This is a genomic window from Chloroflexus sp. MS-CIW-1 (genome assembly GCF_030444705.1).
Taxonomy (GTDB): Bacteria; Chloroflexota; Chloroflexia; order Chloroflexales; family Chloroflexaceae; genus Chloroflexus.
Map to the genome: position 1 here is coordinate 1 of NZ_JAUBWR010000002.1, position 115,343 is coordinate 115,343.

The window sequence follows — 115,343 nt, forward strand, 5'->3', positions numbered from 1 at the left end:
AGGCTGGTGGCCGTGTCTGGGTGGTCGGGGCCGAGCGTGCGTTCGGAAATCGCCAGTGCCCGTTCCAAAAGCGGGCGCGCCGCCGCGTACTCGCCCTGCTGATACAACAGCAACGCCAGACTGTTTAGGCTGGTGGCCGTGGCTGGGTGGTCGGGGCCGAGCGTGCGTTCGGAAATCGCCAGTGCCCGTTCCAAAAGCGGGCGCGCCGCCGCGTACTCGCCCTGCTCAGACAACAGCCCCGCCAGATTGTTTAGGCTGGTGGCCGTGTTTGGATGGTCGGGGCCGAGCGTGCGTTCGGAAATCGCCAGTGTTCGTTCCAAAAGCGGGCGCGCCGCCGCGTACTCGCCCTGCTGATACAACAGCAACGCCAGACTGTTTAGGCTGGTGGCCGTGTCTGGGTGGTCGGGGCCGAGCGTGCGTTCGCGGATCGCCAGTGCCCGTTCCAAAAGCGGACGCGCCGCCGCGTACTCGCCCTGCTTAGACAACAGCCCCGCCAGATTGTTTAGGCTGGTGGCCGTGGCTGGGTGGTCGGGGCCGAGCGTGCGTTCGGAAATCGCCAGTGCCCGTTCGTAAAGCGGGCGCGCCGCCGCGTACTCGCCCTGCTGATACAACAGCAACGCCAGATTGTTTAGGCTGGTGGCCGTGTCTGGGTGGTCGGGGCCGAGCGTGCGTTCGGAAATCGCCAGTGCCCGTTCCAAAAGCGGGCGCGCCGCCGCGTACTCGCCGAGCCGTTGAAGAATTGCTTCCGTCGCGGATAGCAAGCGGGCGGCCACCTGATCGCTCAGGCGTGTCTCGTGCTGACACACCGCGACATAGTGCGGACGGTAAGGGATACTTGCCAGCGGTGTGCGCTCGAAGGCGTCCTGCAGATGATCACTGACCTTTAGCATCGCTACGACCGTTGCCGCTAGCGTTTCCTCTGGCGCCGGATCACACCCTCGCACAAAGGCCGCTGTCAACCGGTGAAGTTGTACCTCGCGTTGGTCGATCAATCCAACCGCACGCAATCGGCGTAGCATCGGATCGACCGCCGCCTGATCGTTGGTATCGCTACCGACGATGGCAATCAGCAACGGGAATGGTACCGGCTCTGGCGCCAGCCAGGCCAGACGGTGCAGCAGGGTCAACGCTGCCGCATCGCGGGTCTGGTCTAGTCGTTGGTAGCTTAAAGCGAGAGCAGCAGCGACACCGTGACGGTAAGCCGTTGGTGAGCCACTCTCGGCTGCCTGTTCGTCACCAAGTGAAGGATGGGCAAGGATCGTTTGCTTCAGCCGCTGATCATACGCATCGAGTGACAGATTGGGTGAATCTTCCAGGTAGGCGCCGGCTAACGCCAGGGCCAGCGGGAGATCACCTAGCAGTTCACAGATTGTATCAGCCGTTTGCCGCTGCGCATCGTCGGCCAGGAGTGCTGCAATCGTGGTTTGGCGGGCTTTGGCCCGTGGCCCCAACAGGATCAGATAGCTATCGCTACGTTCGGTCGGGCGGAGTGGCAGTAGATGAACGTCATCTGTTGCCCGCCAATCACTCCGCCGACTGGTGACGAGCACCTGCGTACCGCCGGTCGTTGGTCGCCATTGTTGCAGCAACGTCCGCTCTTCCAGATTATCGAAGATGAGCAGACGACGGATCGGTTCTTGCCAGGCCCGTTGTACGGCGCGTACCTGATCCTCCAGGCTCAAACCGTTCCAGCCCGGCAGGTTCAACCCATCCACACCACCGCAGGCAGCGATCTGCGCCGCTACCTGGTCAGGGGTGCTCATATCCAGCCAAAAGACACCACCTGGGAAGTGATCACGCAGACGATGGGCACATTCACTGGCCAGTTGACTCTTACCCACACCGGCCATACCGGTGATCACAACCGTAACCGCTTCCGCGCCACACAAGGTTTGTTCAAGCTCGGCAAGTTCACGCTCACGTCCGCAGAAAAGCGGGTTGCGCCGATAGGGAACTTTAAATGGGGCAACCGTCAGTGGCGTGGGGTGTGTTGGCTCCCATATCTGACCATCGCGCCAGCGGTTGAAGAGCGTCACCCGCCACCAGTCCGCACGCTGTTGCTGAGCGGCAGCCAGCCGTGCGCGTTGCAACGCACGGTCAATCCGTCCTTCCTGGCGGAGATCGTGAAACAGGTTGTCAAGAATGATCGCTGCCGTGTCCATGGTCAGTGCGCCGTAAGCGGCAACCACTGCCGGCACACCCGCACGGGCTAGGCGCGGACCTAAAGCACCCCAGCTATGGTCATCCATCCCTGCCCCGGCGCAACTGACCAGCACGACCAGCCGTGGGCCATCTGCACCGCGACTACGCAGAAGCGCGGCCAGGTCATCGCCAGAGCGACGGGCAGTGTTCCCTTGGTCGTCGATCAAATACAGCCATGGCTGACTGTCCACCAGTCTGCCGTGCGCCACCAGGATCAAAATGTCGTAGCCGCTGCTCAGCTCAGTGGTAAGGCGCTGCCAGGTTGCCGGAATTACCGTCACGCCCGAACCGCCCCACGCTGCCTGTACCATACCTTCGTATGCCGAGCGGTCAATCGGCGCCAGCTTCCACCGTTCGGCATCGTTGGGGTCGGCAATCGCCAGCAAGACACGCTGCTCGCCTGCTGCTCGGCGTGATGGTAATGACGGTGGTGAAACATCGTCTACCGGCACATATCGGCTCAACCAGAGCTGCCCGTCGCTACCGAGCGGTTGATGACTTACCGGATCGACGAGCAGCTCCCAGCGTATGGCTTGCAGGTGTTCGGGCAGAATCAGATGTAAACGCAGCGCAGCGCTGGAATCACGATTGAGCGCCGCCGCTCGCAATTCGCGGTAGGTAGCGATCGCTTGCGGATCGGCGAAGAGGGCGTCGCGCAATGCTGCACCATACGCCAGCGGGTTGCTTCCCAATAACGAACGCAGACGCGCTTCATCAAACAAGCCGCAACGGAAGGTGGCCTGTGGCGGCCGATAGATTTGCTCATTGAGCAGTTCCATACGAACAGCAAGGCCGTGCTGGTCGGTCGGAACAAGTTCAAGGATCAGCGTTGATGGCAGCATTGTCTTACGCTCCGGCTACAGGGGGAAGCACTATTTGCGTCAATCTCTGAACCGCAACTGTTTGACAATGTACCACAGCGCTACTACTGAAAGCACGATACCGCCGAAACCAACGTATGTGATGTCAGTAGGGGCAATGCTTATGAGAACGGCTATGGCCAGGTTCAGGATAGCCAGAACCAGCGCCATGACCAGCGCCCAGCGCTTCTCTTGCCAGAGACCGACGGCACATACCAACAGCAAGACCGCGAAGATCAGCGAGGGTATCCCGAAGACGATAATCGCGACCTGTGCGGCCAGCCCTTCCATCCCGCGACCTGAAATATTCGTCAGGCCAAAGAACAACATAAGAAGACTGAAGACAGCCCACAGTGCTCCGTATACACCAACGATGATCGGGAAGAGTCGACGATTTTGAGATTGGGGATACATAGAGGACCCTCGTTGCTCGTTAGGTGACTTCGAGGGCATATTATACATTATCTACCGATACAATGACAAGCATGAGTGGGGGGATACCTGGGAGCGCGGGCCTCCGGCCCGCATCCGCCCCGGCGTAGACGGAACCGGCGCACGGTCTTCCACCCTCCTCCGCCTCTGCACGCCAGCGGCCCGCGCACCCAGAGCAACCGCGTGTGGATACTTAGGAGCGCGGGCCTCCGGCCCGCATCCGACCTCAACTGAACAATCGCCCCCATTCCCCCTACACAACGGGCTATTGCCGCGCAGCCCGCGTTGGAGTTCGCCCTCCCTGGCGAATATAACGAGAGCGTTGAAAAGCCCTATGGGAAAAGTGTAATTTTTAGTAGCTTGATGACTTTCATCTTCGCCGTGCGAGAGCAATCCCCGCACAAATACACATCCCACCGCAAGGGGTGGGATGCCTAGTGCGGAGCGGGCGACGCGACTCGAACGCGCGACCATCTGCTTGGAAGGCAGATGCTCTACCACCTGAGCTACGCCCGCACAACTTATTGCGCCATTACTGTAGCACAATCTGACCAGATTCGCAAGTCAGTAAGGAACGACGACCGGCGCTTTTCAACATCTTCCTCCCCAGGGTAAGAAGGGGAAGGTGAGGGCTGCCCTCACCCCCAGCCCCTCTCCCGCGCTGCGGGAGAGGGGTGATTGACAGCCGCAGGATCGCCCCTGTTCCGTTCATCCCCCCTTCTCCGCCCCTGGTGGGAGAGGAAGGGGACTGGGGGGAAGGTAAGGGCCACACTCACCTTGCCACTCCTAACACGGTGGCTATCGGCGCCCCGGCGCCGTTGCGGTTACATCAGGACGGCGAGGGCGACCTTTATGGTTTAGAACGACATAGTTAGGACAGGCTTCTGGTATCAGCTTGTGATCGCTAACCTGCCGCTTGCCTCAGCGGATTCCTCTACCCTTTGCTCTCCCAAGGCAGATCGTGAGCAATTTGGCAGAACCTCACTGTCTGTGATATAATTCACACAGCGTTCTACCCTTATTAACGACAAAAGCCTTCAACGGGTGACGTAATTACACCTGTTTCTTTTTCTGTTCACGCTTGCAGGTATTGATTCCAAACGGCCAGTAAAGCGGACATACGGCAAATGCTGCGGTTGCAAACATAATTAACGCCAGAAACCCACAAACGACCTGCAACCAAAAATTTTGACCGAAGAGTGAGATGAGTCCCAAAACCATAGTTAGTACTAGACGAATATCACGGTCGAGTGTACCTACATTACGTGAGAACATCGTTGTATCCTTTCACTACAAGAGTATCTCGTGCCTAGCATAACAATCTGGGTAATTTTTGTCGGTAAAGATTTTATCACTAAACGTAATAATCGCTTATCGGTATTGTTAGGCAGAAGTCAGGAACAGCATCGCCTGTCGCTGCTTATGATACAATAGGGTAGTTTCGCCGAGATTATGCCGTGGGGAGCTATGAAGGACGAAACAACAGAATTGCCAGCCGATCAATCCGATCCTTTCGGTCTTGCTGCCGTTCGTGATCTCTTGCAGATGCTCGAACGAAGCGATGTTTACGAAATTACTATCGAACGCGGCGATACCAAGCTGCATGTCAAACGCGGTCATGCAGGAGGTATTATCTATCCTACCCCTATGCCCGCCGCACCAACCATCCAGCCCTTGCCAACAACGCCGGTGACGCCGTTCGTTCAACCACCACCGGCTCCTGAAGGCCCACCGGTAGAAATGCCAGCCGGTCACACCATTACTGCGCCGATGGTTGGCACCTTCTACGCGGCTCCATCTCCGAAGGATCGTCCGTTTGTGCAGGAGGGAGATGAAGTGCGCGTCGGCGATACCGTTGGTATTATCGAAGCAATGAAGATGATGAACGAGATCGAGAGCGAAGTTGCCGGTCGTGTTGCCCGAATTCTGGTCAAGAATGGACAACCGGTAGAGTACGGGCAACCGCTCATGGTCATTGAACCGCTTTGATGCACGCCTTTACGGTATCTGAACTTAATAACGCATTGCGTGCTCACCTCGAAGAGGAAGGGTTATTCTTTGACATCTGGCTGTTGGCGGAAGTGGTAGAGTTCCGTCGCTACCCTTCCGGCCATTGCTATTTTACGCTGAAGGATGAGCAGGCCAGCATGCGTGCAGTGCTGTGGCGATCAGCCGCCGAGCGGGTAGCCCTGCTCCCGACAAACGGAGAGGCAGTGCTGGCGCATGGACGGGTTGGTTTCTACGAAGCGCGCGGTGAAGTGCAGTTTGTTGTTGACCAGATTGTGCCTGCTGGGATAGGACTACTCAATGCCCAACTTGCGCAATTGCGTGCCCGGCTGGAAGCAGAGGGATTGTTCGATGAACGGCGGAAACGCCAACTGCCGGTCTTACCCCGTCGCATCGGCATCGTTACTTCACCACAGGCCGCAGCCCTGCAAGATATGCTCACGATTTTACGCCGTCGCTACCCATTAGCTGAAGTGGTGCTCTCGCCTTGCCTGGTACAGGGTGAACTGGCACCGGCCAGTATTGTCGCTGCGCTGCGGCGCGCCTACACAGAACCACTCGATGTTATCATTCTGGCGCGTGGTGGTGGCGCCAGCGAAGACCTGGCTGCGTTCAACGATGAGCAGGTCGTGCGGACAGTAGCACTGAGTCCGGTACCGATTATTACCGGTGTCGGCCATGAAACCGATACTACGCTGGTTGATGCTGTGGCCGACGTGCGGGCGCCAACGCCTTCGGCTGCTGCTGAACTGGTGGCACCGGCAATTGGCGACCTTCGCCAACAAATTACGGAGCTTCGTGAACGGGCTGAGAGTGCGATCTTATCGCGTATCGATGCGCAACGTGCCGTTGTCGCGCAACAGCACATGCTCTTACAGCGTAACCATCCACGACGTCGTTTTGATACGGCCCGTCAAACTGTTGATGATCTGCTGCGGCGTGCTGATCGTGCTCTGGCACGCTGGATTCAGTTTGAACAGGCTCGCCTGCAAAGCCTACACGCACGCCTGAGAACACTTAGCCCCCAGGCCACCCTCGCACGCGGATACGCCATTGCTCAGCGATCTGATGGCACAGTTATCACCGATCCAGCCCAAGTTCAACCTGGTGAGACATTGCACCTGACCTTACACGCCGGTACGCTGCGTGTAACTGTGGAGACAGCAAATGAGTGAACCGACTACCGTTGAACAGTACGAGCAGTTGTTGGCAGAATTACAAATAATTGTCGAGCGTCTTGAACGTGGTGAACTGTCACTAGCCGAGGCACTCCACCTCTATGAACGAGGGGCTGAACTGGCAGCGACCTGTCAACAGTTGCTCGACATGGCAGAATTGCGAGTACGTCAGATCGCAGACGGGTAGAGAAAGTATTTGGCACAATGAGTGTCCTGGCCGCAGAGAAAATCTACAGCTATCCATGGCGTCGGCGTATCTGGTTGTCGATGTCGGGAAATCTGCTGGTTTTCGTCAGTCTGTTGACTGCTGTGTATCAGCTTGCCCGCGGGCTGCTGATATATGAGCCGATAGCTCGTTGGGTAGAACGCAATACGCTCCTGCAACCATTTTTTGAGGTATTATCACCACTCCCCCAAGATGTGAATGAATGGATGGTGGATACACTTGTCGTGTTGTTGTGGGTGGTGAGTGGACTGCTGCTAGCTCTTGTGTTATTGAATGCACTGCCAGCTATTCGCGTTGGCGGACGTGGGTTACTCGTTGAGTTTGCTGGCGGCTGGTTACCGGTTGCCTGGGAAGAACTGCACCAGATTCACGTTACCGGTGATGAAGTCGGTGAGCGCTTTGTGTTGCTCGTGATCCCGGCAGCATCGGCCAAGCGGCTGACCGGCTGGCATCGCCTGTATGGATTGTTATACGGCACAACCTTCCGACCGGCATTTCTGATCACTTCGAGAATTCGTGAGTTTGATCATTTACTTAACACCATTCTGCAAGAACATGCGCGGGCAATTCGCCGGATTGAAGGAGCGCAGCCACTCGTCGTCGATGAACAGCGCCGCTCGCCTCTGTTTGGGCTGTTTCTCCGTGGAACTGCGGCTCCTGCATCGACCGAAGTAAATCTACCGCCAACAACCGAGCCTGATGTCGTGGCAACTGTACCGCGATTCTCATTAGCGGGGCTTATTCCTCCAATCTCGGCACTGCTTGTACTCGCACTCGGTATTCTCCACTACCGAAGTTACTGGGATCGCGCTCTCGCCCTGCTCTTTCCTACCTACCGCAGCAACCCCGCGCTCTTGTGGGTGAGTCGTGATCCGGTGTACCGTGCCATCTTTGAGTCGTATCAAGGGGTAGGGGTACCGTTCTTTGGCATTGCCGATCGCCCTGATCTTCCAGCACCATTTTGGTTGTTGGTTGCAGCCCATCTCATGATAGGGCTGGTCATTGTAAGCTGTATGGCGATCCTCGTTGCAGTACCAACAGCAGTTACGGCAGGCCAGCATTCGCTGACGATCCGCTATATATTTCGCGGACGAAATTCACGGTTCAAGGCAGACATTCCATGGCCGCACATCAGTGCCTGTCAGGTGGTTGATCTGGGTTTTGGAAAGCAGATCATGTTCGTTCGATCTGAACGCTTACCCTGGCTGTGTCGCTTTTGCGGTCTCATCGTTACCGGCCAATGGCAACCAGGTGTGGTTCTGGTTGGTACAATGAGTCACTGGCATGATCTGATCGCCCGTTGTGCTGAGCGGTTGAGCCATACCCCTCCACTTAACGATGCTCCACGTTTTCAGCCGGCAGCGTTTGTGCCAAACCTGCAACTGATCGGTCAGCCTGTCGCAACAACAAAGGCCCTATCGGTAGAATGGAAAACGGCGGCAACGTTCGGTTCACGCCTTTTCGCCGCAATACGGGCTATGACACTAGTTGCATTGCCGTTGGGCTTGATGTTTACCCTACCGGCACTCACTGATGGCGATTACTGGCCAAACCCCGGCATCATCATCGGCGGAATCGGTTTCTGGATGGCCGGTATGCTCGAATGGCCGCTGCTTGTTCTTATATCATTTTTAATCCAGGGCAACGTCACCGAAGAGCAGGAACAGGCCCATATTTTCACCCTCTACCCACTTGTGCAATTGCCACGCCTGTTACCAATGCTCCTGGCATTGATCAGCTTGCTTGTCAACCTGCCATGGTTGGCCGCGATCTGCTGGTTTGCAGCACTGGCAGTTGCTTATTGGGTAACGGCAGCACTGTGGGTAGAAGTGTATGAATGGGACGGCGCACAAGCCATTGTGGGAGGATTACTGCCGGTTATCTGGCACTTTTTTGTTATGACCGGATTCTGGCTCTTACGTTAAAAAGAAAGGAACGATCACGATGGATCGGACACGAATCAGTACTGATGCGGCCCCAGGAGCAATTGGGCCGTATTCACAGGCGATCAAAACCGGGAACCTGATCTTTGTCTCTGGACAATTGCCGATCAATCCGGACACCAATGAGCTGATTACCGATGATATTGGGGCGATGACGCGCCAAATCTTTACCAACATTGCTGCCATTTTGCAGGCAGCCGGTAGTTCACTTGACCGCATTGTGAAGACGACCGTTTTTCTAGCCGATCTCAACGATTTTGCGGCGATGAATGCAGCCTACGCCGAGCATTTTGGCGACACCCCACCGGCACGTTCAACCGTGCAGGTAGCTCGTCTGCCACGCGATGCCCAAATTGAAATTGAAGTTATTGCCCTGGCGTAATCGAGAGTGTAACTTTTTCCGCTGTTGCACGGTTTTATACGTAGAGAACGACAGTGAGTGCTTATATCTACGGGGAACGTATGCAACAGCGGATATGGTTCGTGCTTGGTTTGATCGGAATCCTCGGTGGGCTAGCCTGGTTGCAACGGCCCGATGGCAATCTTCACGTGATTGTCTTGCCAACCGTCGGCGACGCCATTCTCATTCAGTCGCCGGCCGGTTCGTTCACCCTGATCGACGGTGGTCGCGATCCGATAGGTCTGGCAGTCGAATTGGGGAGGCATCTACCATTCTGGCAACGACAACTCGCGACTGTTGTCTTGACGAAGGCAGATGATCAGCGCATACCAGGACAGTTAGGTGCATTGCGCCGGTACCAACCAGCTCTGGCGCTCACGCCAACCATCGTGCGCGGTGAATGGTACGATCTGTTGCGCGAGGATGCAACACCAATCCGCCAGTTGCAGGTTGGTCAACGTATCAATCTCGGTGGGGCACAGCTCCACGTACTGGCCGTTTCCGATGGAACTGAGGGTGGGAGCGTTCTCTTGATCGAACATCGCACGGTTAGCATCCTCATTCACACCGGCGGCAGTGCTGGCGACAACGCACTCAATCAATTGGCCGGACGACGGATTGATTTGTTGATCTATCCGTGGCAACGTACCATTGACAACCCGGCCTTGCAACGATTGCAGATTCGGGCAATCGCGTTCAGTACCGGCTTTCAAGCCGATGAGCCAGCCTTGCACAGTATGTACGAACGAAAACAACTGGCCCCACAAGTATACCATCCCAAACTCAACGGTGCGATCCATCTGGTCAGCAACGGTCGCTCGATCACAATTACCACGCAATCGCCATGAACAATCGTCTTATTCTAGTTGCCACCCTCATCGGCACTGCCCTGATCATACTTAGCATCGGCGCCATTCTCTGGCGCCGATTGTACCAGGATGATCCAGCAAATGCAGCCCGGCGTATTTTTAAAAACAGCGCAATTACCTTTGGCTTACGTCTCTTTGTGCGTGGCCTGGATACGATCATCCTGCTGTTGCTGGTCGGCACCCTCGACCCGGCGGCGCTGGGAGCCTACAATACAGCGGCATTGCTGGTTGCTCAGTATCTGGCAACCTTTACCGAATTTGGACTGGGCATCTTACTGACCCGTGAAGCAGCCCGCCATCCGACGGCAGCACAGCACCTGTTTGGCATAACGCTGGGATTACGGTTGCTCTTGATCGGTGTTGCTGCCATCCCGATTGCCTGGCTGGTTATTTATATCTACAACACGATTGGCAGGCTTGGTCTTAGTGAACCACTCACTCCTGAAGGACAGCAAGCAATCTGGATATTGCTTCTTACGCTGATACCAGGAGCGTACAGCGGGGCAGTAACAGCCCTGTACAACGCAGCCGAGCGCATGGAAGTCCCGGCGGTCATTGAAGTCCTGACTGCTCTGCTCAGTTTTGTGGCGCGCATTGCTGTGCTTAGCCTTGGTTGGGGAGTCATCGGCCTGGCCTGGGCAGCGGTGCTGGTCAGTTCGCTGACTGCCTTGATCTTTTTCGGTTTGCAAGTGCGTACCTTCTTCACCCCAACCTTGAGCTTTAAGCTGACCACAATCCGACAGATCGTACCACAAGCATTACCGCTCATGCTCAACAATCTGTTGAGCATCATCTTCTTTCGTTTCGATCTCTTCATCGTGCGAGCGTTTGGTGGTAGCAACGCCGACCTCCTCGTTCAACAATACGTCTTACCATATCAGTTGCTCAACATTGCGTTGGTATTACCGCCAGCGGTTACCTTTGCCGTCTTCCCCCTCCTTGCCCGTCGTGCCGGAGGCGCACGCAGCGAGCTGGCAGCGGCTCAACAACGTACTCTTCACGTGTTGCTCCTGATCGCATTTCCATTGGCAATGACCATGACACTCCTAGCCGACGATCTGGTATGGCTGTTTGCCCGTCGGCGTTTTACTGAGTACCTCCCATCGGTTTCGGTGCTCGCCGTGTTGGCATGGTTTCTTCCACTCTCATTTGTGAACGGATTATTGCAGTACGTACTCATTGCCATTGAGCGCCAGACTGCGATTACCCGCGCCTTTGTGATTGGAGCTGCGTTTAACCTGATCGCCAACCTTTTCGTCATCCCAATCGCTATTCGTCTTGGTCAACCCGAATCGGCGTTGCTCGCGGCGGCTGTGATTACTATCCTATCAGAAGTTGTCCTCTATACAGTCTTCCGACCGGTCTTGCAACAAGAAGGCCTATCACCGAACATCCATCGCCTGTTGTGGCGACCGGCAATTGCCAGTTTGATCATGGCGGCGGCGATAGTACCGGCACTGATCTGGTTACCGGGATGGGTTGGCGCAGTATGCGCGCTGTTCGTTGGTCCAATCGCATACGGGATTGGGGCGTGGATGCTGGGAGCAATTGGCCCTGAAGAACTAGCTCTGGCGCGACGTATCGTTGGCCGGGCAGAAAAGCGAGCGCAACCGACAGCGTAGAGGTCTGCTCATCACTTTCGCTCTACCGCATACATTTCTTTCGTTTGTTACCCCACAGAGGGCAGAGAGAATGCTGGTAGAACCAGTGTATTCTCTGTGCCTTCTGTGGTAAGTCTTGGCCTCATTCGTCTGGATCATTAGTCCTCACTCCTCGGTTATAATACTGACCTGTGTCAATCAGTACATAATCCTCGACTAAAGCAAGCGTATGGCACCATTTACCATTACAGCCCGTGATCCTGCCAGCCGTGCCCGTGCTGGCCTCTTACAAACCGCGCACGGTACAGTAGCGACACCTGTCTTTATGCCGGTCGGCACTCGTGCCACCGTCAAATCGCTCACTCCTCACGAACTACGCGATCATGGGGCATCTATCATTCTTGGCAACACCTATCATCTCTACCTCCAACCTGGTCACGAGTTGATCGCCCGTCATGGAGGGCTGCACGGCTTCATGAGCTGGAATGGCCCAATCTTGACCGATAGTGGTGGATTCCAGGTTTTTTCGCTCGTTTACGGTGGGATCGCCGATGAAGTCAAAGGGCGTCGCCCTGCCCATCCATCACGGCTCAACGATATGGTGACCGTTACTGAAGAAGCGGTCATCTTCAAATCGTACCTTGACGGATCGCGACACGTCTTTACTCCCGAACGCAGCATAGAGGTACAGCACCACCTTGGCGCCGATATTATTGTCTGTTTCGACGAGTTACCGCCATTCCGGGCTGGTTACGAATACACGGCTCAGAGTCTGGCACGTACCCATCGCTGGGCAGAACGCTGTCTGACCGCGCATCGGCAACGGAATCGAGCCGCATTGCCGAATCCTGATCAGTTACTTTTCGGCATTGTGCATGGCGGCATTTTTCCCGACCTGCGGCGGGCGAGTGCTGAATATATCAGCAGTATGGATTTCGACGGCCTGTGCATTGGCGGATCACTCGGCGCCAATAAGACCCAAATGTACGAAGTGGTTGACATGACCGTACCGTACTTGCCAGATGGGCTGGCCCGTCATCTGCTTGGTGTTGGCGATGTTGACGATCTGCTGGAAGGTGTTGCGCGTGGAATCGATATGTTTGACTGCGTCAGCCCCACCCGTCTTGGGCGTCACGGCGCAGCGTTAGTTCGCAATCGTGAACGCAACTGGCGTCTCAATGTTACCAATGCCGCATTACGCGATGATCGACGACCACTGCAAGAGGGATGTACCTGCTATACCTGTCGGCATTTCTCACGGGCTTACATCCATCATCTCTACCGCTCAAAAGAACTGCTCGGTATCAGACTGGTAAGTTTGCACAATGTTGCCTTCTTACTCAATCTGATGGCCGAGATTCGCAGCGCACTGGCAGCCGGACGGTTCGGTGAACTCTATACTGAGTGGTTGGGGAAACCGCTGCCGACTGTGGCGAGGGCAGAGTGACACGCCCTACCTGCATCTGGCACCAGCCTTTACAGTGCAAATACGTTAGCGGCGTCGATGACCGAGGGCCTGATTGATACGCTCAAGCACCCGCCGATCGGCCTCCTGCTGTGATACCGGTCTATCAGCATGCAGTTCCTGTTCACTGCGAATTGCATGCAGCAGCCGAAACAATAAAATCAGCAGACCGGCCAGCGTAAGTGCCAGCATCCCCCAAGGCAACAAATCAATCACGAGCGGGGTGATCGTCGCTGTGGTAAGCCAGGCAAGTGCAGCGGGGTCGGGCCAGGCTTCACGAGCGTAACGCACCAGATAGTTGGTAAGCAGTGCCGCATTCACCAAACCGATAGCCGCACCAGTGAGCCGATGTGACCACTCAGTGGCGTTTTCCAGACCAAATTCAAAAATAGTATCGGCGCCGTATCCAACCACGACCGCGATCAGGAGGAGACAACTCAGGGTGAGAAAGAGTGACCAGCCACTGGCGAGAGCCAGCGGTGTTAACACATGCACAATGCCATCACGCCAGAGGTCAACCAGTACGGTACCGATCAGAGTACCAACGAGAACAAACCCACTCGGCCACGCCCCTCGACGAAAGCCCATCACAACAAAGAAAAGCAAGATCGCTCCTACGCCCCCATCGATAAGTAGACTTGTCATGCCGCTCCTCCTTGCCCGCTTAAAAGCAGTTATCTTCTTACTACGTATTGTAGCAACATCAAGATGGAATGCAAAATGTTTCTCATCTGATGGCACATCTGATAGATTGAACGTATGAATACTGCCAAAAAGGGGTATGCCTGGCTATTGATTCGACATAACAGCGCAGATTGGAACCCTTCCTCTCTCTGCCTCCCCTCGTTTCACCGTTTTATCATTCCGCTGTAGACAGTTGCGTATGCAATTCTTCACCTGATAGGCAAGAATCTATAATGCGAGTCAACAGACAAAGATGCTATAATGACCACGTCAGTTAATGGCAGACCCATATGCCATTGACCCTCTTGGCGAAGGCGCCAGAGTATCGTGATCTGAGTACTAAGGAGGCTTCCATGGTTCGCGTCGCTATCAACGGTTTCGGCCGGATCGGACGCCAGAGCTTTAAGGCGATGCTGGAGTACTATCCTGAAGAGTTTGAAATCGTGGCAATTAATGACCTGACCGATGCCCAAACGCTGGCTCATCTGCTGCGCTACGACTCGACTTACGGCGCATTCGACGGCGAAGTGACGGTGACAGAGAAAGCGATTGTGGTTGAGCTAGACGACGTCCGCTATGAGTTGTTGACGCTGGCCGAGCGCGATCCAGCCGCCCTACCCTGGAAGGAGCTTGGTGTTGACATCGTTATCGAGTCGACCGGCCGGTTTACCGATGCCGAGAAGGCCAAAGCACATTTGGCCGCTGGTGCTAAGAAGGTCATTATCACCGCACCGGCAAAAGGCGAGGATATTACCATCTGTCTGGGTGTCAACGACGCGAAGTACGACCACGAGAAGCACCACATTATCTCAAACGCATCCTGCACCACCAACTGTCTGGCACCAGTAGCGAAAGTACTCAATGATCGCTTTGGGATCGAACGAGGTCTGATGACTACTATCCACTCGTATACGATGGATCAGAACTTACAAGACAACGTTCACAAAGACCTGCGCCGGGCACGAGCAGCCGCAATCAACATGGTACCGACAACCACCGGCGCCGCCAAAGCAGTCGCGCTCGTCATCCCCGAACTAAAGGGTAAGTTCCACGGGTATGCGGTACGTGTGCCGACGCCAACGGTTTCGATGGTCGACTTCTCGGTCTTGCTGAGCACAAAGACATCAGTTGAGGAGATTAATCAGGCCTTTATCGAAGCCAGTGAAAGCGAGGAGCTAGAGGGTATTCTCGGTGTTACCCATGATCCGCTCGTGAGCAGCGACTTTATCGGTACCACCTACAGCAGTGTTGTCGATCTCCCACTCACGATGAGCATGGGTGATGACTTCTTCAAGATTGTGGCCTGGTACGATAACGAGTGGGGCTACTCGGTGCGCGTTGCCGATCTGACGGCGCTAGTGGCCGACCGCTTCGAGTAATTCTCTCCGCGCAGTATCGGTAGCCGGTAGGGGCGGGCAGAATCCGCCTCTACCGGTGCGGTGGAGTTTGCCAGTTCCGAACAACACCATCCGTAGCTCCGGCGAAAAGCATGTTCAATACACACACATCGCCTATCGCATGAGCAAGACATTTCTGATAGACGCCTCTGGTCTACCTAATCTATTGCCACTCTCGCAGCCGCATAACCAGATCACGTCCGAGCCGTCGTAGCTGCTCCTGCTGACGCTCGAGCAGGACGTAGGCCAGAAGCATCAACATTCCCAACAAGCCCAACACGAGCCACTGATTGAGCATACTGGCAGCGTAAGCCACCATCCAGAGCACTCCGATGACAAAACCAATCACCCCGCTGATAAAGGGTACTCGGAGACGGGCAAGTGTACCGTAGGCCATTACCAGTAACGACTCACCACCGAATAACATCACATAGCCGACGTTCTCACCTGATCCACCAGCCTGTATGAAAGTGACGCCAAGGAGCAGACAGACGGCGGCGCTATCGACCAACCGCGCCACCGACACCTGCCGTTGAAATGTCCGGATACCGACTGCCAATGCGAAGAGGTAGACACCTACCGGAACGACGTATAACTGTACCTCGCGCAGTTCCCAAACCAGAAACTGACCGAGGCTGGCAGTCACAAAGACCGCTCCGGCGAGGTAGGCATAGATACTTCGGCGTTCGCGGAACGTAGCGGTAACGAGGAGCACCCCACCATTCACAAGGGCTATCACCCCGGCACGCAGATCGAACAATGCCTGGGATCCGAGAATACAAGCGGCGATAAGTGGAACCCAGAGAGTAGGCTGTTGCCAGATCCGGGTACTATTCAAGCGAGCCGCAAATCTACCGATCAGGAGGAGGGGCACAAGGGCGAGCACAAACCACGCTGCCTGCCATGGCGGTGAAAGTGGTGTCAGCGCCAGACTACTGGCAATACATCCAAGCAGTGCGATCAGGCTCAAACTCGCACCGGCAACACGTTGCTCAAGCTGAGCTATCACACCGATCACCACGGCGAGAACCAGAAGTGGCAGACTGAGACTACTCACACTTCCGGTGAAGAGCATACTCAGCGCCACCAGGTTCGCAACACCACCGAGAAGGTAGCTGTCGTATACAAGCCGCTGAACAACAACGGCGGTATACCGACGATGGACGAAAGCACTCCCTAGCGCAATCAGACTTGCTATCAGGAGTAATGACCAGCCGGTTGTCACCCGATTCGCGCCGTCTACCCAATGGACAGCGCTCCCAAAAGCGAGAAAGGATTGGAGCAAGGCCAGGCTGATCAATCGCCAGCGCCGATACACGAAGGCCCCAATGATCATGAACACGGCTGAACTAATCGCTGCCAACGTCAGATCACGCAAGACCGGCGACGTCAGATCGGTGAACGCAATCAGTTCGAGCAGGGCCGGTAACGGTAGCAGGAACGACGTTGCCAGACCAAACTGAGCATACGGACGATCAAACGGCGTTCGTGAACGCCTGATCAACGTCAGAAAGCCATAGCCTCCAGCCAAGAGAACTAGCAGTGGCAGACTGAGACTACTCACACTTCCGGTAAAGAGCATACTCAGCGCTACCAGGTTCGCAATACTACTGAGAAGGTAGCTGTCGTACACGAGCTGGTGAACAACAACGACGCTATACCGACGATGGACGAAAGCACTCCCTAGCGCAATCAGACTCGCTATCAGGAGTAATGACCAGCCGGTTGTTACCCGATTCGCGCCGTCTACCCAATGGACAGCGCTCCCAAAAGCGAGAAATGATTGGAGCAAGGCCAGGCTGATCAATCGCCAGCGCCGATACACGAAGGCCCCAATGATCATGAACACGGCTGAACTAATCGCTGCCAACGTCAGATCACGCAAGACCGGCGACGTCAGATCGGTGAACGCAATCAGTTCGAGCAGTGCCGGTAACGGTAGCAGGAACGACGTTGCCAGACCAAACTGAGCATACGGACGATCAAACGGCGTTCGTGAACGCATGATCAACGTCAGAAAGCCATAGCCTCCAGCCAACAGAATGGCCAGGATCGAGAGCGAATGGAGCGTTTCGTCCCACGGTAGCACATCGCTGAACAGGGCTATCGTCCAGGCAGCCAACAACAGCAACGCCGTTGGATAGCCCGTCTGCCAGCGATGGTAGATTATACCGAGAAGAACAATCGTGGCACTGCCGACAAGGGCAGCAATAACCGCTGCTAGGCTTGGGGCAAGGAAAGCATTCACGAACAAGATACCGCTGATACATCCCAGGGAAGCTGCCCAAAACAGAGCCGGTGCTGTCCAGTATTTATACGCAGGAGCGTGTTTTCCGAGCAAACTCCCACCGATACTCAATCCACCGGCGAAAAGCACGCTTGCCAGCAGATAGTGGTCAAGATTTGCTAGCCATCCAACCCGATTCAGCACTACCCCACACAACGCAAGCCCTGCTGCCAGGGCTGCTCCAGCCCATAGCCTCTGCCGGTAGCGAAAAGCTCGCCAACCGTAAAGCAGTGCAGCAATCAGCGGCATAACCAAGCGCAGGGTCGGATCGAGCACAATGCTCAGGATGGTACCGACAGCGATCAGGAACGCACCACCGTAACACCAGACCGCTGGCGCGTAGGCGAGCCGATGACCAAGCGGGATCGCACTCACGATGAAGACCAACCCGCCAATGACAACCGCAATGAGACTACGAAGTTCCCAGGTGTTGACAAACGAACCGGCCCAGATAGTCACTAATCCAAGTTGAATACTTACCACAATCGTACCGACCAGAGTCCGATGCGGTTGCCAGAGAACCAGACGCCGCCACTCAATCAGCCCAACCACCAAGAGGGTGGTACCGATCAGGATCGGGTAACTTCGGACAATTGCCACGCGATCAAGTGCAGTAGCCAGCGCAACAACGGCCAGTATCGGCATCAAAACTAGAAATGGTCGCGAATATGCCGGTAAACGCTGTTCTAGCACAGCGGCCAAGACCGGATAGATCAGTGTCAGACTGGCGAAGCTAAGGTTGATCCACGTCAGCCCATCAACGGGCAAGACTACTCCCACCATCGTTGCCAGTGGCACCAAGAGCGCTGTCGCCCAAAGCCAGGCTGGTTGATCATTGAGCCATGCCAGTGCAACGCCAAACGCAGCCCCGAGGAGCAGCACCGTTATTGTGGTGGGAGCTTCAGCCGCAATGGGATTTGCCAGAAACAATCCCAGACTTACTGAGATCGATAATGCTGGCCCGGCGATAGAGACAATGCGCGGCCCAGGCACCAGCATCGACCGAGTACTTCGGTTCAATTGGTGGGCAATAATCAGGGCAACGCTCCACAGCACAAACGACCAGATTGGCTGCCAGCGTCCATCCACCGACCACCACAAAAAGCTGCTATAGAGCGCCGCACACGCCGCAGCACTGGCAGTCAGACTGTAGAAGAGCCGTCGGCTTTGCCAGGCAGCGACCGTATACACCATACAACTCAGGACGCTTACCACAAACGAGGCCAGCCGTCCGTCAAGATCAAACAAGCCCGGTCGGGTAAAAGAGAACAGCACAACCGGTAACATCAGCATCGCGACCGAACTGAGATTACGACCGGCAGTTACGAGAGCGGTACGTCGCTGCATCCAGTACCCGCCCCCCCAGAGGCTACCGGTAAAAACACTCAAGAGTCCAACCTGCACCAGCGGCGGAAATCGGTTCCAGTTAAAGATTACCAGTACCAAGCTAGAGATGAGGATCAAAAACGAACCAATTATCAATAGCGTTCGTCGTGCTTCCATCGAGAGCAATGCTGTCAGCAGTGGTGGTACGGTTTGTGAGTCATCCGCAGCATCTGTAGGTGGCGCCGTAGATTCCGGTGCTGTCGGCATTGACACTGTAACTGCCGGGGCAACCGGTGGTGGGGGTAATACCTGGTCAGCTTTAGGCAGGGAAACCGGCACAGGCATTGAAGGAATCGGTGGTGATGACGGCATTCCTGCCGTCGCTGCCAATGGTGACGTATGATCGGCCACAGTCATTGTAGAAGCCGATTGCGCAGCCAGTTGTGTGGTATCAGCAGATGATTGCACGCCGGGCTGTCTATACAACAGCAGCAAAATACGTTCGGCGCTGGCAGCATCGATCTGTTGGGATTGCTGCCAGAACCGAACCAGATCGGCGAACTGACGACGAGGATCGGCAGAACGAGCCAGCGCCCGCCCAACGAGAAACCCGACTCCGGCACCAATGAAGAAAATCATCGGTGCGAGACAGAGGATGAGCAACGCAAACTCCATGATAGCCTCACTCCTACACGCGACCGGTTCCAGATGGTTACTCGTCATGATAGCAGCTTACCATCCCAGATTCGGTAAAAAATTCCGCACAATTTTTGGACGAGTGCCGCGATCCGAGCAAGGGCCAGATCAATACTGGCCGTGAATACCGTGGATCAGACCGCTGGCCTGCGTCGTGCAGTGCACGACCAGAACTTATCGGTTGCCCGGCAGACCCACAAGCGGGCAGGGAGAACGTTGCAAATTGCTACACTGTTCACTCCTCGTGCGGGAAGTCTTCCAGGGGAGAAAGCGGGGAGAAACTTCCCTGGCCGTGATGTTTTTTCTCCCTTGTTAGACACCATATCAATTTACTATTATATCTATATCCGAAAACAAACGAAACCTAGTGAGGCAGTGATGCAACAAGAGCAAGTTACCTCTGTGAAACCCCAGGTCAGCCGATTTGAGATGCCATATCGGCTGGCACAATTCATTGCAGTCTTGATCACCGTTAGCGTAATGCTGATTATTGCCGCAGCATGTAACGCAATTGCGACAATGTAGTTCGGTATCTTCGATGCAAATCGGGTAAAAAAGGCGATGCGGGTTCCTGACCGCATCGCCTTTTTGCCTTGAAACGCTGTGCAGCCAACGTGGTACAATAGAATTGAAAATATTGCCTGATACTGTGTTGTTATTATTTGTGATATTATGAACAAACAATCGGCTAACCCTTCATTACTTCAAGGAGCGGGCGAGGCATGAACGAATGGAATGGCTTCTACGGCCCCAACGCCGGCTATTTGATCGAATTGTACGAGCGCTACTGCGCCGACCCACATTCGGTCGATGAGGAAACGCGGGCCTTTTTTGCGCGATGGACACCGCCAGGTGATAGTACGGTGCCGACCGGCGAGTCTGGTCAATTACCATTGGACGTAACGCGCATCGTAGGCGCAGCCCGATTAATCCGATATATCCGCGAATTAGGACATCTGGCTGCCCGCATCGATCCCCTCGGAAGTGACCCACCTGGCGACCCCGGTCTGGAACTGGCGACCCATGGTGTTACCCAGGCTGATCTGGCAGCATTGCCAGCGCACATCATACGCGGGCCAATCGCTACGCAGGTACGGAACGCCGCCGAAGGTGTAGAACGGTTACGGCAGGCTTACTCTGGCTCAATTGGGTACGAGACCGATCAGATTCAAGATTACCGCGAGCGGGCCTGGATTCGTGAAGCTGCTGAAGATCGCCGCTTCTTCCGAGACCTCGATGCTGATCGACAGCGTGAATTACTTGACCGCTTAACCGAAGTCGAATGCTTTGAGCGCTTTTTACACAAGACCTTTCCCGGTCAGAAGCGGTTTTCGATTGAAGGTTGCGATATGCTCATCCCGATTATCGATGCGATCATTCGTAATGCGGCAGTCAGCGGTACGAAAGAAATCGTGATCGGTATGGCGCATCGTGGTCGGTTGAATGTTCTGGCTCATATCCTTGGTAAACCCTACTCGATGATTCTGACCGAGTTTCACTCGCCTGACTACACCAAAGACACCTATGAAGGTTGGACGGGTGATGTGAAGTATCATCTTGGCGCCCGGAAAGCCTATCGCGAGAGCGGCGTTGCTGAGATGCCGATTACGCTGGTACCGAACCCCAGCCATCTCGAATTTATTAATCCGGTAGTTGAAGGGCGGGCGCGTGCGGCACAGGAACGGCGCAACCGACCTGGCTTCCCTGAAGAAGATGAAAAGGAGTCACTGGCAATCTTGATTCACGGCGATGCAGCATTTCCCGGTCAGGGAATTGTAGCCGAGACGCTCAACCTCTCACGCTTGAAGGGGTACCATATCGGTGGAACGATTCACATCATTATCAATAACCAGATTGGCTTCACGACCGATAGCAACGACTCACGGTCAACGCTGTACGCCAGTGACCTGGCACGTGGTATGGAGATTCCGGTTGTCCACGTTAATGCCGACGATGTGGAGGCCTGTATTGCCGTAGCCCGTATGGCCGCTGCCTACCGTGAGAAGTTCCAGAAAGATTTCCTGATCGATCTTGTCGGTTATCGCCGTTGGGGACACAACGAAGGCGACGAACCAGAGTTCACCCAGCCTAAAATGTATGAGCGGATCAGGAATCATCCGACAGTACGCGAAATTTGGGCGCGTGAACTTGAACGGCGTGGTCTGATAACCCGTGAAGAGGCGCAGGCTCGTGTTGATGCCGTGATGCAAAAACTGCAACATGCATTTGAAAAGGTGCGCGAACGCCAACGACTGGCCGCCACTTTGCCACCGGCGCCACCGCCAGCCAATCCGCTCCCTATGCGCCGTCCGCCCATCTTTGCGCGACCGGTTTCAGCGAAAACCCTAATCGAACTGAACGAAGCGCTCCTCGACCGTCCAGAAGGGTTTACCGTCCATCCAAAACTGGAGCGCATGCTGCAACGCCGCCGACAGGCAATTTACGAAGAAAACGGTATCGACTGGGGTCACGCCGAAGCACTGGCGTTTGCCAGCATCCTTGCCGATGGTACGCCAATTCGCTTGACCGGTCAGGATAGTGAACGCGGTACGTTCAGTCATCGCCACGCAGTACTGCATGATGTCGTTACCGGTGAGCGATTCATTCCTTTGCACGCGATTCCACAGGCACGTGCCTCGTTTGCCGTTTACAATAGCCCGCTTTCGGAAGCGTCGGTACTGGGGTTTGAGTACGGGTATAGTTGTCACGCACCGGATACACTGGTGTTGTGGGAAGCGCAGTTCGGCGATTTTGCCAACGGTGCTCAAGTCATCATTGACCAGTTTATCGTTAGTGGTCACGCGAAATGGGGACAGAATCCTTCGCTAGTCATGCTGCTCCCTCACGGTTATGAGGGTCAAGGCCCAGAACACTCGAGCGCACGGCTCGAACGATTTTTGCAGTTGGCAGCGAATGACAATATTCGCATCGCTAATTGTACGACGGCTGCCCAGTATTTCCACCTCTTACGGTATCAGGCGGCATCGTTGTACGCCGACCCGAAACCGCTAATCATTCTGACCCCAAAGAGCCTGCTGCGCCATCCGCGCAGCAGCTCCTCGCTCCGCGATCTCACCGACGCTCGTTTCCAGCCAATCCTTGATCTGGGGAACGAAGCGCCAGCCCCTGAAGGCGTGACGCGCTTAATCCTCTGTTCAGGCAAAGTTGCTATTGACCTGCTCTCAAGCGCCGAATGGGAAAAGAGCGGTGGACGCATCGATCTGCTGCGTCTGGAATTGCTCTATCCCTTCCCGGCAGAAGAGCTGCAAACGGCAATCAGGCGCTACCCAAACCTGCACGAGGTGATCTGGTTACAGGAAGAGCCACAAAATATGGGCGCCTGGACATTTGTCTGGCCACGGCTGCAAAAGCTGCTCCCAGAAGGGGTGACGCTACGTTATGTCGGACGCCCCGAATCGGCTAGCCCGGCAGAAGGGTTGCACAGCATTCATGTGCGCGAACAGGCTCGTATCTTGCGTGAAGCAGTAGCTGATTTGCCGGAATCGCCTGTACCGGCAATCCAGGGACAAGAAGCGATAAGCAGCTAGGCACATTCGCAATGCAGACGAACACCCCTGACCACTTGCATCACCCTGCCGTTGCTAACGTCAAGAGCGGCGGTGGGATCAGGCGAGGGCAAAAACTGAAACGGGCAAGCAGACGTGATTAAGGATGAGAGCATCCGTTTAATATGAGGTAGGTTAGAGTATGGCATACGAAATTCGAGTGCCGTCGCTCGGTGAGTCGATTGTTGAGGCGACGGTAGCACGCTGGCTCAAGCTCGAAGGTGAACCGGTTGCTGTTGGTGAACCGGTGGTTGAGTTGGAAACCGATAAGGTCAATCTCGAAGTGGCTGCCGATCAGAGTGGAATTCTGACCAATATCGCATGTCCCGAAGGTACAACTGTCGCGATCGGTGACCTGCTGGGAACCATCGAAGCAGGTGCGTTACCGGCAGAGAAACCGGCAGCGACTGCACCATCTGCGGCCACATCAGCACCAACACCGGTAGCGACCTCATCACCTGCCACAGGTGAGGTTTTGGCAACGCCGGTCGCTCAACGCATGGCCGCCGAGCACGCTATTGATTTACGCACCGTGCCTGGCACCGGCCCTGGCGGACGGATCACGAAGGAAGATGTCATGCGGTTGGTTTCGGGAACCGGGCCGAGTGAAGCTACCGCTAAAGCTGATGAAGGACGTATCCATACACCTGTGAGCCATCCAACCCCAGCCGTTATCGAGCGTCCTCCATCACCACCTCAATCAACACCAGCACCGACATCCCCACTCCCGGCTGCTACTGCTCCGCGACCAACACCGCCGGCAACTCCGGCGCCAACGGTGACGGTGAATGGCGACCGCCGCGAAGAGCGGCAGCGCCTGAGTCGACGGCGACTGACTATCGCCCGTCGTCTGGTTGAAGCCCAACACACGGCAGCAATGCTCACCACGTTCAATGAAGTGGATATGAGTGCGGTCATGGCCCTGCGTGCACGCCACAAAGACTCGTTCAAAGAACGTCACGGGGTTGGGCTAGGCTTTATGTCATTCTTCACGAAGGCGGTAGTTGGTGCGCTAAAAGCTTTCCCGATGGTCAACGCCGAAATTCAGGGTGAAGAGGTGGTGATTAAATACTACTACGACATCGGGATCGCAGTGGGAGTGGATGAAGGATTGGTGGTACCGGTTGTGCGCGACGCTGACCGCAAGACCTTCGCTCAGATCGAGCGCGAGATCGCACAACTGGCGAAGAAAGCGCGCGAAGGTACCTTGAGTCTGGCCGAGCTGCAAGGGGGTACGTTTACTATTACCAATGGCGGTGTGTACGGTTCGCTGATGAGTACGCCTATTCTCAATGCACCGCAGGTTGGGATTCTCGGTATGCACAAGATCGAAGAACGACCGGTTGTCGTGAACGGCCAGATCGTCATTCGCCCAATGATGTACGTGGCTCTCAGTTACGATCATCGGCTAATCGATGGCAGCACCGCTGTACGCTTCCTGGTGAAGGTGAAGGAGCTGATCGAAGACCCGGAAGCGCTCTTACTGGAAGGGTAAAGGACAAGGGCACCTCTCTGTCAGGGAGGCGATAGAGATTGGCAGCGGTTGGCGAGCTGAAAGCTCTCACCTTGACCGCACAATCGCCTGGGAATGAGGATAGCGGAAAGAGAGTTAGGGGGAAGGGATGGATTTATGCCTACGGCATTCTCGCACCTTCCCCTTCCTCGCCTTCGGTGTAAGAGGAAGAGGGCAGGGGTGAAAGTAAAGGGGCGCTAGCCGCACGACAACCCATCAGTTAGCATCTCTCCTCAGCGGGAAAAGGTGGAAAAGGGACGGAGATCCCCTAACTTAGAGCCTATCCGCATAATCGTCTCGCGGTACGGTGGACGAAACCTGATAAATGTACGGGCACAGCGGCGCTGTGCCCCAACCGATCTTCTGCTGCGACAGAGTATTCCGGATCAGTATTTATTCATCCTGCCACACGCAAAGAGCATCCGCATGGCGTCCATCGGCTCCTCCTGGCGGTGATCGGAGGTGAGCAGCCGCAATTATGCCATATCTGTCACCAGATGTTAAGATCAATCAAAAGAGCATTGGCATCACGCTACTTTCTCTCCTCTCCCCTGTTTTTTGTCTTCCCTCAATTCTGCTATAATACTAATCCCGATTCCGAAAAAAATAGAGAATAGGTGCGAGACAACAATGAGGTTGCTAATACGAATCGTCAGTTGGGCCATCCTGCTGCTGATCGGCGTTCTGATTATTGGTGGCGGTGGTGGATATCTGTGGTTACGGCGCTCGTTGCCACAAACGAACGGCGAAATCCGTGTAACCGGCATTAGTGGGCCTGTCACCATTGTGCGCGATACTGATGGCATCCCCCACATTACCGGTGCTACTGACACCGATGCCGTCTTTGGCCTTGGTTTTGTGCATGCCCAAGAGCGACTCTGGCAGATGGAAGTTCAGCGCCGTATTGGTCATGGTCGTCTGTCAGAGATTTTTGGTGAAACGACGTTACGTACCGACACATTTTTACGCACGCTTGGCGTTGCCCGCGCTGCCCAGCAGGCATTAGCCAACCTCGACCGCGCAACGGTTGATCTCCTTACGGCATACGCGGCAGGTGTCAATGCTTTTCTGGCTACCAATCCCGTCTTACCGCCTGAATTTCTGATCCTGGGCGTACAACCAGAACCATGGCAACCGGTCGACTCGCTGGTGTGGGCCAAGATGATGGCCTGGGATCTCGGCGGAAACTGGAATAACGAGCTAATGCGCGCAACGTTAACCGCGAAGATCGGGGCCGAAGATGCAGCGTTCTTGATGCCATCATACACCGCTGATGGGCCACTCATTTTGCCCACGTCGGCTGCTGCACCGGCGCCGTCCGCCCACGAAGCGACGGTTACCATCCAACCGGCAACAGCGCAGCGTCTGCTAGACCTCGCGGAAGAGATGTTATTCATTACCGGGGTTGGTGACCAACTGGCCGGCTCTAACAACTGGGTGATCGGCGGCAGCCGAACGGCCAGCGGGAAACCGCTATTGGTAAACGATCCCCACCTTGCTAATCGTATCCCCTCGATTTGGTTCCTGGCTCACATCAAGGGTGACACCATCAACGCGATTGGGTCTACGTTTCCGGGCTTACCGGTCGTCGTGATCGGACATAACGAACGAATCGCCTGGGGTGTCACAAACACTGATCCGGATGTACAGGATTTGTATGTTGAACGGATCGACGCTCAAAATTATGTCGAGTATAACGGAACACGTGAGCCGGTGACGCTGATCAACGAAGTTATTCCCGTTAAGGGCAGCGATCCGGTGACATTGACAGTACGCATCACACGCCATGGGCCGGTGATCAGTGATGTTTTACCAGATGCAAAAGAGACGCTGGCATTTCGCTGGACCGCTCTTGATAATAGAGACACAACAATACGTGCGTTCATCAATCTTAACCGTGCCAAAAACTGGACGGAATTTACTGCTGCACTCCGTGATTACAAAGCGCCGATGCAAAACTTTGTCTACGCCGATGTGGATGGCAACATTGGCTTCTATGCACCGGGATCGGTGCCAATCCGGCGCAATGGTGATGGCCGTATGCCGGTACCAGGATGGACCGATGAGTTCGAGTGGATCGGCTACATTCCATTTGAAGACCTTCCTCACGTGTACAATCCACCGCAAGACTATATTGTAACGGCGAACAACCGAGTTGTAGGAGATGACTATCCATACCTGCTGGGAACCTCGTGGGCAGCTCCGTTCCGTGCTCAGCGGATCATCGAACTGATCGAGCAGAAATCATCACTAACGATTGCCGATATGCGTCTTATGCTCAGTGATGTGCTTTCGATTCAAGCCCGTGAGTTGTTGCCGATCTTGCGTGATGTTACACCGGCCGGACCGCGTGAGACTGTCGCCTTAGAACTCCTCCGCAATTGGGATGGCACCATGACCGGTGATAGCCCTGCCGCAGCAATCTACCAGGGTTATTATAATGCTGTGCTTGAAGAAGTATTTGCTGATGAGCTACGTGATTTCTTTGCTGCTACCTATCGTCATCGGCACAATTTCGCAGCGATGGCATTAAGACAAGTGTTGCTGGAAGGGCACTACGATTGGTGTGATAATGTGACGACGATTGACACCAATGAGGATTGTGCAACAGTGCTTGCCACTGCATTGCGTCGGGGCTTAGATGCCATGGCAACGGCGCAAGGCGAACAAGATCCAACACGCTGGCGGTGGGATCGGGTCCATCAGGCAGTCTTCCCCCACAATCCGTTTAGCCAGGTTGGTGCGCTACGCGGCATCTTCGAGCGACGAATACCGACAGGTGGCGATGGTTTTACCATTAACGTTGCCCCTCTGCGACTGAACGAAGGCTACCTGCAATACAACGCACCTTCGTACCGTCAGATCATCGATCTTGGCGATCTGAACGCATCACGCTTCATTCACACCACCGGTCAGTCAGGGAACGTACTGAGCAACCGGTACAGTGACTATCTTGCACTATGGCAGCGAGGTGAAGATGTTCCGATGCGCTTTAGCGGTGAGATCGAGGGTGAACGGTTGGTCTTACGCCCCAAATGAGTTGGCTGACCGTCGTTAGTTATTGAACATTACCTGAAAACGCGGGCCGTTGGCCCGCGTTCTGAGGTGTGCGGCAGAAGACCTGAATACCTGGAACGCGGGCCAACGCTGAGTTTCGTTCGCTTTCTACCTGACGTATCCTTGTAGCCACTCAACCAGCAGACGGACACCGACACCAGTAGCACCACGTGATTGATAGGCACGATGCGGCTTCTCTACCCAGGCAGTCCCGGCAATATCAAGGTGGGCCCAGGGATAATCACCAACAAATGCGGCCAGAAAGCCGGCAGCCGTAATAGCGCCACCGTAACGACCACCGGTATTCTTGAGATCGGCAATCTCACTCTTCATTGCCTCGCGGTACTCATCCCAAAGCGGCAACTGCCAGACACGCTCGGCGGTAGCTTCACCAGCAGCAATCAGACGGTTTGCCAGCTCTTGATTATTCCCCATCAGGCCTATTGCGTGTGGGCCAAGGGCAACCATAATCGCACCGGTCAGTGTAGCCAAATCGACAATTGCAGCGGGTTGATAGCGCTGTGCGTAGAATAGACCATCGGCCAGCACGATCCGACCTTCAGCATCGGTATTAAGAATTTCAACCGTCTTGCCGCTCAGGGTGCGAATAATATCACCAGGGCGATACGCTGTTGAACTCGGCATATTTTCCGCTGCACAGACGATCCCTACCACATGAAGCGGTAACTGCAATTCAGCGACGGCCTGCATAGCACCGAATACCGCTGCCGCACCGCTCATGTCCATCTTCATTTCGTCCATCTTCTCGGCCGGTTTGATACTGATCCCGCCAGTGTCAAAGGTTATCCCTTTTCCAACCAAACAGATCGTAGGACCTTGATCAGCCGAACCGTACTCCATCACAATAAAGCGCGGCTCGTTAGCCGATCCCTGACCGACCGCAAGAATGCCCCCGAAACCTTGCTCGATCAGTTGAGGTTTATCAAGCACCATCGTTTTTAGACCGAGCCGCTCACCTAATGCGAGGGCAGTCTGGCCGAGAAAAGCCGGTGTCACCTCGTTACCAGGGCCGTTAGCCAGGTCACGAGCAAAAGCTGTTGCCCGCGCAATAATCTGACCACGGCGCACCCCAGCAACCACATCATCACCATCGGCACCGAGCAGAAGCACTGCGTTGGCCGTTGGTACTTCTTCTCGATCACTCTTGTATCGAGTATACCGATACGAACCTAACACACTTCCTTCAGCAAATGCCTGACCAAACACGGCGGGCGTAAGGGGTAAATCACCGTTGAACCCCACGTGGTAGGTTGCAACTTTCACCTCTTGCGCACGCTGAGCAGCCAGCGCCGCCGCCTGCCGCACCGTATCGGACGTGATCGACTGACGCTTACCCATACCAATCAACAACAACCGACGGGCCGGCAACGTGCCGTGAGGATAAATGAGCGTCTGCTGTTTCCAACGCCCGGTTACGTCAGTCGGTTCACACAGGGCAGTCACCGCAGCCGGTAACGCCTCATCTTCAGCATAGAGTAGCACTGCCAGGTCGGATGCTACCGCCAGAAGGTCGCCATTCTGTACTTCACACTGCATAGAAACCTCTGAAAGCTGACGAGTCATTTTTTACAGATTGTTATTGTACGTTGGCACCGGTAGCCCGTCAAATCGAACAACGCGCTACAACCTGTCGAAGCAGCAGATACCCTGTGATACAATAGGCGCAGATTGCAGCGTAAGCAGGGGGCAGTATGACTCCAATTATTCAACTGGGGCTGGGTGGCGTTGGCCGGGCACTTGCCCGACAAATGCTGACCGTCGCGCCCACGATCCGTCGCCGATACGGTATCGACTTGCGTTATGTTGCGCTGGTTGACAGTCACGGCGCTCTCGCCGGTGATCCAGCGCTTACCGATACACAGGTACACAACATTCTGGCAGCCAAAGAGGCTGGACAGCATCTTGATAGTCTTACCGGCGCCATCACTGACCGACACTGGCTTGAGTTGTTACCGGCAACCATTGCCATTGTCGTTGATGTAACGGCGGCTGGCAATCACGCTGCACCGCTAGCGGCTGCTATCTCAGCCGGACATCGAGTTGTCCTAGCGAACAAGCGACCACTATGCGAAGGTTTTGATCTCTTCGCCGCCCTGACCGAACGCGGTGCAACGCGCTATGAAGCAACGGTCGGTGCCGGTCTACCGGTGATCAGTGTGCTACAAAACCTGATTGACAGTGGCGACGAGATCGTCTCCATCGAGGCAGCGTTGAGTGGAACGCTCGGCTTCCTGATCAGTGAACTCGAACAGGGAGCTGGCTTCGCTGAGGCAGTACGAACGGCACACCGGCTTGGCTACACCGAACCAGACCCACGTGATGATCTGAGCGGAGCTGATGTCGCCCGCAAAGCACTCATCCTGGCTCGTACCTGTGGAATGAACATCCCGGCGCACGCGGTAAGCGCAGAAGCACTCTTCCCGCCAGCACTGTCAGAAATCAGTATCACTGAATTTCTGCAACGTCTTGATGAAGCTGAAAGCGAGATTACGAGTCGCTTCCAGGCCGCGCGGGCAAACGGTAAAGTCATACGCTACATGACCCGCATCAGCCGTAACAACGGGGTTGAAGTTGGTCTGCGCGAACTTTCTCTCGACCATCCGCTAGCCAGTTTACGCGGACCGGACAATATGATTAGTTTCACAACCAGGCGCTACCACGATCGCCCACTTGTCGTGCGAGGGCCGGGGGCCGGTGTTGAAGTAACCGCAGCCGGTGTGTTAGGAGACATTATCGCTACTGCCCGTGAATTGTAACTGTTGCGCTATATCCTAATTCCGGTTCGAGAGCGGCTCGAACCCTTCACCTTCGCCCTATGTGATTCTTAACGTTTTCAGCCGCGGACGGAATAACAGCGATGAAGGGCATTCACGTGCTGAGGTTCGGTTTCCCTGCGGGTACAGGTTTGCAGTCCACAACCTTTGGGAGCAGTGGTAGCAGGTGTATCCATCTTTGCGGCACGCTATCTCCTACTCGTGGGACTACCCCTGCCATACGGCGACGGGCATGGTAGCTATTCGTCAGTACGGGTCGCATCGCGCCTCGACACGTATCTCGGATAGCCTGCGAATTGCACTACTGCGCTCGCTCCTCAACCGCTCCCCTCTCATCTCACTGCTGTCGGACGGCTGAGCACGTTGAAAAGTCATCTATCACCGGTATCGTACTTGAGTTTTATAACGCGGCGTGTTACACTATTGACGCACAGCAGCATTTGAGCAACCCCCACCGGATATTCAAGGAGTCATGCAATGGTGCAAGAACACTCCACAGGCGAACTACCCCATTACAATTTGTATATTAATGGCGAATGGCAACCGGCTACGAACGGTCAGACCTTTACCGTTTACGATCCGGCCAACGGCCAGCCCCTTGCAACATGTACAAGTGCGACTACTCACGACGTTGATCGGGCAGTAACAGCGGCCCGTACCGCTTTCGACCATGGGCCATGGCCCCACACCTCACCGGCACAGCGGGCCGAAATTCTCCACGCAATTGCCGATGCCCTGGAAGCACGGAACTTTGAACTTGCCGAGATCGAATCGCGAGATGCCGGGGTTCCATTACGGAAAACCACCTACAACGACATTACCCTGGGGCTAGAAATTTTGCGTGGTTGTGCCGAACTGGCCCGCAAACATCCTTACGAACCGCTGCCGTGGAACGAGCTGCCGACAGTATCGTGGAATTTTGTCTGGCGCGAACCAATTGGTGTCTGCGCCCAGATTATTCCGTGGAACTACGCTTTTTGTATGGCCGCATGGAAACTCGGCCCGGCACTGGCAACCGGTAACACAGTGGTCTTTAAACCTTCGTCGCTGGCACCGCTAAGCACGCTAGCGATTTTCCAAACGATTCACGAACTCAATCTCCTCCCGAAAGGTGTTGTCAATCTCGTGCTCGGACCAGGTGGAGAGGTCGGCGAATATCTGGTTGCTCACCCAGCCGTAGATAAAGTAGCATTTACCGGTAGCACGGAAGTTGGCCGCAAGATTATGGCCCTGGCGGCGCCGCATGTCAAACGGGTGACGCTAGAACTGGGTGGGAAGAATGCAATGCTGGTCTTGCCCGATGCCGATCTCGATCTGGTCGTTGATGGTGTCTTATGGGGGGCATTCTATCACTCCGGGCAACTGTGCGAAGCCGGTTCACGGTTGCTCGTACCGCACACGTTACACGACACCCTGGTTGATCGTCTTGTCGAACGAGTCCGTGGGATGCGGATCGGCGACCCGATGGATCTGGAAACCGACATTGGGCCACTGATTAGTGAACGACAGCGTGAGAAGGTCGAACGATACATTGCCATTGGTCGCGAAGAAGGTGCGACGGTGGTTGTTGGCGGTGGCAGACCACTTGGTGATGCCTTTGCTCACGGCCATTACATCGAACCGACCATCTTTACCGGTGTGCGGCCAGAGATGCGAATTGCACAGGAAGAAATCTTTGGTCCGGTGCTGTCGGTTATTGCCTACCATGACATTGGCGAAGCGATTCGGATTGCAAACTATAGCATCTACGGTCTCGCTGCGTCGGTCTGGTCACGTGATTTACAGCACGCACTGACAGTAGCCCGCCGCATTCGCGCCGGTACCGTCTGGATCAACGAGCACCACGTTCTCAACCCGCACGCACCGTTTGGTGGGTATCGGCAGAGCGGTTTTGGCCGCGAAATGGGACGCTACGGACTCGATGAATACACAGAAATCAAGCATATTCACGTCGATCTGATGCAGCGCCGCCAGGGTCGTCTGTGGTGGGATACCCTGTTGCCAGAATAGCTTTAGCAGAAGCGGTCTTATGGCAGCGAACATCACCGTCAACGTACAACCACACCATCTGACCATAGCTGAAGCAATGCGTACTATTGTTTCGTTTGATGGTGAAGGGCGACCAATCGTTGCTTTTCGCAACGGGATAAATTATGTACGTGGTCTTAGTGGTGAGGTACTGCAAAAACGGGTCCTGGCACCCGGTCAAAAAGAGCGGCGCAAACTATCCGATGAAGAACGACGGCGCGTACTTGCCGAGCTGCTCACGTGGAGCCAACAGATGATCGAGCGCATCGCGGCGACGGCCTCATCAACCGAACGCGACTGGTTTGAGCGGATTCGGCGTTGGGATGTCGATCGGTTAGAAGCCGAGCGTGAACGGTTTCGGAAGGTCTACAAACCGATCAGTATTCTCCCTCCTGATCAGTATCGAGCGCTGGTCTTACAAGCAACCGAAGGATGTAGTTGGAACCATTGCCATTTTTGTACTTTTTACCGCGACCGGGCATTTCGCATCCATTCGCCTGACTCGTTTCGTAACCATATTCAACAAGTGAAGGAATTTGTCGGCGCCGGTATTGGTTTGCGCATGGCGATCTTTCTCGGCGATGCCAATGCGTTGATCATTCCTCAGCCGCGTCTGCGTGAACTCTTGCGAGTGGTACACGAAGAGTTCAGAATCGGCCCACAGGCCGACTTCAAAGGCATCTACGCCTTTCTCGATATTTTCGGCGCCGAACGCAAAACCCTGGACGAGTATCGGGAACTGACGGCAGCCGGTGTGCGCCGCATTTATCTGGGTCTGGAAAGTGGTGATGAGACGGTCTTTCGGCTCCTCAACAAGCCTGGTTCACCAGCAGAAGCCATTGAGGCAGTTCGGACCATTAAAGCGGCTGGGATTGCGGTGGGGATTATCCTGCTGGTTGGCGCCGGTGGTGAACGCTTCGCCCATGATCATGTACAACGTTCGCTGGCCGCAATTGCCGCGATGAACCTGGGACCGGAAGACATCGTGTATCTATCACCACTGATTATCCCAACTGACACGCCCTATCTTGCCCAATTGCAGGCCTTCGACAGCCCACCGTTGAGCGAGGATGCTATCCTCGAACAGTTCAATCAGCTTAAACAGGGAGCACGAATGGTCGCTGGCCCCGGCGCCAAAGTGGTGATTTACCACATTGAAGAATTTGTCTATTGAGAACGGGGTTAACCGAGCTTCTCTTCCTTTAGCTAAAGATTTTCAGAGTGCTCAGTGTTGGGTCATCGAAGATGACCCAACAATGCAGAGTCGGAGTGACACCGACGAACATTACGCACTCACTGAATCCCGACCCAGGCGGATTCCCAGGAACATGGGACGCTGGCCCGTGTTATGCAGTTGTACGGTTAGGTCTCATCGGTTGGCGTATCAGCATCACACATCCCCCCTGGCACCTCCCAGCACACCGCAAGCGGGGAGGATGAATGCGCCCCTACCGCTGCACTGATGGGCAGAACCCAAGAGACAGCAGGGGCGCGGCTGTAGCCATCCGTCGGAGTGGGAAGCAGAGTGGCGCCTTACGCGCTGCAAATATATTGGCAATCTATCTGTCCGCCCGCGTTTCTCCTCTTTCCTCTCACCTTTATCCTCTTGCCGGGTAGAGTGAAAATGTTGAATCCCCTTATTCCTTCTCAATCTGCCCTATGTTTCCGCACCTGCCTCTGCTATAATGAGAGAGCAACGCACCATTATCATAGGTTAAGCCTGTTCAGAAACTGCCAACTAGTAGTGATCAGTCAAGCGTTTCTACGCAACAAGGATCGGCTTACCGATGTCGGAATATAGCTCTTTTCAGATCGATCAGCAGCGTATCGCACGATACATCGGTGCTGATCAGGCACAGGCACTCTGGCAGGGTCGCATGCGTCCACACGAACTCTACACCTTGTGCGCCCGACTCACCAGTGCTCAATATGCCTTGACAACGTATTTACCCCGACGGGTGGTTGCGTATCGATTGTCAACGACCGATAATCAACCCTGGGTAGAGGTGGTGAATGGTTCGTTACTCTTTGCCGATATAAGCGGTTCAACTGCCCTTGCCGAACGACTCAGTAGTCTTGGTCGGGAAGGCATTGAGATTGTTACCGATACTCTCAACACCTACTTTGGCACTCTGATTCGGCGTATTCAACACGCTGGCGGCGATCTGATAACGTTCGGTGGCGATGCGCTACTGGTCTTATTTACCGATCCCGATCACGCCTACACCGCAACCATCGTGGCCCATGATCTTCTGCAATCACAGGCAAATTTCGTGCGTGAAGTACCGGGTGTTGGCTCGTTTCCCCTCACGATGCACATCGGTGTTGAGAGTGGCCAGATTGCGCTGGTCAGTGCCGGTCGTCCGGAGTCGCTGCGCTATTGTGCTATGGGTGCTTGCGTTGAGCGGGTTGCGCGGGCAGAAGAATTGGGCGGTCGTGGCGAGATTGTCGTCGGGCCACACGCATGGTCGGCGCTGGTCGGGCAGGCCCAGGGTGAACCACTGGCAGACGGTTATGTAAAAATTCATGCAGTTGCCGGGCAAGGTGCAGTGTCTACCACGTCAACCCACACTGAATTGCCGCCACCGAGTCGTGAGACCGCGCTTCATCTGCTCTGGATGATAGAACGGCTCAGTCCCTACTTGCCGGCGATTCTCGTGGATCGGATACTTGACGATCCACAACGGCCCCATCTGGAAGCTGATTTACGGCCAGTATCGATCCTGTTTGCCCAAATCGAAGGACTGACATCGCTTGTTGAGCGTCTGTCACCCCAGACGGCAGCACACCTTATTGATGCAGTATGGCGGGTCTGTTTTACAGCAATCGAACGTTACGGTGGTTATGTCAACAAAATTGACCTTTCAACCGAGGGCAACAAATTGTTAGCGATCTTCGGTGCCCCCATTGCACAAGAGGATCACAGCGAACGTGCGGCCCGTGCGGCCCTTGATCTCCAGCGTGCGTTTGCTACCCTGATTAACACCCAACCGGCAGGGATCAACCTTGGTCAGTTGCGGTTACGGATTGGGCTAAACAGCGGCAACGTCTTTGCCGGGAATGTTGGTGATGTAGAACGCAAAGAGTACACCGTTATGGGCGACGCCGTGAATGTGGCAGCCCGAGTGATGGCGCACAGTGATTGGGGGGAAATCCGTGCGCCGACAACCTTCGCGGTGAATGTAGGCACTACCATCACATTCACCGATCCACGAATTGTTAGTGCGCGTGGCAAACGAGAGCCGCTCGAACTGCTCAGAGTAGTCGGTGAACGAGAAGCACCGCCACCGGTTGTCAAGCATGCCCTGTTAGGCCGGCGGCGCGAGCTGGCCTGGTTGCAAGAACGGCTCATCGCTGCGCTTGGTGGTCAAGGGCGGGTAGTACGGATAAACGGCGAAGCAGGTATTGGCAAAACGCGGTTGGTCGCCGAACTCCTGATCACCAGTGCGCCACATCAGCCACGGATTGTGAGCGTCCGTTGTCTGTCTTACCAGCAAAGCACACCCTACGCACCATGGAGTGACCTTCTCCAGGCGCTCTGTACGATCCCAGCCGGTGCCGATCAGATGACACGCGCCACGCAGTTACGGCAGAGCCTGGCGAGTGCCGGGATCAGTGATGACTGGTTACCCATTATTGCCGATCTGGTTAAGCTCGATCTCGATGATAATCCGCTCACCCGTACTCTTGACCCACAGCAACGTCAGGAGCGTCGGTTTGAAATGATCCGGGCCATCGTCCATGCCGCTGCACGCAGCCGTGGATTGGTGATTGTATTCGATAACCTCCAGTGGGCCGATCAGATTTCGCTCGATTTATGGCGCTATATTGCCGGTTCGCTGACCCACAAACCAATCTTGATGCTGGGCATGCATCGTGACACGCTGTACTGGAATGATGATCCGGTCGGTGATGGCGCTGAAATACTGACTCTGTCGCCCTTATCGGCAAGTGACAGCGCCGATCTGATCGCTGCTATTCTCGCCGGTGCCCAACTTCCAGCAGAGGTACGGACGCAAATCATCGAACGTGCTGCTGGTAATCCGCTGTTCATCGAAGAGCTGGTACGTGCAGTGCAGCGAGGGCACACTTCGCTTGACGAATTGCCGGATAGTCTGAGCGGACTATTGCTCGCTCGTCTCGATCAACTCGACGAACGTTCACGAGCACTCCTGCGCGTCGCCGCCGTGGTTGGGCAGCGCTTTCCGATTCCGGTCCTGCAATCGGTGTACGGTGAGGAGCCAAGCCGACTGATTCATGCTATCGCACAGCTCGATGTCCAGGAATTAACTATGCTCGAGCGGGAAGCACCCGAACGAGTACACTCTTTTCGGCATGCTTTGTTGCACGAAGTAACCTATCAGAGCATGCTGTTTGCCCGTCGGCGTGAGTTACACCGTCGGATCGGCGAATACCTCGAGCAACAGTACAGTGACGAGCTGGCACGGCTGCGCCATGAATTTGCCTCTGTTCGCCAATACCAGATTGTGCAGATTGGACGTAATGGGCCATTAACGACGCGCACAGTACGGGCGATAGCCAACCCTATCTTCCTGCTGGCCCATCACTACCGACTGAGCGACACACCAGAACGGGCAATCCAGTACCTTCTGCTGGCCGGTCATTTGGCCCATGACGAGTATGCCAATCAACAGGCTATTACCTATTACCGCTGGGCCATTGACATTATCGGCGAACACGGTGATGACCCGCGACTGTGGGAAGCGATGGAGGCACTGGGAGAAACGCTGGCCGCAATTGGTCAATACGACGAGGCGCAAACGGTGTACCGACAGATCCTCTCGTTAGGTGGTGATCATATCCCACCAGTTGTACAGGCAGAAGTGCTGCGATCATGGGGCGCAGCCCTTGAAAAGCAAGGTCGGTATCAGGAAGCCCTTGCCCAACTTCGCCGTGCCGAGACTATTGCCAACACGGCGATTAATCAAGTACCACCGTTGCTGCTGGCGGCGATTGCTGCTGATCTGGCGCAAACCCTAACCCGCCTGGCCAACTTCGATGAAGCACTGGCGATGTGCGAAGCCGGATTGGCCCGGATTCGCAATGATCAACGTAGCATTGAGGATGAACGGATTGAAGCCGAACTCCAACAACAATTGGGCATGATCTACGGCATGCGGGGACGTTACGATCTGGCCCGCTACCACTTTCTGAACGCACTCGGTGCTCAAGAGGCCATTGACGATCTCTACGGTCAGGCGCGAACCCACAATAACCTGGGTTATCTGGAACAATTACAGAGCAATTATGCGGCGGCAGTCGAGCACTATACCCGGGCCGAAGAGCTAGCTCGCCGCGTCAGTGCAAAATATGCGCTGTCAAGCGTTTTACTCAATGAAGCGTATGCCTATTATCGTCTGGCACGTTACGATGCAGCGGAAGCAGCTTGCCGTGATGCCCTGATGCTCTGTGAAGAGATGGGTGATCAGCTCGGTGTCGCGCAAGCGAACGATACGCTCGGTATCATTGCGTATGCCCGTGGCGAATATCGGCGTGCGCTGGATGTTTATCAGCAGGCACTAGCCATCTATACCAGGCAACAGAGTAAATACCAGTACGGAAACACACTGGCGCTGGCAGCACTAGCCGCGACTGCCAACGGTGATCCGAAAACAGCATTCGCTTACGCAGAAGAGGCCTGCCAGATCGGCGAGCAGATTCAGGTACCACAATTGACGGTCGAAGCACTATGGGCAGCGGCAGAGGCATTACTGGTGCAGAGTAAGCAGTTAAACGATCCGCTGTCGCAGGCATCGCTCCTCGAACAAGCCGGGAGTTACGCTTTCAGATCGGCAACGTTGGCCGGTCAGATCGGCAGTCGTTTCGATGAAGCAATGGCGTTACGCTTAATCGGTGAAATTGCCTCTGAACGTGATGAGCCATTTGAAGATTATTTCACCAAAGCGATCACGATCTTTCGCGATATTAATTGTCGTTTTGAGCACGCATGCACAATTGCACGTTTTGGGCTTGCCCTACAGAGGCGAAACTTCTCCGAAGCAGATACGTACATAGAACAGGCCAGACAAGAACTGGCATCCATCGGCGCGCACGGCGAGTTGCGCCGATTAGCCCGATGAACACAATGACAAAGGAGGGGTACCGTGTCACAATCCGCCGTAGAACAGATCATCGGTCGTGCAGTGGTCGATCCGGAGTTTCGCGAAAAACTCATCGCGGACGCACGGGCTGCCTGCGCCGGGTACGATCTCACTGAGGAAGAGCTTGAGGCGCTCGAGCGTCTCGACGCAGAGAGCTTGAAAGCCTTTGCCGGTACACTTGATCCGCGCCTCTCGAAGAGTGCCGGTCGTGGATTTTTCTAGGCATTTGTTCCTGTATGTCTCTACACGATGCCTGCGTCAGCATGAAGGGTAACCTATGAGTGAACGGAGCGCCGAACGTCCTGAACTACAATTTGTTCCGCGGGCGTTCCGTGATCTCTTTTTACCACGTCGGCTGCCTCGCGAAGTACGGATAGCAATTGAGCAGTGGCTCGAGGCCGAGCCACTCTCACGGTTGCTCCCTGCTGCCTTCGAGCTTCCACTGCTACCCGAACTCAATCTGACACACATACTGGCTGACGCACGACATCTGGCAATTGTGGGGCCACCGGCGAGTGGGAGAAGTCTGGCCTTAGCGCAGATTGCCCGGCAATGGCTGAATAGCCAGACGACAGTACCACTGGTACGGCTGCTACTGAGCGACATTGATATTCCGAGTCTGACGCCGCGCGCTATCGTTGTGCGGGCACTGGCCCGACGAAATCTGGCCCCTAATCCGCTTGAGCATAATCTGCCCTGTTTGCTGATCATTGATGATTGGGAAGAATTGCCGCTTGCCCGTCGTGCAATCTGGCAACGATTTCTGGTGAATCTGTCTGAGCGTTGGCCGAAAGCACGTGTGGTCATTGCCCTGCCTTCCGGTGAGCTATGGCCAGGCTTTACCCATCGAGCGATTGCTCCGCTTTCAGACGAACAGCTTGCGACATGGATTCAGATCCTCTTTCCACACAGCGATCCGCAGACATTATTCCCGCTGTTCGAGCGTGATCCGCTCGTGATGCTCCGTGAACGACCGGCAGAGCTCATTATGCTCGCCCTGACGCAACCGCTCAGTGGATGGCCGGTTTCGCGCGCAGCGCTTTATGAGCGGATGGCAGCGTTTGCGACACCAATTCTGGCTACAACAAACGATCAGGCAGGCTGGCGGATTGGAGCTAGCGCTCGTCATGTCTATCAGCAAGCCGTCGAACTGGCCGCCCAGTCGCGGCTAGAACCGAAAACGATTCGGAGTGCCGGCGCGCAATGGCGGGCTTTTTGCCTGCCGTTAGCATTTGGGGTGACACTTGACCCGCAACCACTGATCACAGCCCTCGCCGCATCTGAACTGCCAAACGGAGAGCGACTCCTGCTACTGGCACGAGCACTCCGCGAACGACCGCGGCTTGATCCTGCTCTGAGCCGCCCCCTACTCGAAGAGATGTGTCACTACGGCGGTGAGGCACTGAACATGCTGGTGCCGGCATTGCCAATTATTCTGACCGATATTGGCCGCACGCAGTCTGGTCAGGTAACACTGTTGCTGGAACGGATTGTGGCACAATTAGCACCGAAAGCCAGCCATAAACTGCTCATGACCTTCCTTGATGCGACCGATGCCCCACCACCACTCCGCTGGCATGCAATTGACCTGCTATGTCAGCAGCAGATGACGCCTCCACCACTACCAGAGTACACCGATCTGATCGGTCAGGCAGGGCGTTGTCTTCTGGCTGTGAGCAGTGGCAATGCTTATTCGTGGTTGACCAATCCGGCCCTCCAGCTCGGCTTGCGATTACTGTTGAGTGGCGCTGCCGGTACAGAACGTCAGCGTACTATCGCACACTATCTCTTGCAACATACCGAACTGCCGGCCCCTATCCGGGCACTGGCACCCGCTGCCCTTTCTACGACCGACCTCGAACGGGCAGCGGCCGATCCGGCGGCTGAAGTCCGTCGGGCAGCCCGCGCCGTCTGGCTACGTACAGGACAGGTTGGTCACGTAGCACGATTTATTATGCAAACCCATCAACCGTGGGTTGCCCGCGATGAAGCGTTGGCTGACCTAACGCTCGATAAGGATGGACAGTCTTTTCTGATTGGCTTTGCCCTGAGTAACCGGTTGTCACTCGATGTACGGTTGCGGGCCATTCGCTTCCTCCACCGTTTAGACAGCGGGCAGATGCTGCTCAAACGCCTGTTAGACACTGAAAGCGAACTGACGATAGTACGCGCAGCGGCTGCCTATCAGTTTGTGCATTATCCACAAGCAGTACCGTTCTTACAATCGTATGTAAGCTATCAGCACCCACCACTGCTGCGACGAGCAGTAGTCCAGACCCTCGCTCAGATAGCCGCTCAGAATCATGCGGCGGCGGCAGCAGCCCGCAAGATATTGCACGACCTTGCTTACCAGCCCGACATCGATAGCGAATTGACGATCACAATCATTGCTGCCCTCGGACAGTACGGTGGCGCTGAAGCAATCACGACGCTTGGGTACCTGCTGGCACCGATTTACGGTGTGCATGTCCTGCAAGAATGGATCAAAACTCTGCCAGCCCTGATTGGCCCGGCGGAACGCTGGCTGTCGGCGGCTACTGAGTCAACGCGCGCCATCCTGGCCGACTTAGTCGTCCACTCAGATACGGTTGCTAATAGAAGTTGTTGCATTCTTGATCGACCCTCTGTCCTCGTTGCCCATCACGTGTTGCGGGTAAGCAGTGCTGCTGTTCGTGCGGTTACGCAGATCGGTCAACTTCACCCACACCTCTACCCGGCGACCAAAGCTCTACTTGAGATCGTGTTGTACGATGCAAGTGCTCCGCGACCATTAACCGATTTACTGGCCGTTTTCACTACGCCTGAATTGGCACGCCTGGCCCGCGAGGCAGTGCACGATCATCCCCTCCGCATGATTGCCCTGCGTGCTATTGCCGACCGCCCTGATGGTGCCCAAACACTGATCCAATTGGCTGAAGCGACCGACCGCGATCTAGCGTGCAACGCACTTGACCAGATACGACCACCATTTTCCACTGAGGTTCGTGACGCATTGCTACGGCTCGCCAACAGCTCATCTGAGACGGTTATACGGCTTACCGCATTGCAGGCACTGGGGCGAAGCTCCGATCCGACAGTAACGCCGACTCTGATGACCATTGTTGATAACGAGCATGAAGCGGTAGACATTCGGATAGCTGCACTCCACGCAGCTACTGCGATTCCAGTTACACGCCTCATTGACATTATCACAACGCACCCAGAACCACTGCGGAGTGCTGCCCTCTATGCGCTCAAGCGCAGTGATCGCCCGGCGCCAGTGAACCTCCTCCATCGCATGGCATTCGACGCCGACCGAACCTGTGCCCTAGCTGCGGTTGATGCGCTCGCCGGTCAAATCCCAACTACGACCCCAATCCTGTTGCGTATTGTTCGCAGTCACCCCGATCTGAGCATTCGATTGGCCGCTGCGGCAGCATTGCGTGATACCGCAACCGAAGACGTTCTCCCTGTTTTCATTGAAGGGCTGCTCGCACCATACCCGGCGTTGCAAACCCAGGCGTTTACGCTGCTGGCAACCATCGATCCGCATCATCCGGCCTTACGCCAGGTGCTTGCCGATCCAAATACGCCCGAAGTACTTAAGAGTCTGGCTGTCCAACACCTGAGTACACATACACCGTCTGATCCGCTGATCCGGGCAGTGGCCATCCATCCTGAACACTCAGAGCAGTTGCGCTGTCTTGCTATCAGAGCACTCGCGCAGCAAGCCGATGAAGCAACGATCAAGGATTTAGCCCAACTTGCCACCGAGGCAGAAACCCAACCGCTTTCAGTTCGATATGCAGCAGTAATGGCGATCGTCAGCAACTGCACAGCAGGCAATACTGCTGCACGCAATGCCTTAACGAACCTGGCAACTTCGTCAATTCCTGAAATTGACCTCTGGGCAGGTAGCGCTTTACTCACCTGTCTGATACCAATTGAGCAAGCTGAACGATAAGGCAGCCCCATGTGAACAGGAGGAAAACAAAGTGACCCACACCGATTTCATTACGACAAGCCGTGGCCTGAAGCGTCACAGTCCGCCAATGCGCCTGTTCGAGAAAGCCAAGCGCTTTGGCATCTGGAATCCGTCACTTATCGATTTGAGCCGTGATGCCCGCGATTGGGAACAGCTACAAGACGACGAACGCGATCTGCTGCTCCGACTGACTGCCCTGTTCCAGGCTGGTGAAGAGGCCGTTACTCTCGATCTGTTGCCGCTCATTCGGACTATCGCCAGCGAAGGTCGACTCGAAGAGGAACTGTACCTCACCACCTTTCTATTTGAAGAAGCCAAACATACCGACTTCTTTGCCCGATTCATCAGTGAAGTAGCCCGCGTTGACCCTGATCTCAGCCGCTATCACACCGCCAATTATCGTGCACTCATCTATGAAGCATTACCGGCAACTATGCACCGCCTCGATCAAGACCCCTCGCCGCGCAATCTCGCCGAGGCATCGCTCACGTACAACATGATTGTCGAGGGTGTGCTGGCCGAAACCGGCTACCACGCCTATTTCACCATTCTCGATACCCAAAAGATCATGCCCGGCACTCGTGAAGGGATTCGGCTACTTAAACAAGATGAGTCACGTCATATCGCTTACGGCATTTATCTCCTCTCACGACTGATCGCGACCGACCGGAGTATTTGGGATCATATTGTCGAACGAATGAACGAGCTAGTGCTCTACGCAATGGGGGTCATCGACGAGATTTTCGCCAGTTATGAACCGATGCCGTTCAATTTACAGATTGAAACCTTCAGTACCTTCGCGATCAATCAGTTCCAACGTCGCCTCAACCGGCTTGAAATGGCGTGCCAACAGAGTCTGGTGGAGATCGATAGTCTGACAACCGATGATGAGGATGTGGCATGAAGGCATTTGCCCGGCGAGTGGTGCTGATTACCGGTGCCGGTGGTGGACTTGGGCGTGCGTTCAGCCGTCAGTTACTAGCCGCAGGAGCAGAACTCATCTTGAGTAGTCATAACCCACACCGGTTACGCACTGCCGCAGAATTCGCAGCCCAACATCAATTACAACCAGGCGCGGGGCGGATTCGTGCCTTGTTGCCGGCTGATCTCAGCGATGCTGACGATTGTGATCGACTGGCTCAGCAAGTCAAACAGATAGCGCCTGATCTCGAGTTGATCATTCATAACGCCGGTATTGGGCTGTACGGACCACTTGACGCAATTCCGATAGACGCTGCCGAACGCCTGTTACGAATCAACCTGTATGCACCCATCCGCCTCACCGCTGCCCTCCTGACCATCTTGCGCGCCAAACCCTATGCTCAGATAGTGTTTGTCTCGTCAATTCTCGGTCGTGCAGCACTACCGAATATCAGCATTTACTGCGCGGCAAAATTTGGGCTCCGCGGTTTTGCCAACGGTCTTGCCGCCGACGGCTATTGTGTCAGTACAGTGTATCCCTTCTTCACCCAAACCGACATCCTCGATGCACCACAGTACGGAGTTAGCTCCAAACGACGTGTACCGACCTGGTTGCTCGATCAACCGGCGCCTGTTGTACAAGCCAGTCTGAACGGGATCGCTGCCCGTCAGCGCGATATATATCCCAGTTGGAAGGCCCGTCTTTATGGAGTGACTGCTGAAATTGCGCCTGGAATCCTGCCTCCGTTCAGTCGATTGGTCGCAGGGTAAGTGAAGCCAGCACACAACACCTTCCCCCTTTCGCTCCCTTTATGATAAGAAAGGGGGAGTGTTACGGTAGATGCAGTTGCTGCCCCTCACGTTCTCCCTTCAGCTTCTACACGGGCTGAGGAAGAGGGAGCATTGCCGGAGAGGCATTTTGAAGCCAAACCGAAGCTAAGGACATTGCCCCCCTCTCGCTTGTACCGCCAGGTAGTGCATTTCAGAAAAACATACTATAATCCAGACTTGATATGATATAAAGACAGGAACACTCTATGAATGATCTTGATCTTGAACTAACCCGTCTCACCTGTGACCTGATCCGGTTTGAGACGATTGCCGACCGGCCCGATCAATTACAGGCAGCGATTGATTACGTTGCCACCTATCTGGCTAATATTCCGAAGGTTCATCTTGAACGAAGCAGTGCCAATGATAAGCCAGCGCTGGTCGTGACACTACAACCTACCCGCTCACCACGGCTGATGATCAACGGTCATCTGGATGTGGTAGTCGGTCAAGCGAACCAATTTATACCCGAAGTTCGCGATGGCCGTATTTACGGACGTGGTAGCCAGGACATGAAAGGCAGTATCGCAGTTATGATGCGGCTGATCCGCGATCTAGCGCAACGACCGCAGCCACCGGATATTGGCTTTCAGTTCGTGACCGATGAAGAGATAGGTGGACGCCAGGGTACAGGACGGTTGCGCGACGAGGGTTGGCGGTGCGATTTTATGCTTTGCCTTGAACCAACCGATCTCGGTATTATGTTCGAGCACAAAGGAGGCATGTGGGCACAACTACGGATCCCCGGTCGCGCTGCTCATGGATCGCGGCCCTGGGAAGGTGATAATCCGATCTACCGACTGACCCGGGGTATTCAAACGATCCATGAACGGTATCCACCACCGGTTGGCCCGAACGACTGGCGCACGTCGGTAACCCCCACCGAAATTCGGGTTGGCGCCGGTTCGCGTAATCAGGTACCGGCAGAGGCGCTGGTAACTTTCGACATTCGCTGGACAGCCGACACCACGCCAGAAGCCATTCAAGCGGATTTAGCAGTAGCCTTCCCAGATGCGGAATTTGTTAGCGTGATGGCAAGTGCTGGCTTACGTACTGACCCTGAACACCCCGATGTTGAGCGAATAGCCGACATTATTGAGCGCCACACCGGCCAGTCACCACGTTTCTACCGCGAACACTTTGCAACCGACGCCCGTTACTATTCACACATTGGCGTTCCGGCAATCTGCCTTGGCCCGATTGGCGCTGGCTTGCATTCGGCAGAAGAATGGGTTGACATTGCCAGTTTGACTACGCTGTATCACATCATCACCGATTATATTGACACATTGTAGGATCACAGCTTCTTATGCTCTACATATTACAAACTCTGCCTGGACTGGCCCCGCTCACGTGGCGAGAAGTGGAACAGACGATTCGGCCCACCGCCGACCGACCGGCACCCCGTCAGCTCGGTGTGCGTGGTGTACCAGCACGCAACGATCTCATCTTGCTCGATCATCGCGGTTCAATCCGTTCGCTTATGGCACTACGAACCATCGAAGATGTCTTCGTAGTCGCTGCACGCGGCTTCAAAATCGCACCCGATCAACGGGGGTTACGCCAGATACACGCCGCTACGCGCAACGAAGAAACGATCAAACCGGCACTGGAACTCTGGCAGCGCCTCAACGGTAAGAAACGCAACGGGCGTTTTCGCGTCGTTACCCGTATGGTAGGCAAACACAACTTCCACCGGTATGAGGTTGGCCGGGCGGTAGCCGATGCGATCCGTGACGGCTGGCCTGGACACTGGCAACTGGTAGATGAAGAAGCCGAACTGGAAGTGTGGGCCACACTGCTTGAACAAGAGCTGATCATCGCAATTCGGTTAACAGACAGCTCAATGCGACAACGTGAGAAGGTTGCACACCTACCGGCCTCGCTGCGTCCAGCACTGGCGGCGGCGATGGTGATGCTTACCCATCCCGAAGCTGATGACATCTTTCTCGATCCGATGGCCGGCGCCGGCACACTGCTGCTAGAACGAGCAGCAGCCGGGCCTTTTACCACACTTTACGGCGGCGATATTAGTCCGGCGGCGGTGACTGCAATGAATGCTAATCTTCGGCATGTTCGCGGTCACGTCGTGATCCGACGTTGGAACGCGATCAGATTACCGTTACCCGACGCCAGTGTGAATAAGGTGGCGGTCAATTTACCCTTTGGCAATCAGATTAGCGAGGGGGAGGACCTGGGTGAACTCTACCGTGACGTGCTATACCACATTGCACGAGTGCTGAAGCCCGGCGGACGATTGGTAACCCTCGTTGCCGATCAGCAACTGCTTGATAAAGTACGGGCACAGGCAGCACCGGTATTGCGTCCGGTTGCACGGCATCGGGTGTTCGTGCTCGGTCAGCGAGCTACTATTTGTGAACATATTCGGGTGGCCGGTGAGGTGAAATCACTATCGACACCAACGCCAGATGAAGAAGCTGATTGAGAGTGAGGAAGAGGGCAAGGAGTGTGGCTGGCGCGAAAGCATGTTGGTACCCCCTTACGCAATAGTCGCATGGGTATGGTACGTGCCCAATGAGAAATCTGGGTTTTTGATCATAACCTCAGAAAAAACTACAGGCTGGAGATGATCGGCGTATCAACCCTGACCAAAAACCGAAAACGTTGCCGAAATCTGGCAGACCAACGGTGACTTACCCGCACCCGGAGAAGCGCTTTGCTTACCAAACTGAAACATCGTGCTCGTGCTCTAAAACGAGAAGCTTACGCTCTGTACATAGCCACTCGTGATCCACGAGTTCCCTGGTACGTCAAGGTTTTCGTAGGTCTGGTGGTAGCACATACGTTTAGCCCCATAGACTTGATCCCAGACTTTATTCCTGTCCTTGGCTACCTCGATGACATAGTTATCACACCGCTGGGAATTGCACTGGCCCTAAGAATGATACCATCTGAAGTAATGAGTGATGCCCGGCAGAAAGCTGAAGTGTTGTTGCAGCAAGGAAAACCGATCAGTCGGGCCGGAGCAATCATGGTGGTTGCCATCTGGCTTGTGATCATTATCGCTGTTATATGGTCAGTTGTGCGAGTAGTAAGCGGCCAGCCTGCCTGAGCACTTGTCAGGAAAACGACACCAAGATCAGTAACAACGTTTGTGCTGAACAGGCGGTAAAGAGAACCACCCGACACACGCTTGCATTTACCGCTACGAAGCGCAATGAAGAGCCTACCCAAACAATCCATCATCACCTCACGACGGATGAACCTTGTCGATGGAGGCAAGACGATTTACCGGTAGGGATGAGGCGACGCCTCACCCCTACCGGTGTCCACGACGATGATCACGGCGCCGGTGCTACCGAACGTTGTCGCACCACAGACCACAGAGAGATGACGCTTTCGGATAACACACTGATCTGGCTGAGCACGACCTGCGCTGACCTTACATTGCTCGGAACAAGGGATTTCGGATCGGTGCTAACGCGAGCTGGCGCACCTCTAACCATGCTGGTGATCGATCACCCTCACCTTCTCTGCTATACGGAATGAACGTAAACACCTAGAACGAACGCAACTGCACACCCTTTCAACCATCTCTTTGGAATATAGGGTATGATAAGGGTTGATATTATACTGGTGGAGATAACACTCTATGCCACACCAACTTCGTTCATTGATCAGCACCCTAATCATTCTGTTTGTCTTCTGGCTCATCTGGTCGCGGCTGCACGTCGTGATCTTTGTGCAGATGCCGTGGTGGGGGTTGCTCTTGTTGGCGGTTGGAATATACCTGGTTATTGACTACGGGGTAGACAAACTCTTTGGCCGACGTTAGCCACGCTACACGTCGGCCACCTTCGTAGCGATAGCAGGTAAGCCAACTATACACGAGGTAAGCCGAGGATTGCCATAACAGCCTCTTCACGCTCGCGCATGCGTGCCGCTTCAGCAGGGCTGCGCTCGTGATCGTAACCGAGCAGATGAAGTACACCATGAACGGTCAGATAGGCCAGTTCACGCGCCGGGCTATGACCATGCTCAACAGCTTGAGCCAAAACGCGCTCGAACGAAATCGCAATATCACCGAGATACCGGGGTTGATCAGGTGCAGTCACAAAAGGACTGGCGCCACCATCATCGGCGAACGAAAGCACATCAGTTGGCGCATCAACTCCCCGAAAATCGCGGTTAAGCCGATGCAGTTCCGCATCGGTCGTTACCCGAATACCGATCTCGCAACCGTAAGGAACCTGTTCAGCCGTCAGCACGGCAGTCACGGCGCGTTCGATGAGTGCCGTATCGGCAGAAATGCCCTCATCAAGTTGAACTTCAATGATATACTGCATACGTACTAGTCCGCAGGAGCGATGATACTCTTGCCAACACCCTGCCAACGCAGAACGGTTTTAACGTGAGTTTAAAACATGATCTCTTGCCTGAGCTACGTCGGGATGTAGCATCAGATTTTCTGGACTGCTAGAGCGATGCTTCAGCAGTCCAGATGTTACTCGCTCAATCTTTTTTACGCCGGTCTACCGGACATCAATTACGAATGATCGGTCGCCCTACCGAGCAACTGCCCGGCCAACAGTAACACCTCGCGCTCTCGCTCGAAGGAAACCCGTCGAAGGGCTTCATCAAGCGGAAACCAGCGCGCATCATCAACTTCACCAGTCTGAGGACGCACCTCACCCCGCACGTACCGAATTAAAAACAGATCGACATACTTGTGGATTCGACTAGCGCCCGAGCGAAACCAGTATTCAATTGTAGCTAGATGGCGCTCGACCACACCTTCCAACCCCGTCTCTTCGGCAATTTCACGCACGGCCGCTGCCTCCGCTGTTTCGCCACGGTTGACGTGCCCCTTTGGCAGGCCCCAACGCTCACCACGGTCGGTTGCAATAAGCACCACTTCGATCTGCGTGGCAACGATTCGGTATATAACACCGCCAGCCGAATAGGCTGTACGATGCGAAAGTGAACGGCGTGACGTCATGGATGTTTGCTCAGGCACGTTTGAGCACGCGACCGGCGCGCATGTCCCAGTAGCGATCAATTGAGTATTGAATCCGCTCGCGAGCGACATCTGCCGACTCCCAGCCAACCGGTTCAACCCGCGATCCTTCGAGGTCTTTGTAAACGGTAAAAAAGTGCTCAACTTCACGCAGATAGTGCGCCGGCAGGGCAGTATAGTTGTGATAATCGGCAAAAAAGGGATCGTATTGCAACACTGCCAGCACTTTATCATCAGGTTCACCTTTGTCGAGCATGCGGAACAGACCTAACGGTCGTGCTTCGACAATACAACCGGGAAAGGTCGGCAGGTTTGTCATGACCAAAACATCGAGCGGATCACCGTCATCATAGTACGTTTGTGGCATAAAGCCATAGTCACCGGGATACTGTACTGCGGAATAGAGCACCCGGTCAAGGCGAAATGCACCAATTCGCTTATCAAATTCATATTTGTTGCGAGAACCCTTTGGGATTTCGACAACGACATGAATCACATTCGGAACGTCTGGTCCGGGTTCCAGATCGTGCCATAAGTTCTGCATCGGTAGCCTCACTTACCAAACACATCTAAACCTATTCCTCTACGGCAAGATTATAACACGTAACCGTCAAGAAGTTCATCAGACAAAACACATCGCACAAAAGCGCTTTCCGATGACGAGGGTGAACAACGTCTTTCGGCGAACATCACCTGAAAACACCACGTAGCGCTGTCTCGCCCGGTGTCGCTGATCTCAAAACCGTTTCATCTATGCTACAATTCAGATTAACGTCAGGCGTGAAGTCGGCGCGCCAGTATGCAGGGATTGCCGGCAAGAGAACGGAGGTTCGCGATGGAGCGTAACCTTGGCATGGATTTAGTACGTGCAACGGAAGCTGCGGCACTACGTTCGGGGCGCTGGATGGGTCGGGGCGATAAGAATGGCGCCGATCAGGCTGCAGTTGATGCAATGCGGATGGCGCTAAACAGCGTACCGATGAATGGGATTGTCGTTATTGGTGAAGGCGAAAAAGATGAGGCACCGATGCTTTACATCGGTGAACGGGTAGGTACCGGTGAAGGCGAAGAGTTCGATGTTGCGGTCGATCCAGTGGAAGGAACTACATTGTTAGCAGAAGGAATGCCCGGCGCAATTGCCATCGTCGCAGTTGCTGAACGCCATTCATTCTACAACTGGCGCGGCATTCCATACATGGATAAGCTGGCCGTTGGCGAACGGGCTAAAGGCGTCATCGATATTAATGCTCCGGTAGCGTACAACATTCGTGCCGTAGCCCGCACCCTCAACAAGCAAGTCGAAGATGTGACGGTAGTTGTACTTGATCGCCCCCGTCACCGCGATCTCATCCGCCAGATTCGTGAGGTCGGCGCCCGTATCAAGCTGATACCCCACGGTGATGTGAGCGCTGGGATTATGACCAGTATTGAAAATCCACCTGCCGACCTCTTGATGGGGATCGGCGGCGCTCCAGAAGCAGTCTTGACCGCTGCTGCGCTTAAGTGTCTAGGCGGTGAGATTCAGTGCAAAGTCTGGCCGCGTAACGACGAAGAACGGGCACGGCTCGCCGAGTTGGGCATCGATCCGAAGCAAGTGCTGACGACTCGCGATCTGGTGCGCGGAGAAAATGTTGTTGTCGCAGCAACCGGTATTACGTCGGGCGAGTTCTTGCGCGGCGTAGAATATTTTGGCGGCGGTGCACGCACGCACAGCGTAGTGATGCGCTCGCGTTCGGGAACGGTGCGGTATATCGATGCAACACACCGCTGGGATAAATTGATGCGCATTTCTGATATGCCGTATGTTCGTTAACCCTTTGTTACACCAACCAACCTGGCGTGACCGGCTGGTGCAATCGCCAATACTGATAGCCTGCCTGGCTCTAATAACCGGCGGCCTGATTGGGGGCATTACCGCTCTCGGGCCGCTCTATGCTGCGGCCGGTGTGCTGGCTCTCTTCGTCGTTACGGCTTTGCTGGTGAGTGTCCAGACCGGCCTGATCGCTACGCTTGCAATTGCTACCATTATCCCCTTTGGCACGTTGCCCTTTAAAGCCATCATTACGCCGAACTTTCTCACCCTGGTTTTGGTGGCTCTGAATGCTGTCTGGCTTTTCCGTGCCCTGGCCCGTTCTGACACCTACGATGTACGGCTTGGCTCGCTGGGGGTCCCGCTCATCGGCTTTTTAGGATTAACCTTCTTCTCGCTGGTATTGGGTGCGCGTGGTTTGCCCGACCCGCAAACGCTCCATAACTACGCGAAGTTTGTATTGGGGGTAGGTTGTTACTTCAGTGTAATTAATTGCATTCGGGATCGCGCTACGCTCCGTTTCACGATACGTGCATTGATAGTTGTGAGCGGCATATCGGCGCTCATCGGGCTGGTCTTATGGACATTACCAGATGCCGTAGCGCTCCAATTCCTGGTTTCACTTGGTCGGATCGGCTATCCGACCAGCGGTCGCGTGCTACGGTACATCGAAGACGATCCTAATGGGCTGGAGCGCGCAATTGGGTTGGGGGTTGACCCAAACAGCTTTGGTGGCATGTTGGCGCTGGTAGCAGTGCTGACGCTGACGCAACTGGCTACACCGCAACCAATCCTCCCCCGCTGGGTACTGGCTACGCTTGGTGGATTACAGGTATTGGCCCTCTTGCTGACCTTCTCACGGGCAGCCCTGTTTGGTCTGATTATTGCAGCAGCGTTTCTCGCCACTGTACGCTACCCTCGTCTCTGGCGGTACGTGATAGTGGTAGGTACCGTCGGTGCGGTGCTCCTCGTCGGTTTGGGGTACGCTGATGATTTCATCCAACGAGTGCTCTCCGGTATCCAATTTCGCGATCAGGCCCAACAGATGCGACTCGGCGAATACGCCAATGCGATTGCCATTATCCAGCGCTACCCAGTATTCGGGATCGGTTTTGGTCAGGCACCCGATCTCGATCTCTCAGCCGGTGTGAGCAGTATCTATCTGGCAATTGCCCAGCGTATGGGTTTGGTCGGGCTGGCAGTCTTTCTCGGTCTGATCGGCTTCTGGTTTACGCGCAGTCTGCAATTGTTGCCCGCACTCGACGACGAACTCGCTAGCTGGCTCCTTGGTTGTCAGGGCGCGTTAGTGGCAGCACTGGCTGTGGGAGTGGCCGACCACTACTTTTTCAATATCGAGTTTAGCCATATGGCAACCCTCTTTTGGGCAACGGTTGGCCTGGGGAGTGCTATTGAGACATGCGTTCACCCATCCCTTCCCTCTGACCTGTTGCGGGCCTATCCGCACAATCGAGCCAGAGCAGACAACGAAAACTCTTTTACCAATCCATAATTGGAACATATCTCCCTGGCACGAGTGAAGGAAGGTGGGATAGGAAACCTATCACGGCGAGGAATGCTTACTGAGAACAGGTAATCGGTACCATTGACACATCAAACGTTATTTTGAGAGAGTGAAACGTGGCAGCGAAAACACATCATTCGGGAGTGGTTGCCGAAAATCGCAAGGCACGCCACGATTACGATATAGAAGAGACAATTGAAGCCGGCATTGTCCTTTCCGGCAGCGAAATCAAATCGGTACGCGCCGGACGGGTTAATCTGCGCGGCAGTTTTGCCCGTGTGATTGACGACGAGGTATTCTTATACGACGCTCACATTGCTCCTTACGAACAGTCGGGCAAGTACTTTAATCACGATCCGCTCCGACCACGCAAGCTCTTACTCCACCGACGTGAGATCAACCGTCTCAATGGGCTGGTACGGATGAAGGGAATGACCCTCGTGCCGCTAAAGGTCTATTTCAAAGGACGACGGGCCAAAGTCGAGCTTGGAGTGGCGCGTGGTAAGAAGATTTACGATAAACGTGAGGATATTGCCCGCCGCGATGCGGCAAGAGACATTGAGCGAGCCTTGAAGCGATCACGCCAATAGCGCTCGAAGGGTATAGGTATGTCTGACCGTTTCCATCGCATGCGTGAACGTTACCTATCAGGAGAGATTCCCTGGGATCATTCAGAACCACCACCTGAAATTATCAGCTTAAGCAATGAGTTACCCCCTGGGCGGGCTATCGATCTCGGTTGTGGCACCGGACGAGCGTGCATCTGGTTGGCCCGTGCCGGCTGGCAGGTTGACGGAATTGATTTTGTTCCTGAAGCGATTGCTATCGCTCGCGAGCGGGTGGCAGCCGCTGGTGTCGCTGATAAGGTACGTCTCTTTGTCGCCGATGCCACTCGTCTGGATTTTCTAACCGAACCCTACGATCTGGCAATCGACATTGGCTGTGGTCATGGTTTCAGCGAACCAGAACTCAACGCTTACCTTAATGAAGTGCGGCGGTTGCTCAAACCAGGTGGCCTGTTTGCGTTCTTCGCCCATCTGCGTACCCAGAATACACCTGATGCGGCAACTCTGAAAACCCACGTCGAACAAACGTTACTACTGACCGCACTGCAATCACGTTTCATTATTGAGCAATTTGTACCCGGTGAAACTATCGTTATGGGTCAACGTGGCCCCTCAGCATGGATTTATCTCCGACGACCCTAATGTGTCGTTATCAGCATTAGGAAAAACCATGAACGCCATTCAAGACAGCTATCCCGATGAACTGAGTCACTGTTACGGTTGTGGCCGTCTTAATCTCGATGGTTTACAGATCAAAAGTGTCTGGAACGGTCATGAGGCTGTTGCGCGTTTTACCCCTCGTTCCTACCATACCGCAATACCCGGCTACGTGTACGGCGGGCTGTTAGCATCGCTGATCGATTGTCACGGTACCGGCACGGCTGCGGCGGCGGCCTACGCTGCCGCCGGGCGTGAACCGGGTACTGCGCCGTACCTACGCTATCTCACGGCATCGTTGCGAGTAAACTTCTTGCGCCCAACGCCTCTCGGACCCGAACTGGTCATTCACGGACGGGTCAAAGAGATGTCTGGTCGCAAAGTGATCGTGGAAGCGTGGATTGAAGCAAATGGCGAGACAACGGTGCAGGGTGAAGTCGTAGCCGTACAGGTCCCTGAATACCTGCTGACTAACTTACTTAATCAGGGAGAGCGGGAAGACTGACAAAGAGCATACCTTGTGTTCTGCCAGCATCTGGTCGTGTTCACCGTTTTTCCCTGCTCGGTAGCGGTGTTGTGAGCGAGTGACGGCAGCGGGTTGGGCACCTACCGCTGCTGACACGCTTGTGAAAACATGCACAGGTAACATGACAAGATGTGAGCCAGCTTACCACAGCTTACAGGAAAGAAGAGCATCGCTTAGCCACTCTAACAACCTGGAATGACCTGCCCAACCGTAACCGCAAAGCGGGCAATCGCAGCACCTGCCAGCGACCAGGCTGGGTCAAGCATGAGATCGTGTGCGGCGTCAGGAATAACGATCAATTCAGCACGATATGCAGCAGCAAGCTCTTGCTGAGCAGGGAGATCGAAGATAGCATCATTTCCGGCTGCAATGACCAATACCGGTACCTGCACGACATGCGGACGCGGGCGGATCAGCATACTGGTCAGGGTGACGAGCGGCGGCTCACTGACCAACTGTTGGCGGTAACGCTCAAGATCATCTGTAGCAATATCGGGGCGAAAAAGAGCTGCTCGTACTGCGCTGGTTTCTCGTCGCAACAGGGCACGGATATCAACCATTGGCTTCCGTTCACGCCAACGACGTAAAAAGTAAGCTGGGCTGGACACCGGTGAGCTGCACAGGAGCACGGCACCGGCTACGCTGGGTACCGACCCACAGCAACCACTCAAGAGCAGTTGTACAACATAACCACCGGCACTATGGCCGACTAATATCGGTGGCTGGGGCAGTGTGTTCACTACCGTTCGTACATCTTGTACGTAATCACAAATGGTAGTCAACAGACCGGCTGGTGAACTAGAGCCGTGACCGCGCAGGCTGATGGCATGCGCCGTCAAGCCTCGCGCTGCCAGATCAGGTAGCGCACGCTCGACCCAACACCAGGCACCGTGCCATGCACCATGCACTAACACCACCGGTGGCGCTACTTGTGGGTATGAGGGCTGAACAGTCAACCACTCAAGCTGTGGACGCTTCACGATGACTGATCCAACACTCTCTCAGCAGGAAGGCCCAATTGGCGACGGCGTTCTTCGGCCAACCGCCGCTTCTCGGCGATCATGTCATCAGTAACATACACGCCAAACGAACGCAGACGCGCCAGCTCCAAGCCGTGCTTCTTCCACAACCGGTAGACCTCTTTAACCCGCTCGATCTCGATATTGCGCCCCAACGTGTAGTCTTCAAACTTGCCTTCCATCGCCAGGAGCGCCGTCTCTGCCAAACAGGCATAAGCGGTACCGGGTGGCATATCGATATCGAAGCCAAAATCTGGTTCACCGGGGAGAATAATCTCTCCACTCTCGATGACCAGCACATCAGGACGCCGACGGGCGTCTTCTTCTTTTACATCTGGCGGACGCGCAACATCGCAAATAACAGCACCAGGTTTGACTTTATCAATATTAATAACCTTACCGGTCAGCGCACTGGTCGTCGTGATAATCAGATCGGCATCGCCGAGATAGGCATCGGCATACGTTGCCGCCACCACACGAGCACCGGGCGTCTCGGCTTCAATCTGCTTCTTCAAGGCAATCAGTCGTTCAGCACGCGGAGCCACCAGTACCACGTCATGCACTGCCTGCGCCAGCAAACGGGCACACACCGCGCCAATGGAACCGGTTGCACCGATCACCACTGCTCGCACGTGTTCTGGCCGACCACCTTTCATCAGCAATACAGCCTGCTTTGCCGCCTCAAGCGTGGCAGCCACTGTCAATGAATTGCCCGATGTGATACCGATATTCACCTTCTGCGCGACTGTAATCCCGGCATCCCCCACGACTGAGGTAAAGGCACCCAGCCCCATAAGCTGAGCACCCATCCGTTCAGCCATTCGGGCCGCCTTAATCAAACGACGATAGGTAAAGCCCGGTGGCCGACGCATCATCTCGCGAGGTGTCGCTCCCAGTGTGAGCAAGATACCTTCAACCTCTTCACCAGTCGCTTTCGAGCGAATTCCACGGATTCGCGAGAGGTACAGGGGTGGGAAATGGGCAGCGACCACCTCTACCAGACGCGGTGGGAGATAGCGCGTCCAGCGAAAAAGTTTATGTCTCGCAATCAGTTCAGTGCGCAACGGGTGGATAACAAAGGCAAAGCGGGGCTTAGGACGAGGATTGAGGTCTTGCACCGTTGGCCCCCAGCCCGCAGCAGTGATAAAATCGATCACCTCCCCATCAGCAGGCTGACGAGGACTTTCAGTAATGGCCGTGATGATCGCCTCTAGCACATCAGCCGCCAAAAACGGACGTTGTTCGTTTAGCGGTGGGGTCATCGTCACTAATGTTGTCACACCGCGTCGCCGTAAATCCTCAATCTCAGCAGGTGATGGATCGTCAGTAATAATGGTTTTGCGGGTGAGATCGTTTGGCGCAAAACGCCGGATGAAAGCAAAATCACCGGCAATCACATCAGCCCAGCGGAAGAGTTCAACGGCGCGCCCGTCAAAACCTTCCTGACCGAGTGCGACAGGATGGAGAAAGCGGTAAGGCAGGAGCGCGAGAATCGGAAGCGCTGTTGCAGCATACAGTTCGAGCTGTGCGATTGAACGTGGCGGTGGTAGAAAGGGTATGCCAGCGTGAATGATTGGATCGGCAAAACGCAATTCCGGCTCATACTGACTGATCGCAGCGGCCAGTTGATACCGCTCAACGCCACTGGTAATTAATACTCGTTTATAGCGCAGCAGAGCAGGAATCTGCTCTACTGCCTGCGCAATCGCCCACCGCTCAAGGGTGCTCTTCACGACACCACCGTCTACCACCGGAGTTCGTTGCGCTTGCGCCGCAATGTGGATCGCCTCTTGATGCGGATAACGAGCGCGACCAATGCGAAAGACCGGTGTCAGCCCCCCAAGACCAATTGCATCGACCTTGCCATCAAACTCGCGTACCAGTGCCATTGCCCGGGCTATATCGCCATTGGTACCGATACGGCGCACCTCGACGTGCTGCCCCAGCACCTGCACAGTGATGTGATAATCACGCTGGGCCGAGCCAAGACTAATACTGACAACTCTTTTCATAGGTGACTCCTCACGCTTATGGCGCAAGTATACCAGATTGGTGTGAGTCGGCGTACAGATTACTGCAAGTCGGTTTCCCAATCCGCCTATTGGGTTCCAAACTTGCCCGCCGGCAATTGTATACTCTTGCGAGTTGACAAACGGCGAACATTGCTACGCTTGGATTACCATAAAAGTATAGGAGAAGCACCCAGAGCCGAGCACAGAAGAAGACAAGAACTGATGAACCATCACGCCATTCTGCTGATTTGTAAGATCTAAGAGCCTGATCAAGAACCCAGATTTCTCATTGGGCGCGTACCGCGCCCGTGCAACCATTGCGTGGGAGGGGTTCAATATTCTTTTGCTCCAGCCCCCACTTTGCCCCGTTCCGCTTCCCGTGGGGAAGCGGAACGGGGCTAGGGGTTATAAACTTCGCAGAACGCAAGACGTTTGAACTTCTTTGATTTGCGAAAGAAGTATCATGAACACATCTGTGCGCAGATTGTCTGGATAAAACCTGAAGGATCCTATCCAAACTTTGCCGACGCAAGCAGCAAATCGAGCAGAGCTATTGCATCCGCTGTTCTGCGACAAATGGGATGTGGTTTCTTCCGACGAGACCCCCTTTCTGATCAACAAACTGGTAAGCTATTCGAGGAGATCACGAGAGATTTTATCTCCGAAGCTTTTAATCTCCTCAATCATTTGAGGCCTGGAAAATGGATTTTCACATCTAAAACCATATCAAACTTTGATCAGTATGAACATTTAGCAGATATTGAAAGAATAGTGCGAGCAAATCGAGAACTTGCTTCTATTTTTGGAGTAGACTATATTATTAAACCCGACATAATCATAGCCAGAGTCCCAGTTTCGGATGACGAGATTAATGCAGAAGAAACACTTTTAGACCCTGCTCAAGCTATAGTTAAGTATTCTCCTCTCAGGAAGAAAGAAGGTTCAAAACCAATTCTTCACGCTAGTATTTCCTGCAAGTGGACAATGAGAAGTGATAGAAGTCAGAACATCAGAACAGAGGCAATGAATTTGATCCGGAATCGCAAAGGTCATACCCCACACATTGTTGCAGTTACTGCTGAACCACTACCGACACGTATTGCATCTCTAGCGCTCGGAACCGGTGATCTGGACTGTGTGTATCATATTGCACTCCATGAACTGGAGATCGCAGTTGCGTCCAATGAAGATCAGCAAGAGATGCTGCGGAACCTGATCGATGGCAAACGATTGCGCGACATTATTGATCTGCCATTCGATCTGGCAATATAGGCATGCAGCAATAGCGAAGAGAGGCGTTAGAATGCAACTTACCAATCTGTTCTCAAATGTGCCATCAGACAGATACTAAGGTAATGATACTCACGACGTTCAATCGTATTGATCCCCCTTCGCGGGTGAAGACCAATCTGTTCAGCTCCGCAGCTATCTGACCGTAGCAATGTGAGATTCCTATAAGCGGATCATACCGGCCAGTTTTAAAACACGTATGACTGTTACATCCGGCCACTGCATCATCGGCTCGGATTGCCAAATCTATCCATCCTTAGCATACTACCGACGAAGATCGCTAGCCGTCCGTCGCGTCCATACCTTCGTACCATTTCCCCTCACTCAATGCTCTGCAAAAATTCGCCAGCACACCACCCTTCGATACCTGCACTTCGCACCTGCCACCAGGTCAGGCCATCACGTTCAAGTGGACCAGCGATTACTTCAACTTCAGTTCCCGGTGCCAGAATGACTTGAATGGCAGCGTTGATCCCCGGCTCAACCCGCAGATTGAGGGCAGGGATGTCGCGGCTGACAATAGCTTTCCTGCCAACTGAAAGACCACCCGGTACAGCGGTTGACGAGCCTTCTGTTAGCCCAGAACTCCCCGACGATGTCGGTACCGGCGCCGATGTTGGTAACGCTACCGAAGTTTCCGTTGCTAGCGATACCTGTTCGGTTGGAAGTGGTGATACACCAACTAGCGGTACCGTTGGCAATGTTTGTGGGGCCGGATTCTGGATCAATAACGCAACGGCTATCCCAATGATGAAAATGCTGACCACGATCAGCACCGGGGCAACCCATGATGGAACGACCGGTACCCGTGTGGCAGAAGTTGTGCTGTACTGGTCACCGAGTGAACGAATACGTTGTGCTTCGTCATAGACCGTATGGCGGTCACGCAGGCGCACCCGAACCGGCTCATCGTCGGGCAACGTCGTTTGCGCACGCATCGGCTGGGTTGGCCGTGAGCGCGATGGTTGCTCGGCAGGTGGCAGTACCTGGATACCATACCGTGGCAAAATGATCGCTGCCAGACGTTGGTACGCCGCCAGAGTCTCACCGGTCACCGCGAGATGTTCACCACGAGCGATGCGACCACGTAACCGGTGCAGACGTCGCACTGCATCAGCCTCTTCAGCGCTCAGCGGTGCCTGAGACAGTTCTTGCATTGCCTCCAGGACTCCAGCAAACGAACCAAGTGCCACCGGAGAGCCGATCCGTAGCAAGTGTGCCCGTAGAGTATCCTCGATTGCGCCGTGAATGCTGAGTAACGCCAGCTCCGGCACCTCGCGCCGTGCCCGCGCTAAGGTATATTTTTCCCGCGCCGACTCCATTAACGTTAATGGATTCAGCGCGGCAGACTCATCGCCGGTTAGGGTCATTGCAGCTCTGCCTCTAACAACTCACGTACTCGCTGGGCGTTGGCCTGGCCTTTGGTTGCCCGCATAACCATGCCCACTAAAAACTGAATTGCCGTCGTCTTCCCCTTGCGGTACTCGGCAATCGCTTTAGCAGCTTTTTCATCGGCCAGTGCTGCACGTACCGCTGCCAGCAACGCATCATCATCGCTGATCTGGGTCAGCCCTCGTTCTGCAACCAGGATTTCTGGGTCAGCGCCGGTATTGAACACCTCTTCAAACAATTGCTTAGCAACGGCACGGGTGATCGTTCCACGCTGCACCAGATCGATGAGCGCAGCCAACCGCTGCACCGGCATCCGTTCAATGAGCGCTGTTGGTGGCTCACCCCGATCTTTCAACAGGCGAAAGCCTTCGTTCAACACCCAGTTAGCAACCTCTTTCGCACCGTCAGGTCGCTGAACGGCAGCAACGGCAGCCTCATAGTAATCGGCAATCGGTCGCTCTTGCGTCAGCAAGTCGGCGTCCTGCCATGACAGGCCGTAAGTCTCCATTAAGCGCATGCGTCGGGCGTCGGGCAATTCAGGCAGTTCAGCCTTCCGTGCAGCGATCCAATCGGGAGAAAGCACCAGCGGCGGAATGTCAGGTTCAGGGAAATAGCGGTAATCGTGAGCGTACTCCTTTGAGCGTTGCCCCTCGGTCCGACCAAGATCCTCGCGCCAGCCGCGCGTTTCTTGTTCGACCACACCGCCAGCTTCCAGAATGCGAATCTGGCGTTCGATCTCGTAGGCCAGTGCTCGTTCAACAAAACGGAACGAATTAATATTCTTGATCTCGACCTTAGCACCAAAACGATCAGAATCGGCACGGCGTACACTCACATTCGCATCACAGCGTAAAGCACCCTCTTCAAGATTTCCGCTGTTGGCGCCGATCCAGACCAGAATCTGCCGAATCTTCTCAAACGTTAACCGTGCCTCTTCAGGAGTGCGAATATCGGGACGGGTGACGATTTCCATCAGCGGCATTCCACTGCGGTTGTAATCGATTAGCGAAGAACCATCAGGACTGTGGATCAGGCGTCCGGTATCCTCCTCGATGTGGAGTCGTTCGATGCCGATCCGCCGCACTTCACCGGCAGCCGTCCGAATTTCGATGGCGCCATCGCTACACAGTGGCTCATCGTACTGGGTAATCTGAAAGCCCTTCGGCAGATCGGGGTAAGGGTACGATTTACGGGCGAAGATCGAGCGTTCGTTGACTCGACACCCCAAGGCCAATCCGCAGAGGGCAGCTAACTCCACTGCGCGAGCATTCAGCACCGGTAGCGCGCCTGGTAAACCAAGACTCACAACGGACACCCGCGTGTTTGGCGGCGCACCGGCATAATCGGTACTACATCCATCAAACATCTTTGAGAGCGTGCGCACATGCGCATGAATTTCAAGGCCAATTGTGGCGATATACTCTGTCATAGACTTCCTCGTGTTATGGTACATTGCCTCTATTGTACCCGTTTTTTCTACCTGTGACGCGAACGATGACACGCAAACAAAACCATTAGTCAGGGAGGGAGTATCTTATCAGGCGGCCCAAAATTGAGTCAAAAATTAGTATTGACACTGCATATTATCATGTGATATACTCAGTACGCCAACTGAGAAGTTGCTCCCTGGTAGGCGCGGCTTCACACAAACACAGGTTACTGCTCCGACCCGTCGAAAGACGCTTAGGGGTATACAGCAAGCTCGGCTTAAGGGCTTTGCCAAAGTAACTACGCTTTGGCCGTTACGTTGTGTGATAGCTTAAGATCAACCAGAGGGGGAGTGTTCGCACAAGCGTTCAATCCCTCTGATGCAATCAGAGGGTTTTTTGTTCGAGGTGTATATGGACGACGGTAGTCATCGTAGTCAGCGGCGCCGCGCCGCAATAACAATCCAGACGCATCGCCCTCTCGCCAGTATCTTATAGCCTTCACTGTCATCCCTCCTGATACCCTGGCGAGACGGGTTCGCCAGGGTTGTTTGTTGAGCGCAAGCCCGATGGATACGCACCAACGTATCTGCATCCTTCCTTCTTCGGCGTTGCGCTGCTGTCTCTCCAGTTTCTGATAACAATCTGCGATTGTACGTTGCAATCGTCTGCCCGTCATCCGCAGACGAAGGGAGAGCGTTTGCTCTCTATCAGGCGTGCATATCGGTCGGCGCCGATCATCTGATCGTGCGCAAGGTTTATTGTGCTTTTCAGAAAACCACTTGGGCAGCTTTTTTCGATTTGAAGGCGAGAGTGAGGAACCCACAATGCTGACCATTCGCTGGACGTTGGATCAGGAGGGACGGCTGGTTATGACTTTTGTTCGCCTGAACAAACCGTATCCCCGCGCGTATGCCGAAGTACGACAGGTGATCCAGAAGAATGCTCTTGCGCAGAACGGCTCAACACCGGACGGTGTGACGACCAATGATCGACTGACAACGCAGACGCCGGACGCACAGTCGGATCGGAGTATGGCAGCGCCGTCTCATTGTTGAATGCAACTCACAGGCGTTTGCTGCTAGAAAACGGGGAAAGGACGCACACAACGTTACACCTCCGTTCAGAACAACAATTTCGTTACGGCTACATTAAACAACGAACATAAAAGGAGAACTTCCATGCAGAGCCTGACAAGTGCGGTCATCGCCAAAAGCAAACCCGAAGAGATCAAGACAATCGCCAACGGCATGTCGATGGTTGAACTTGCCGAAACCTTCAATAAGCTGGATGTACGCGCCAGAGTTGCCATCTTTCGTATGCTGGAGAAGCGGAAAGCGCTGGAACTCTTCGAACATCTCGATGCACCCGATCAGGCGGATCTGATCAAAGCGCTCGGCGATCCAGAGAGTGTCCAACTGCTTGCGCAACTCGAACCGGATGATCGCGCTCGCCTGATCGAAGAACTGCCGGCAGAGGTTGCAAAGCGCCTGTTGGAGACGCTGACCCCGGATGCTCGTCAGGCAGTAAGTGAACTGCTAGGCTATCCCGAAGGAAGCGTCGGGCGAATCATGACTCCAAACTATATCGCAGTTCGTGAAGATGCGACCGTTGCCGATGCGCTTGCGGCGTTGCGCGACTCGCCGCGCCACCAGGACGAAACTGATATTGTTTTCGTTATAGGCGCTGATCGGCGGTATCGCGGCTTTGTGCGTCTGAGTCAATTGATCAGAGAGACACCTAGTCGATCAGTGAGCGAACTTCTTTCCGGCACGGGTCTCTTCGTTCGAGCTACTGCGCCAGATCTCGAAGCGGCGCGTTTGCTCAAATTCAGTGAACTGTCGGCCATCCCAGTGGTGGATAGTGAAGAGCGTCTGGTTGGTGCAGTAACGTTCGATGATGTCATCGATCTGATTGAACGTGACACATCCGAAACGATGTACCTCAAAGCTGGCGTGGGCGATCTTTTGCGCCGTAAGGACGAAGTGTACAGCCGAAAGCTGACCCAGGGTTCAATCCTGTATCCCATTCGGGTACGCATTGTGTTTCTCTTCGTGACGCTGCTCGGTGGGCTTGCGGTTGGTGGCCTGATCGAACAGTTCGAGGAGGTGTTGGCATCTATTCTTGCTGCAGCAGTGTTCATTCCACTGGTTATGGATATGGGCGGTAATGTGGGCACCCAGTCCACCACCATTTTTGCACGCGGACTGGCGCTTGGGCATATCAATATGCAACGCTTCGGACGGCATCTGGTGCGCGAGGTCTCAATCGGTGCACTGATGGGGATCGTCCTGGGCTTGGTCGGCGGCACTGTTGCATATTTCTGGCAGGGTCTCCCAAATGGTTTGCCACAACTTGGCATTGCAGTGGGACTATCGCTTGCCGCAGTAGTGACACTGGCCACATTTCTGGGTTTCATGTTGCCTTGGCTGATGTTGAAACTTGGACTGGATCACGCACCTGGCGCCGATCCGTTTATCACGACCATCAAGGACTTCACCGGGCTGGCACTCTATTTCTATCTGGTCAGCACCCTGATCGGCACCAACTAGGGCGAAACAGTAAGGTATTCCGACGGGGAAATGTCATGTTGACAAATGTCATGTTGACAAATGTCATGTTGACAATGGCCTACACTCGACATCGGGCAGCGATCCGGTGGTTGCTGATCGACGCAGTGCAGCGCGCCTGGTTGCACCATCAAACCATTGCGCTGCTCTACCAGCGCCTCGCTGCCCGAACGCCCGACAAACAGCATGCAAATTTGCTGGCTCAAATGGCGACAGCAAAAGTACGTCAACAGCAGCGCTACGAACAGATGCTGCTGCGTCTCAAGGCGCCACTGCCGCAGACGGAGTGCAGTCTTCTTGACCGGTTCCTCCTCTGGCTGTTGCCGTGTTGCGGCCTTGCTATCACCCTGCGCTGGGCTGAGTGGATCGAGCAGCGCGATATGCAGGCAATCTTAAACGCAGCACTGATCCTGCGCAGCTATCGGAGACCATACCGGCTGTGAGAAGCCTCCTGACAACGACGACGTTGTGTTCGATGTTGGAATCTCGTTGCCAAAGCCTTGACCATCTCAGGAGGATACGTATGCGCGTGACGTTTCCCGACGCGGGCGTGCTGCGCCCGCGCTTCAGACTGACGCCCTGGGACCTTGTGGTCGTCCCGCTGGTGATCGTGGCGATCCTGTTGCTGACGGTTGCGTTTCAGGGCGCATCGCAGCCATTCGATGAGACGACGCCTGATCTAACTGTTTCTCTAAATCCTGCCAACCTGCCCTATTACGGGTTGCGGACGGTGTTCCGCATGTTCCTTGCTGTGCTGCTGAGCCTGCTGTTCACGTTCACCGTGGCGACCCTGGCAGCCAAGTCGCGGCGCGCTGAGATCGTTATCATTCCAGCGCTGGATTTCCTCCAGTCACTGCCGATCCTGGGGTTCCTGACGGTGACAACGGCGATTTTTCTCGGCATGTTCCGCGGCAGCCTGCTCGGTCTGGAGGCGGCCAGTATCTTTGCAATCTTTACCTCGCAGGTGTGGAATATGGCCTTTAGCTTCTATCACTCGTTGATCACTACACCCAGAGAGCTACAAGAGGCTGCTGCCGTGTTACGGCTCTCGCCGTGGAAAAAGTTCTGGAAGCTGGAAGTTCCTTTCGCAATGCCCGGTCTGGTGTGGAACACGATGATGTCAGTATCGGGCGGGTGGTTCTTTGTGGTCGCCTCTGAGGTCATCTCGGTGGTCGGGCGCGACAATGATCAGTATCTGCCTGGAGTCGGCTCGTATGTCGGGCTGGCGATTGAGCAGGCGGATGTTGCGGCGATGGTGTATGCCGGTCTGACGTTACTGATAATCATTCTGATCTACGACCAGTTGATTTTCCGCCCTATCGTCGCCTGGTCTGAAAAATTCAAGTTCGAGCAGTCTGAGGCGCAGGAAGTTGCACAATCGTGGATGCTGCGTTTGTTGCAGCGGTCGGGGATCGCCAGCAGCCTGGGTGCGCTTGGCGCCGCGATCCGCCAGAGCATTCCGGTTCGGCTGACGGGTGATCATCCTGGTCCGCGCGTCGAACCGCAACCATCGCTGCGACCGATTGATCGTGCGATTGACCGGATCTGGTATGCGCTCGTGATCGCAGCGGCGCTCTGGGCAGTATGGTTCCTGGCAACGTATATGTTTGGTCCAGGGTTAGGTTTCGACAATGGTCAAATTCTGGCGGCAAACCCAAATATCAATACCGATCTCAATCCAGAGATTGCCCGCCGTTTTGCTGCGGTCGGAGTCACGGTCAACCCCGATCACACGGTCTGGCTGTCGGATGTGTGCGCAGCGACCGCAGGCGGAACGAGAGTCAGTGCGGAGATGACGGAAGTGCTGCGTGATGAGCGCGTCGGCGCGCCGGGCGATCTGGCCGCCGCCTGCGCTATACCCATGGTTCCTGCGGGCAAAGTATCCTGGCCAGAGGTCCTGGAGTGCCTGTGGCTTGGCTTGCTCACGACCATGCGCGTGATCATCTGGATCGGCATCTCGACGCTGGTCTGGACTCCGATTGGAGTCTGGATTGGGTTACGTCCGCGAGTCGCGCAGTTTGTGCAGCCGCTGGCGCAGTTTGCCGCTGCCTTCCCGGCCAACCTGCTCTTTCCGATTGCGGTGGTACTCATTGCTACCTATGCGCTGCCGCAGAACCTGTTTCAGGCGCCGCTGATGATTCTGGGAGCGCAGTGGTACATCCTGTTCAACGTGATCGCTGGCACGATCAGCATTCCAAACGATCTGAAAGAGGCTGCCCGGGTGCTTGGTCTGCGAGGGTGGGCATGGTGGCGCAAACTGATCATTCCGGCAATCTTTCCGGCGTTCGTCACCGGCGGAATTACAGCTTCGGGCGGTTCCTGGAATGCGTCCATCGTCTCTGAAGTCGTGTCGTGGGGCGCAACGACCCTCACCCTGACCGGTCTGGGCGCCTATATCGCTTACTGGAGCACCGGCGAGTTCAACCCGCACGTCGGTTTGGGCATGCTGGTGATGGGCATGCTCGTGCTGGCGTTCAACCGTCTGTTCTGGCGCCGACTCTACGCGCTGGCTGAGACGCGCTTCCGTCTGGATTAGTCGAAAGGAGAACCACAATGGCGACGACCCTGATACCGAAGACGACAGCTGGCGTCGGGAAAACGATCCTGAGCGTCCGCAATCTGCATAAACTCTTCAAAACGCCCGAAGGCAACGATCTGCTGGTGCTCGACAACATCAATCTGGACCTGGCGGAAGGTGAAATTGTCGCTCTCCTGGGACGTTCCGGATCCGGCAAATCAACGCTGCTCCGTTGTCTGATCGGGTTGATTTCACCATCGAGCGGAGAAGTACGCTATCGCAACCGACTGGTAACCGGTCCGATGCCAGGGATGGCGATGGTTTTCCAATCCTTTGCACTTTTCCCATGGCTGACAGTACTGGAGAACGTGGAACTGGGCCTGGAAACGATGGGAGTGCCAGAGGGTGAGCGCCGTCGGCGAGCACTGGCCGCAATTGATCTGATCGGTCTCGATGGCTTCGAGAGCGCCTATCCGAAAGAACTTTCGGGCGGCATGCGCCAGCGGGTCGGCTTCGCCCGTGCTCTGGTAACGAACCCTGACGTCCTGCTAATGGACGAGCCATTCTCAGCGCTTGACGTGCTGACGGCGGAAAACCTGCGTACCGAGTTGCTTGATCTCTGGGAAACACGACGGATTCCTACAAAAGCAATTCTGATGGTGACACATAACATTGAAGAAGCAGTTCTGATGGCTGACCGGGTGCTCATTCTCAGTTCCAATCCCGGACGAATCATCAGCAACGAACAGATTGATTTACCTCGACCACGTGATCGCAAAGATTCTGCATTTCTCGCCAGGGTCGAGACAATCTATCGGGCAATGACGACCCCGATAGCAACAGTTGTTGGCGCCGTCGGTGTTGAGAGCGAGCATACGAGCTTGGGAATGCGTCTGCCGGAAGCAGACGTAGCGCAAATCATCGGTCTCATCGAACAGGTAGAATCAGGTTCAGGACAGGGACGTGGCGATCTGCCAGCATTGGCTGCAGGTATGCAACTCGACGTGGATGACCTGTTCCCGCTTATCGATGCAGCCGAGTTACTGGGCTTTGCACAGATTCGCGAGGGGGATATTAACCTGTTGCCGGAAGGTGTGAAACTGGCCCGGAGCGATATTCAGGAACGGAAAGTGATCTTTGCTGAACACCTGATTAACCGCGTTCCGTTGATAGCACACATCCGGCGTGTCCTCTCCACACGCCCCGACCACCGTGCGCCCCGTGAAAGATTCCTCACGGAGCTGGAAGATTTTATGGGTACCGAAGAGGCTACCCGTACCCTTGATACTGCAATTGAATGGGGACGTTATGCCGAACTGTTTGAGTATGACGCACGAGAGGGACGGCTCCGGTTGCCGGAGAATGGCGGATGACGCCGTTCGATTTTATGGCGATGAGGTTTATCGAGTTTATACTGATACACATCGGTAGAGCCTAATCAAAAACTTCGATATGATGTGCTGGCATTCGTCACATACGATCCGACGCAATCATCGAGTGATCAATCCAGTCATCGGATGATGGTGATCCGCTGTCGCTGGTGGGTGCGGCGCCAATCAGGGTGATCGTATTGACATCGTCGCTCCAATCGTTCCCATTGCATCGTCCGTATCAATTGGGTCAACGGATGGACGGGATTGGCGGGATGGACGGACAGTAGGGGCGAAAAAAATTTTTCACCCCTACCGTTCATCGTCCGTTTCAGCATTGCACCTGCCCTGTACCCATTCCGGCGTCCGGCACCACGTGGTTGGCATCATACCCATCGGCGCCCACTTGTGGGCACTGCCTAGGCACGACCATCGGCAGTATGATGCGGCGACGAACCGCGATCTTTGATTACGCTCTTATAGCATAATGCCGCACCGTTGTATAACCTTCGTGTCAGGAGGGTAAACTGCCTGCACGTATCCTATGCGTCACTGCCGGTTAACTGTTCTGAATTTCGCCAGAACCCATGTTCCGAGAGAGAGTTCTAGTCATCGAAACGCTGCAATTGCTACTTGTTACGACATCATGCCCGTCATTAGTGCTGTACTTTGGGTCGTAAGCAATCACTTCAGTCGTTGCTGAATGCAACTTTCGGTATTGTTGGGTTAAATCATCGATTATCATAAAATCGTGAGGTCCTCGCATAGTATCAGCAGGTCGTGGCCTATAGCAGTACTCCGAGGTAGAGGAGAGACACTAATGCAAGACGTAGTCATCGAGTTAGTGCGCTTACTTGGACCGGCTAATTTCGACTTGATTTTTCGGCTCATTCTGACCATGATCCTCTGCGGATTAATCGGTCTCGAACGCTCGAATCACGAGCGAGCGAGCGGTTTCCGTCCCCATATTCTGGTCGGTTTAGGAGCCTGTATGGTAACGATGGCGGGTGCATACGGCTTTCCCGAACTAACCGGTGAGCGCGATGCACTGCGAGTTGCCAGTTATGTTGTTTCAGGGATTGGATTCCTTGGTGCTGGTGCAATCCTGCGGCACGGAACGACGGTGCGTGGTCTGACGACAGCAGCCACATTGTGGGGATGTGCCGGTATTGGTGTGACTGTAGCAACGGGATTAGGTTGGTTAGCAATTGTCAGCACAGTTCTCTTTCTTTTCACACTGATGATACTTGAATGGCTCGAAGCCAAGCTCAATCTTGGTCGTCCGGTGAGTCGATTGCGTATTCATCTGCACGATGACAATCGTGCTGTTGGAAAGGCACTTAATGCGCTTGCCCGTCTCGGAGCACCGGTTAAACGTGCGACGGTCTTACCTGGCGCCGGAACCTCGGCGTTGCTTGATGTTGAACTCGCACGAGCACTTACTGCCGAACAGGCGCCGCTTCTGGCGAAGCAATTGTTGACCCTCAAAAAGTACGTTGCTCAAGTAGATACAACTGTCGCACCGTTGGATGAACCTGCAGATGATGAGGAGCCAGCGGAGATGCGGGATAAGGTGGTACCGCTCAACCTTAGTGACGACGATATTCTGCGTGATCTCAACGATCAGGACGAGAAAGAGAAAATGTCGTCGCCACGAGCCTGAAGCCATATTCAGATAAGCGTGATGTAGCTTGCAGCATTTCCCTGCTGGACGGTAGTATGTACTATACCATCATAACAGCGGGATAGTGCTGCTATGCTCCTTCTACCATTCACGAACTGGGAAGTACTAGAACGACATCCTGCCCATCTTACGGATATGCTGCACTGATCCAAAGAGACAGCACTCACTCCTCAGCAGGTTCAATTCCGAGTGCCCGCAGTTGAGCAGCTAACCGCTCGGCGCGTTGACGTTCCTGCTCAGCGCGTTGACGCTCCTGCTCAGCGCGTTGGCGTTCCTGCTCGGCTTGTGCCTGTAGCTCAACGAAGCTGACGAATGGGCGGCCATCCGGCCAGTACAATTGCATTCCCTGATCGGTACGACCAAACCGGATCCCCAGCCGTGGGCTGACCCAACCATCAAGTTCCTGGATTACTCGTAACCGCCCATCACGCCGCTGCCAGCCACTCATATCCCCACGGTCAGGATCGTACAGATAATACTCTTCAACCCCGTATGTATCGTAGAACTCCTGCTTAGCCGCCAGTTCGGTCAACGTATTACTTGGCGATAACACCTCAAACACGACTTGGGGTGCAATTCCGTCTTCCTCCCATTGGCGATACGAACCGCGATCACCTTTCGGTCGCCCAAAAACAACCATCACATCAGGCGCACGGCGAATGTCAGGCCGACCTTCGACGGGGTACCAGAGCAGGTCGCCAGCGACAAAAACATCATCCCGTTCCCGAAAGATGGCATCGAGATTACCCTGAATGGTGACGATTGCCCGGAATTGTTTCGTATTGTCGGCCATCGGCATACCATCACTGTCGGGGTAGACGATTGGTGTGGTCATCACGGTTTGACTACTCATCATCCACCTCCTGAAAGAATGAACGTTTGTTCTACAACCTATCATTCTTCGTGTTACCCGTCAAGCCCATCTGCCTGGGTTGCAGAGATTTTCAACGTTTTACCTGATCCTGTAGTGGGATTGAAGAGAGACAAGAGCGGAGTGAGCAACCTGTGGAGCGTGCGGTGGCTATGGTCAGTCCCCCGTTCTCGCGCCAATGATGCGGTCAGCGCTGTTGAAGATCGGGTATAGACGCCGCTCCGACGGTCGGTGACGGACCTGAGCGACGAGTCTTGGGCATTCCCATTTTGGAAGTCCAGGGTTCGTGCTGCGGAATGTGCCCGGCATCCCTCGTTCGCCCAATCGCTTCTTCTCTCCCTTTTTTCCTGCTTGACATCACCTCGCCATAGACTGTTACTTTCTCTGGTATAATAGCGCACGGAAATGTTTTCCGCATGATGAAAGGAGGGTTTCATGACCACCCAACCACTCCCCGCCGGAGTCACGATTACTGCGCCGATAACACCCGCATACGCTGAAATACTTACACCAGAGGCTCTCGAGTTCCTCGCTACGCTTCACCGCCACTTCAATGGCCGCCGTCTCGAATTACTCGCCCGTCGCGCCGAACGGCAACGGGCTATTGATGCTGGTGAGCGACCCGATTTTCTCGCTGAAACTGCCCATATTCGCGAGAGTGATTGGACGATTGCTCCAATTCCACACCAGATCAAAGACCGTCGGGTTGAAATTACCGGTCCGGTTGACCGCAAAATGATTATCAATGCGCTCAATTCGGGGGCAAAGGTCTTTATGGCCGATTTCGAGGATGCCAATACTCCGACATGGGAGAACCAGATCGAAGGTCAGATCAATCTGCGTGATGCTCTCCGTCGTACCATTACTTACACTAGCCCCGAAGGTAAGTACTACGCCCTCAACGACAACCCGGCAATCCTGTTTGTGCGCCCCCGTGGCTGGCACCTTAACGAAAAGCATATGCTGGTTGATGGCGAACCGATTTCTGGTTCGATTTTCGACTTCGGCCTCTACTTTTTCCATAATGCCCAGACTGCAATTGACATCCAGGGTGGTCCCTATTTCTATCTACCCAAGCTAGAGAGCCATCTCGAAGCACGACTGTGGAACGACATCTTTGTCCTGGCTCAGGAGCTACGTGGTATTCCACGGGGTACGATTAAAGCCACTGTTCTGATCGAGACTATCCTCGCCGCCTTCGAGATGGACGAAATTCTCTATGAGCTACGTGAGCACTCGGCTGGTCTGAATTGTGGACGCTGGGATTACATCTTCTCGTGTATCAAGAAGTTCCGCAACGATCCCAATTTCTGCCTGGCCGACCGGGCGTTAGTAACGATGACGACTCACTTTATGCGTTCGTACTCGCTCCTGGCCATCAAGACGTGTCATCGCCGCGGTGCGCACGCTATGGGTGGCATGGCCGCTCAGATTCCGATCAAGAATGATCCGGTCGCAAATGAAGCCGCGCTCGCGAAGGTACGTGCTGACAAAGAACGCGAAGCGTCCGATGGTCACGATGGTACATGGGTGGCACACCCCGGCCTGGTACCGGTGGCAATGGAAGTCTTTGATCGCTTGATGCCCACACCCAATCAGATTGACCGCCAGCGTGACGATGTGCAGGTGACCGCAGCCGATCTGCTGGCCTTTGGGCCAGAACGACCGATTACTGAACAGGGCATGCGTCTGAACATCAATGTTGGCATTCAGTATCTCGGTTCCTGGCTGGCCGGGAATGGTTGTGTTCCCGTCTTCAACTTGATGGAAGATGCTGCTACCGCTGAAATTTCGCGCGCCCAGATCTGGCAGTGGATCCGTAGTCCGAAGGGTGTGCTCGAGGATGGTCGTAAGGTTACGGTAGAACTCTTCCGCCAGATGCTGCCTGAAGAGTTGGCGAAAGTACGCGAGATTCTCGGCCCCGCCTACGAAGATGGCCGCTATGAAGAAGCTGCCGAGCTGTTTGATGAAATTACAACCGACTCCGAGTTTGTTGAATTTTTGACGCTCCCAGCTTACGAGCGGCTCCCGTAAGATAAGCAGAACCTCCGTTACCGTACCCTGCACTGGGTAGGCAGAGATCATCCCTTTGCCTACCCACATCTACTATCCCTCATAGATCGTCCACTCTTTGCCCACCTTTTGCCAGGTAAATTTCCGCTAGCCATGCGCGCTTGCCGGTGTTACAATGAACACTAACCTGCTGCACGTTTACAGACAAGCACCGCACTTACCGATGTGCAGCCTGCTATAAGTTGGGCGGTGTCAGAGAAGTCACCCGCCCCCACACGACGAGGTGACGTATGACGAATTATCTGATTGCCGGCGCAGCGGGATACATCGGTTCGCGATTGGCTGCCCGCCTCCTGGCTGCCGGCCATCGCGTGCGCGGTCTTGTCTCCAGCGCCGAAGACCCGGTTGTTGAGCGTCTTGCCGCTCGCGGAATGGCCGTCTGGATCGGCGATCTTACTCGCCCCGAAACGATTGATGGTATTACCGACGACATAGAAGTCGTTTTCAACCTCACCAATCGGATGCCGATCGATGGCTCAGCGCTCCTCCGTGCACTGTACATTGATGGCAACCAACACCTGATCGCGATGTCTGTCCGTGCTCGCACTGTGCGTACCTATCTGTGGACGTCGGGCATCGCCCCCTACGGTGATCAGGGTGAAAGTTGGGTAGATGAGGACAGTCCGGTTGCACCTTCATACCCTCTTGGTACGATTCTGGCCACTGCCGAACAGATGGTGCTGCAAGCGGTGCGTTCATATCGCTTTCCAGCAATCATCTTGCGGATGGCAACGGTATACGGACCTGATCGCGATCCACTAGAGGCGATTGCCAGCGGTCAGTTGACGATTTATGGGAATGGGCGCAATTTTGTTCCCCATATTCACATTGATGATGCGCTGGAAGTGCTCATTCGTGCTGCCGAGGTTGGTCAGATCGGAGCTATTTACAACGTTGGCGATGACGAACCTCTACGTCTGATTGAGATTGTCAGTGAGGTACGTCGTCGGCTCGGTATGCTACCGCCACGCACCTTTGATCCCAGCATCGGTATCCGCGCCGGTATCGACCGCTCGGTGATCGGGGCGTTGACTTCTTCGGTGCGATTGAGTAACGCTCGTATGCGCCATGATCTGGGAATCGAGCTGCGTTACCCCAGTTTGCGCTACTGGATCGATGAACGCTTACCACTCGAGCTAGAGGTTAGTGTGTAGTAGAGGGTCGGCGCTCTATGTGGCTCATTATTTGGGGCGGGTTGCCAGGCTTCCCGCCCACCTATGTTAGTGCAATCCCGATTGTTTCCCTGCATCCATCCTGCGATCGCCAGGCCCCGACGTTCTACACCTGACCATCTGAGATTACCCGGCCCGGCGCGTTGTCCACCAACTGTAGCTACCACGCCAGATCACGAGCAAGATAGCCACCGTCAGGAACGTAACCAGCGCAAAACTGAGCGGGCTTGCCCGTCCGAGTTGCAACCAACGCAAACCGAGACCCACCGGCAAGGTGATCAGCCATGCTACTTGTGTGAGACCGATCATACGTAAGGGCGGGTGTTGGCGAAAGACACCGATCCACGGCGCAACCAGTAGCCAGCTCAGGAAAAATGGGAACGCTACGCGCACTGCTGCCAGCAGCGGATGCTCATCGACCAGACCATGTGAACTGCGACCTAGTAAGGCAAAGATGATAAAGACCAATCCATCACCGCTAACCATGACTGCCCGTTGCCACCACGAATGCTCATCCGTTTTATACGTTAGCTTTGCCATAGGATAGTACCTTTTCTTAATTGACGAGCGAACTGACAGCGCTGGCTTCAGACAAAACTATTGTAACTCCTCCTGCCGCAGCACCTGCAATTGCCGCACCAACCCTTGTTGTTGCCAGTTAGCCAGGCGTAATCGTAAAGCAAGGGCAGTGGCTATATTCCACAGCACCGCATTCCCGAGCGCAGGATCATCTTCAGCCAGTGCCCGTAGTCGTTCCCGTCGCAATGCCAGCAGGGTCACCCCATCTTCACCGGCCCGCAGATCAGCACTCCGCCTGCCACCATCGAGTAACGACATCTCGCCAGTAATTTGCCCACTGACAACAGTCATCAACAAGCGCTGGCTATCGGGATCACCTTCTATCGGCGGACTCCAGATCTCTAATGATCCTTCTTGCACCAGATACAGATCGGTTGACTCCTGATTTGTCCGATCCACCAGTGTCCCTGGTGCGTAGCGTCGGCGCTCTAAATGGGCCGCCAGCCGGACACGCTGCGCAAGGTTTAAGCCATTACCAATTTGCGAATTCGCGAGAAACTCGGCGATCTGGGTCGTCACTTCTGCCGGTTGCACTAACACATCCGGTTCGCCGATAATTGACGGTAATCCCAGGTAACTGGCAATATAGCGCATTGTCACTTCTGGTGTCTCGAAATGTGGCCAGTGACCCGCTTTCGGAATGATGCGGAGATCGGCAGAAGTCCACTCATCGGCAATGACACCAGCATCGCGCAAAGGCACCGTATTGTCTTCTGCCCCCCAGATGACTAACGCTGGCGTCTCAAGCTCACGTAACCGCCCACTTAAGTCCTGATTGCGCATCGCAACGAAACATTCAGCCCGTACCCGACCCTGCCCAGGTCGGCGAGCATCAGCGCGCAGGCGCAAGTAATCGGCTTCACTGATTGCTGAACGCTCGGCAAATGACGCCGGTTTCATTAGGCTATCGGTGACGTACAGCATCGATGGTTCAAGCAACGAAAGAAACCGATCCAGGAGCGGAATACGCTCGATCATCGTGATCGGTGAGACGAATGTATTGATCCAGAACGATAAACGACCAGAGATGGTTGGACAGAGGAGGACCATCCGATCAACCAGTTGCGGAACCTGCAATGCAAGCGTGGCGCTGATCATGCCACCCATTGAGTGACCAACTAACACTGCCGGGTGCTCGCTCAAGCCGGTGATCAGGCGACCAATAATCTGCGCATATCGCCCAATGGTAGCCCGTTCACGCAGTGGTGGTGACTCACCATAGCCGGGAAGATCAACAGCTACACAGCGGAAACGACGGCTCAGTATGGGAATCAGTGGTGACATTGCAAATGATGAACTTGACCAGCCATGAATGAGCACGGCCAGTTGCGCATGACGCGGCCCGACATCAATCGCATGAATCTGTGCACCGTCAATTGAAAAGATTTCCATACCTCATTCCCGCTGTGCAGCTCGCTAGTTTAGTGGTATCATACCAATAACTATACCCTTTCGTCTACGAGTCATTGTGCCGAACAAGCGACCATTTGTAGATTACGAAACGTTTGCGAATGAGCGAACTCTCAAACTCTCAAACGGCGCCACCCCTCTATATCGTGTCTGGTGGTGCGGGCGCGGTTGGTGAACAGGTTGCTCGCCTGACACTTTCCCAATTTGAAGGAGCTGAAGTTCCACTCATCATCGTGCCTAATGTCCGCGATCTGAATCAGATTACCGAAGTCGTAACACAGGCTGCCCAAAACAATGGCACGATTTTACATACGCTGATGGAACCGGTGCTGCGACGTGAACTGATGCGCCTGGCCCGCGAAATGGGGGTAGCCGAAATCGATCTGGTGGGAAGTGTCCTGTCACGATTAGCGACCGTCTTGCAAAAAGAACCGATTGGCAAGCCGGGGTTGTATCAACCACGCCGTTCGACCTATTTTGAACGGTTGGAGGCAATTGAATACACCGTTGCCCATGACGACGGCAACAAACCACACGAACTCCATCAGGCCGATATTGTGCTGGTTGGGATTTCGCGTGTCGGCAAAACCCCGCTCAGTATGTATCTGGCAGTGTTGGGGTGGAAAGTCGCCAATGTGCCGCTGGTACGCAATATTCCGCTCCCTGAGACCTTGTTTCAGATTGATCGACGGCGAGTGATCGGGTTAATCGTCGAAGCCGAGCAGATTGCTGCCCGTCGGCGCTGGCGCCAACGCCGCATGGGTGTCAACCTCGGTGGCACATACACCAATCTCGAAGCAGCCCACGAGGAAGTGGAATGGGCCAGACAAACATTCCGAAAGAATGGTTGGACGACGATTGATGTTACCGATAAATCGATTGAAGAGAGCGCCGATGAAATTATTTGCCTGATTTCACGTCGGTTGAATACACCCTCGTAAGAAGGGAATAGACGATGCACCTGTACTCTGGAAGCGTAAACTGCTGACTCACCTCCCGATCAAAGAGGCGAGAACCTGCCTTGAAAAGTTACATCATAACCTGATCAACTAAGAATCCTTCACCGAGTGGATCACGCGGATCAATGACAAATTCACTGCGACCGGTAATGAAAGCTCTCCCGCTCACTTCGGGAATAATAGCCGGATATGAGCCGATCTGGGTCTGTGCGACAACTCGCCCACTGAAGATACTACGCCGACCGAGAATACTTTCCACGGCTATCGTCTGATCAAGCTCGATCTCACCTCTGGCATAGTGAATTGCCAGACGTGCCGAGACACCAGTTCCCGTTGGTGAGCGATCAACTTCGGCATTGGCAAAGACGCAGATGTTGCGACTGTGATGAGTAGGGTCTTCAGCGTTATCGGTCAAGATAGTTCCGTACAGAAAGCTCAGATCAGGTTCATACGGATGCTGAACTGGTAATACGGCATTGACGGCTTGTTTGATCGCTTCGCCTGCCGCAACAAGTGCTGCCGTTTGTGTCGGCTCAACGCGCAAACCAAGCTGTGCCGCGGGAAGTACAGCGTAAAACGCACCACCCCAGGCAATATCGCATGTGACCTGACCGTAGCCTGGCACATCGATGACGAGATCGCGCCTGTACACAAATGATGGGACATTGCGGAACGACACCCTTGTCACATGGCCCTGCTCAATATCTGCCGTTGCGTGAACTAACCCAGCGGGAGTGTCGAGCGTCACTGAAGCATGGTGGTCATTTCCCTTCACCGCACCGCTCTCAACGAGCACGGTAACCAGTGCGATCACGCCATGGCCGCACATCGTGCTGTAACCCTCATTGTGCATAAATAGCACGCCGAGATCAGCTTCGGCACTTACCGGAGGTGTGATTACACAACCATACATGTTGTAGTGTCCGCGCGGTTCCCACATCAAAGCCCGTCGAATATAATCAAAGTGGTCGCGCATGAAGCGACGCCGTTCTAGCATCGTGTGGCCGACAAGTTCTGGTAACCCTGCAGTCACAATACGCAATGGCTCACCAGCAGCGTGGGCGTCAATCGTTGTTAACCGTATTGTATCGGCTGGTAACCTGATTCGTTCCCAATCGAGTTGCATTGGTAGCGGCTTCCTTTCCTTTTGAGCACATTATACGTCACTGGGCAGGCTAGAGGCTCGCATGCTCAGAGAAGAGGATAGACCTCGTGCGTGGTATTATTGCGTTGGAACAACGCCTGCAATACCTCGCCACCAGCGGCAATGAACGGGGACTTGTAACGTTCTTCCACAGATGATTATCCTCCATCGAAGACCACCTGTGGGCGAGACAGACATTACACGGGGTAGGCGCACAGCAGCGCCGTACCCTTACGCGGCTGCAGGAAACGTTCTAGAGGCCTGCCCTTCCAAGTCATAGGTCATGGGAACATTCTTCAGGAACGCTCTCAAACCCACGATCGGGTACACTCTGCTTACCACTCCACTAGATGTTGTAACACCATACCACCATTTCTACTATTGTACCTACCTTTTGACAGTTGCGATACAGCGCGGTATAGTTGCGTTATCTACAATTGCGTTCTTAGATCAGCGTCGTACCATGGGGGTGCGACCAAACCGGCCAACTGAAAAATTTGTTTTGAGACTACTTCCGAGTTGTTCCGGGGAAGGGAGCACTTTCTAGCGTGCGCAGCTATCACGATTTCAACAAAAGACGCATTAGGGAGGAACCAGATTATGACAAAGAAATGGGTCTACCTCTTCCGTGAGGGAAACGCTTCAATGCGCGATCTCTTGGGCGGCAAAGGGGCTGGTGTTGCCGAGATGACACGAACCGGGGTGCCGGTGCCGCCGGGTTTTACTATTACAACAGAGGCATGCAATGCCTACTATGAGAACGGCCAACAGTTCCCCGAAGGGATGTGGGAGCAGGTGTTGGAAGGCTTGAAAGACATCGAGGCTCAAACCGGCAAGCGATTCGGTGATCCGTCCAACCCATTGCTGGTATCAGTCCGTTCTGGGGCAAAGTTTTCGATGCCCGGTATGATGGATACCGTGCTGAACCTCGGTTTGAACCAGGAGACCCGTGAAGGATTGGCCCGTCTTACCGATAACCCACGTTTCGCCGCCGATGCCTACCGCCGGTTCGTACAACTCTTCGGCAAGATTGTGCTTGGCGTTGACGGTGACCGCTTCGAGCACGAAATGGAGGAGGCAAAAGGCCACGGGCAACGGCAAGATACCGATCTGACCACCGAGGAACTGCTCGCGCTGGCAGAAAAATTCAAGGCGATTATCAAAGAAGACGTCGGCGTAGATTTTCCCGAAGACCCGTTCGAGCAGTTGCGCGCTGCGATTGCCGCAGTCTTCCGCTCGTGGAACGGTCGCCGTGCCGTCGATTACCGTCGCGTTAACAAGATTCCCGACAATCTAGGTACGGCTGTCAACGTTCAGGCCATGGTCTTCGGCAATATGGGGAACGACTCGGCAACCGGTGTGGCCTTTACCCGCAATCCCAGTACCGGCGACCCCGAAATCTTCGGCGAATATCTGGTAAATGCTCAGGGTGAAGACGTGGTGGCCGGTATCCGCACACCACAGCCTATTAGCAAACTGGCGCAAGAGATGCCAGAGGTGTACGCCCAGTTCCACGAGATTGCCAAGCAGCTTGAACGCCACTACAAAGACATGCAGGACGTTGAGTTTACCATCGAGCGCGGTAAGCTGTGGATGCTTCAAACCCGCACCGGCAAACGCACCGGCGCCGCCGCTGTGAAGATCGCGGTCGATATGGTGCGCGAAGGGTTGATCGATAAGGCAACGGCTGTACAACGGGTTGATCCGCACGCGCTTGATCAATTACTCCACCCCATGATTGATCCCGCTGCGCGTAAAGATGCGCAGCCGTTGACCGTTGGTTTACCAGCGTCACCTGGTGCAGCGTCCGGTAAAGCTGTGTTTGATCCCGATGAAGCCGAAGAACTGGCCAAGACTGGTGAAAAGGTCATTCTGGTACGGATCGAGACGGCGCCGGAAGACTTCCATGGTATGGTGGCTGCCCAGGCCATTCTGACAGCACGTGGTGGGATGACCTCACATGCTGCGGTTGTCGCTCGTGGGATGGGCAAACCGTGTGTGGCCGGCGCCGGCGATCTGCGGATCAACTACGCCGAACAGATGATGACGGTCAACGGTACCGTTATTCGCAAGGGCGACTGGATTACGATCGATGGTGGAAGTGGTGAAGTCTTCGCGGGCCAGATGCCGACGGTCGAGCCAGAACTCTCCGGCGACTTTGCGACCCTGATGTCGTGGGCCGATGAGTTCCGTAAACTCGGTGTACGCGCCAACGCCGATATTCCACGCGACGCACGTGTTGCACGTCAATTTGGCGCTGAGGGGATTGGTCTTTGCCGCACTGAGCATATGTTTTTTGAAGGTGATCGCATTGATGCAATGCGCGAGATGATCCTCGCCGATACCCCTGAAGAGCGGCGAGCGGCACTGGCCAAGATCGAACCACTTCAGCAGGGCGACTTCGAGGGTCTGTTCCGTGAAATGGCCGGACTACCGGTGACGATCCGCACCCTTGATCCGCCGCTCCACGAGTTCTTGCCCCACGACGACGAAGAGATTGAGGCACTGGCGACCAAACTCGGCGTTGATCCAAAGAAGGTCAAGGCCCGCGTAGAAAGCCTGCGCGAAGCTAACCCGATGCTGGGCTTCCGTGGCTGCCGTCTGGGCATCCTCTACCCCGAAATCACCGAAATGCAGGCCCGAGCCATCTTCAAGGCAGCGGTAAAGGTGAAATCAGAAGGGATCGACGTCTACCCCGAAGTGATGATCCCGCTGGTTGGCTACGTAAGCGAACTGAAGCTGCAAGAGGAGATTGTCCGGCGCGTTGCTAGCGAGGTCTTTGCTGAAGCCGGGATCGAAGTGCCGTACCTGGTCGGTACGATGATCGAGTTGCCACGCGCTGCCTTGGTGGCTGATGAAATTGCTCAGGTTGCCGAATTCTTTAGCTTCGGTACGAATGACCTGACGCAAACCACGCTTGGCCTCTCGCGTGATGACTCAGGTCGCTTCCTGCCGATCTACGTCGAAAAGAAGCTGATTCCAGACGATCCGTTCCAGACCATTGATCAGCGCGGCGTCGGGCAACTGGTACAGATCGGCACCGAACGAGGACGATCCACCCGACCAAACCTTAAGGTGGGGATTTGTGGAGAACACGGTGGCGATCCGGCCAGCGTTGAGTTCTTCCATCGGGTTGGGCTTAATTATGTCAGTTGTTCGCCCTACCGTGTACCGATTGCCCGTCTGGCTGCCGCCCAGGCTGCGCTCGGCGAGGCAAAGCGCGATAAATAAGAACATCTGATCCGCTCACTGATCGAACGGCGAGGCTCGTGAGAGCTTCGCCGTTCGTCGTGATCTTGTAACTCAAGAACGGTATCGGGATCGCTATAATGCAATACAACATTAGTACATCGGTATTGCCGGAAGGTTTACACTTCTGCGGAGAGTATCATGTCATCGTTGCCGATCATTGCTACCCTGCTGCACTATGCTAGGCGCACGCCTGATCGACCGTGCATTGTCGAGGATCGACATACCATCACCTATGCCGAATTGGCCGGAGCGGCAGCCGGTTGGGCCGCACGCTTTCAGGCTCTCGGTGTTCAGCGTGGCGACCGCATTGCGCTGGCCCTGCCGAACACCCCTGCTTTTATTGCCGCTTACTTCGGCGCGCAACTGGCCGGTGCCGCAGTTGTGCTGATCAATCCGCAGTATCGACACACCGAGCTGAACCATCTGTTGAGCGATTCGGCGCCAACAATTGTGGTAGCAACCGATGATAATGAAGCCATCTTGAGCGCAGCAATGCCGGCCAACCGGCCTTATGTGCTGAAGCCGTCGGCAGAGTTGTGTGGTGCACCGATAACCGACCCCACGTCGTTCGACCCGCCAGCGGCCCACGAGATGGCACTGATCGCTTACACATCGGGTACGACCGGTCGGGCAAAAGGGGCAGTACACACTCATGCCAGCCTGACAGCCAATTGTGATGCCGTGCTTAACGCCTGGCAGTGGACGGAAGCTGATCGTTTGCTGCTCATGCTGCCTCTCTTCCATGTTCATGGTTTGGGTGTGGGAGTGCACGGTACCATCCGCAGCGGCGCCAGTCTTGAATTGCACCCCCGTTTTGATGCTGAAATTGCCCTCCAGCGGATGAATGATCCGGCAATTACCCTCTTTTTCGGGGTACCGACGATGTACGTGCGCTTGATAGAAGTTGCCCGACGCTCTGAGGTTCCGAAACACCATATCCGCCTCTTTGTATCGGGGTCGGCACCACTCAGCCCGCAAACATTTGCCGATTTTGCCGCGCTTTTCGGTCAGCAAATCCTTGAACGCTACGGCATGACCGAGACAGGAATGAACCTGACCAACCCGTACTACGGTGAACGACGGCCTGGCAGCGTTGGTATGCCGTTTCCCGGTCAAGAGGCGCGCATCGTTGATCGCGTGACCGGTCAACCGTTACCGGCAGGTCAGATCGGCGAGATTCAGGTCCGTGGACCGCATCTGTTTCAAGGGTATTGGCGCAACCCAACAGCAACTGCTGCTGTCTTCACGGCTGATGGCTGGTTCAACACCGGTGATCTAGGTTTCGTCGACGACGATGGCTACTTCCACATCACCGGCCGTAGCCACGAGCTGATTATCAGTGGCGGCTTCAACATCTATCCCCGTGAGGTCGAAGAAGTCCTCGCTCAACATCCGGCAGTTGTCGAATGCGCCGTGTACGGTCAGCCCGATCCCGATTTGGGCGAAATACCGGTGGCCGCGGTGGTAACGAATGAGCAACCGGTCACGGCTGATGAACTCATCGCACACTGTCGGCAGTATCTGGCTGCATACAAACGACCACGGCGCATTCGCTTTGTCAGTGCGCTCCCGCGCAATGCTCTTGGCAAAGTTCAGCGCCATTTGCTCGCCGGTGAGGCATCATACCACGAGAGCAGCCTATGAGTCATCTCGATGATTACGAAGGTGATACGGCCAATGACCGCAAACGGCTTAGTGAGCTAATGACCGACCAACTCGAAGAGCTGGCGCGAGCAATCCATTCTCGTGACCAACTGGTACGGGCACGAGCTGCTAGCCGGTTGGTCAACCTCAATGTTGATCCCGATCTGGTGCTTCCCGCCCTGACCCATCCGCGCCCAGTGGTACGTGAAGTTGCGGCTGAAGCAATCGGCTACAGTCAGAAACCGCTCTCACCTGTGGTTATCGACACGCTGCTGGCCGCCATCGACGATCCAAAGACATTCGTGGCGGCGGCGGCTATCCGCACGCTAGGCCGACGACTTGTTAGCGATGCCCGAGACCAGATTAGCGCATGTCTTGATGACCCTGAACCACCAATTGTCGCTGCGGCAATTGTGGCACTGGCTCGCCTCGGTGACCACACGCTGGCAAGCGCGATCCCCGATTTCCTAAACAGCCCCCATCTGGTCATACGCATTGCTGCGGCTGAAGCAGCCGGTCTGCTTCATGTGTCGGCTGCCATTCCCGGCTTACTCAAGTTTCTGGAAGAATGTATTGCCCAGCATACAACTCAACAACACATTCCTAGCCGTGCCGCTAGCGTTGCAATGCAATCGCTCGCCCGTTTGCAGGCTCGCAGCGCCGTTCCATTACTCATCGAAATTGCCTGTTATGTCGTCGGATTACGTACTCTTGCAGTGCGGACTCTGATCCAACTGCATGCCGTCGAAGCCGCACCAGCGCTCATCCCATTACTCAACGAAGAAGGCAGCCACTTGCTCAACGAGGTCATTCGCTTTTTCCATACTGTCGATTACCGGCCTGCGGCACCCGCCTTACGCAACGTTCTTGAGCGGGCAACAGTACGAAATCGCGCACTGATTAAGAAGTTGTTGAGCATTCTGGCTGAATGGCACGACGAGCAGAGTATGCCACTGATGAGCCATATCGCCGCTCATGATCCCAGTGCCGAAATTCGTCACCATGCGACCCGCTGTCTAGCTGCGCTCCGTCAGACCTCGGCGACATCGACCACAACCGACCAGGATCGTCAAGTACCGACTATTGTGCTGCCAACGTTAGACAACGAACGCCTGCAACAACGCCGAAAACGGTTGGCACAACTGAGCATTGAACAAGTGGTCGAAGGTACCGTTCTGCGAGTGCTACGCTACGGTGCCGTGATTGACGTGAGCGGTGTTGAGGGCTTCGTCCACGTCGGGGAAATTGACTGGCGCTGGCTCGGTGATGCTCGCCAGGCGCTTCAACCCGGCCAGATAGTACGGGCGATGATTACCGACATTGATGAAGAACGTCTCCGTGTCAACCTGAGCATCCGTCGGCTCAGTCCTGATCCATGGCGTGACGTTAGCCAACGGTTTACGGTTGGTATGCAGGTAAAGGGCATCGTTACCGGGATCACCGGCTTTGGTTTATTTATCGAACTAGTACCCGGCGTGCAGGGTCTTGCTCATATCAGCCACATTCCACCCGATCAACAACCGTTGCCGCAAAAGTTTGTCCCTGGTCGCGAGGTGCAGGGGGTAATTCTCAGTATTGATAATGAACGGCGTCGAATCGCATTGAGCCTGTATACCGAACTACAGCAAAAAACCGTGTAGCATAGATACGCTACACGGTGCTCAGGTGGTGGGGACGGTGGGAGTTGAACCCACACGCCTTGCGGCACATGATCCTAAGTCATGCGCGTCTGCCATTCCGCCACGTCCCCCCTCGGCGAGTATAACACGAGAGAACATTTTCGGCAAGAGGTTGCCGGGCAGGTTCGTACCATGATATACTGAGGGTGCTGTTGTGGTATCCCGCCCCTCCGCCGCGCAGCCTGGTTGTCGTCGCGGTATCGACAGTTTGCAGGAGCCGCCATGAAAGCTGTTGTGATGGCCGGCGGCGAGGGCACTCGCCTGCGACCGCTCACGATCAATCGCCCCAAGCCGATGGTATCACTGGTCGATCGACCGGTGATGCAGCATATTATTGAATTGCTCAAACTGCACGGAATTACCGATATTATCATTACCGTGCAGTACCTGGCTAATGTGATCCAGGATTACTACGGCGATGGCAGTGCGTATGGTGTTAATATTACATACTCTCTTGAAGAAGTGCCCCTCGGTACCGCCGGTAGTGTCAAAAATGCTGAACATCTGCTAACAGAACCATTTTTGGTCATTTCTGGTGATGCGCTAACCGATTTCAACCTCACGCAAATCATTGAATATCACATTGCGTCTGGCGCAACCGCCACAATTACCCTGACTCGCGTGGCCAATCCGCTTGACTATGGCGTCATCATTACCGATGAACAGGGGCGCATCCGCCAATTACTTGAAAAACCGAGCTGGGGTGAGGTCTTCTCAGATACGGTCAATACAGGTATCTACGTTTTCAATCCTGAAATTTTTAGCTATATCGAACGCGGCAAAGTCACCGACTGGTCAAAAGATGTCTTTCCGCGCATGCTGCACCGTAACGACCGTCTTTACGGATATATTGCCAACGGATATTGGACGGATGTTGGTACCATCGAGGAATACATGCGGGCGTGTAGCGATTATCTGTCTGGAAAGGTGAATCTGCCGCGTATCGGTCACAATATCGGTGGCGACATCTGGATTGATCGCGATGCTGAAATTGCCCCTGACGCTCAACTGCACGGCCCTATTTATCTCGGTCATGGCGCCAAGATTAAGGGTGGGGTAATCATTCATGGGCCATCGGTCATCCGCGATTACACCATCGTTGATAGCCGGGCCAACATCGACCGCTCGATCATTTGGCGCAATTCCTACATCGGCGAACGAGCCGAGCTACGCGGCGCGATTGTCTTGCGTCAGTGCAATATCCGTTCACGGGCAATGATTTTTGAAGGGGCTGTAATCGGTGACGGCGTACAAATCGGTGCCGGAGCCGTTGTGCAGCCGAATGTCAAAATCTGGCCTTCAAAAGAAGTTGATGAAGGCGCGACGGTCACGTCCAGTATTATTTGGGGCAGTCAGGGTCGGCGTGTGCTATTCGGGCGCTACGGGATCACCGGCCTGGTCAACATCGAGATTACACCCGAAATGTGTGCCCGCCTGGGTGCAGCTTACGGTGCTACTCTCCCTCGCGGCTCAACCGTTACCATTAACCGTGACGCCCACTTTACGCCTCGTATGCTCAAACGGGCTATCATCGCCGGTTTGCCCTCGGCCGGGATCAACGTCTGTGACCTGCGTAATGTCCCGATTCCGATTGCCCGCTACTATACTTACGCCAGTGGTGCGGCTGGTGGTGTTCATGTGCGTATCTCGCCCTTCGACAATCGGGTTGCTGAAATTAAGTTCTTCAACCATCTCGGTCTCGACATCAACAGTGCTACCGAACGAAAAATTGAGAACACGTTTTTCCGTGAAGATTACCGCCGGGCCTACCTCGATGAGATCGGTCGTATTTTCTATGGGGAAGATGTTGAAGAGACATATCGGGCGGCATTTATGAAAGCCCTGGGACAAAATGCCGCCTTTGGCAAAGGCTTCCCTATCGTAATCGACTACGCAAACACCAGCACCAGCACGGTCATGGCTGAAATTTTGCGTCGCATGCAGGCTGATGCAGTGGAGTTGAATGTCTACCTCGATGAACGCATGGTCTTTCAGACAAGTGCTGACTTTGAGGCAGCAATGACCCGGTTGACCAAGATTACGCCGGTCGTTGGTGCGCAATTTGGGGTACGGCTCGATCCCGGTGGCGAGAAAATTTTCCTGATTGACGATCAGGGGCACCGGTTGCATCCGCTACGCGCATTGGCAGCCATCACGGCACTGGCAATGCGCGCCAATGGCGGTGGGATTGTGGCCGTACCGGTGACTGCACCACGGGCGTTTGAGCAGATCGCTGCCCGCTACGGTGGGAGTATCATCCGTACTCGCGCCAATGTCGGCGCGTTGATGAATCTAGCCGCTGAACGCCCCGATCTGCTCTTGCTTGGTGATGGGACAGGCAACTATATCTTCCCACATTTCTACCCCGTTGCCGATGGAATGTTTGCGATTGCCCGGCTGATGGAGCTGCTTACCCTTAACCAAACCAGACTCAGCGAGGTATTGGCCGATCTACCACCTTATTACCTCTGGCAAACCCGTGTCCCATGCCGGTGGGAGAGCAAGGGCAAGGTGATGCGAATCCTCAATCAACAATACCACGAGCGACATGGCGAGCAGATTGACGGTATCAAGATCGAATTGGGCCAGGAATGGGTGCTGATCTTACCCGACCCTGATGGGCCGTTCTTTCATGTGATTGCAGAAGGTACCAGTGAAGAGCATGCCCGCGTCTTGACCGAGAAATATGCCGGTCTGGTGACAAGTTTGCAGTGAAAGCGGTCGATTGGCGACCGTAACGATAATTGTTTGGAGGAGGGTACTATGTCTACCCGCTCATCCCACAACGATCCACTGTACGATACGATTGAACAGACAGCCGTTCAAGTTGGTCGATTTGGCCTTGGGCTGCTGCGGCTGCCCCTTGGTCTCCTGCCAGCTCAGAGTCGCATGCATATGGAACGGGCATTGTATGAGCTGAGCCATGGGTTTGCCAGCCTGCCCGGTGATTTTGCGCGCATTGCCGAGCAAGAGATCAACCACTGGGCAAATGAACCTTCCGCACTCCCTCCAACCCGTCACCCCGAACCTGAACAACATCTGACTGTGATCATTACCCCAGAAGCGCTCGCTTCATCGTCGCCATCACCCGCTGGCCAGGCAGATGGCGAGCCGGTCGAGGAAGATATTGCCGAACTCTTGACCGAAGAGGTAGCTGGGTCGATTACCGAGATTGAACGACTGGTTGCAGAACCTCCCAACGTAAGTATCACATACATTGAATACGATCCGCCTGGTAGCGATCTGGAAGGTGAATTTGTCGTTATCACCAATCAGTCTCACGAACCGGTTGACCTTACTGGCTGGACACTGGTTGATGAAGGGAGCCAACGCACGTACACCTTCCCTGCCTTTACCCTTGCCGGTGGCGCTGAAGTGAAAGTGTGGACGAAGGCCGGAATCGATGATGCGTATAACGTATACTGGGGTTCACGACAGCCTATTTGGAACAATACTACCGACAGCGCCGTCTTACGTGATGCAAACGGCAACCTAATCAGTCGTTATACGTATGCAGCCGGTACATCATGAATTGAAGCCGGGCTTTGATGTGTCTGAGAGGGTGTCGAAAAAACCTTTTGTGTCGCTGGTTGTTCTTCTCCTTCCTCTTCCCTTGTAGAAGCAGAGGGGGTCAGCCGGAAGGAAAGGAGAAGGCTACCGCGCCGTGAGTCGCGACCTACAGAGCACAGTCGGACAACTGCTCACGGCAGGACACGAGCCGGAGGCCCGCGCTCCTAGGTTCCAGGAGTATGTTCAGACACACTCTGAGAGAGCGTCCGTAGCCGGCACCGATTTACTGGGAGCACGGACCAGGTGTCAGAAGTGAGAAGAGGCCTGCATCTTTCGGTCCCGATGGTTATCTACGCACACACCCTCTTAGGTTCGACCGTGAGCGGGTGTGTTGCCGTTCGGGGGGTGGCGTGTCTCGTCCATCGTGCTCGCCACTGCATCGGTAGGAGCGGGTTCTAAACTCGCCCGCCGGTGCGTGCTTATGCGTTGTACGATGGTTCTACCTGCGTGTCGCAAGATACGGGGATGGTAGAAGCGCACGACGATACGACTCTCTAATGACATTCAACGGCTCTACCCGCTCACCTCAGTATGCGGGCCAGAAGTCGGTAAGCGAAACACTTTTCAGACACACTCCAGGCGAGTTAGGAAAAATTATGAGTGAACTATCCCTTGTTGGTCAAACGCTTGGCCGGTTTGAGATCATTGCTGAACTAGGACGTGGTGGGATGGCTGTTGTTTACAAAGCACGCCAGACCGATCTTGATCGTATTGTCGCGTTGAAGATTCTGCCGCCAGAGTTGACCAGCGATCAGAGCTATGTTGCTCGTTTTCGACAAGAGGCGCGCAGTGCTGCCCGTTTAGAGCACCCCCACATTATGCCCATTTATGAAGTTGGTGAAGTGGCTGGATACCACTATATCGCCATGAAGTTCATTCAAGGGCGCACGCTCAAACAGTTGCTTCAACAAGAAGGTGCATTGCCGGTAAAACGGGCTGCGCATATCCTGGCTCAGGTTGGTGAAGCACTCGATTACGCCCATCGGCAAGGCATTATTCACCGTGATATTAAACCCTCGAACGTGATGATTACCGACGACGGTTGGATTTATCTGACCGACTTCGGCCTGGCACGTGGTATCGGCAGCAGTAGCAGTGGTTTAACCATCGCTGGGACGGTGATGGGAACCCCTGAATATATGTCCCCTGAACAGGCACAGGGGTTGCCTAACGTTGGTCCGCCAACTGATATTTATGCCCTGGGTGTGATGCTCTACGAGCTGCTCACCGGGGCATTTCCCTTCAAAGCCGAGACCCCAATGGCGATGCTGGCCGCGCGTCTCATTCATGCGCCTATTCCGCCCCGCGACCTCCGTAGCGATCTACCACCAGCCGTTGAAGATGTTATCATGCGTGCGCTGGCGCGTAAGCCCGAAGCCCGCTTTGCCTCGGCTGGCGAAATGGTTGCCGCGTTGCGGCAGGCCGTTGGCCTAAGCGAACAAGAATTGAGCCGCCCCTTAACGCCACAGCGCGGGATGCCGGCTGCTGCCATCTCAGGCCAACCAACCCCACCACCCGCGTATGCACCAACCGCGCTTGCCACCCCACCACCCGCGTATGCACCAACCGCGCCTGCCACCCCACCACCCGTCTACGTTCAAACACCAGCGGCACCAGCAGCCCATCCATACAGCGTTACCCCACCAACACCAAACCCGCTTAACGTTCCGACAGCGCCACTCCAAACCCCTAGAAAAGGGGTACCGGTTGGCCTCATTCTTATCGGTCTCATCGCCAGTGTCGTTTTGATTGGAGGTAGCCTGACTGCCTTCTTCCTTTTTCGCCCTTCGTCGCCGCGGTCGCCAACGGTTATCACACAACCCGATGAAACGCTCATAAATGAAGGCGACGCCGCGCTGGCTCGCCCAAATGGATTGACTAGTGCCATCACAGCCTATCGGTCAGCAGTCGACGCCGATCCGGCTAATATGCAGGCGCATGCCCGCCTGGCATGGGCTTTACTGGCGCAAGGTGATTGGGATACAGCGCTAAAGGCAACGGAGTCGTTACGCAATGCCAACAGTGGCTCTGACAGAGCAATTGGCGAAGGTATTAGTGGTTACGCCTACTTTCAATTGGGGAATATTGTGGAGGCGCGCACGGCAAGTCAACGTGCTATCGCTGCCGATCCAACCGCCGCGATTGGTTATGCCTTACGCGCAGTAGTGGTCGCAACGAATGCTGCCGATAGTCGGAATAATGCCCTGATGGACGAGGCATTTGCCGCGATTGGTGATGCCGAAGACCGTCTCAACCAGAGTGATCCGTTGACACAGGCATTCATCCGTGCACTTCTGGGCTGGGCTTTTGCCCAGGACTACAAACTGCGTAACGATTCGGCAGTGCTCGAACAGGCAATCAGCAGTCTTGAAGCTGCCATTGACGCTTACCCAACGCTGGCTTTCTTCCACTATGAGCTGGCAAACATCTATCTTTCGACGAACGATCGAGCCACGGCGCGTAATGAATACAACGCTGCGTTGCAACTCGATCCTGCCTTTAGTCCGGCTCGCACAGGACTGGGTTGGATCGCGTACTTTGATAATCAGCTCGATGAAGCCAAACGCGCCTTTGAGCAAGCTCGCAAACAACATCCCAACGATAGTGATGCCTTGCTCGGTCTAGGACGAGTCGCCTTTGATCAGGGTGATACACAAACAGCCATTGACTATTTCAAACAGGCAGTTGAACTAAATCCATCCTCAGCAATCGCGCATTTCTTTTTAGGAGAAGCCAGCCTGTTTGCCGGATACGATGCCACCGATCAGAATGTACAAAATCAACTGTATCAACAAGCCGAAATCGCTTATCGCACGGCTATCAAGCTCGACGACTACGCTAGTCTTGCATATAATGGCCTCGGTTGGATTCTCCAATACCAAGAACGTTACGCTGAGTCGATAGAAGTATTTGAAAAAGCACTTCAGCTTAATGATCAGGAAGCAGAGATTTTTAACGGCCTCGGCTGGAGTCTCTTTCTCAGTGACCGTTACCAGGAGGCCGAACCGATGTTTAAGCGGGCCATTGAACTCGATCCCGACTATCTCAGTGCGTACTTTGGTCTTGGTCGTACCTACGAAGAACAGAGACGATGGGACGAAGCCCTCACAACATATCAAACACTTAAACAGATGAGTCCTGAATACCCTGGTATCGACGAAGCCATTAATCGTGTATCAGGTTAAAACGAGACGGTACATGTGACGGCAAAAACAATAGTTCTCATCGGCCCACCCGGCTCTGGCAAGACCACAATCGCGACTCAGTTAGCGCAAGCTACCGGGATGGCAATCATATCTACCGGGCAACAGCTCCGTGCCGAAATTCACGCCCAGAGTACCCTGGGACGGCAAATCGAGCCATTGCTTGAACAAGGCCAGTTAGCACCTGACGAGGTTATGGCCGAACTGATGCGGAGCTGGTTGCGTGCCATTCCTCCATCCCAAGACTGTCTGATCGAGGGGTACCCTCGCAGTATCGCTCAGGCACGCATGCTCGATACAATCCTGGCCGAATTGGGACGCCAGCTTCATGCCGTCATTGTCCTTGAACTGGACGGAACAGAGATTGTACGCCGGCTGAGTGGTCGCCGTATCTGGCATAAGCTTGACGGTCAGGAAGAGACCATACACATTGACAATGCCACAAAGATGGCACAATACCTGGCAGAGGGTGGAACGTTGTCGCAACGCGAGGATGATCAGCCGGCAGTCATTCGAGCACGTCTGCGAATCTACGAGCAACAAGCAAAGCCCATCATTGACTACTACGAGACACATGTGCCTATTTATCGCATTCACGCCGATCAATCACCGGCAGCAATTGTTGCAGCCATTCGAGACATTATCTAAGCTCAGTAGCTTGAGATTCGATCCAAAGGAGGAACACCGATGAGTAAGCAGGTTGCCATCATCACCGGTGCAGCCAGTGGCATCGGATTAGCCTGTGCCGAACGATTCGCTGCTGACGGCTACCAGGTTGTTTTGGTCGATCTACCGAGTGCCGCAGGTGAAGCAGCAGCCGAACGATTGGGTGGTCTCTTCGTCGGGGTTGATTTAGCTACGCAGGCCGGGTGTCGACAAGCGGTCGATGCCGCTCTCAATTCGTATGGACGAGTGGATGTGCTGATCAACAATGCCGGTTTTCAGCATATTGATGCCATCGAAGACTTTCCCGAAGATCGCTGGGAAACCATGATTGCCGTCATGTTGACCGCCCCCTTCCGCTTGACCAAATACGTCTGGCCGAGTATGAAAGCCAATGGCCGTGGCCGGATTGTTAACATCGGTTCCGTTCATAGTCTACGTGCTTCACCGTTCAAGAGTGCCTACATTTCAGCCAAACATGGCCTCCTCGGGCTAACCCGCACTGCCGCACTCGAAGGTGGCCCTTATGGGATCACGGTCAACCTGATCGCCCCTGCCTACGTGCGCACACCGCTAGTAGAAAAGCAGATTGCCGATCAGGCCCGTACTCGTGGCATTCCAGAGGAGCAAGTCATTGAAAAGGTGATGCTCGAACCGGCTGCTATCAAACGGCTGATTGAGCCTGCCGAAGTTGCCGGATTGGCGGCGTTCCTTTGCTCTGACGCTGCCGGTGCGATTACCGGTTCGGTGTACGAAATGGCATTAGGGTGGACGGCACGCTAAGAACATTTCAAAGTTCTTTACATACCCGCCTGTGGTGTTGGAAGGAAGAGGAGTCTTCCAGCCTCATTTCAATCCCTCCTCCTTCCTCCCTGCACCAGACACGCCCGGCTTTCCAGCTTTCAAACACTCGCTTATGTCAGGACACGGGCCAGAGGCCCACGCTCCCGGCCAACAGCAGTATGTTTTCTCTTGATGACTGTATCAATACAGCATCAGCACAGCAGGCTACCTGCTCTGTTCCCCTAATATTGCCTGTGCCTCTGCCACATCACGCTTGATCTGGTTGACCAGATCATCAACACCGCTAAACTTACGTTCGTCGCGGAGACGCATCAAAAACTCGACACGCAGTGGCTGATCGTACAAATCCCCTTCCCAATTGAGCAAATGGGCCTCAACTACTCGTTGGGTTCCGGCAAATGTTGGCCGGACGCCAACATTGGTTACCGCCGAAATAACCTGACCCGTTGCCAGATATGCACGACAGACATATACTCCATTTGCTGGCAAGACAACATCGTGACTGACCTGTACATTTGCAGTAGGGAAGCCGATCAGTCGTCCACGTCCATCACCACGAGTCACAATCCCGCGCAGAGCAAACGGTCGACCGAGGAGAGCACTCGCGCCAGAGACATTCCCAGCGAGCACTAGTTCACGAATACGCGATGAGCTTACCGGAATACCGGCAACCTTGTACTTACTCAACGCTCCCACGGCAAAACCCATCTCCCGCCCAAGTTCCATCAGACGCGGAATGTCTCCCTCGCGACCACGCCCCATGGCAAAATCTTCACCAACCCAGATTTCACGCACCGGCAGCGCGGCCATAATATGTGCCATATACTCGGCTGCCGTCAAGTTACGGATAGCAGGCGTAAATGGGGCGATAATCAGCAGATCAGGCTCAAGACGACGAATCTGCTCGATTTTTTCGTCAAGATCACTCAACAATTGCAACGGCTGATCCGGTTGCAAAACCGCTCGTGGATGCGGCTCCCAAGTCAGCACAGCACTCAGCATATCGAGCGCTCGTGCCCGTTCTACCGTTGTCCGAATCAGTTGCTGGTGACCGAGATGGACACCATCAAAACGGCCAATCGTCAACACGGTCGCCCGGTTGGCCAATCCGGGAGTAAGATCACGGGCGATCTGCACAGATTTCCTGCTCCATTCCTATTGCTGACTGGCCAGACGTTGTAACTCGGCCAGCCGATTCAATGCTTCTAGCGGTGTCAGCTCTTCAATACGGAGCCGTCGTAAATACTCTACCACCGGATGCGGCATCAGATCAAAGAACGACAATTGCATCCTTCCTGACAGCTCACGATCAGGCGACGCGACGATTGCTGGTGATGCGGGCGCTGCCGGTGCTGATGGTGATCCAACCCGACCTTCGAGTTCGGCCAGCAAGGCACTGGCCCGTCGGATCACTTCTACCGGAATACCGGCCAGCTCAGCGACGTGAATTCCATACGAGCGATCGGCGCCACCAGGGCGCAACTCGTGCAAAAATACTACTCGACCATCGCGCTCAACTGCCGCCATATGATAATTCCGCACTCGTGGGAGCTGCTGTTCTAATGCAGTCAATTCGTGATAGTGGGTGGCAAATAACGTGCGACAACCCAGTTGCGGATGGTCGTGAATATACTCGACCACCGCACGCGCAATGGCCATCCCATCATACGTACTGGTACCACGTCCCACCTCATCAAGAATGATCAACGAGCGCGGTGTACTCTGTCGGAGCAGGGCTGCGGTTTCGGTCATTTCAACCATAAAGGTACTTTGACCGGTCGCAATATCGTCTTGAGCACCAATCCGGGTGAAGATGCGATCAACCAACCCAATTTCAGCCTCATCAGCCGGAACAAACGAACCAATTTGGGCCATCAGCGTAATCAACGCCACCTGACGCAAAAAGGTACTCTTACCGGCCATGTTTGGCCCAGTGATAATCAAAATCTGAGTACGGTCACCGTCCAGTTCGACATCATTCCCAACAAACGGTTCGCTCAGAGTACGCTCCACCACCGGATGGCGTCCCTGCTTGATGCGAAGCACGCGGTCGTTGCGCAACATCGGCTGCACATACCGGCCACGCACGGCAGCCTCGGCCAGTGCGGCCAGGGCATCGATCCGGGCCACTGCGCTAATGACAGTACGCAACCGATCAAGGTGCTGTTGCAATAATTCACAGAGATGCTGAAAAATATCACGCTCAAGATCGATCAGCTTCAAGCGAGCATCGCTCAGCAAACTCTCGTAGAATTTCAGCTCTTCAGTTACATACCGCTCAGCGTTTACCAGGGTCTGCTTCCGTTCGTAATGGGGTGGAATAAGTTTCGGATCCACTGCCCGTGAAATCTCGATGTAATACCCAAAGACCTGATTGTAACCAACCTTGAGCGAACGAATACCGGTACGCTCGCGTTCCTTGCTCTCAAGTCGATCAATAAATTCTTGTGCGTGACGACTGGCCTTGATCAAGTCAGCGAGCCGCTGATCGAAACTGGGGCGAATCACCCGTCGCGGTCGTTCACCACCCTCTTCAGCAGCCCGCAGATAATTTGATGCACCCAACAACGCCGGTGGATCGTCGTCGAGGGCCTGTTCTAGCAAATCGAGCACATCAGTACACTCATCAAACGTCAATGCCGATTCACCGGTCATCTCAGCAGCCAGGAGATCGGGTAACAGTGGTTCAACCGCTTGCCGCACTGCCGATAACTTCCGCAGCGCAGCCCGCAACAGCACCATATCACGCGGTGTCGCCACTGCAATTCCCTGCGCAATACGATTAACCGCCCGCTCGACATCCGGCAATTCGGCCAACGCTGCCCGCACCTCAAGCCGTGCCATCGTTTCAGCAACCAGCCGGGCTACCGCCCGTTGCCGCACCTGAAGCGGTTCGAGGACGATCAATGGCTGAGTAATCCAACGACGCAACAAACGCGCCCCCATCGCCGTGCAGGTACGATCAAGCACTGCAATCAGCGACGCTTTTGCTCCCTGTCGCCCACTACTCTCCAACAACTCTAGATTCCGGCGCGTCTGTGGATCGAGCAACATATACGCGCCGGTATGATACACGCGCAAATGACGCAACTGACTCACCCGCTGGCGTTGCGTCACCTGGGCATACTGTAAGAGGGCACCGGCCGCACGCGCAGCGAGAGGACGGGTATCAAGGCCACACACCACCAGCGACGCGACACCCAAATGTTCACACAACGCCTCTGCTGCGGTCGTCAGCTCCCAACGCCATACCGGCCATTCGGTCACATGGCCTTGCGTCCAACTGGCTGTGCTTACACCTTCAAGGCGACGGGCTACCCGTTCGTGAGGCAACAACGCTTCGCGCTCATCTTTTGTGAGCGGCGCCAAATCCTGACTGAGTCGGGCCTGTACCGGTGATAGACCGGAGAGACGCAACGCATCATCGTCAGGAACTAACACTTCGGCAGGGTTCAGACGGGCCAACTCGGCCTGCAATTGAATCTGTGCACGCGCATCAGCAAACTCAGCAGCGGCAAACTCACCGGTAGACAGATCGGCATACGCTAGACCAACCTTCCCTTGCTCAACAATCACCGCAGCAAGATAGTTATTATTGCGGTCAGGCAACAGTGCCGGATCAATCACCGTTCCCGGCGTAATCACCCGCACGATCGCCCGTTGCACCATCTTACCGCTGCTCTCAACTGGGGTCAGACCAGCCGCATACACCGAACGAGGCCGGGTATCGTTGCGCATCGCCTCTGTCTCACTCAACTGCTCGGCAATCGCAACGCGATAACCACGCGCAATCAGCTCGCTCACGTAGCGATCCACCGCGTGATACGGCATACCGGCCATTGGTGCATACAGTTTCTGCTGTTCCTTCGGCAAGCGCTTATCAACCGCGTATTCTTTCCGGGTTAATGTTATGTCAAGCAACTCAGCAATCAACTTTGCATCATCATCAAAGGTCTCATAAAAATCACCAAACCGAAAGAGGAGGATCGCGTCAGCAGCCTCTTCTTTTAGTTTGCGATATTGGCGATACCATGCGTGCAATTCAACAGCGGCCATAGGAACATCATTACCTGATCATCTAACCAACAGCACTGCCATGATCTGAACAGATTGCACTCGAGTTATGATAGCATATTCTGACTGGCGAGCAGGTAATACCTTTCAATCAGACCCCACTATCATGCACGGCAGTCTGGCAGTTGTACCAACAAAATGGCGCACCATGGTATACTAAACCAGAAACCTCATCACGTCATACAGGATAAAGCCCGTGGCAACGATTGGTATATCAGCAGCATTAGAACAGTTTCACCCAAACGAACTTCTCGAACACTGTCGATTAGCCGAGCAGTACGGTTTTCGCGGCGTCATGGCAGCCGATCACTTCCAACCCTGGGTACCGGCGCAGGGACACAATGCGTTTGTGTATAGCTGGATGGGTGCGCTCGGTGTCGTCACCAATCATCGTTTTGGGCCAGGTGTGACCTGCCCGTCCTTCCGCACCCACCCGGCAGTTATCGCTCAGGCCGCTGCAACCCTGGCGGCCATGTTCCCCGGCCGCTTTTGGTTAGGGTTAGGCAGTGGCGAACTGCTGAACGAAAATGTGGTTGGCGGTGAATGGCCAGAACCACTGACTCGTTTTGAGATGTTGCAAGAGGCAACCGAGATCATTCAGAAGCTCCTTAGCGGTAAAGAGACGCGGTATCGAGGCCGGTATTTCCGCATGAATAAAGTCCGCCTGTGGACACTGCCTGAGCAGCCGGTACCGATCTACATTGCTGCTACCGGGCCACAAACACTGCGTTGGGCCGGACGCACCTGTGATGGTCTGATAACGCCGGGAGCCGCCCCTGATAAACTACGTCGCATTCTGGCCGACTTCGCTGCTGGCGCCCGAGAAGCTGGCAAAGACCCTGATCAGATGCCAAAACTACTCCAATTGCACGTTTCGTGGGCGCCAACCGATGAAGAGGCACTGCACAACGCGCTCACGCAGTGGCCCAACGGTGGCATGAATTTTCCTAAACAGGATATTCGCTCGCCAGAAGATTTTGCAGCCATGGCAAAGCTCGTGCGACCGGAAGATTTTCGAGGTCGCGTCTTGATCTCTTCAGACCTCGAGCAACACCGTGCCCATCTCCAGCAATTCATCGATCTCGGCTTCGACGAGATTTATGTGCATAATGTCGGTCGCAATCAAGTTGAATGGATTAAAGCCTACGGAGAAGTCGTCTTACCAAAGCTACGCCCATGTTCAACCGTATCCTGATTGCTAACCGCGGCGAGATTGCCGTGCGTATTATCCGTGCATGCCGCGAATTAGGCATCAGCCCAGCGGTTGTGTATTCTGCCGCTGACGCTGGAGCACTGCATGTACGTATGGCTGATGCAGCCATCGAGATCGGGCCACCGCCGGCAACGCAGAGTTATCTACGCGCCGAAGCAATTGTTGAGGCAGCACTCAAACTGAATGCGCAGGCGATCCATCCCGGCTATGGGTTCCTCAGTGAGAGTGTAAAACTGGCTGAGCAGTGTGCAGCAGCAGGATTGACCTTCATCGGGCCGCCACCGGCGGCAATTGCTGCGATGGGAGGGAAGGCTGAAGCCCGTGCCCTGGCCCAGGCTGCCGGTGTGCCGGTTGTGCCGGGCTACGACGGCGACGACCAGAGCGACGAACGGCTGATTGCTGAAGCCCGACGAATTGGACCACCATTGCTGATTAAGGCCAGCGCTGGTGGTGGTGGGAAGGGAATGCGTGCGGTTGGTGATCTGGCCGATGTCCCTGCGGCCATCGAAGGTGCCCGCCGAGAAGCGCGATCGGCCTTTGGCGATGACCGCTTGATTATCGAGCGGCTGGTGCTGCACCCACGTCACGTCGAGATACAGGTACTGGCCGATACGCATGGCAATGTTGTCCATCTTGGCGAACGTGATTGCTCGATTCAGCGCCGCCATCAAAAAGTAGTTGAGGAAGCACCATCCCCTGCCTTAACGCCAGCGTTACGTCAGGCAATGGGCAATGCCGCAGTCGCTGTTGCTCGGGCAGCCGGTTATGTCAATGCCGGCACCGTTGAATTCATTCTCACACCTGACGGTGAATTTTACTTCCTGGAAATGAATACCCGTCTGCAAGTTGAACACCCGGTCACCGAACTGGTATGCGGATACGATCTGGTTCACTTGCAGATTGCTATCGCCGCCGGAGAACCGCTTCCTTTCCGACAAGAAGATATTGATGTGCGCGGTCACGCGATAGAAGTTCGTCTCTATGCCGAAGACCCCCGTACCTACCTGCCATCAATCGGAAAGGTAGCGCTGTTTGTGCCGCCACAAGGGCCAGGTGTACGGGTTGATGCCGGTCTAGTAAGTGGTGATGAGGTGACCGTCCATTACGACCCACTCTTGGCGAAGATTATCGTGTCCGGCACTAACCGGCAACAGGCAGTCGCCCGCCTGCGTCGAGCATTGCGCGAGATGGCAGTCCTTGGCCCAACAACCAACCTACCACTGCTACAGGCCATTGCCGAACATCCAGCCTTCGCTGCCGGTCATACCCATACCGGCTTCCTCAGCGAACATGAAGGTCTGGTGCCGCCACCCGGCCCACCACCGTGCGCCGTTCTGGTTGCCGCAGCCGTACTCAGCGTTACCGACCCCCCACCACCGCGTGACCCCTTCGCCGCCGTTTGGCGGTTAGGTGGTGATACTATTCCACTCACGTTTGTCGCGCATGGCGATCACCACCTGCGCGTGACACCATCTACCAATGGCTGGCAAATAAGCGGAGATTCCTGGATCGCTCAGGTATCACTGGTGCGGCGCGGGCACCACGAACTGGCGTTAGCGATCGACGGTCAACGCCAGCAATTCTTCTTCGCCCGCGTTGAAGATGGTTGGCTTATTGCATGGCGAGGTGAATCGTATCACCTGACACGTCCGGCGCCACTTACGGCCGATAGCGTTCTGCGGAGCAACGATCAGGATGCGGCCAGCTTTAACGCCCCAATGCCCGGCACAATTGTACGCATTCACGTTGCAGTAGGCGAACGGGTTCGTGAAGGGCAACCACTGTTAGTATTGGAAGCAATGAAAATGGAACATACTGTGGTCGCACCATACGCTGGCATTGTACGGCGTCTCCCTTATCAGGTTGGCGCAAGTGTAGCTGCCGGCGCGCATCTCGTTGATCTTGAACCGGTATCGGAATAATTGATCTGACAAACGATTGAGCAACGTATGGCATCGCAACAACCAGCTAAACCACCTGCACCACCTGCCCAACAACAACCACAGAAACCACCCAAACGTCGACGTAGCGGTTGTACCATCTGGATATTTGTCCTGGTATTCCTTATCCTGAGCATCATCGGGGTGGGATTGTTTAGACCGGCAACACTGGCTATTGCGCAAGAGTTTGTGGTTGGTATCACACGCGGTGGCATTCTTAAAACTGAGGAAGAAACCAAAGTCGATTCGTGTATTCCTGATGAAAAAACGAATGCACTTGTCTCAATTACCCGCACGCGACGAGTGACAACATACAATAATGGGTCTGTCCTCGAAATCACGTTTAGCGATCCGCCAATACCAGCCGATTGTAGACAATAATGTGTTTGCACGTTATGTTGTATCATCCTTTCATCCTCTACAATAGCGAGGATAAAGAGCAATGAGGAGCGGTATCCGGTGCGTGAGACGTTCTTAGAGCCTATCCGGAATACCCTGTCGCAGAATCAATTGGGGCGCAGCGCCGCTGCGCCCGTACATCTATCAGGTTTCATCCGCTGTGCTGTGAGACAATTATTCTGATAGGCTCTTATTCGCTTAGAAAACGTATAAAACAGGTCAGGCGTGTCAAAGCTGTTCCACGGGGACTGTTTGGGTAAAATGCGCCTCGTTTGCCCATAATACATTCTGAGTAGATTTGTAAGACACTCATAAGACGATGCACTCGTTGAACGAGTGACAATCATTGCCGACACTCCCTTCGATAGCGCCGGAAACTGAAACCATTTACTCGGTGACAGGGAAGGATCGCAGCCTATGCTGCTACAAATACGCTGCACACCCGAACCGATTGTCTTACCGGTCCTAAAGCAACCGCAGATCGCCTACCTGCACCTCACTGTTGCTGCAACCGGTTATGGTGGATTGCCACTTCATCTCGCGATTGTAGCCGATGCTAGCCGTTCAATGCGCATACCAATCGTTAATGAACAGCAATTTCGTGATCTTGTGCGGCAGAGCGGTGCTCACGAAGTACTGGTTGACGGTGTACCGGTCTGGCAATTGAGTAACCCGCTCTCGGTCGAACAGCGAACTCTCTACCCAAGCCCGATCACATACACGACGCATGCACTTCATAGCCTGATTGAACGACTTGACCATAACGACCGGCTTGCTCTGATTGCCTGCGCCAGTGATGCGATTGTCCTTGCTCCGAGTATCCCTGCCACCCGCCGAACCGAGTTAGTTGCTGCACTCATGCGCTTACCGGCACTCCGTCTTGGTGAAACTACCAATCTCGCGCAGGGTTTACAACTCGCACTGGCACAGTTTGTTACGACGGATGAAGACATTATCCGTCGCATTATCCTACTCACCGATGGCTTCACCAGTGATACAACCCTGTGCATCTCACTGGCACGCGAAGCAGCCGCTCGCGGCATAACGCTTAGTACGATCGGTCTCGGTGGTGCGTTTGAAGAACATCTCCTGGTACAACTGGCCGACCTTAGCGGAGGTCGAGCCAGTTTTGTGCATGAAGCTACTGAAATCCCGGCGACCATCGCGACTGAACTCGATAGCATCCGCCAGATCACTGCTCAGGCAATAACTCTCCAACTCACGCTGCCCCAAACTGTCGCGCTGCGGTGGATCGTACGACTCACACCAAGCCTTACCACCTTAACACCCCTCAGTACCGAACACGGTCGGCGATTGACAGTTCATCTCGGTGATCTGCAACGGGGAGAAGCTGCTCAACTGGTGTGCGCCTTCCTCGTTGCCCCCGGCGCAGCCGATCAACGACGACGCCTAGCCCGACTCCGAATTATGAGCGGTCAGTCAACCATCGATCACGACGTGATCGCTTACTACCGTCCCGACGCTGTCAACCCACCACCGACACTCCTGCCGATCATTAACCGTGCTTCCATTGCCATCCTCCGCCAACGAGCCGAACAAGCCCGACAGCAGGGCGATTACAAGACCGCAGCTCATCTATTGCGTCAACTTGCGACGCGACTACACGAATTGGCCGAACCCAAACTGGCAGCGCTGGCCATAGCAGAGGCTAACAACCTGATGCAACAGCAACAGCCTGGTATCACTGCTAAGGAGCTAACCTACGCTACACGGCGGTTAGGTCAGACCACTTCGTAGCCATGGCAGGGCTTTTCGATGTTTTAGAGTATCGCCATTCCTCTGGCGGCGGAAGCGGTTGATGGTATAATGCTGTCACAATGTTCGTGAGATAAGCTCCAGGAGTACGCTCGTGGCAAAACAATGGAATAGTCCACCGCCAATGCAGATTGACGTTAGCAAAACGTACCGGGTAACGATGGAAACCACCCGCGGTACGATTGAACTTGATCTCTACCCCCAGCATGCCCCCTTGACCGTTAACAACTTCGTTTTTCTGGTACGAGAAGGCTTCTACGATGGCCTGACCTTCCACCGCGTCATCAAAGACTTCGTGATTCAAGGTGGCGACCCAACCGGACGCGGAAGCGGCGGCCCTGGCTATCGTTTTCGTGATGAAGTTATCGGTAATCCACTCACGCACGAAGCTGGTGTTATCTCGATGGCAAATGCTGGCCCAAACACTAATGGCAGCCAGTTTTTCATCACCCATACTCCGCAGCCACATCTAAATGGACGCCATACCGTGTTTGGTCGGGTAGTAAATGGTATGGATGTCGTGTATGCGATTCAGCAGGGTGACAGGATGACCAAAGTTACCGTGCAGGAACTGTAACCAACCAGCGATGCGTTCTCAGAGCGCGTCTGAACGCTGTTTCCGAGGAACGCGGGCCGGCGGCCCGCGTTTGAACGTGAGCACGTAAGACCTATCGGTTGGCGCATCAGTGTACCATCACCCCTGTAGAGTGGGTGACACATGCCTCGCCAATGCACCAGCGGGCATTGGCAGCGGGCCGACCACGGCAGACGGGTTGGTATCTATACCATCTCTAATCCCTCCTCTCTCCGCTTACGTCCATCGCACCAGGATGAAAACGTTGAAAAGCTCTACACGACGAACCACAGAAATCTTTGCCGGAAGCTGTAAGTTATTGTAAGTTATTCTATCTGTTCATCAGTGAGTCGTCCTCACCATTACAGCTTGAAATATCCTCCAAACTGCTTACAATAGGAGCTGGTATGACCGACAGTGGTAAGGAGCGGATCTATGCGATGGCCATGGCAACGGAAGGACAAAGAACCATCGGCTGTAGAGCAAGTATCAGACAAAACTGCCCCACAGCAACCATCCCGCCGACGTTGGATATTGCTTGCACTGGCGGCCATTGCACTGGCGGCCATTGCACTTGGCTTCGCACTCTTTCCTATCTTTCGGCCTACCGATCCGCGTTTCGTGATTGTGATTACCCCATTCACCGACCAGGACGGTCGTACCGGTAGTCAGATTGCCAGTGCGCTCACGCGACAACTACAGCTCCAGGGGGGCAATCTGATCCACGTCATCATGACCGACACTCGACCGGCCAACAGTACTGAAGCGCTCGCGATCGTGCAACGATTAAACGCCGACCTCCTTGTGAGCGGTTCGGTCATTGCCGGTGGACGGCTCGACAGCCTAAGTTTGCGCCCCGAGATTATCTACACCCCTCACAACATTGATGTGAGTCAGAGCTGGTACGGTTTTACGATGCGCTTTGCGCTGCCAAACCAGTTTGTCATCAGTACCGACCCGATCAATGGTCAGACCACATTAGTACCGTATCTGCTGGCGTTAGCCGCCTATCACCATGGCGAAGCAGACCTGGCAGTCGATCAACTCCAACGCCTGGTCGAGAACACGCCCCAGATGAATCCACTTTTGTTGCATATCCTGCGGGGTAATCTCTTGTGGGCGAGGGGGTGGTACAGCGGGGCTGCAACTGAATATCAGGCAGCCCTCAGTCTTGCCAACAGTGACCGCGCCCTCTTGACCAATAATCTTGGCGCGATCCTGTGGGATGCCCGCAGTGCCGATGCACTGCGCTACTTTGCCGAAGCTATCGACCTCCTCGATGGCCGTGACCTTGGTCAATTGCGGGTCAACCTTGCGTTGTGGGCATTACGTGAACAGCGTACCCGCGATGCAGTGTCTGATCTCGAACAAGCACGTAACCTGTTACCAACTAACCCGGAACTTGAGTTGCTGCTCGCCACTGCCTATCGCGAAAGTGGGCGGATCACCGACGCGCAGGCCGCGCTGGCACGATTTGAGTCAGCAAAGACAGCGACTGGCAGACGGGTCCCATACACCTTCCTGGCAGCGTATGAATCACGCCTGACTGCCGTATTTTTTGAAGAACGCGCTTTAACCAATCTCGAAACACACCTACCATTGACCGGTCCACTCTACTGGGCACTCGAAGCGGCAAATCCGCTCCCCTCGGCAAACGATCTGCGCCAAGTGCGCGATCAACTGCGTATCGCAACCGAACACAGCACACGATCTATCAACTTGTGGCGCCAACGAGCTACCGGCGACGCTGCAATCGTTCCCGGCAGCGGTCTGATGGCAACCGGTCAGGCCGAACGGAGCGAAGAGGTTTTGCGACGCCAGAAGCTGATATTAGCGCTGCTTGAAGCGGTTGTGCAGACGGTCGAGGGACGTAACAAACCAAGTCCTCTCGATCAAATGATTGCTGCACTCTTTGGTACGGGGGGAAAGACCAACTCGAGTATTACGACCTTACAACAATTGCGCGAACAGCAACCTGATGATGTCCTAACGCTACTGGCACTCGGTTTTGCGTTCCGCATCAACGAGCAGTATGACGAAGCCATCCAGAGTTACCAGCAAGTTATTGACCTTGCTCCGCAACTACCCGACGGCTACGCCGGTATCGGTACGGTTACTCTCGCTCGTGACGATCAGGGTGGTGCAAAAGAGTGGTTCCGTCAAGCACTCGAACGGAACAATCAGTTCTTTCCGGCCCATTTAATGCTAGCACGTATTGCCGAACGTGAGCGTGATTGGTCAACGGCTATTCAGCACTGGCGTGCACTGGTAGCATGGCAACCTACACCGTACACTGTCGTAAATCTGGCCCGTGCGCTCCGGCTGAGTGGCGCCGGCGGGTTTGCCGAAGCAGAACGGCTCCTGGTTCCGCTGGCAATGGAACATACCGAGGCAACCATCGAACTGGCCCGGCTTTACAACGATGCTGGCTACGCCAAAGAAGCCGCTGAAGTCTACCGTGATGCTCTCACGCTTGATCCCCGTTCGACAGTTGCCGCCTTTGAGTTAGGCGAAACCTATATTCGCCTGGGCGACATTCAGGCTGCTGAACGTATGCTGCGTGATGCTCTGGCCTTTGATGAGCGCAACCTGGATGCGCGTCTGCGGCTAGCCGAATTGTACGAAGACCGTCTCAATCAGCCAGAGCGGGCGCTCGAACAGTATCGGATTGCCCTCGGACAAGGCATCAACGATCGCGACCGCTTACTTGCCATCGGTCAGGCTGCAATTACCGGAAATGCTGCCTCAATTGCGATTCAGGCGCTGGAACGTGCGCTACAGCTTGATCCCAATTCGGCTACGACCAACGAGCTTCTGGCTCGTGCTTACCTGGTTGGGAATCGACTAGAAGCCGCAACCCAAACCGCTCAGCGCACGTTGAATCTAGCCGCGAACCGCACCGATCCTGAAGCGATCACGGCGCAGGTCAATGCCCTGCTGACGTTAGCCGAGGTTGCGCGCCGCCGCAACGACCTGACCGCCGCCGAGCAATCGTATCAGCAGGCCATCGCCATTGATCCGCAATCAATTGCCGCACATATCGGGCTAGGCGAAATCGCCAGCAGCAGAGGAAATTGGGGTGTTGCCCGCGCCTACTTTGAAACAGCCGTGGCGCTACCGGGCGGCAGCGACGATGCCGCAGCCCAATTCTGGCTTGGTGAAGCACTCTTGCGCAACAGCGATTTTTCTCGAGCATTGGCCGCGTATCAACGCGCCCTGCAACTGCAACCCCAATACCCGGAAGCGCTGTTGGGATTAGCCCAAACCCAGTATGCCCTTGGTCGTGCTGACGATGCCCTGCAAACGGTAGAGCAGGCTATCCGGCAAAGAAGTAACTACGCTGAAGCTCATCTCTTCAGGGGCAAATTACTGCAAGAGGCCGGACGTTTCGCCGAAGCACGCGCCGCCTTCGATGCCGCCATCGGCGCCAATGATCGCATCGCCGAGAGCTTCTACCGACGGGCGCTTCTCGCCATTCGTGATGGAGAACTCGATCAGGCGATTCGTGACCTCAATCGGGCTATCGCACTACAGAACAACTTTCCCGAAGCCCACTACTGGTTAGGGCGAGCCTATTATGCGCAAGGTCGTACTGAAAGTGCGTTGCAAGCCATCCAACAAGCGATTACCCTCAACCCCGACTACAGTGAAGCAATTTTCTACAGTGGATTGATCGCAGAAGATCAGGCCAACTTTACCGCGGCCCGTAATGCTTACCAGACGCTGATTAGTCGCGAACCCACCAGTGAATGGGGACAACGTGCCCTTGCTCAAATCGAACGCTTGCCACAACCATGAGTACGCTCCGTCAGTACCGTCTCGCCCTCCAAATCTTTCAATCGAACCGACTGCGGCGTGATTACCATGATCTGGCCGAAATACCGGTATACGAACCGTTAGGCGAGTTCTTCTTCAACGATATCTATGGCCCGCGTGATTTTAGCCAGCGCGACCAGGAAGGGCGGCGCTTGCAACATTTCATCGGTTGGCTACCCGGTGTTCAACTGCGCGATTTGGAAGAGGTGTTAGAATTACTCGACCTCACAAATCAACTCGATGAGGACCTGGCCCGACGGATGTGGCAGGCGAATGTCGGGACCGATTTCGACGAAATGACCTATGAACACTTCTACCGAATCGCCGATAAGTATGATGAGCGTTTACGACAACTGACGTTAGTCAGAACGACACTCTACAATGTCTTTCGTCTTTCACGCTCGCATATCCTGGGGCTGGCGCTCCGTCGTTTGCATGTTGTCGCATGCCTAGTCGGTATTGGGCAGATACACTCGTTTCTACAGCGTGGTTACGAAGCACTGCAAAACGTGAGTGACATTGAACATTTTGCCGAGACGATCTACCGGCGAGAGCTGGATCGACTCAATCGGATTTACCAACGATGACCACCTTGACCGCATTATTACCGGTTATGATCTACATCCCGGCCCGCATCTTTCGCATGGGGACACCGATCCAGGAATTGAACGACCTTGCCCGTCGCTATGGTGGCACCCGCGAAAGCTACCGCGAAGAGACGCCGCAGCACGAACTATCGCTACCAGCATTTGCCATCGCCCAAACACCGGTCAGCAATGCGCTCTACGCACAGGCGGTTGCGGCTGGCGCTGTGCCACCGCCACCACTCTGGCACGGCCCAACTCCACCGCCCGAATTACTGGCACTGCCGGTCACCGATGTCAACTGGTATGAAGCGCAAGCCTTCTGCACCTGGCTGAATCAACAACCAGATTGCTCTGTTCGCCTGATCGATCCGAGCGGCCAACCGGTCACACCACCGTCCACCATTCGTTTCCGCCTGCCGACTGAGGCTGAATGGGAGCATGCAGCGCGTGGAAGTGATGGCCGTCGCTTCCCGTGGGGTGAGACGTTTCATCCCAACTACGCCAATACACGCGAGAGCGGCAGGTTTGCACCTAATCCTCCAGGCGCCTATCCTAGTGGGCGCAGTCCGTATGGGATCGAGGATATGGCCGGTAATGTTTGGGAATGGACTGCCTCGCTCGACCGACCATACCCGTATCGGCCAGATGATGGACGCGAAGACCCAACTGCCCCCGGACGACGTATTCTGCGCGGCGGATGTTACGCCAATCCACAAGGGTATGCACGCTGTGCCTGCCGTTTCCGCTTGCAACCCACTATGCGTAATCAGTTTCTGGGCATACGGCTGGCTTTTAGTCTCGAATAGCGTAAGGAGTGATTCGCAAATGAATCAAGTGAAGACGCGAAAGTTAGGGCGTAATGATCCTTGCTACTGCGGGAGTGGCCGCAAGTATAAAGATTGCCATTTACGGATTGAAGAGGAGTGGCGCAGTCAGCAACTGCGCTTACGGAATGCGCAAGATCAGCTCTTACAACGTATCCTGGCGATGGCAACTGCGGCCGACGCTTCTGACCTGCAAACTGCCTTTGATCGTTATTGGCAACAACGTTACCAGTTTGCGCAACTGGCCGAACTAAACCAGCGCGAAAGTTACGGCGCCGACCGGTTTATGGTGTGGTTTGCCTTTGATTACCGCCAACCTGACGGAAAAACCCTTGTCGAACGCCTGGCGGATCAAGCGAACGAGAGCGCTCTTTCCCCTCTTGAACGTCAACTCTTACCGACCTGGGTTGATGTCAGGTTACGACCGTACCGCGTTGAGAAACTCCATCCGAATGCCGGTGCCAGTCTGCGCGACTTACTAAACGATGACGCCGTGCCATTGGCCGACAGCCATGCCTCACTGCGCCTCGAACTCAATGAGGTTATTGTCGGTCATCTGGTACCGGTAGATACACCACTCGGCCAAACAACACCGAATTACTACCTTGCCGGCCCTGCTGCGCATCTCACACCTGATACCGCCGAGCCGCTTCAGACATTCGCACACATTCATCTGGAAGCACTACGACGTGAACGACCAGAGGCCGGCTGGCAAGACCTGCTCCGCGAACGTTCGGAAATATTCAGTCATTTCATTCTGATATTGCCAACAGATAAACCCGACCCTGATCGCATTCAGCGTTTTATTGAAGAGACCCGTCAGCGCCTGCTTAGGAACTGACCGTTAGCCTGCATCAGAGTAGATTTCGGCCAGCGGCAGCGTAAAATGAAATGCGCTGCCCTGACCAGGCGAACTTTCGACCCAGATCACTCCTCGATGCGCCTCAACTGCCAGCCGACAGAAAAATAATCCCAGGCCACTCCCTTCGCTTCGTTTACTCCTGGCCTGACTGAAGCGGGTAAAGAGAGCATCCTGAGCTTCAGGCGGAATACCCGGCCCCTGATCGCGTACAACGATATGGGCAACTCGATCACCCGGAATCAAAACCGTCACCTCATCAGATACAGTCACAAGCTGTGGTTCTTGTTGTTCAGGTTTTACCTGAATTTCAAGCGAAATCAGATCGCCAGACGCACTGTATTTGAGTGCATTATCGAGCAAATTTTGCAGCACACGGGCGATAATATCAGCATCGGCGAACAACCAGCGCACCTGCGGGTCAATCCGGTGCACGATCTGGACGTGCTTCTCTTGGGCCTGGATCGATAATCGCTCGGTAACCTGCTCAATGAGACTGGCAACCGGCAACGGCCCTAGCTCAAGTGGCATTTGACCACTCTCGAGCCGCCCAATATCGAGCATCAGGTGCACCTGGTTAATCAACCGATTTGTGCTGTTTTGCCCAATGAAAATTGCCTTTTTCTGGCGTTCAGTAAGGAGATCGCCCAGTTCCTGTTCCAGCCGCTCAAAGGAAAGTTTAATAACAGTGAGCGGGTTCTTAAAATCGTGTACCAGGGTATGTGTCAGGTCTTCACGCAACTGCTCGACCCGTTTTGCCTCGGTCACATCACGAATTGTCAACAAAAAAGCCGGAATACGACCAGAGATGAGATCACCAGCCGAGGTTATCTTCCAGGAAAATACTCCATCACTTCCCCGTAATTCACCTTGCGCGCCAGCAGTAGAAAGTGAGCGGCACAGCGTAGCGATGGCATCAGCTTCCAGACGGCGTTGATCTGCCCATTGAGTGAGTAACTGTTCGATATGGATCGTATTCGCCTGAAACAATGGCGGTGACCATGCGTTCGTTTGGGCAAGACGATAAAAGGTTTCATTGGTCACGACAACTGTTCCATCAGCATTATAGAGAATAAGAGCATCCTCAATCGTCGCCATCACCCGCGATAGATTATCGCGTGCACGCCGTACCACCTCGAGCAAACGCATGCTCTCGATAGCGATAGCTGTCTGGGTGACGTAGAGCATCAACATCTCGATATCGGTAGAATCGAGAGCTTGCTCGCCGCCGATCACGATCACACCAATTGGCTGTTGGGTACCACGGAGCGGCAGAGCAACGGTTGTCGCCGAACGAAAAACCGGACGCCGCTGAGTCAGTGCCCGACGAGCGAGAGTCAACACCGCATCCTGCGAAAGCATCGTGACGCCAACCGACTGCTCAAAGCGCAATGTATCTTGAACCGGATCAAACAACACAACCTGCGCCCATGCGCCATCGACCATCTCAAGCATGCCGCGCACTGTCATCGCCAACACCTGCGGCTCAGGTAACGATTGCGAGTTGATCACCATCCCGAGGCCATTCAGTGCTGTCAGACGCTCTAAACTACGTTGCTGACGGTGCCGCAAGAGCGCAATTTCGATGGCCGCACCGGCAATACCGGCATAGACAATCAGCGCCTGAATATCATCAGATGACGGACGTTGACCATTGAGCGGTTGATCGAGGAACAACACTGCCTGGACCCGCTGATCAGGTGCTCGCAGAAGCACGACCAGCAAATCATCAGCATTCCACTGCGTCGCCCCAAAATCGACGAGTTGTTCTAGCACCGGTGCTGGTAGGTCAAACAAAGCCGCAAAACTGGCCCTTCGCCGGTTGAGAAGAAAACAGCTCTCGCCTAGCGACCACTCGTGAGCCAGTATATCAAGTCGGTTAGCTGCCAGACGCAAACCGATTGGAAATTCAGCAGCGAGACGATCGGTAGCAACAACACACTCCAACGCCGGATGCAGACTCCGCTCGCGCCGATGAACAAACAGGGCTGCCGCCTGAAACCGTATCCGCTCACAGATCGCATTGATAATCAGGTGAAAAAGCTGATCGGGCGCTCGTTCGAGCAACAGATCACGACTGAGAGCTAACACCGACTGCAAGTCAGCGTTGCGCCGATCAAGATCACGGGCATGTTGGATGATCCCTGTTTCTACCTGCGTAAGCCGCTGGGCATGGTCAATGACCAGGCTCATACTTGCCATAATCGCATTGATGCGATCAATATCAGCATCGATAAACGGTGCTGTTTCTTGGCGATTGACATATTGCAAACAGGCACGCACACCACTCGGTGAGGTAAACGGCACGCTGATCAGATTGTGACACATCAGGCCAGTCATCTGATCTAGCCAGTGACTGCGTCGCGGGTCGCCAACTGCATCATTAACAATAACCGGTTTGCCGAGCGCCAACGATTGACCAAGGATGCCATGGCTCATTGGCAGACGCATCCCAACCAATTGCCGCATATGTTGACCGGCCACATAACGAAGAACCACCTCGCGCTGCTGTTCATCGACGATAAACAGACTACCTGCCTGCACATCCAACAACTGACAACTGATTTCCAACATCATTTGTAATGCCCGATCAGGATCAAAAATCTGCACACCGGCAGAAATCAACTCTTGCCACATCCGCTGTTGACGACTAGCACGCTCCGCTTCGCGGTGCAAGAGAATCGGTCGTAACAACTGACTGATCAGGTACAATCCTTCATTGACAATCTGCTGTTGCAGTTCGCCAACGGTTGATGGTGTCATTGTGTATGTGTAGACCATACCAATCGTTTCACCTTCAAAACGAATGGGAACCCCTGACCAGTACGTCGGAGCAAAATCCTTCCAGATGGTGTGTGGTCGAACCTGATAGTGGGCACAGTCGTGCAGGTATCTTGTTGAACTGATCGGCATACTCAGTTTCATCACAACGCTACTAAGATCGGTCTCAGCCGTCCAGAATTGCCGACCAGACAAACTATGGTTTCCTGCTTGCGGATCGTAGTGGGCTATTTGTTCAATCCATACACTACGTTGAAATGGGATCGCTACCCCAACATGCAATGGCCATCCCGCGATTTGAGACATTAACTGTCCGAATTGACGGCAAATCAGTTCAGGATCATGACAGTCGCGCAAAGCATCAAACTCAACCTGTAGTCGCCGTCGCCAATCTTGCCGATCCATGCGCTGTCGTACCCGATCATAAGCGGCAATGATCAGACGCTCGATAACGTTCAGTATCGCTAACTCTTCAGTAGTCAACGAACCTGGACGGATCGTTAACCAGCCGTAGACTTCCTCAGCCGCGATCGGATGAACAACACCATCGTGCACATCCTGTGGATGCCCTTGAAATGACCACTGGAGATCGACATCATAATGCGGCAAAACCATTCGTAGCGTAGCCAGAGCAGTAGCTTGCAAATCAGAAAATTGCTGGGTGTCGATCATCGTTGTTGCCAGGGTTATCCACTCTGGTAGCACAATGTGGGATGCATTTGTCATGATCGACTCTCCGTTTAGGACGTGAAATCTGTTGTATTGTACCGCGTTTCGAGCTTATGTAGAAGATCAGAAATGTAGAAAACAGAAGTGGTCAAGAGGGATAGGTTCTCTTCAAACCCCACTGGTATGTAAACGGATCGCTCTTTCCGTCCCGACGATGCACTCTCCCTTGCCTCAGTGGGCGGGTTGGGAACCCGCGCCGACAAGGCGGGGACGGGCATCATCGGCGAGATAAACGACCGGGTTGGGCAACGCACGGTCGGAATGGGAATTGCTCCATATTATCTCAAGCTTCATTCCGCTCCTCACGTTACCTCTACCGAGCACGGTGAGAACGTTGAAAACCCCTGGCCATCCTACGAAATAACTTGCAGGTTTGAAAAGTCATGTTATAATATGGCGCTCGTGCTATCCGCCATGACCTGCGGTGCACCAGGAAAGAGAATCTATGATACGCAGATATACTGTGCTGGCCTTGCTGCTAGCAGTTTTGTTGATCGGTGCGTGTGGATCGGCTGTAGCAAACGAACCTACAGCTACCACGGTATCTATCGAAACCACTGAGATACTTTCTACAGGCGTACCAACTCTCCTGCCTGCGGCTACCCCCGAACCAACTGCTACACCCGAATCAACTGCGACCCCTGAACCGACAGCTACACCTGAACCAACGGCTGTCCCTGAACCAACTGCTACACCTGAGCCGTTGAATGCGCCACTGGCCGTACCACGGGGATCGGTCACTACTCGTCCTTTTGCCGTTATGTATGACAACCATCCGAATGCCTATCCCCAAACCGGTATGGATGGTGCCGCAATCGTCTTTGAGGCGCTGGCCGAATTCGGTATCACCCGCTACATGGCTGTCTTTATCCCCGGTATCTCACCTGAGATGTCGGTAATTGGCCCGGTACGCAGTGCTCGTCCATACTATGTCGAATGGGCAAAAGGACTGCGCGCCGTCTATGTTCATGCTGGTGGCTCGCCAGAAGGTCTCTTGCTGGCCGAAACTTCGATTGAGCTTATCAATATGGATGCGCTCCGTGGCAATGCTAGCCGCTACTTTTACCGAACCCGTGATCGGAGTGCACCGCACAATCTCTACACCAATAGCGCCAACATCGCTGCATTCGCTGCCGCCAACGAGCGATCAGTTGACGGGCTGTCAGAAATTGGGTTCCTCTATTCAGCCGAAGCCCCAATCGAGGAACGGCCTGCTCAACAAGAATTGCGCTACTTCTTCATTTACCGTGAATCCGCTGTAGGTTGGAGTTACGATCCAACCTCGAACAGCTATCGCTATCTACGCGGGAATCGGCCTCACGTTGATGCTGCAACGGGTACGCAATTACAGTTCAAGAATGTTGTAATCCTGGAAGTACCCGAACGACCGATTCCAAATGATCCAAAGGGACGGATTGAGCAAGATGTGATCGGTGAAGGACCGGCGCGCATCTTCCGCGACGGACGCATGATTGAAGCAACCTGGCGTAAATCTGCCGGTTACGCGCAACTGTATCTGATCGATGCAGATGGCAACGAAATCCCGCTTGCACCGGGATCGGTCTGGATCGCCGCTATTCCTAGCCTCGCTAACCTCACCGTTCAGGGCGGACGATAACGTGATACGCCGGAGCAATGGCTCCGGCTGCAACAGGCAGGCGTTGCACGCAAGCTGACCAAGTGGTCAACGTGAATTATTCCCCCATCCTGCCTTCTTTGCATCGTGCAACGCCTGTGCAGACGCATCTATCGCATTGTTCACGAGCACTAATCACGCGATCGATGCTCGTGAATGACAGACAACGCAACGACGGCTGCCTCGCGTCTGCCCGGCTTTCAGCCGTATGCCGTCAACACAAAGGAGACAACTGTATGATTGGAAGGATCGTTCGCCGCAGCTTGATGATTGTGGTACTTATCGTACTCGTAACGATCTTCGCACCTGTTCAGGCTGCCCCAACGACTTCACCACCTCAGCAGCAAACTCTCGCACCAACCTACCGCATCTTTGCCACCCGCGAAGGCCTGGTTGGTCACCGCACTGCCAACGGCCATATTATTCAACCCCGTGATCGCTTCGTAGCCCTACCCTGCTGGTGCGTACTCTCACCGAAGGGCACTGACCAATTCAAGGTACGTATTACCTACAACGGGCGTTCAGTTGTGGTTCCGGTTTGGGATGTAGGACCGTGGAACACCCGCGACGACTACTGGAATCCTAATCGGCGTTATAGTGATTTACCGGTTGGTATGCCGATGGCTGAGGCTGCCTATTACCACAAATACAACGGGGGCCGCGATGAATGGGGAAGACGGATCACGCTCCCAAACGGCATTGACATCGCCGATGGTACCTTTTGGGATGATCTCGGCATGACCAACAGTGATTATGTCTACGTTACCTTCCTCTGGCTTGGTGACGATCCCGGCCCTGCCGGAGCGGTTGAAGTCGGTTCCGGTCAAGTGGTTGATGATGCACAACAAGTACAGGTGACCGCGCCAGAAGGCGCAATAACGGTAGATAACACCGATCCAACATTTAACCCGGTTGGTAAAGATTGGTATAAAGAACCGTGCGGGCTGAACGGCCAGCATCAATGGACCTACTCAACGACTGATCCCGCGCAGGCAACGACCGCTGCCATTTGGAATGCACCTACGCTGAGTCCCGGTTTCTATGAAGTGAAGGCATATATTCCAGCTTGTGGGAACCCGGCAACAACCAGTGCTCGCTATCGCATCAGTCATGAGGGTACAACCACTGAGATAATTCTTGACCAACGTGCAGCCACCGGTCAGTGGGCTTCACTCGGAACGTATTACTTTGGTGGAAACTCCAACACGGTACCGAGCGTGTCGCTGAGTGATCTTACCGGAGATCGAGGTATGGCGGTACGTTATGACGCGATTGCCTGGGAGCCGCGTAGTGATACCACACCACCAGACACACAAATTGTCTCGATCACGCACGTTGACAACGGCTTCCAGATTCAATGGGGTGGTACCGACGATATGACAGGGATTGCCAGCTACGACA

General features: G+C 54.7%; 79 protein-coding genes, 2 tRNA genes and 1 riboswitch (1 of these 82 running past the window's edge). Of the genes, 59 read left to right on the forward strand and 22 right to left on the reverse strand.

Annotation, left to right across the window (positions count from 1 at the left end; translation table 11 throughout):
• From QTO31_RS13010 to QTO31_RS13025, 4 genes are all read right to left on the reverse strand, one after another.
• Positions 1–3,044 (reverse strand): tetratricopeptide repeat protein (locus QTO31_RS13010; protein ID WP_301429475.1); only part of this gene is annotated, 3,044 nt, incomplete at its 3' end.
• A 39-nt stretch (positions 3,045–3,083) separates the two neighbouring features.
• The gene (locus QTO31_RS13015) at positions 3,084–3,476 is read right to left on the reverse strand and encodes a hypothetical protein (protein ID WP_301428805.1); all 393 of its coding nucleotides are present in this window, start codon (positions 3,474–3,476) and stop codon (positions 3,084–3,086) included.
• Between the two features lie 461 nt (positions 3,477–3,937).
• A tRNA-Gly gene (locus QTO31_RS13020) sits at positions 3,938–4,010 on the reverse strand.
• A gap of 537 nt (positions 4,011–4,547) precedes the next feature.
• The gene (locus tag QTO31_RS13025) at positions 4,548–4,769 is read right to left on the reverse strand and encodes a DUF2892 domain-containing protein (RefSeq protein WP_301429476.1); all 222 of its coding nucleotides are present in this window, start codon (positions 4,767–4,769) and stop codon (positions 4,548–4,550) included.
• 192 nt (positions 4,770–4,961) lie between these two features.
• On the opposite strand from QTO31_RS13025, the gene accB reads away from it, so the two are divergent.
• From accB to tgt, 8 genes are all read left to right on the forward strand, one after another.
• Positions 4,962–5,483 carry an acetyl-CoA carboxylase biotin carboxyl carrier protein gene (gene accB / locus QTO31_RS13030; RefSeq protein WP_031459970.1) on the forward strand — a complete coding sequence of 174 codons (522 nt, stop codon included), beginning with the start codon at positions 4,962–4,964 and terminating at the stop codon, positions 5,481–5,483.
• Complete coding sequence (gene xseA / locus QTO31_RS13035) at positions 5,483–6,676, forward strand: exodeoxyribonuclease VII large subunit (protein WP_031459971.1); 1,194 nt, start codon at positions 5,483–5,485, stop codon at positions 6,674–6,676. The genes accB and xseA overlap by 1 nt, the downstream gene beginning before the upstream one ends.
• Positions 6,669–6,866, forward strand: coding sequence for an exodeoxyribonuclease VII small subunit (gene xseB / locus QTO31_RS13040; RefSeq protein ID WP_031459972.1), 198 nt, complete (start codon positions 6,669–6,671; stop codon positions 6,864–6,866). Before xseA ends, xseB begins: the two co-directional genes overlap by 8 nt.
• Before the next feature lie 17 nt (positions 6,867–6,883).
• Positions 6,884–8,830: a hypothetical protein gene (locus QTO31_RS13045; protein ID WP_301429478.1), complete on the forward strand. Its 1,947-nt coding sequence runs from the start codon at positions 6,884–6,886 to the stop codon at positions 8,828–8,830.
• Between the two features lie 19 nt (positions 8,831–8,849).
• Positions 8,850–9,230, forward strand: coding sequence for a RidA family protein (locus QTO31_RS13050; protein WP_031459974.1), 381 nt, complete (start codon positions 8,850–8,852; stop codon positions 9,228–9,230).
• A gap of 80 nt (positions 9,231–9,310) precedes the next feature.
• On the forward strand, positions 9,311–10,096 hold the full coding sequence (locus tag QTO31_RS13055; RefSeq protein ID WP_301429479.1) for a hypothetical protein: 786 nt from the start codon (positions 9,311–9,313) through the stop codon (positions 10,094–10,096).
• Positions 10,093–11,739 carry an oligosaccharide flippase family protein gene (locus QTO31_RS13060; protein WP_301429480.1) on the forward strand — a complete coding sequence of 549 codons (1,647 nt, stop codon included), beginning with the start codon at positions 10,093–10,095 and terminating at the stop codon, positions 11,737–11,739. Before QTO31_RS13055 ends, QTO31_RS13060 begins: the two co-directional genes overlap by 4 nt.
• A gap of 208 nt (positions 11,740–11,947) precedes the next feature.
• A complete protein-coding gene (gene tgt / locus QTO31_RS13065; protein ID WP_301429481.1) occupies positions 11,948–13,165 on the forward strand; it encodes a tRNA guanosine(34) transglycosylase Tgt in 1,218 nt (405 codons plus the stop codon).
• A gap of 45 nt (positions 13,166–13,210) precedes the next feature.
• Here the strand turns inward: tgt and QTO31_RS13070 are convergent, their stop codons facing one another.
• Positions 13,211–13,828 (reverse strand): CvpA family protein, encoded by a 618-nt coding sequence (locus tag QTO31_RS13070; RefSeq protein WP_301429482.1) that lies wholly within the window; start codon positions 13,826–13,828, stop codon positions 13,211–13,213.
• A gap of 392 nt (positions 13,829–14,220) precedes the next feature.
• On the opposite strand from QTO31_RS13070, the gene gap reads away from it, so the two are divergent.
• Complete coding sequence (gene gap, locus QTO31_RS13075) at positions 14,221–15,246, forward strand: type I glyceraldehyde-3-phosphate dehydrogenase (protein WP_031459979.1); 1,026 nt, start codon at positions 14,221–14,223, stop codon at positions 15,244–15,246.
• 181 nt (positions 15,247–15,427) lie between these two features.
• Here the strand turns inward: gap and QTO31_RS13080 are convergent, their stop codons facing one another.
• Positions 15,428–19,600 carry an SCO7613 C-terminal domain-containing membrane protein gene (locus tag QTO31_RS13080; protein WP_301429484.1) on the reverse strand — a complete coding sequence of 1,391 codons (4,173 nt, stop codon included), beginning with the start codon at positions 19,598–19,600 and terminating at the stop codon, positions 15,428–15,430.
• Between the two features lie 351 nt (positions 19,601–19,951).
• Here QTO31_RS13080 and QTO31_RS13085 point away from each other — a divergent pair, with 351 nt between their 5' ends.
• The 4 genes from QTO31_RS13085 (at position 19,952) to QTO31_RS13100 (ending at position 27,691) form a co-directional block, all read left to right on the forward strand.
• Positions 19,952–20,098 carry a hypothetical protein gene (locus QTO31_RS13085; RefSeq protein ID WP_173424559.1) on the forward strand — a complete coding sequence of 49 codons (147 nt, stop codon included), beginning with the start codon at positions 19,952–19,954 and terminating at the stop codon, positions 20,096–20,098.
• Between the two features lie 197 nt (positions 20,099–20,295).
• Complete coding sequence (locus QTO31_RS13090) at positions 20,296–23,121, forward strand: 2-oxoglutarate dehydrogenase E1 component (protein ID WP_301429485.1); 2,826 nt, start codon at positions 20,296–20,298, stop codon at positions 23,119–23,121.
• A gap of 160 nt (positions 23,122–23,281) precedes the next feature.
• Positions 23,282–24,634, forward strand: a complete 1,353-nt coding sequence (odhB, locus tag QTO31_RS13095) for a 2-oxoglutarate dehydrogenase complex dihydrolipoyllysine-residue succinyltransferase (RefSeq protein WP_301429487.1) — start codon at positions 23,282–23,284, stop codon at positions 24,632–24,634.
• A 648-nt stretch (positions 24,635–25,282) separates the two neighbouring features.
• Entirely contained in the window at positions 25,283–27,691 is a 2,409-nt protein-coding gene (locus QTO31_RS13100; RefSeq protein WP_301429489.1) for a penicillin acylase family protein, read from the forward strand.
• Positions 27,692–27,817: 126 nt separating this feature from the next.
• Here the strand turns inward: QTO31_RS13100 and QTO31_RS13105 are convergent, their stop codons facing one another.
• Positions 27,818–29,266 carry a leucyl aminopeptidase gene (locus tag QTO31_RS13105; protein WP_301429491.1) on the reverse strand — a complete coding sequence of 483 codons (1,449 nt, stop codon included), beginning with the start codon at positions 29,264–29,266 and terminating at the stop codon, positions 27,818–27,820.
• 155 nt (positions 29,267–29,421) lie between these two features.
• Between QTO31_RS13105 and QTO31_RS13110 the strand changes: the two genes are divergently transcribed.
• The 12 genes from QTO31_RS13110 (at position 29,422) to QTO31_RS13165 (ending at position 48,166) form a co-directional block, all read left to right on the forward strand.
• The gene (locus QTO31_RS13110) at positions 29,422–30,486 is read left to right on the forward strand and encodes a homoserine dehydrogenase (protein WP_031458571.1); all 1,065 of its coding nucleotides are present in this window, start codon (positions 29,422–29,424) and stop codon (positions 30,484–30,486) included.
• Between the two features lie 495 nt (positions 30,487–30,981).
• Positions 30,982–32,514: an aldehyde dehydrogenase family protein gene (locus tag QTO31_RS13115; RefSeq protein ID WP_031458572.1), complete on the forward strand. Its 1,533-nt coding sequence runs from the start codon at positions 30,982–30,984 to the stop codon at positions 32,512–32,514.
• A 19-nt stretch (positions 32,515–32,533) separates the two neighbouring features.
• Complete coding sequence (locus tag QTO31_RS13120) at positions 32,534–33,706, forward strand: radical SAM protein (protein WP_301429493.1); 1,173 nt, start codon at positions 32,534–32,536, stop codon at positions 33,704–33,706.
• A gap of 613 nt (positions 33,707–34,319) precedes the next feature.
• Entirely contained in the window at positions 34,320–38,633 is a 4,314-nt protein-coding gene (locus QTO31_RS13125; protein ID WP_301429494.1) for an adenylate/guanylate cyclase domain-containing protein, read from the forward strand.
• A gap of 24 nt (positions 38,634–38,657) precedes the next feature.
• Positions 38,658–38,876, forward strand: a complete 219-nt coding sequence (locus QTO31_RS13130; protein ID WP_031458575.1) for a Franean1_4349 family RiPP — start codon at positions 38,658–38,660, stop codon at positions 38,874–38,876.
• A 55-nt stretch (positions 38,877–38,931) separates the two neighbouring features.
• Positions 38,932–42,597 carry a HEAT repeat domain-containing protein gene (locus QTO31_RS13135; protein WP_301429497.1) on the forward strand — a complete coding sequence of 1,222 codons (3,666 nt, stop codon included), beginning with the start codon at positions 38,932–38,934 and terminating at the stop codon, positions 42,595–42,597.
• On the forward strand, positions 42,587–43,522 hold the full coding sequence (locus QTO31_RS13140; protein WP_367620646.1) for a R2-like ligand-binding oxidase: 936 nt from the start codon (positions 42,587–42,589) through the stop codon (positions 43,520–43,522). Before QTO31_RS13135 ends, QTO31_RS13140 begins: the two co-directional genes overlap by 11 nt.
• Complete coding sequence (locus tag QTO31_RS13145) at positions 43,519–44,310, forward strand: SDR family NAD(P)-dependent oxidoreductase (RefSeq protein WP_301429499.1); 792 nt, start codon at positions 43,519–43,521, stop codon at positions 44,308–44,310. The genes QTO31_RS13140 and QTO31_RS13145 overlap by 4 nt, the downstream gene beginning before the upstream one ends.
• A 266-nt stretch (positions 44,311–44,576) precedes the next feature.
• Positions 44,577–45,665 carry a M20 family metallopeptidase gene (locus tag QTO31_RS13150; RefSeq protein WP_301429501.1) on the forward strand — a complete coding sequence of 363 codons (1,089 nt, stop codon included), beginning with the start codon at positions 44,577–44,579 and terminating at the stop codon, positions 45,663–45,665.
• 14 nt (positions 45,666–45,679) lie between these two features.
• Positions 45,680–46,816: a methyltransferase domain-containing protein gene (locus tag QTO31_RS13155; protein ID WP_031458580.1), complete on the forward strand. Its 1,137-nt coding sequence runs from the start codon at positions 45,680–45,682 to the stop codon at positions 46,814–46,816.
• A 231-nt stretch (positions 46,817–47,047) separates the two neighbouring features.
• Complete coding sequence (locus tag QTO31_RS13160; protein ID WP_031458581.1) at positions 47,048–47,443, forward strand: YkvA family protein; 396 nt, start codon at positions 47,048–47,050, stop codon at positions 47,441–47,443.
• 540 nt (positions 47,444–47,983) lie between these two features.
• Entirely contained in the window at positions 47,984–48,166 is a 183-nt protein-coding gene (locus tag QTO31_RS13165) for a hypothetical protein (RefSeq protein ID WP_031458582.1), read from the forward strand.
• A 46-nt stretch (positions 48,167–48,212) separates the two neighbouring features.
• Here QTO31_RS13165 and ybeY read toward each other — a convergent pair whose 3' ends face one another.
• The 3 genes from ybeY to QTO31_RS13180 form a co-directional block, all read right to left on the reverse strand.
• A complete protein-coding gene (gene ybeY / locus QTO31_RS13170) occupies positions 48,213–48,677 on the reverse strand; it encodes an rRNA maturation RNase YbeY (RefSeq protein WP_301429504.1) in 465 nt (154 codons plus the stop codon).
• Positions 48,678–48,877: 200 nt separating this feature from the next.
• The gene (locus tag QTO31_RS13175) at positions 48,878–49,330 is read right to left on the reverse strand and encodes an NUDIX hydrolase (RefSeq protein ID WP_031458584.1); all 453 of its coding nucleotides are present in this window, start codon (positions 49,328–49,330) and stop codon (positions 48,878–48,880) included.
• Positions 49,331–49,340: 10 nt separating this feature from the next.
• Positions 49,341–49,892: an inorganic diphosphatase gene (locus QTO31_RS13180; protein ID WP_012259161.1), complete on the reverse strand. Its 552-nt coding sequence runs from the start codon at positions 49,890–49,892 to the stop codon at positions 49,341–49,343.
• 291 nt (positions 49,893–50,183) lie between these two features.
• Between QTO31_RS13180 and glpX the strand changes: the two genes are divergently transcribed.
• The 5 genes from glpX to QTO31_RS13205 all read left to right on the forward strand — a co-directional run bounded on the left by glpX (position 50,184) and on the right by QTO31_RS13205 (position 54,408).
• On the forward strand, positions 50,184–51,161 hold the full coding sequence (gene glpX, locus QTO31_RS13185; protein ID WP_031458585.1) for a class II fructose-bisphosphatase: 978 nt from the start codon (positions 50,184–50,186) through the stop codon (positions 51,159–51,161).
• Positions 51,151–52,668: an O-antigen ligase family protein gene (locus QTO31_RS13190; protein WP_301429511.1), complete on the forward strand. Its 1,518-nt coding sequence runs from the start codon at positions 51,151–51,153 to the stop codon at positions 52,666–52,668. The genes glpX and QTO31_RS13190 overlap by 11 nt, the downstream gene beginning before the upstream one ends.
• A 128-nt stretch (positions 52,669–52,796) precedes the next feature.
• A complete protein-coding gene (gene smpB, locus QTO31_RS13195) occupies positions 52,797–53,270 on the forward strand; it encodes an SsrA-binding protein SmpB (RefSeq protein ID WP_031458587.1) in 474 nt (157 codons plus the stop codon).
• 18 nt (positions 53,271–53,288) lie between these two features.
• A complete protein-coding gene (locus tag QTO31_RS13200) occupies positions 53,289–53,888 on the forward strand; it encodes an SAM-dependent methyltransferase (RefSeq protein WP_301429512.1) in 600 nt (199 codons plus the stop codon).
• Positions 53,889–53,916: 28 nt separating this feature from the next.
• Positions 53,917–54,408, forward strand: a complete 492-nt coding sequence (locus tag QTO31_RS13205) for a PaaI family thioesterase (protein ID WP_301429513.1) — start codon at positions 53,917–53,919, stop codon at positions 54,406–54,408.
• Positions 54,409–54,611: 203 nt separating this feature from the next.
• On the opposite strand, the gene QTO31_RS13210 is transcribed toward QTO31_RS13205, so the two are convergent.
• Together QTO31_RS13210 and QTO31_RS13215 are read right to left on the reverse strand one after the other, a co-directional pair.
• Positions 54,612–55,409, reverse strand: a complete 798-nt coding sequence (locus QTO31_RS13210) for an alpha/beta hydrolase (RefSeq protein ID WP_301429514.1) — start codon at positions 55,407–55,409, stop codon at positions 54,612–54,614.
• A complete protein-coding gene (locus tag QTO31_RS13215; RefSeq protein WP_301429515.1) occupies positions 55,406–57,460 on the reverse strand; it encodes a serine carboxypeptidase in 2,055 nt (684 codons plus the stop codon). The genes QTO31_RS13210 and QTO31_RS13215 overlap by 4 nt, the downstream gene beginning before the upstream one ends.
• Positions 57,461–57,892: 432 nt before the next feature.
• On the opposite strand from QTO31_RS13215, the gene QTO31_RS13220 reads away from it, so the two are divergent.
• Complete coding sequence (locus QTO31_RS13220; RefSeq protein ID WP_301429516.1) at positions 57,893–58,732, forward strand: NgoMIV family type II restriction endonuclease; 840 nt, start codon at positions 57,893–57,895, stop codon at positions 58,730–58,732.
• A gap of 338 nt (positions 58,733–59,070) precedes the next feature.
• Here the strand turns inward: QTO31_RS13220 and QTO31_RS13225 are convergent, their stop codons facing one another.
• Positions 59,071–60,120, reverse strand: coding sequence for an SH3 domain-containing protein (locus QTO31_RS13225; protein ID WP_031458592.1), 1,050 nt, complete (start codon positions 60,118–60,120; stop codon positions 59,071–59,073).
• A complete protein-coding gene (gene gatB, locus QTO31_RS13230; RefSeq protein WP_301429518.1) occupies positions 60,117–61,571 on the reverse strand; it encodes an Asp-tRNA(Asn)/Glu-tRNA(Gln) amidotransferase subunit GatB in 1,455 nt (484 codons plus the stop codon). The genes QTO31_RS13225 and gatB overlap by 4 nt, the downstream gene beginning before the upstream one ends.
• Positions 61,572–61,760: 189 nt before the next feature.
• Positions 61,761–61,927, forward strand: a riboswitch (M-box (ykoK) riboswitch).
• A 469-nt stretch (positions 61,928–62,396) separates the two neighbouring features.
• On the opposite strand from gatB, the gene QTO31_RS13235 reads away from it, so the two are divergent.
• From QTO31_RS13235 to QTO31_RS13260, 6 genes are all read left to right on the forward strand, one after another.
• Positions 62,397–62,627, forward strand: coding sequence for a hypothetical protein (locus tag QTO31_RS13235; RefSeq protein WP_301429519.1), 231 nt, complete (start codon positions 62,397–62,399; stop codon positions 62,625–62,627).
• A gap of 123 nt (positions 62,628–62,750) precedes the next feature.
• Complete coding sequence (gene mgtE, locus QTO31_RS13240) at positions 62,751–64,121, forward strand: magnesium transporter (RefSeq protein ID WP_301429520.1); 1,371 nt, start codon at positions 62,751–62,753, stop codon at positions 64,119–64,121.
• A gap of 35 nt (positions 64,122–64,156) precedes the next feature.
• Positions 64,157–64,582, forward strand: a complete 426-nt coding sequence (locus tag QTO31_RS13245) for a hypothetical protein (protein WP_301429521.1) — start codon at positions 64,157–64,159, stop codon at positions 64,580–64,582.
• Positions 64,583–64,662: 80 nt separating this feature from the next.
• Positions 64,663–66,675, forward strand: coding sequence for an ABC transporter permease (locus tag QTO31_RS13250; protein WP_301429522.1), 2,013 nt, complete (start codon positions 64,663–64,665; stop codon positions 66,673–66,675).
• Positions 66,676–66,692: 17 nt separating this feature from the next.
• A complete protein-coding gene (locus tag QTO31_RS13255) occupies positions 66,693–68,030 on the forward strand; it encodes an AAA-associated domain-containing protein (protein WP_301429523.1) in 1,338 nt (445 codons plus the stop codon).
• Positions 68,031–68,847: 817 nt separating this feature from the next.
• Positions 68,848–69,690 carry an MgtC/SapB family protein gene (locus QTO31_RS13260; protein ID WP_301429524.1) on the forward strand — a complete coding sequence of 281 codons (843 nt, stop codon included), beginning with the start codon at positions 68,848–68,850 and terminating at the stop codon, positions 69,688–69,690.
• Between the two features lie 184 nt (positions 69,691–69,874).
• Here QTO31_RS13260 and QTO31_RS13265 read toward each other — a convergent pair whose 3' ends face one another.
• Positions 69,875–70,564 (reverse strand): Uma2 family endonuclease, encoded by a 690-nt coding sequence (locus QTO31_RS13265; protein ID WP_301429525.1) that lies wholly within the window; start codon positions 70,562–70,564, stop codon positions 69,875–69,877.
• Positions 70,565–71,017: 453 nt separating this feature from the next.
• Between QTO31_RS13265 and aceB the strand changes: the two genes are divergently transcribed.
• Together aceB and QTO31_RS13275 are read left to right on the forward strand one after the other, a co-directional pair.
• A complete protein-coding gene (gene aceB / locus QTO31_RS13270) occupies positions 71,018–72,616 on the forward strand; it encodes a malate synthase A (RefSeq protein WP_301429527.1) in 1,599 nt (532 codons plus the stop codon).
• Positions 72,617–72,885: 269 nt separating this feature from the next.
• Complete coding sequence (locus QTO31_RS13275; protein WP_301429529.1) at positions 72,886–73,809, forward strand: NAD-dependent epimerase/dehydratase family protein; 924 nt, start codon at positions 72,886–72,888, stop codon at positions 73,807–73,809.
• 144 nt (positions 73,810–73,953) lie between these two features.
• On the opposite strand, the gene QTO31_RS13280 is transcribed toward QTO31_RS13275, so the two are convergent.
• Together QTO31_RS13280 and QTO31_RS13285 are read right to left on the reverse strand one after the other, a co-directional pair.
• On the reverse strand, positions 73,954–74,367 hold the full coding sequence (locus QTO31_RS13280; protein ID WP_301429532.1) for a DUF3054 domain-containing protein: 414 nt from the start codon (positions 74,365–74,367) through the stop codon (positions 73,954–73,956).
• 57 nt (positions 74,368–74,424) lie between these two features.
• A complete protein-coding gene (locus QTO31_RS13285; RefSeq protein ID WP_031458604.1) occupies positions 74,425–75,798 on the reverse strand; it encodes an alpha/beta fold hydrolase in 1,374 nt (457 codons plus the stop codon).
• Between the two features lie 119 nt (positions 75,799–75,917).
• Between QTO31_RS13285 and QTO31_RS13290 the strand changes: the two genes are divergently transcribed.
• On the forward strand, positions 75,918–76,757 hold the full coding sequence (locus QTO31_RS13290) for a pyruvate, water dikinase regulatory protein (RefSeq protein WP_031458605.1): 840 nt from the start codon (positions 75,918–75,920) through the stop codon (positions 76,755–76,757).
• Between the two features lie 88 nt (positions 76,758–76,845).
• Here the strand turns inward: QTO31_RS13290 and QTO31_RS13295 are convergent, their stop codons facing one another.
• The gene (locus QTO31_RS13295; protein WP_301429535.1) at positions 76,846–77,901 is read right to left on the reverse strand and encodes a proline racemase family protein; all 1,056 of its coding nucleotides are present in this window, start codon (positions 77,899–77,901) and stop codon (positions 76,846–76,848) included.
• A 618-nt stretch (positions 77,902–78,519) separates the two neighbouring features.
• On the opposite strand from QTO31_RS13295, the gene ppdK reads away from it, so the two are divergent.
• The 3 genes from ppdK (at position 78,520) to QTO31_RS13310 (ending at position 84,455) form a co-directional block, all read left to right on the forward strand.
• Positions 78,520–81,150, forward strand: a complete 2,631-nt coding sequence (gene ppdK / locus QTO31_RS13300) for a pyruvate, phosphate dikinase (protein WP_301429537.1) — start codon at positions 78,520–78,522, stop codon at positions 81,148–81,150.
• Positions 81,151–81,309: 159 nt separating this feature from the next.
• The gene (locus QTO31_RS13305) at positions 81,310–82,815 is read left to right on the forward strand and encodes an acyl-CoA synthetase (RefSeq protein WP_301429538.1); all 1,506 of its coding nucleotides are present in this window, start codon (positions 81,310–81,312) and stop codon (positions 82,813–82,815) included.
• Entirely contained in the window at positions 82,812–84,455 is a 1,644-nt protein-coding gene (locus tag QTO31_RS13310; RefSeq protein ID WP_301429539.1) for a S1 RNA-binding domain-containing protein, read from the forward strand. Before QTO31_RS13305 ends, QTO31_RS13310 begins: the two co-directional genes overlap by 4 nt.
• A gap of 26 nt (positions 84,456–84,481) precedes the next feature.
• Here the strand turns inward: QTO31_RS13310 and QTO31_RS13315 are convergent.
• A tRNA-Leu gene (locus QTO31_RS13315) sits at positions 84,482–84,565 on the reverse strand.
• 151 nt (positions 84,566–84,716) lie between these two features.
• Here QTO31_RS13315 and QTO31_RS13320 point away from each other — a divergent pair.
• The 5 genes from QTO31_RS13320 to QTO31_RS13340 all read left to right on the forward strand — a co-directional run bounded on the left by QTO31_RS13320 (position 84,717) and on the right by QTO31_RS13340 (position 92,713).
• Positions 84,717–87,209 carry a mannose-1-phosphate guanyltransferase gene (locus tag QTO31_RS13320; protein ID WP_031459618.1) on the forward strand — a complete coding sequence of 831 codons (2,493 nt, stop codon included), beginning with the start codon at positions 84,717–84,719 and terminating at the stop codon, positions 87,207–87,209.
• Between the two features lie 48 nt (positions 87,210–87,257).
• On the forward strand, positions 87,258–88,025 hold the full coding sequence (locus QTO31_RS13325) for a lamin tail domain-containing protein (RefSeq protein WP_301429541.1): 768 nt from the start codon (positions 87,258–87,260) through the stop codon (positions 88,023–88,025).
• A gap of 635 nt (positions 88,026–88,660) precedes the next feature.
• On the forward strand, positions 88,661–91,249 hold the full coding sequence (locus QTO31_RS13330; protein ID WP_301429542.1) for a serine/threonine-protein kinase: 2,589 nt from the start codon (positions 88,661–88,663) through the stop codon (positions 91,247–91,249).
• A gap of 15 nt (positions 91,250–91,264) precedes the next feature.
• A complete protein-coding gene (locus QTO31_RS13335) occupies positions 91,265–91,915 on the forward strand; it encodes an adenylate kinase family protein (RefSeq protein ID WP_031459615.1) in 651 nt (216 codons plus the stop codon).
• 39 nt (positions 91,916–91,954) lie between these two features.
• Positions 91,955–92,713: a 3-hydroxybutyrate dehydrogenase gene (locus QTO31_RS13340; protein WP_031459614.1), complete on the forward strand. Its 759-nt coding sequence runs from the start codon at positions 91,955–91,957 to the stop codon at positions 92,711–92,713.
• 225 nt (positions 92,714–92,938) lie between these two features.
• Here QTO31_RS13340 and QTO31_RS13345 read toward each other — a convergent pair whose 3' ends face one another.
• Both QTO31_RS13345 and mutS read right to left on the reverse strand, forming a co-directional pair.
• The gene (locus QTO31_RS13345; protein ID WP_031459613.1) at positions 92,939–93,871 is read right to left on the reverse strand and encodes a bifunctional riboflavin kinase/FAD synthetase; all 933 of its coding nucleotides are present in this window, start codon (positions 93,869–93,871) and stop codon (positions 92,939–92,941) included.
• A gap of 18 nt (positions 93,872–93,889) precedes the next feature.
• Positions 93,890–96,790: a DNA mismatch repair protein MutS gene (mutS, locus tag QTO31_RS13350; RefSeq protein WP_031459612.1), complete on the reverse strand. Its 2,901-nt coding sequence runs from the start codon at positions 96,788–96,790 to the stop codon at positions 93,890–93,892.
• Between the two features lie 214 nt (positions 96,791–97,004).
• Between mutS and QTO31_RS13355 the strand changes: the two genes are divergently transcribed.
• The 9 genes from QTO31_RS13355 to QTO31_RS13395 all read left to right on the forward strand — a co-directional run bounded on the left by QTO31_RS13355 (position 97,005) and on the right by QTO31_RS13395 (position 108,778).
• Entirely contained in the window at positions 97,005–98,003 is a 999-nt protein-coding gene (locus QTO31_RS13355) for a TIGR03557 family F420-dependent LLM class oxidoreductase (RefSeq protein WP_301429544.1), read from the forward strand.
• The gene (locus tag QTO31_RS13360) at positions 97,985–99,943 is read left to right on the forward strand and encodes an acetyl/propionyl/methylcrotonyl-CoA carboxylase subunit alpha (protein ID WP_301429546.1); all 1,959 of its coding nucleotides are present in this window, start codon (positions 97,985–97,987) and stop codon (positions 99,941–99,943) included. Before QTO31_RS13355 ends, QTO31_RS13360 begins: the two co-directional genes overlap by 19 nt.
• A 27-nt stretch (positions 99,944–99,970) precedes the next feature.
• The gene (locus QTO31_RS13365) at positions 99,971–100,342 is read left to right on the forward strand and encodes a hypothetical protein (RefSeq protein ID WP_031459609.1); all 372 of its coding nucleotides are present in this window, start codon (positions 99,971–99,973) and stop codon (positions 100,340–100,342) included.
• Positions 100,343–100,777: 435 nt separating this feature from the next.
• Positions 100,778–102,118 (forward strand): vWA domain-containing protein, encoded by a 1,341-nt coding sequence (locus tag QTO31_RS13370; protein ID WP_031459608.1) that lies wholly within the window; start codon positions 100,778–100,780, stop codon positions 102,116–102,118.
• 112 nt (positions 102,119–102,230) lie between these two features.
• Positions 102,231–102,713, forward strand: a complete 483-nt coding sequence (locus QTO31_RS13375; protein ID WP_035419299.1) for a peptidylprolyl isomerase — start codon at positions 102,231–102,233, stop codon at positions 102,711–102,713.
• A gap of 432 nt (positions 102,714–103,145) precedes the next feature.
• A complete protein-coding gene (locus QTO31_RS13380) occupies positions 103,146–106,508 on the forward strand; it encodes a tetratricopeptide repeat protein (RefSeq protein ID WP_301429554.1) in 3,363 nt (1,120 codons plus the stop codon).
• A complete protein-coding gene (locus tag QTO31_RS13385) occupies positions 106,505–107,113 on the forward strand; it encodes an FFLEELY motif protein (protein WP_301429555.1) in 609 nt (202 codons plus the stop codon). The genes QTO31_RS13380 and QTO31_RS13385 overlap by 4 nt, the downstream gene beginning before the upstream one ends.
• Entirely contained in the window at positions 107,110–107,919 is an 810-nt protein-coding gene (locus QTO31_RS13390) for a formylglycine-generating enzyme family protein (RefSeq protein ID WP_301429557.1), read from the forward strand. Before QTO31_RS13385 ends, QTO31_RS13390 begins: the two co-directional genes overlap by 4 nt.
• A 19-nt stretch (positions 107,920–107,938) precedes the next feature.
• Positions 107,939–108,778 (forward strand): YecA family protein, encoded by an 840-nt coding sequence (locus QTO31_RS13395; RefSeq protein WP_301429559.1) that lies wholly within the window; start codon positions 107,939–107,941, stop codon positions 108,776–108,778.
• Between the two features lie 3 nt (positions 108,779–108,781).
• Here the strand turns inward: QTO31_RS13395 and QTO31_RS13400 are convergent, their stop codons facing one another.
• Entirely contained in the window at positions 108,782–112,303 is a 3,522-nt protein-coding gene (locus tag QTO31_RS13400) for a GAF domain-containing protein (protein WP_031459602.1), read from the reverse strand.
• Positions 112,304–112,751: 448 nt separating this feature from the next.
• On the opposite strand from QTO31_RS13400, the gene QTO31_RS13405 reads away from it, so the two are divergent.
• Together QTO31_RS13405 and QTO31_RS13410 are read left to right on the forward strand one after the other, a co-directional pair.
• A complete protein-coding gene (locus QTO31_RS13405; RefSeq protein ID WP_031459601.1) occupies positions 112,752–113,924 on the forward strand; it encodes a DUF3048 domain-containing protein in 1,173 nt (390 codons plus the stop codon).
• A 254-nt stretch (positions 113,925–114,178) separates the two neighbouring features.
• Positions 114,179–115,343: the 5' portion of a hypothetical protein gene (locus tag QTO31_RS13410; protein WP_031459600.1), read on the forward strand. 185 nt of this gene lie beyond the right edge of the window; only the first 1,165 of its 1,350 coding nucleotides appear in the window; the start codon lies at positions 114,179–114,181; its stop codon lies off the right edge, out of view.

What these genes read in the sequence shown, in the direction of transcription:
- QTO31_RS13370 (WP_031459608.1), top strand. Translation starts at nt 100,778, where the DNA reads ATGCTGCTACAAATACGCTGCACACCCGAACCGATTGTCTTACCGGTC.
- QTO31_RS13120 (WP_301429493.1), top strand. Translation starts at nt 32,534, where the DNA reads ATGGCAGCGAACATCACCGTCAACGTACAACCACACCATCTGACCATA.
- QTO31_RS13280 (WP_301429532.1), bottom strand. Translation starts at nt 74,367, where the DNA reads ATGGCAAAGCTAACGTATAAAACGGATGAGCATTCGTGGTGGCAACGG.
- gatB (WP_301429518.1), bottom strand. Translation starts at nt 61,571, where the DNA reads ATGACAGAGTATATCGCCACAATTGGCCTTGAAATTCATGCGCATGTG.
- QTO31_RS13215 (WP_301429515.1), bottom strand. Translation starts at nt 57,460, where the DNA reads ATGAAAAGAGTTGTCAGTATTAGTCTTGGCTCGGCCCAGCGTGATTAT.
- QTO31_RS13015 (WP_301428805.1), bottom strand. Translation starts at nt 3,476, where the DNA reads ATGTATCCCCAATCTCAAAATCGTCGACTCTTCCCGATCATCGTTGGT.
- QTO31_RS13135 (WP_301429497.1), top strand. Translation starts at nt 38,932, where the DNA reads ATGAGTGAACGGAGCGCCGAACGTCCTGAACTACAATTTGTTCCGCGG.
- xseB (WP_031459972.1), top strand. Translation starts at nt 6,669, where the DNA reads ATGAGTGAACCGACTACCGTTGAACAGTACGAGCAGTTGTTGGCAGAA.
- QTO31_RS13165 (WP_031458582.1), top strand. Translation starts at nt 47,984, where the DNA reads ATGCCACACCAACTTCGTTCATTGATCAGCACCCTAATCATTCTGTTT.
- QTO31_RS13050 (WP_031459974.1), top strand. Translation starts at nt 8,850, where the DNA reads ATGGATCGGACACGAATCAGTACTGATGCGGCCCCAGGAGCAATTGGG.
- odhB (WP_301429487.1), top strand. Translation starts at nt 23,282, where the DNA reads ATGGCATACGAAATTCGAGTGCCGTCGCTCGGTGAGTCGATTGTTGAG.
- QTO31_RS13180 (WP_012259161.1), bottom strand. Translation starts at nt 49,892, where the DNA reads ATGCAGAACTTATGGCACGATCTGGAACCCGGACCAGACGTTCCGAAT.
- QTO31_RS13100 (WP_301429489.1), top strand. Translation starts at nt 25,283, where the DNA reads ATGAGGTTGCTAATACGAATCGTCAGTTGGGCCATCCTGCTGCTGATC.
- QTO31_RS13235 (WP_301429519.1), top strand. Translation starts at nt 62,397, where the DNA reads ATGCTGACCATTCGCTGGACGTTGGATCAGGAGGGACGGCTGGTTATG.
- QTO31_RS13060 (WP_301429480.1), top strand. Translation starts at nt 10,093, where the DNA reads ATGAACAATCGTCTTATTCTAGTTGCCACCCTCATCGGCACTGCCCTG.
- QTO31_RS13275 (WP_301429529.1), top strand. Translation starts at nt 72,886, where the DNA reads ATGACGAATTATCTGATTGCCGGCGCAGCGGGATACATCGGTTCGCGA.
- ppdK (WP_301429537.1), top strand. Translation starts at nt 78,520, where the DNA reads ATGACAAAGAAATGGGTCTACCTCTTCCGTGAGGGAAACGCTTCAATG.
- QTO31_RS13380 (WP_301429554.1), top strand. Translation starts at nt 103,146, where the DNA reads ATGCGATGGCCATGGCAACGGAAGGACAAAGAACCATCGGCTGTAGAG.
- QTO31_RS13360 (WP_301429546.1), top strand. Translation starts at nt 97,985, where the DNA reads ATGTTCAACCGTATCCTGATTGCTAACCGCGGCGAGATTGCCGTGCGT.
- accB (WP_031459970.1), top strand. Translation starts at nt 4,962, where the DNA reads ATGAAGGACGAAACAACAGAATTGCCAGCCGATCAATCCGATCCTTTC.
- QTO31_RS13365 (WP_031459609.1), top strand. Translation starts at nt 99,971, where the DNA reads ATGGCATCGCAACAACCAGCTAAACCACCTGCACCACCTGCCCAACAA.
- QTO31_RS13225 (WP_031458592.1), bottom strand. Translation starts at nt 60,120, where the DNA reads ATGACCCTAACCGGCGATGAGTCTGCCGCGCTGAATCCATTAACGTTA.
- ybeY (WP_301429504.1), bottom strand. Translation starts at nt 48,677, where the DNA reads ATGCAGTATATCATTGAAGTTCAACTTGATGAGGGCATTTCTGCCGAT.
- QTO31_RS13305 (WP_301429538.1), top strand. Translation starts at nt 81,310, where the DNA reads ATGTCATCGTTGCCGATCATTGCTACCCTGCTGCACTATGCTAGGCGC.
- QTO31_RS13295 (WP_301429535.1), bottom strand. Translation starts at nt 77,901, where the DNA reads ATGCAACTCGATTGGGAACGAATCAGGTTACCAGCCGATACAATACGG.
- QTO31_RS13250 (WP_301429522.1), top strand. Translation starts at nt 64,663, where the DNA reads ATGCGCGTGACGTTTCCCGACGCGGGCGTGCTGCGCCCGCGCTTCAGA.
- QTO31_RS13260 (WP_301429524.1), top strand. Translation starts at nt 68,848, where the DNA reads ATGCAAGACGTAGTCATCGAGTTAGTGCGCTTACTTGGACCGGCTAAT.
- QTO31_RS13290 (WP_031458605.1), top strand. Translation starts at nt 75,918, where the DNA reads ATGAGCGAACTCTCAAACTCTCAAACGGCGCCACCCCTCTATATCGTG.
- QTO31_RS13245 (WP_301429521.1), top strand. Translation starts at nt 64,157, where the DNA reads ATGTTGACAAATGTCATGTTGACAAATGTCATGTTGACAATGGCCTAC.
- QTO31_RS13090 (WP_301429485.1), top strand. Translation starts at nt 20,296, where the DNA reads ATGAACGAATGGAATGGCTTCTACGGCCCCAACGCCGGCTATTTGATC.
- QTO31_RS13405 (WP_031459601.1), top strand. Translation starts at nt 112,752, where the DNA reads ATGATACGCAGATATACTGTGCTGGCCTTGCTGCTAGCAGTTTTGTTG.
- QTO31_RS13045 (WP_301429478.1), top strand. Translation starts at nt 6,884, where the DNA reads ATGAGTGTCCTGGCCGCAGAGAAAATCTACAGCTATCCATGGCGTCGG.
- QTO31_RS13145 (WP_301429499.1), top strand. Translation starts at nt 43,519, where the DNA reads ATGAAGGCATTTGCCCGGCGAGTGGTGCTGATTACCGGTGCCGGTGGT.
- QTO31_RS13025 (WP_301429476.1), bottom strand. Translation starts at nt 4,769, where the DNA reads ATGTTCTCACGTAATGTAGGTACACTCGACCGTGATATTCGTCTAGTA.
- glpX (WP_031458585.1), top strand. Translation starts at nt 50,184, where the DNA reads ATGGAGCGTAACCTTGGCATGGATTTAGTACGTGCAACGGAAGCTGCG.
- QTO31_RS13325 (WP_301429541.1), top strand. Translation starts at nt 87,258, where the DNA reads ATGTCTACCCGCTCATCCCACAACGATCCACTGTACGATACGATTGAA.
- QTO31_RS13395 (WP_301429559.1), top strand. Translation starts at nt 107,939, where the DNA reads ATGAATCAAGTGAAGACGCGAAAGTTAGGGCGTAATGATCCTTGCTAC.
- QTO31_RS13265 (WP_301429525.1), bottom strand. Translation starts at nt 70,564, where the DNA reads ATGAGTAGTCAAACCGTGATGACCACACCAATCGTCTACCCCGACAGT.
- QTO31_RS13285 (WP_031458604.1), bottom strand. Translation starts at nt 75,798, where the DNA reads ATGGAAATCTTTTCAATTGACGGTGCACAGATTCATGCGATTGATGTC.
- QTO31_RS13385 (WP_301429555.1), top strand. Translation starts at nt 106,505, where the DNA reads ATGAGTACGCTCCGTCAGTACCGTCTCGCCCTCCAAATCTTTCAATCG.
- QTO31_RS13330 (WP_301429542.1), top strand. Translation starts at nt 88,661, where the DNA reads ATGAGTGAACTATCCCTTGTTGGTCAAACGCTTGGCCGGTTTGAGATC.
- QTO31_RS13390 (WP_301429557.1), top strand. Translation starts at nt 107,110, where the DNA reads ATGACCACCTTGACCGCATTATTACCGGTTATGATCTACATCCCGGCC.
- QTO31_RS13175 (WP_031458584.1), bottom strand. Translation starts at nt 49,330, where the DNA reads ATGACGTCACGCCGTTCACTTTCGCATCGTACAGCCTATTCGGCTGGC.
- tgt (WP_301429481.1), top strand. Translation starts at nt 11,948, where the DNA reads ATGGCACCATTTACCATTACAGCCCGTGATCCTGCCAGCCGTGCCCGT.
- QTO31_RS13055 (WP_301429479.1), top strand. Translation starts at nt 9,311, where the DNA reads ATGCAACAGCGGATATGGTTCGTGCTTGGTTTGATCGGAATCCTCGGT.
- QTO31_RS13155 (WP_031458580.1), top strand. Translation starts at nt 45,680, where the DNA reads ATGCTCTACATATTACAAACTCTGCCTGGACTGGCCCCGCTCACGTGG.
- QTO31_RS13400 (WP_031459602.1), bottom strand. Translation starts at nt 112,303, where the DNA reads ATGACAAATGCATCCCACATTGTGCTACCAGAGTGGATAACCCTGGCA.
- gap (WP_031459979.1), top strand. Translation starts at nt 14,221, where the DNA reads ATGGTTCGCGTCGCTATCAACGGTTTCGGCCGGATCGGACGCCAGAGC.
- aceB (WP_301429527.1), top strand. Translation starts at nt 71,018, where the DNA reads ATGACCACCCAACCACTCCCCGCCGGAGTCACGATTACTGCGCCGATA.
- QTO31_RS13310 (WP_301429539.1), top strand. Translation starts at nt 82,812, where the DNA reads ATGAGTCATCTCGATGATTACGAAGGTGATACGGCCAATGACCGCAAA.
- QTO31_RS13340 (WP_031459614.1), top strand. Translation starts at nt 91,955, where the DNA reads ATGAGTAAGCAGGTTGCCATCATCACCGGTGCAGCCAGTGGCATCGGA.
- mutS (WP_031459612.1), bottom strand. Translation starts at nt 96,790, where the DNA reads ATGGCCGCTGTTGAATTGCACGCATGGTATCGCCAATATCGCAAACTA.
- QTO31_RS13070 (WP_301429482.1), bottom strand. Translation starts at nt 13,828, where the DNA reads ATGACAAGTCTACTTATCGATGGGGGCGTAGGAGCGATCTTGCTTTTC.
- QTO31_RS13115 (WP_031458572.1), top strand. Translation starts at nt 30,982, where the DNA reads ATGGTGCAAGAACACTCCACAGGCGAACTACCCCATTACAATTTGTAT.
- QTO31_RS13205 (WP_301429513.1), top strand. Translation starts at nt 53,917, where the DNA reads ATGAACGCCATTCAAGACAGCTATCCCGATGAACTGAGTCACTGTTAC.
- QTO31_RS13125 (WP_301429494.1), top strand. Translation starts at nt 34,320, where the DNA reads ATGTCGGAATATAGCTCTTTTCAGATCGATCAGCAGCGTATCGCACGA.
- QTO31_RS13200 (WP_301429512.1), top strand. Translation starts at nt 53,289, where the DNA reads ATGTCTGACCGTTTCCATCGCATGCGTGAACGTTACCTATCAGGAGAG.
- QTO31_RS13105 (WP_301429491.1), bottom strand. Translation starts at nt 29,266, where the DNA reads ATGCAGTGTGAAGTACAGAATGGCGACCTTCTGGCGGTAGCATCCGAC.
- QTO31_RS13110 (WP_031458571.1), top strand. Translation starts at nt 29,422, where the DNA reads ATGACTCCAATTATTCAACTGGGGCTGGGTGGCGTTGGCCGGGCACTT.
- QTO31_RS13320 (WP_031459618.1), top strand. Translation starts at nt 84,717, where the DNA reads ATGAAAGCTGTTGTGATGGCCGGCGGCGAGGGCACTCGCCTGCGACCG.
- QTO31_RS13255 (WP_301429523.1), top strand. Translation starts at nt 66,693, where the DNA reads ATGGCGACGACCCTGATACCGAAGACGACAGCTGGCGTCGGGAAAACG.
- QTO31_RS13190 (WP_301429511.1), top strand. Translation starts at nt 51,151, where the DNA reads ATGTTCGTTAACCCTTTGTTACACCAACCAACCTGGCGTGACCGGCTG.
- QTO31_RS13080 (WP_301429484.1), bottom strand. Translation starts at nt 19,600, where the DNA reads ATGACGAGTAACCATCTGGAACCGGTCGCGTGTAGGAGTGAGGCTATC.
- xseA (WP_031459971.1), top strand. Translation starts at nt 5,483, where the DNA reads ATGCACGCCTTTACGGTATCTGAACTTAATAACGCATTGCGTGCTCAC.
- QTO31_RS13150 (WP_301429501.1), top strand. Translation starts at nt 44,577, where the DNA reads ATGAATGATCTTGATCTTGAACTAACCCGTCTCACCTGTGACCTGATC.
- QTO31_RS13085 (WP_173424559.1), top strand. Translation starts at nt 19,952, where the DNA reads ATGCAACAAGAGCAAGTTACCTCTGTGAAACCCCAGGTCAGCCGATTT.
- mgtE (WP_301429520.1), top strand. Translation starts at nt 62,751, where the DNA reads ATGCAGAGCCTGACAAGTGCGGTCATCGCCAAAAGCAAACCCGAAGAG.